We start from the raw sequence: 115,343 nt of genomic DNA, 5'->3' as shown, positions 1-115,343 counted from the left end.
AAGCGGACCTGTTCAGCCTCAAGGATTTCTTGTCCCCGGACTACAACTACCTGTCCGTGCGGGCACCCATCGAGGTAAGGCCGGGTGGCTACAAGTGGTTCAATCGCCGGATCGAAGAGGGCAACTACGATGGCGTGACCGAGGACCTGAAAAACAGCGGTGACTTGCTCAAGGCCTTCATCAAGCAGGCAACACAGAAATATCGGACCCAGCCAGACAAAGTGGTGCTGGTGGGCTTCAGCCAGGGTTCTGTCATGAGCTACGAAGTGGCGCTGCGTGATCCGGACATGGTAGGCGGCATCGCAGCCTTGAGCGGTCCGGTCCTGTCTGTACTGAAAGCCAGCCTCAAGCCCGAGGAACGCTTCAAGACATTCAACGTGTTCGCTGCCCATGGCACCGCAGACCCTGTATTGCCTTTCAGTGACGCAACCCGCACCGAAGAAACCTTGAAGGGGCTAGGCATCAAGCCGGAGTTTCATGCCTATGAAGGAATGGGACATACCATCAATCAGGAAGAAGTCGCAGATTTGAAGAGGTGGCTGGAACATACGTTCTAGCTTCGCGAATAAATTCGCTCCTACCCCACACCCCGTAGGAGCCAATTCATTCGCGAAAAAACCTACCGCCGCGAATCCCTCAAAAATCCCAGCAGTGCAATCAAGGGCAGGGCAGTGCCCACCACGCTGATCCACACCCAGCCTCCATGATCGAACAGCACACTGGCAACCGATGATCCAATCGCTCCGCCGATAAAGATGCTGGCCATGTACAACGCGTTGAGCCGGCTGCGGCTGGCTGCATCCAGTGCATAGACAGCACGTTGTCCCACCACCATATTCATCTGTACGCAGAAATCCAGCACGACACCGGTCACGGCAAGACCGATCAGGTTGTAGGGCGCAGGAATCAACCCCGGCAGGAAACTCAAGGCCCCAAACAATAAGGCTCCCAGTGTGGCGATGCGGCTATGGCCCGCATCCGCAAGGCGTCCGCTGATGGGCGCAGCAATCGCACCAATGGCACCGATCAGCGCGAACACGGCAATCTGGCTTTGCGACAGGCTATGGTTACGCGCCAGCTCCAGAGGAACGGCGGTCCAGAACAGGCTGAAAGTGGCAAACATGCAGGCCTGATAAAACGCCCGTTGCCTCAGTACCGGCTGCTGGCGCAGCAGGACCCAAAGGGAAAACAACAACTGGCCATACGACGCCCGATGATCCGGCACACGCCTGGGCATGGTGGTTGCCAGCACAACGCTGATCCCGGCCATCAGCACCGCTGCCGAGCCAAACACTGCACGCCAGCCAAAATGGTCAGCCACCAGGCTCGAAACCGGACGAGCCAGCAGAATCCCCAATAACAGCCCGCCCATGATCGAACCGACTACTCGCCCGCGAGTCTCCTCAGGCGCCAGATGTGCGGCCAGCGGAATCAGCATCTGCACCGAAACCGAACTGAAACCCACCAGCAGCGATACCACCAGAAACAGATTGGGCTGCTCGGCAAATGCGGCGCCCAACAGGCTGAGAATCGCAACCCCGGTGGTCACCAGCATCAAACGCCGGTTCTCCAGCAGATCCCCCAACGGCACCAGAAAAAACAACCCCAGCGCATAACCCACCTGAGTCAACGAAACGATCAGGCTGGCCATGGTGCTCGACAGACCAATATCCGGCGCAATCAACTCAATGATTGGCTGTGCGTAATAGATGTTGGCAACGATAGCGCCGCAGCAGAACGCAAACAGCATCACCAGCCCCTTGGTCATGGTGACGGCGCCGTGCCGGGTGTGAAGCGAAGTGCTCATGAATGTTCTCGCTTGTGCAAAAGACCGGAAAGCCGCTCAAGGCGCGCCTGCCAGAGCGGTCTGGAATGGATGCTGAGCAGGCTAACGGCTTTGGGGGAGATTAAGTAGGGGGAGCGGAGTGATACAAGATATTTCTGAAAACAATGATTGGCATTTGTATGATCAGTGGTGAGTCGCATGGGCGGGCGGCTTGAATATCCCAAGCCCATTCTCACCTCAGCCTTCCTTGCCAATCACTACCTCTCTTTATTCAGTGATGGCAATCTGCTCATCAAATCCTTGACGTTCATTTGTAACAGATGAATACTATCCGTATTCATATATATGACTGGATGAATCAGGGAATGAATAAGCTTTCAAGTGATGAACGTCTGCCGCTCTACCAACGTCTGCGCGATTGTCTGGCCGAGCAGATCGCCAATAATCGCTGGCGGCCGGGGGAGGCGATTCCTACCGAGGCGGCGCTTTCCGCCGAGTATTGCCTGTCTACCGGCACGGTCCGCAAGGCCATTGACATGCTGGTCAATGACAACATCCTTGAGCGTCAGCAAGGCCGTGGCACCTTCATTCGACGTGCTCAGTTCCAGTCTTCGCTGTTCCGCTTCTTCCGTTTCCAGACCGAGTCCGGCGTCCGGCAGGTTCCGGAAAGCCGGATTCTGTCTATCGAGCCGGTGACTGCGCCGTCGGCGGTCAGCCATGCTCTGGGGCTGCTCCCGGATGCGCCGGTGATTCGCATGATCCGCCTGAGACTGCTGGATGCCCAGCCGGTTTTGACCGAAGAGATCTGGCTGCCTCGGGTTCAGTTCCAGGCCCTGCTGGAAGTGGACCTGAACGCTCAGGGGCCTTTGCTCTATCCGATCTATGAACAGCTGTGCGGTCAGGTTGTGGCGTATGCCGAGGAAACCCTGACAGCCGAGTCCGTTACTGACGTCTATGCCCGCATGTTGCAGGTTCAGGCCGGCAGCCCGGTCGTGGTGATCGAGCGGCTGGCGCGCAATTACGCCGGTGAGCCGCTGGAATGGCGTCGCTCCCGTGGTCATGCCAGTCATTTCCGTTACAGCGTAGAAATTCGCTGAGTCTTCAATCCCGTCATTCACTGCACGCTTCATAAGGATATTGCGCATGTTCAGTTGGTATCGCGAAGTCACACCACGGGAACGCAAGACGTTTTGGGCCTGCTTCGGCGGATGGTCGCTGGATGCGCTGGAAGTACAGATGTTCGGTCTGGCGATTCCGGCGCTGATCGCCGCTTTTGCCTTGAGCAAGGGCGACGCCGGCATGATCAGTGCCGTTACCCTGGTCACTTCGGCACTGGGTGGTTGGGTGGGCGGTACGTTGTCCGACCGTTATGGCCGGGTCCGCACCCTGCAATTGATGATTCTGTGGTTCTCGTTCTTCACCTTCCTGTCGGCGTTTGTGACCGGCTTCAACCAGTTGCTGATCGTCAAGGCCATGCAAGGCTTTGGTATCGGTGGCGAGTGGGCGGCGGGCGCAGTGTTGATGGCCGAGACCATTCAGTCCAAATACCGCGGCAAGGTGATGGGCACCGTACAAAGTGCCTGGGCCGTGGGTTGGGGCATGGCGGTTCTGCTGTTTACCCTGATTTATTCGTTCGTGCCGCAGGATATTGCCTGGCGGGTGATGTTCGGCGTCGGTCTGCTGCCTGCCTTGCTGATCATCTGGGTGCGTCGCAACGTTGAAGAGCCGGACAGCTATCAGCGCATGCACAAGGAAAAGGCCTCGTCTGGCAACTTTTTCAAATCCATGGCAGGCATTTTCCGTCCCGAACTACTACGCGTGACGCTGCTGGGCGGTCTGTTGGGGCTGGGTGCGCACGGTGGCTACCACGCGGTCATGACCTGGTTGCCGACTTTTCTCAAGACCGAACGCAATCTTTCGGTGCTGAGTTCCGGTGGCTATCTGGCAGTGATCATTTTCGCCTTCTGGTGCGGCTGTATTACCAGCGGCATGCTGATCGACCGTATTGGTCGTCGCAAGAACATCGTGCTGTTCGCGCTTTGCTGCATCGTTACCGTGCAGTGTTATCTGATGTTGCCGCTGACCAATACGCAGATGCTGTTCCTGGGTTTCCCGCTGGGTTTCTTCGCGGCAGGTATTCCCGCCAGTCTCGGCTCGTTCTTCAACGAGCTGTACCCGGCAGATGTACGCGGGGCAGGGGTCGGCTTCTGCTACAACTTCGGCCGTGTGCTGTCGGCGGTGTTCCCGTTCCTGGTCGGACACATGAGCGAATCCATGTCGTTGGGTACGGCGATCGGTATCGATGCCGGGATTGCCTATGGCGTGGCAATGGTTGCTGCGCTCTGCTTGCCTGAAACCCGAGGACGCACTCTGCAAGGCGCGCCTGACAACGCGGATGCCACCGAAAAGGGCACACCACAGCAGGCCTGATCGGCCCCCTCTCTGCGCGGTGTCACGGCACCGCGCTCATTTCGTAGATGAGTTCCATGACTGACCCCTGTACTTCGCCGATTATCGGTATCGATGCTCATGCCCATGTCTTCGGCAATGGTGTGAGCCTGATTCCGGGTCGACGTTATACCCCTGATTACGAAGCCACTTTGCAGTCCTATCTGGCGAATTTGCGCGAGCATGGCCTGAGCCATGGTGTGCTGGTGCAGCCCAGTTTTCTGGGTACGGACAATCAATACCTGCTGGATGCCCTGGCTCACGCGCCTGGCCAACTGCGCGGTGTAGCGGTGGTGGATAACACCATCAGCCGTTCGGCGTTGCAGCGCATGGCCGATCAGGGTGTTGTCGGCATCAGGTTGAATCTGATGGGCAAGCCTTTGCCGGATTTCAGCGAGCCAGGCTGGCGGGACCTGTTCAAGAATGTCTGGGCGCTGGGCTGGCACATTGAGTTGCATCGCCATGTGGCTGATCTGCCGGGACTCATTCGCGACCTGCTGCCGTCTGGCTGCAAGATCGTGGTCGATCATTTTGGTCGGCCCGACGCGAGCGTCGGCGTCGACGATCCGGATTTTCAGGCTTTGCTGGAACTGGGCCTGAGCGGGCAGATCTGGATGAAGGTTTCTGCCATCTACCGCCTGGGCGGCAGCGATGATCAGAACATGGCTTTCGCCAATGCTGCACTGCCTTTGCTGGTCCAGGCTTTCGGCGCGCGTCGCATGGTCTGGGGCAGTGACTGGCCGCATACTCAGCATGAGCATCACGTCAGCTACGCCACGGTGGTCGAACAGTTTCGCAACCTCGACTGCCCGGCCCCGATCAAGCAGAGCATGCTGGTCGAGGCGGCGCAGTCGTTGTTCGATTTTTCCACTGTCGAACTCTGATTCGACGATCAGCCTTTGGGTGCCTGGATCCGGTAGCAGACCAGGTACAAGGCGGGCAGGAAAAACAGCGTCAACACAGTGGCTATCGCAATCCCTCCAATCATGGCGTAGGCCATGGGGCCCCAGAAAACTTCACGGGCAATGGGGATCATCCCCAGGCTGGCGGCCGCTGCTGTCAACAGAATCGGCCTGCAGCGGTGCTCGGTGGCCTTGACCACCGCGTTCCAGGCATCTTCGCCTGCCGCCATGAACTCATCGATCTGTGTCACCAGAATCACCGAATTACGGATGATGATGCCGATCAATGCCAATATCCCGAGAATGGCCACAAAGCCCAGCGGATACCCCGTCAACAGCAGCGCGGCGACCACGCCAATCAGGCCCAGCGGCACGACACTGACCACCAGCAGCAGCTTTTTCACGCTGTGCAGCTGGATCATCAGAAAGCTCGCCACCAACAGCAGCATCAAGGGCACCACTTTCAGGATCGGCCCTTGTGAGCGGGCGCTGGCTTCTACCGCGCCGCCTGTTGTCACCGAGTAACGTACCGGCAATTGATCGGTGAAAGCCTTGACCTGCGGTTGCAACTGTTTGACCAGTGCTGCCGGTTGCAGATGACCGATCACGTTGGCCTTCAGCGTGATAGTCGGCAGGCGATCACGACGCCAGACCAATGGCTGCTCCTGTTCGTAGCTCAGGGTGGCGAATGCCATCAGCGGTACTGTGGCGCCGTTGGGTGTCGGGATCTGCAGGCTGCTCAGGGTTTGCAGGGAACTGCGCTCCTGATCTTCGGCACGGCCTATCAAGTCGATCAGGTAAGTGTCATCGCGCACCTGAGTGATGCTGGTGCCGGTGACCAGGCTGTTGAGGATCTGCGCGACGTCTTCGGACGACAGGCCGAACTGACGCACCTTGTCCTGAACGATATGAATCTTGAGCACCTTGCCCGGCTCGTTCCAGTCATAAATGACCTGACCGATATTGGAGTTGGCATCCAGAATGGCGGCCAGGGCCATGGCATTGCTGCGCACCTGTTCGATGTCCGGACCGCTGACCCGATATTGCACCGGCCAGCCCACGGGCGGCCCCATGTTCAGGAGTTGCACGTAACCGCCCACGCCGACAAAGTCATCGCGAAAGCGTTGGCGCAGACGTTCGATCAGGCGGTCACGGCCTTCGCCGCCACGGCTGACAATCACCAGTTGCCCGTAGAACGGGTTATTCAGTTGCTGGTCCAGTGGCAGATAAAAGCGCACAGCGCCTTTGCCCACATAGGAACTCCAGCGCAGGATGTCCGGATCATCCTTGAGCGTGGCCTCGAAGCGGTCCATGGTCTGGCGGGTGCCTTCGATGGAGCCGTTCTGCGGCATGTAGATATCCACCAGGATTTCCGGGCGATCTGAGTCGGGGAAGAACTGGTTCTGCAACAGCTTGCCGGCAAACAGCGAGCCGACAAAGACCAGGGCCGTGACGCCGATCACCCACCAGCGATGCTTGAGAGCCTGCAACAGCACGCGCTGGAAGGCGCGCATCCAGGCACTGTCATGGGCCTGATGGCCTTCGGGTTTTTTCAGGATATAGATGCCGATCAGTGGCGCGAACAGCACTGCCACCAGCCAGGACAACAGCAGGGCAACGGCAATGACCGCAAACATGGTGAACACGTATTCCCCCGCCGAACTGGAGTTCAGGCCAATGGGCACGAAACCGGCGACGGTCACCAGCGTGCCCGTGAGCATTGGAAAGGCGGTCGAGGTGTAGGCAAAGGTCGCGGCCTGTTGCAGGGAATCACCCCCTTCAAGCCGGGTGACCATCATCTCCACGGTGATCATCGCGTCATCCACCAGCAGGCCCAGGGCAATGATCAAGGCACCGAGGGAAATACGCTGCATGGTGATGCCGCTGTATTCCATGAAGACAAACACCAGCGCCAGTACCAGCGGAATCGAACAGGCCACCACCAGGCCCGCGCGGATACCCAGGCTGATGAAACTCACCACCAGCACGATCAGGATTGCCTCGAACAGGGCGCGGGTAAACCCACCAATTGCCTTGTCGACCACATCGGCCTGGCTGGACACCAGATGCACATCGATACCCAGCGGCAGTTCGCCGGTGAGTTCATCGATACGCTGTTGCAGACGATTGCCGAACTCCTGGATATTGCCGCCTTGCTTCATCGCCACCGCCAGACCAATGGCTGGCTGGCCGTTGAAGCGAAACAGCGAGGAGGGCGGGTCTGCATAGCGACGTTCGACCGTTGCCAGATCGCTCAGGCGAAAGAAGCGGTCGCCAAAGCGCAGGTTCACCGCCAGCAGGTCCTGTTCATTGGTGAACTGGCCGCTGGTACGCACGGCGATACGTTCCGGGCCTGCTTCCATGACCCCGGCCGGTGTGACCGAGTTCTGTGCTTGCAGGCTTTGCAGCACCTGACGTTGATCGATGCCCAGCGCCGCCAGTTTGCGGATGGAGAAGTTCAGGTAGATGACTTCGCGCTGGGCGCCCAGCAGTTCGATCTTGCCCAGGTTCGGTACGCTGCGGATATCCGCCCGGACCTGCTCGACATAGTCGCGCAACTGGCGGAATGACAGGCCGTCGGCGGTGAAGGCGTAGATGCTGCCGAACACATCGCCGAACTCGTCGTTGAAAGCCGGACCCTGAATGCCGCTGGGCAATTCGCCGCGAACGTCCATGATCTTCTTGCGCACCTGATACCAGGCGGCGGGAATATCTGCGCTGCGGGTTTCACTCTTGAGGAACACGAAGATCGTCGATTCGCCTGCCAGCGTGTAGCTCTTCACGTAATCCAGCGCGTCGATTTCTTCGAGTTTCTTTTCCAGGCGGTCGGTCACCTGCTGCAAGGTGTCGGGCAATGTCGCGCCCGGCCAGCGTGCCTGGATGACCATGGTCTTGATGGCGAAAGACGGATCTTCCTCACGGCCCAGATTGAAAAACGACATGCTTCCCATCAAGAGGGAAACGAACATCATGTACCAGACCAGCGTGCGGTGTTTGAGGCCCCAGGCAGACAGATTGAAGCGCTCTCTCACAAACTGACCTCGCGTTCGACACGGATTTTCTGGCCGGGTCGCAGGCTGTTCACGCCAGCAATCACGACCTTGTCGCCATCATTCAATTCACCGCTGACCCGCACCGACGAACCATGGCGCGTCAGCACCTGCACTGTGCGCGGGTTCAAGGTGGCAGTCTGCGGATCGATGACCCAGACCTGTGCCTGGCCGTCACGCTCCAGCAGGGCAGTGTCGGGCAACTCGCGAAAGGTGGGCACGTTGCTGCTGATTTCGACACTGACGGTCGAGCCGAGACGGAAGCTGTCCGGAGTCTGCTGCAGGGTCAGGCGTACCCGCTGGGTACGGGTCGCTGCGTCGATCTGCGGTGACAACTGGCGAACCTGAGCGCTGACGAACACCTGCTCGTTCAACTGGGAAACCACCTTGATCTGCATGCCCTGATCCAGGCTCGTTGCCAGTTCCACCGGCAGGTCCACCACGGCCTCGCGGCTTTCAGGGCGTGCCAGGCTGACCACCGAATGACCGGTGACCATCACCTGGCCGACCTCGGCATGCCAGCCGGTGACCACACCGTCGAACTCCGCCAGCAGGCGTGTGTAGGAGAGGTGGTCGCTGGCCTGTTCAGCGGCAATTTTCGCCTGATGCAGAGTCGCTTCCTGACTGCGCAGGTCGCTGCTTAACCGGTCCAGACGTGCCTGCGAGCCCACGCCCCGCTCGAACAGTTGCTGGTAGCGCAACTGTTCATCCCGGGTCTGTTGCCATGACGCTTGAGCCTTGCTCAGCTCTGCCTGTTGAGCCCGCAACCGGTTCTGCTGATCGCTGGGTTCAAGAGTGGCCAGCAAGTCACCTTTGCGTACCAGTTGGCCCGTCTCGGCATGCCGGGTGGCGATGCGCCCGGCGACCCGAAACCCCAGGGCCACTTCGTATTGCGGCTGGATGCTGCCTGCGAAACGCCCGTGCAGGTCATTGCGCTGGTCGACGATTTCGGTGAACAGCACCGGCCGCTCGATGAGCTCGCGAACCGGTTTGTCACGACAACCCGAGAGAAACATGAGCACCACGCAAAACAGCCACAGTTGTATGCAGGTCTTTACGGTCAGACTCATAGCGTGTTTTCCGATGACGCGGCGGAGGTTGAGGCGCTGCTGGTTGTGTGTTCAGCGACATCGACTTTTTGCCCGGGATAGAGGAACTGAGCGCCTTTGGAAACCACCTTGTCGCCATCCGACAAGCCGGAGGCAATGACAACCTGTCCCTGTTCGTAACGCATCACCTGCACTTTGGCCAACCTGACCTGGGACTTGTCGTCCAGCAGCCAGACGGCAGGCTGCCCATGGGTACGGCTCAAGGCCGACCAGGGGAGGGTGAATGCCCGTTGCGAACGGGTCAGAAGTTGTGCACTGACGACGGTTCCCAGCGCCAGCGTTGCAGAGGTGTCCGGCAGTGAAACCCGTACCCGCAACGTGCCGCTGGACGCGGACACGATGGGCGTGATTTCACGGATCTTGCCGGGCACTTCGATATCGGGCAGGCCTAGAGTCCTCACCAGTACGGCACCGCCGGGCTGATCTGAACTCAGTAACGACTCATAAGCGGCGAATACGGCTTCACGTTCGCCATCATGAGCAAGGCTGAAAATCGGTGTAGCGGCCTGTACCACCTGGCCTTCTTCGGCGTGGCGAGCGGTGATGACGCCGTCGGCCACCGCAACCAGTTCGGTATAACCGACCTGATCACGGGCATTGGCCTGACGCGCCTTCAACGAGGCCAGGTCCCCGCGGGCACTTTCCAGAGTGGAGAGTGCCTGCTGGTATTCACTGAGATTGGTATAGCCTTTGGGCAGTAATGTCTGCTGACGCTTATAGTTGTTTTGTGCAAGGCGCAACCGTGATTCCCGGGCTGCCAGTTCGGCATTTGCCGACTCGAGGTCGGTCTTTTGTTCACGCGGGTCCAGCCTGGCTAATACCTGATTGGCCCGCACCCGATCCCCTACATCCACGAACCGCTGCACCAGCTTGCCTGACACGCGAAAGGCCTGATCGGTCACCTTGCGCGCCTGGATGTCGCCTGTGAGTACGACACTGGTCGTGACATCGCTGGATGTCACTTGCTGGACCGCTACGCGAACCGGTGCTTTTTCCGCAGGTTTCCCGGCAGAACAAGCGCTGATCGAGAGCGCCAGAACGCAGTGAAGTCCCAGGGCCAGCAAGGGCCGGCCCGGGGACGGTTCAGGGTGCGAAGGTCGGATTTTTCCGGTAACACGGCAAAACGAACGTAAAAGAGTTTCAGGGTTAATAGTCATCAACAACACAGCCACTGCCTTGTGGAATAAGCCAACACCGGTGAATCACCGTTTCACGGGTGCTGTCAGGCAATCGCGGTTGCGTCAGGCCATACTTGTTCGCTGCTCACTTCTTCGGTGCCAAAGAACTCCAGCACGTTCTTCTGCGATGCCAGCCAGGCTGCCTTGCTTTCCAGGTCCAGGAAATGCCCGGTATCGGGGACTGCCTTGAAGCTGCTATGGGCAATGTAGTCGGCAAAACTGCGGGCATCTTCGACCGTGGTGTATTCGTCTTTTTCGCCATTGACGAACAGCACCGGAATCTTGATCGAGGAAAAACGCTCGACATAGTTGCTGGCGCTCAGCTTGCGGATCTGGCTGATGTGGAAGTCGATCTGCTTGTATTCGTGCTCGGCAAGACTGATCAGGTGCTTGTAGTTGTACAGCTTGAACAGGCGCGGCAGGTACTTGCCAACGGTGTCGTTGAGCAGGGAGCCGATTTTGCGTTTTTCACGGGCTGCCAGGTAGATCTGCGCCTTGTCGATGTAGTCGAGCATTGGCTCGTTCAGCACCGGAGAGAAGGAGGAAATGAGCGCCTTTTCTACCGTTGGTGGCGATTCGGCCAGTGCCAGCAGCGCCGATACGCCGCCCCAGGAAACCGAAAGCAGGTAGTTGACCTGGAAGCGTTCGATGATTTGCAGAAGGATCTTGACCTCATCTTCCTTGGTCACGATCAGATCGTCGCGATTGTGGGCGCGGGACTGTCCTGCAAACGGCAGGTCGAACAACACGAGGTTGTAGTGGGGTTGTAAATACTTGACCGTCTGGCCAAAGGAACCGGTAGTGGAAAGTGCTCCGTTAATCAACAAAACGGTCTTTGCAGCACTGCTTTTCCAATAGGTTTCGGTGTAGAGCTTGAACTCTCCAACGCTTATGATCTTTGATTGCGCGCCCATAAATAGAAGCCTCCCAGGCTAAGTCGATCCTACTAATTAATACGGTTTTCTCTGCTTTAGCGGCCATGCCAAAGCCTCGCCTGGTTAGTGGCGAAATCCATTGAGTCTTTATTGTTATGGTTGGGGTGTTGCGGGAAGAACGTGAATCACGGTGGCTATTGATAACGCAGCGGCATCGGACCGACAAGTAGCTGGCGTCATAAAAATGCCGACGAGTGGTGTCCCGTCTTTCCGGGGGGAAACCGAAAAGGTGATATCAAAGAGATATTATTCGGTGAAAAGCAGCGTATCGAGCGTGAAAAACTCGTCAAAGGAGCGGAACTTGTGTTTGCTGAATCGGTCCAACAAAGTCACTTTTTGAAATGAATTGTTACAAATAACCACTTGCCAGCCTGCGCCAGTTTTATAGCGAAGTGTCGTTTGCCGCGGGCTAGAGCCTTTATCTTCGTCAAAATGCAGGCACGGCATGTTTTTTCAAGAAGGAAGGCCCTGCTTTATATCAGGGTATTAACTTTTTGGCACTCCATTACGATGCTGGCTCCTCCGTACTGGCTGGTGCCGATCTGCACACTGAAGCCATGCAGGTTGACGATGGCCGCAACCACCGACAGGCCAAGGCCGAAGCCACTTTGCTGGTTCCCGTCTTCACAGCGATAGAAGCGCTGGAAGACTGCCCCGCGTTCAGAGGCCGGGATGCCGGGACCGGAGTCCTGAACCTCGATACAAGGGCTGCTGCCATCGTCTTTGCTGTAGGCGCTGATCAGGACTGTGCCACCCGCAGGTGTAAATTTGATTGCATTGCTCAGCAAGTTGGCCAGTGCTTCAAACAGCAAGGCACGATCACCGACCAGCGTCGGTAACGGCTCATTGAGTTGCAGGATCAGCAGCACTTCGTCTTCTTCGGCAAGTGGAAGGTAAAAGTCGTGAAGTTCCTGCAAGAGCGGACGCAGCTCCAGTTCCACGAATGCCGAGCGCCGCTGGTGATCCTCGATTTCCGAAATGCGCAAAAGTCCGCGAAAACGCGCCATCAACGTGTCGGCATCGGCGATCACTTGCGCCATCTGTGTTGCCTGGGGTGAATCGTCTGCCGATTGCTGCTGGATGCGGTAGAGCTGAGCGCGCAGGCGGGTCAGCGGGGTACGTAAATCATGGGCGATGTTGTCGCAGACACCCTTGACCTCGTTCATCAGTTTTTCGATGCGATCAAGCATGACGTTGACGATCACCGCCAGCATGTCCAGTTCGTCGCGTTTGTTGGACACCGGGAGGCGCCCCGACATGTCGCCGGCAATGATCGATTCCGCGCTGGCCTGTATGGCGCGAATGCGGCGCAAGGGGCGGCGGCGCAACAGATGCCAGCCAGCTACGCCGGGAATGATGGTCAGGGAAATGCCCCACAGCAAGGCCTTGAGGATCAGGGTCGAGACGGCGAACAGCGAGCCGTTGTCGCGTACCAGCACCAGCCAGCGACCATCGGGGGTTTCTGTAGCAATCGCATCGCAGCTGTCGCTCGGCAGTTCCGGGTCGCTGGACTCGATGCAGTTTTTCAGTTGATGGATGCTGCCATCCAGCGGCAGGCTTGGGGGGATCTGGCGGATCGGCCCGGCCAGGGGTTGCAGATTGGCATCGAACAGGCCGTAGGCATCCACGGAGCGCATATCGAACGTCATGCTGGTGGCCAGCGCATCGACCAGTTCATGGCCTTCAAAGCGGGAAAACAGTTGCTGACGCTGCATCAGCGAATGGCGGGCGAGGTTGCCCAGGTAGGACGTTACTTCCCAATACAGCACACCCAGCAGAATGCCGCTCCAGGCCACGAACAGAAAACTGTACAGCGCCAGAAGGCGGCTGCTCGAAGAGCGCCAGCCTTTAGACGGGTTCGGCAATAACATAGCCGGAGCCCCGAACAGTCTGGATCAGCGGCGGGGTGCCTGGCGGGTCGATCTTTTTGCGCAGACGGCCAATATGTACATCGATCAGGTTGGTGCCCGGATCGAAGTGATAACCCCAGACCTCCTGGAAAATCATCATCCGGGTAATGATCTGCCCGCTGTTGCGCATGAGAAATTCCAGCAGCTTGTATTCGGTAGGCAGCAGAGTGAGTGGCTTGCCGCCCCGGCAGGCTTCACGGCTGATCAGGTTCAACTCCAGGTCAGCGACCTGCAGGACGGTCTTGGCAGCCGTCACGGGATTGCTGCGGCGCAGCAGCACTTCGACTCGCGCTGCCATTTCATCGGAGGCAAAAGGCTTTGGCAGGTAATCATCGCCCCCGGCACGCAGGCCGCGCACGCGCTCGTCCACATCCGACAGCGCGCTGATCATCAGGATCGGGGTGGCAATTCCCTGGGCGCGCAGGTTGGTCACGATACTCAAGCCGTCCATTTCCGGCAGCATGCGATCCAGCGTGATGAGGTCATATTCACCGCTTGATGCCCGGGCGAAACCATCACGACCGTTATCCACCCAGTCCACTTCAAGGCCATGGCTGCTGAGCTCCGCAACGATTTCCCTTGCGGTGACAGCATCGTCTTCGATTGCCAGGATTCTGGTCATGATCTTTGCCTGAATAAATACGGGAAAACCGTAGTTTGCCTTTTAATGCCCGGGTGTTTGCTTAATAAAAGTTTAAGAAACTTTGATTGTCGTGACTGGCTGCTACCGAGTTAAGCACTTTCAGCCTGCTTTTGTTCTTTCTGGGCCAGTGCTTCGGCGTGGCGTTTCTTGCGATCGCGTTCCCATTTGGCCGTCGTGTCCTTTTCACTGCGGATCTGCGCATGGCTGAGCAACCCGAAAATGAAACTGCCGCCGATGATATTGCCAGCCAGGGTAGGGCCAGCGAAGACCAGCCAGAAATCTTTCCAGGCAATTTCCCCGGCAAATACCAGGTAGGACACTTCGGCGGAGCCGACCACGATATGGGTGAAGTCACCCAAAGCCATCAGGTAAGTGATCATTACAATGATGGCTATCTTAGCGTTCTCCATGGAGGCGATCATCCAGACCATGGTCGCAATCATCCAGCCGGAGACGATGCCTTTGGAAAACATGTGGCTGATGTCGTTTTCCATGACCTTGCGGCCGATCTCCAGAAACGCCTGGTCGGTCTTGCTATCGAAAATCGGCAGGTTCAGCATCACGTAGGCCACCAGCAGGGTACCCGCCAGATTGCCCGCCAGCACGATGGTCCATAAGCGCAGCAGCCTGGCGACATTGCCCAGGGTCAGCTTGCTCATGACCGGCAACACGGCGGTGAGGGTGTTTTCCGTGAAGAGTTGCTGACGAGCGAGGATCACCGCCAGAAAACCTGCCGAATAACCGAGGCTGGCGATGACGTGACTGGCTTCCACATCTGCCAGCCGCGACTTGAACAGCCCCATGGCCATGAGTGACAACCCCATGGTCAGGCCCGCGGCCAGCGCCGACCACCACAGGGCTGCTGCGCTGCGCTCCAGTTCATGGTCGCCCTGGATACGAATGGTTTCATGCAGAACAGCCGCACGGGGCGGCTGGTTTTCATCGATTTCGCGTTGCTCTTCGGCTGAAAGGCCTGGGGTCTTGCCGTCTGGGGTCTGGTCCATGGAACTCAACTTCCTGCATGTGTGGGCTGCTGGTTCAGACACGGACCGACGGTCATTCGTTCGCCTGTTTCGAGTAGGAGATCACCCGCCGCCTTGGCACCGCGCTGTCGCGCAGCAAACAGAGGGCGGTGTAGGAGCGCGCTTGCCCGCGACCGGCTGCGTAGCAGTCGTAGATTTTGCGAGCGCTTCGCACTCGATCGCGGGCAAGCGCGCTCCTACAGAAAAAAGTTTTAATTCATGACGTTGCGTTTATGTTTGATTAGAGCGAATTCATTCGCGAATGAATTCGCTCCTACGCACGCTGGTGTTAGCCCTCCAGAAACACATTGCTCTGCACCCGGTTTACTCCGCTTGCCAGCATCGCCTGCCAGGCATTTTCCAGTGACCCGTTCATGTCGATGGCGCGGCAGGCGTCTTCGATCACATAGGTGGTGAAACCTGCCTTGCGGGCATCCTGTGCTGACCACGAGACGCAGAAATCCAGTGCCAGGCCGACCACGAACAATGTGTCGATGCCGCGCTCCTTCAGGTAACCGGCCAGCCCGGTCGTGGTGGTGCGATCCGCTTCCATGAAGGCGGAGTAACTATCGATGTGCGCATTGAAGCCCTTGCGCACGATCAACTGCGCATGGGGCAGGTTCAGGTCAGCATGTAAGTGCGATCCCTGGCTGCCTTGCACGCAATGATCCGGCCATAACGTTTGAGGGCCGTAGGGCAGGGTGATGCTCTCGAAAGGCTTGCAGCCCGGATGGCTGGAGGCAAAGGAAATATGACCGGCCGGGTGCCAGTCCTGAGTGAGGATCACCCGTGTGAAGCGTTCGCCCAGGCGGTTGATCAAGGGCAGGACTGCGTCGCCGTCGGGTACTGCCAGTCGGCCGCCGGGCATGAAGTCATATTGCATGTCGATGACCAGCAGGGCGCAGTTGGCAGCAGCGGGCAGGTGGGAAAGTGGCATTTGGTGTAGTTCCTGATGAGGCTGTGCAGGACGCCAGTTTGCCTCTTTCCCGGTGCATTTGCGAAAGGACCTGACGTGTCCATTTTTATTTATTGGCAATTTGTATCAAGTAGTAATGAGAATCTGTACTATTCGCGCAAAAAAACCTGCCGGGTCCCATGAAGGCCTGGTTTTTCATCGGGGATATACACGTTCATGCGTCGTACTTTAGTTTCTCTCTGCGTCATTCAAGCCATCAGCCAGGCTGCCTGGGCTGATCCGGTTACTGCCGATAAAGCGTCGATCGAGCTGCAGAATATCGACATCCAGGGTGCTGCCGATACCGAGCAGGCGACAGGCCCGGTTCAGGGCTATCGTGCGACCCGTTCCGCCAGTGCCACCCGCACTGACACCTCTTTGCATGAAACCCCGCAGTCGGTCAGTGTTGTCACCCGCGAAGCGGTTGAAGACATCAGTGCAATACGCCTGCAGGATGCCCTCGACTACGCCGGTGGCGTTGGCCGTGCCAACAACTTCGGCGCGCAGGGCCTGACGACCTTCACCGTGCGTGGCTTTACCACCGGTGAGTTCTACCGCAATGGTTTCCCGATCAATCGGGGTTACCCGAGCATGCCCGATGCCAACACCATCGAGCGTCTTGAAGTTCTGCGCGGCCCGGCGACTACGCTGTATGGCCGTGGCGATCCCGGCGGTACGTTCAACGTGGTTTCCAAGCAGCCGCTGGCAGAAAGAGCCGTTACCCTGGGCAGCCAGATCAACGATCAGGGCATGAAGCGCGGCACGCTGGATGCCACCGGCCCGCTGGATGACGAAGGCCGTTTTGCCTATCGCCTGAACGTTGTGGGCGAGGGCGGCGATACCTTCCGCGATCACGTTGAAACCGAGCGTTACGGCATTACTCCGGTCTTGAGCTGGCAGGTCAACGACGCGACCCGCCTCATCTTCGAGGGTGATTTCATGCGCAACAATGCGCCCCTCGACCGTGGCCTGACACGCTACACCAACCAGACGCGCACGGCTTCCCGTGACTCGTTCTTCGGCGAAAAGGACGCGGGTAAGCTGCACACCGACACCAGCATGGCGCAGGTGCGTTTCGAGCATGACCTCAACGACAACTGGAAGCTGGGCGGTGGTTTCCAGCTGCTTGATGGCACCATGCAGGGTGATGCAGTCGAGGCCAATGGCATGAATGCCGATGGTCGTACCCTGTCGCGTAACTACAACTACCGCAAGCTGGAGTGGACCGACCGCGACCTGCAGTTCAACGTGACGGGCAACTTCACGGCCGGTGGCTTCGACCACACACTGCTGGCTGGCGTGGAATATGAGGATTACGACTACAAGTCGATCATCCAGCGCTCCGCGGGCGGTCTGAACGTCTACACCATCGATATCTACGACCCGGTCTACGGCCAGGCGCGTCCGGCGCTGACCCGCACCACGACCCACGACAAGGAAAACCTCAAGACCTACGCCGCGTTCCTGCAGGATCAGGTGGCTCTGACCGAGCGTTTGAAATTGCTGGCCGGTGCCCGCTTCGAGCGTTTCGAGCACGACTATGACTCTTATGTCTCCAATGCCGAAGACTTCACCAAGGCTGACAACGCGGTCACTCCGCGTCTGGGTCTGGTCTACGACCTGACCGACACGGTCGCGGTCTACGCCAACACGGCGCGCTCCTTCAAACCAAACACTGGCGCGAGTCGTCTGGGCGGTGGTTTCAAGGCCGAGGAAGGCAAGTCCTATGAGGTCGGTGTGAAGTGGCAGGCGCTTGATCGTCAGTTGAACGTCGATGCGGCTGTCTATCAGATCGACAAGAAAAACGTCCTGACCAGCGATCCACTTGACTCAAACTTCAGCGTTGCAGCGGGTGAGGTGCGTAGCCGTGGTTTCGACCTGAACGTGGTCGGCAACCTGACTCCAGAATGGCGTCTGATGGGTAACTATGCCTACGTGGATGCCGAAGTCACCAAGGATAACTCGCTCAGAAAAGGTACTCGTCTGGCGAATATCCCGGAGCAGAGCTTCAGCCTGTTGAACGTCTATGAGTTCCAGGACGGCGTTTTCAGAGGTCTGGGCGTTGGCGCGGGTGGCCGTTATGTGGCTCAGCGTGAGGGGCGGACGGTTAACGAGTCGTTTGATATGGACAGCTACACGGTTTTCGATCTGCTGACCTACTACAAGGTCAACGATCGCGTGAAGCTCAATCTTGATGTGAAAAACCTCTTCAACAAGGAGTTTGAAGAAGGGGCGTGGGGCAATGCCTTCGCTTACCCAGGCGCACCGCGCACTGTGCAGGCCGGTATTTCCTACAGCTTGTAAGGCATGAAGTCTTCGCGGGCTGGCTCGCGAAGACTTTCCGTTACATCAGGCAAACACCCGGATTGGCGCATCCGCATGCCAGGCCTGGATATCTTCAATCATCTGACTGAAGAAGGTCCGGTAGTTGTTTTCGGTGACATAACCGATATGCGGGGTCGCCAATACGTTGTCCAGCGTGCGAAACGGATGTTCGGCTGGCAACGGCTCGATATCGAAGACGTCCAGCGCCGCACCGGCAATCCTGCGTTGTTGCAGGGTCGCAATCAGCGCCGCTTCATCGATGATCGGCCCGCGTGACGAGTTGACGATATAAGCAGTGGGCTTCATCCAGCCCAGGGCTTGTGCATCCACCAGTCCGCGACTGCGGTCGCTGAGCACCAGATGCACCGACAGCACGTCGGCCTGCTCGAACAATTCCTGTTTGCTGACATAAGTGACACCCGACTCCGCTGCGGCTTCGGCTGTCAGGTTCTGGCTCCAGGCAATGACGTTCATGCCGAAAGCCTGCCCGTAACGGGCAATCCACTTGCCGATACTGCCCAACCCCAGAATCCCCAAGGTCTTGCCATGTAGATCGCTGCCCAGGCCGACCTGCCATTTGCCTTCGCGCAATGAATTGGCTTCTGCCACCAGATTGCGGGTGATGCCCATGATCAATGCCCAGGTCAGCTCCGGTGCGGCGTGCTTGTAGCTTTCGGTGCCACAGACTTCGATCCCTAGCCGCTTCGCGGCCTTGATATCAATGGCGGCGTTACGCATGCCACCGGTCACCAGCAACTTCAGACGCGGCAACTGGCTGAGCAAGGCTTCATCGAACAGGGTACGTTCACGCATCACGCAAATGATCTCGAAACCTTGCAGGCGCTGCACCATGGTCGCAGTGTCGGCCGGGAAGTCATGAAGAAAACTGACTTCACCGATGGGTGCCAGCACCGACCAGTCCACAACGTCGCGAGCAACGTCTTGCCAGTCATCGAGCACTGCAATGCTTGTTTTTGTCATTCGAGAGCTCCGGGTCTGAATGTTTGCCTGTCAGCCAAACAGGCTGGCAGCGATATTGATGGAAAACCCCAGAATCGAGGTATTGAACACAAAGCCGATCAGGCTCTGGGTCAGGACGATCCTGCGCATGTTCCGGCTGGCCACACCCACATCCGAGGTTTGCACGGCAACGCTCAGGGTGAAGGAGAAATACAGAAAGTCCCAGTAATCGGGCCGGGTTTCGCCATCGGCAAAGCGCAGGGCGGGTTCCTTGCCTTTCCAGGTGTAGAACAGGCGGGCGTAATGCAGGCTGAAAACTACGCCGATCATCAGCCAGGAGCCAGCGATGGTCAGGCCGGTAAAGGCGTAATGCAACATGCGCTCGTTGGGGAGCATGTCCTTGTTGCCTGCCAGTTCGAGGAAGATGGCTGCGAGGCTGGCCAGTGCCGCAATGCTCACGGTCATTAGCACCACGCCAGCATTTTCATCCTCGATCATGGCGATTCTTTTGACGTCTTCGGCGTTGCTGCGCAGGGTGCGGGTGAAGATCAGGATCAGGTAAAGCCACACGCCAAGGTTCCAGCCGGTCAGGCAGTTGCTGGTAAAGGAGGCGTCTTTACAAAAGAGGGCGGAAGCGATGCCGCCCGCCAGGCCCAGTAACGTGGCCAGACTCAGGCGTGGGTGAGTGCGAGCGATATGCAGCATGACGGTCAGTCGCGACAAAATGTTGCACACACCATAGCACGTCATGATCGGAGCAAAAAAAACGGCGCGTAAGGGGGTTACGCGCCGGTTGCCAGGGGAGAGCAAGTTTATTGATAGACGGGTGGAGTCAACGCACCAGGCAAGGCTGCTTGTTGTTGAACTCCCAGTTCGGAATCAGGAACTGCATGGCGACCGCATCGTTGCGTGCGCCCAGGCCCATGCCTTTGTACAGTTCATGGGCCTTGTTGAGTTGGTCTACATCCAGCTCGATACCCAGCCCCGGTTTTTTCGGGACCTGTACATGGCCGCCGATGATTCGCAAAGGCTCCTTGGTCAGGCGCTGGCCGTCCTGCCAGATCCAGTGGGTGTCGATGGCGGTGATATCCCCCGGTGCAGCGGCGGCTACATGGGTGAACATCGCCAGGGAAATATCGAAATGGTTGTTGGAATGCGAACCCCAGGTCAGACCCCATTCGTTGCACATCTGGGCGACCCGTACCGAGCCCTGCATGGTCCAGAAATGCGGATCGGCCAGCGGAATGTCCACGGACTGCAACTGGATCGCGTGACCCATCTCACGCCAGTCGGTGGCGATCATGTTGGTGGCTGTCTTCAGGCCGGTGGCGCGGCGGAACTCGGCCATGACTTCGCGACCGGAAAAACCGTTTTCCGCACCGCACGGATCTTCGGCATAGGCCAGCACATGATGCTGATCGCGGCACAGGCGAATGGCTTCTTTCAAGGACCAGGCGCCGTTCGGGTCCAGGGTGATGCGTGCATCGGGGAAGCGTTCGGCCAGCGCGGTCACCGCTTCGATTTCCTCATCGCCGCGCAATACGCCGCCCTTGAGCTTGAAGTCCTGGAAGCCATAACGGCTGTGAGCGGCTTCGGCCAGACGCACCACGGCTTCGGGTGTCAGTGCTTTCTCGTGACGAACCCGGAACCAGTCGTTATCGGCGTCCGCTTCGCTGCGATAGGGCAGGTTGGTCTGATGCTGGTCGCCGACATAAAACAGATAACCGAGCATTTCCACCGAGTCGCGTTGCTGGCCTTCGCCCAACAGTGCAGCTACGGGCACTTCCAGATGCTGGCCGAGCAAGTCGAGCAAGGCAGCTTCCAGTGCGGTCACCGCGTGAATGGTGATGCGCAGATCGAACGTCTGTTGGCCACGGCCTCCCGAGTCGCGTTCGGCGAATGCCTGGCGCACGTTATTGAGGATCTTCTGATACGTGCCGATGCTGCTGCCGACCACCAGTGAGCGGGCATCTTCCAGTGTCTGGCGAATGCGCTCGCCGCCAGGGACTTCACCCACGCCGGTATTACCGGCGTTGTCCTTGAGAATCACGATATTGCGGGTGAAGTAAGGGCCATGGGCGCCGCTGAGGTTGAGCAGCATGTCATCGTGGCCCGCCACCGGCACGACCTGCAGGCTGGTGATGACAGGGGTCTTGTTTGGAGTGTTCATGGTCTGATCCTTTTAAAGGCGAGTCCGTGAGTGATCAATGACTGGCCGATGTCTGTACGGCGGCAACCGGTGTGGCGCCAGGCTTTGGCTTATTGCGGGCGGCAAAGACGATGACTGCGGCAATCAGCGACGTTGCGGTCAGGCCATAGAGTCCACCCTGAATCGAGCCGGTGTTCTGTTCGAGAAGGCCGAAGGTGGTCGGGGCCACGAAACCGCCCAGGTTGCCCACCGAGTTGATCAATGCGATGACTGCCGCAGCAATCCGCGCATCCAGATAGGCTTGCGGGATGGGCCAGAACAGTGACGATGCCGATTTGAAACCAAGGGCCGCGAAGCAGATGGCGACAAAGGCAAAGACCGGGCTACCAGTGGTGGACAGGAACATCCCGGCGGCTGCGATCAGCAGGGCAGTGGCGACCCAGGCCTGCTGGTGTTTCCATTTGGCCGATAACGAAGCGAAGGCGTACATGCCGATGATCGACAGCAACCAGGGGATCGAGTTGAAGAAGCCCACCTGAATGTCGCTCAGGTCACCCATTTTCTTGATGATGCTGGGCAGCCAGAACGTTGCTGCATAGATAGTCAGTTGAATGAAGAAGTAGATCAGGCAGAACAGAATGATCTGACTGTCCTTGAGCAGCTTGCCCAGTGACGGCTTGATGGGGGTTGCGGCTTCACGGGCCAGTTGCTCGTCGTCGATGGCTTTGACGAGAGCGTCCTGTTCTTCGCGGCTCAGCCACTTGGCATCGTGAGGTTTGGAGTCCAGCCAGAACCAGACAAAGAAGCACAGACCCACCGAGAACATGCCCTCGATAAAGTACATCCACTGCCAGCCTTTCATGCCCAGGCCATTGATCTGCAACAGCAGGCCTGACAAAGGGCCGGCAATCAGCGAAGCAATGGCCGAGCCGCTGAGGAAGATGGCAATGGCCTTGCCGCGTTCGGCGCCTGGCAACCAGCGGGTGAAGTAGTAGATCACGCCCGGGAAGAAACCGGCTTCGGCCACGCCCAGCAGGAAGCGCAGGATATAGAAGTGGGTTTCGTTCTGGATGAAGGCCATGCAGGAGGCAACGATGCCCCAGGTGAACATGATGCGTGTCAGCCAGATTCGGGCGCCGACTTTTTGCAGCAGCAGGTTGGAAGGAACTTCGAACAGCGCGTAACCGATGAAGAACAGACCGGCACCCAGGCCATAGGCCGCAGCACCGATGCCCAGATCATGCTCCATGTGCGAACGCACGAAGCCGATGTTCACCCGGTCGATGTAGTTCACGATGAACATGATGACGAAAAGCGGCAGAACGTGGCGTTTTACTTTGGATATGGCCGAACTCAGGACCGGGTCCTTGTGGTCAGCTATCCCGGGATTGGACGTGCTCAAGGTTGAATCTCCCACTCGTTGTTTTTATGCGGGTATGTGCAAGATGTGTCCCTTGCATTGTCGGTCATCATACAAGTAAAAGTTTGCCGCGCAAGTCCCTCTGACGTTTTGTATCAGGCATTTTTTGTCTTTATTGAAAATGAACAGGTTTGGAGTAGATGTGGCTTTTTCAGGGTTTTTATTGTTTTAATCCCATAATTCATTGGGTTTTAAGGTTTTTTAAGGGTTTATGAAGCTTGGGCTGGAGGGCGTTTTCGAGAAAGGGGGAGCAGAAGATTCTTGAAAAGACAGCCGGTGCTGAAAAAGATGTTGTTTTGATTTTATGATCACTTGTCTGACAAGTTAGACAAGTACAGAGCCCTTGGCAAACGGGCATCCCGCAGGCGATCCGATGTTATGATCCAGCCCATCGTCGACCTTGCACTCGTTGTTTCAGACAAGTGAGAGGCTCAGAAACCGGTGTTTCAGGACATGACCTTCATGCAAGAACCCAGCATCGCCTCTTCGAAACGTCGTCAGCACAGCCTGGCCACCGATCTGGTCACCGAGCTCAGCCAGCGGATCCTGCTGGGCAAGATTGCGCCCGGTCAGAAGCTGCCGTCCGAAAACGAGATCGTCCGTGAGCATGGCGTCAGCCGCACCGTGGTGCGCGAAGCGATTTCCAAGTTACAGGCGTCGGGGCTGGTGGTGACCCATCACGGCGTCGGCACTTTCGTGCTGGAGCGCAGCGACCAGACCGGGCTGCGTCTCAAGGTTGAAACGGTTTCCCGGGTGCGGGATATCATCGAGCTGCGTATCGGCCTGGAAACCCAGGCCGTGGCCCTGGCCGCACTACGGCGCACCGATGAGCAACTGGCGGCGATGCGTCAGGCGCTGGATGACTATCAGGACCTGCTGGCCAATGAAGACAGTTGTGTGGAAGCCGACAAGCGCTTTCACATGCTCATCGCCGAAGCGACAGGCAACCCGTATTTCATTGAAATCATGCAGCACCTGGGCAGCGCGATCATTCCCCGCACGCGCATCGCCTCAAGCGAGCGCGCCGGTGCCAGCATGGCTCCCCACGGCTATCTGGCCAACCTCGAACATGAAGCCCTGCTCAGCGCCATCCGTCGCAAAGACCCCGATGCTGCGCGGGCTGCAATGTGGACCCACTTGAGCAACAGCCGCGAACGCCTGGTCCCGCTGTAAGAGCAATCGGCGCTCTGCTCATTCGCGAAGACGTCATATTCCAGATAATAGATATGCATTGGATGTACCGGCCTCTCGCGAATGAATTCGCTCCTACGCCGTACAGACAATCCCCGAACTTGCAGGCACACTCCCGATCTCAATAAATCCAAAAATGTGTCCCATGCCTATCCATTCCAGGCCTTTCCCACAACAAGGTTTCTTCCATGTTCGCCCTTGACCGAGTGCTGGCTCAGGACATTGTCGATCGGGCCATGGCGATTCTTCCTTACAACGTCAATGTCATGGACTATCTGGGCATCATCATTGGCAGTGGCGACCCCGAACGGTTGTGCACCCGGCATGAAGGTGCGCAGTTGGTGCTGGCCAACAGCCGGGTCGTGGAGATCGATTCCCAGGCGGCGCTGCATCTGGGTGGCGTCAAACCTGGCGTGAACCTGCCGCTGATGCTCGACCACAAACTGGTGGGCGTGCTCGGCATTACCGGCGAGCCGGACGAGGTGCGTGTCTACGGTGAACTGGTGCGCATGACCGCCGAAATGCTCATGGAGCATCGTCGTCAGCAGGCTGATCGCCAGTGGCGCTTGCAGCGCAGCGAAGACTTGCTGGCTCGCCTGCTGTTGCAGGACTGCCCGGAAAGCCTCGTGGATGAAGCGCGACAGCTGGGGCTGCAACCTCATTTGCCGCGTCAGGCGGTATTGATTCGCCTGGCTGAGCCAGCGTCCTCGGCCAGCCAACTGGTTGCCTGGCTCAATGGCCGCTACGCCGACAGCTGGTGCGTGATGCGCGAGCCGACCTTGCTGTACTGGTGTCGTGCGACAGGCAAGGATCGCGACGATGCCTTGCTGCTCAAGCAGTTCGACGAACATGGCTGGCCGGTGCTGCGCATGGCCACTGCAGAGCAATCGGCGGACCTGCCTACTTTGCGGCATGCTTGCAGCGCTGCGCAGGACCTGCTGGATTACGCCAGCCAGTCCAGGCCCGACCAGCGTCTGCTGCGTCTGTCGGCTTATCGCCTGCCGGTGCTGTTCTGGCGTCATCGTCACGACTGGCTGGCCCAGGAAGTCGCCGAGCCGATTGGCCGTTTGCACAATCATGGCCAGTTGCTTGAAACCCTGTGCAACTGGTTCGAATACAGCGGGGAAAGCCAGGCCTGCGCCGAAGCCTTGGGTATCCATCGCAACAGCCTGCGCTACAGGCTGGAGAAAATCGCCGAGCTGACGGGGTGTGACCCTTACAAGACTGATGACTTGCTGCGATTGTATCTGGGCGTGCAGATGACACCTCGCTCTGGCTGAAGGCGAATTTTGTTCAAATGACCGATAACCTTTGAAATTCATTGTGCGAAGGTCAGGCGGAAAATCCATGACGGGGTGAGAACATCCCTGCATCGGATATGGAGAACAACAATGAAAATCGTCATCGCACCCGACTCTTTCAAGGACAGCCTCAGCGCCCAGGCTGTCGCTACTGCCATTGCCAGCGGCCTTGCCGACGTCTGGCCGACTGCCGAATTGATCGAATGCCCGATGGCCGACGGTGGCGAAGGCACTATCGAAGCCGTATTGGCTGCCTGTAACGGGCAATTGATGAGCGCCGAAGTTCGTGGCCCCCTGCAAAGCCCGGTTCAGGCCCATTGGGGCTGGCTGCCCCACAGCCGCACCGCGATTATCGAAATGGCCATGGCCAGCGGCCTGCAATTGCTGACCCTCGAACAACGCAACGCCTGCATCACCACGACTTACGGCACTGGTCAGCTGATTGCCGAGGCGCTGGACGCCGGTGCGCAGCGGGTGATCCTCGCCATTGGCGGCAGCGCCACCAACGATGCTGGCACCGGCATGCTGTCGGCACTCGGCGCTCGCTTTCTTGATGGCAATGACCAGCCGTTGGTGCCGGGCGGTCTGGCCTTGACGCAACTGGCTCGCGTCGACCTGAGCGGGTTCGATCCACGCCTGTCCGATGTACGCTTTGAAATCGCCGCCGATGTGGACAATCCCTTGTGCGGCCCGAACGGTGCGTCGCACATTTTTGGTCCGCAGAAAGGCGCATCCCCCGAACAGGTTCTGGCGCTTGATGCTGCGCTCGGGCATTTCGCCGGCCTGTCCGTGCAGGCGGTCGGCCAGGATCTGCGCGACAGCCCCGGCAGCGGTGCCGCGGGCGGTATGGGCTTTGCGGCCAAGGCCTATCTCAAGGCCTCATTCCGGGCGGGCGTGGAAGTAGTGGCCGATCTCACCGGTCTTGAACAGGCGCTGGTGGGCGCGGACCTGGTGATTACCGGGGAAGGGCGCTTCGATGCCCAGACCTTGCGCGGCAAGACGCCCTTTGGCGTCGCCAGAGTTGCGGCCCGCCATCAAGTGCCCGTCATCGTGCTGGCCGGTACCTTGGGCGAAGGCTATGAGCGCTTGTACGAACACGGCATCAGCGCCGCCTTCGCCCTGGCCAGCGGCCCGATGACCCTGGACGAAGCCTGCCGCAATGCCGCAAGCCTGCTGCATGACCGGGCGCGAGATCTGGCGCGGGTCTGGTGTCTGGCGGGGCGGTAACATGCCGTTGTTGACGCCTGTCATCTAACTTCCCTAAGGTGACGGCGTTTGCAATTTGCGAAGGCCATTCGATGCCCTCGTGTCACTGAGCATGTAAAGGCTGCGCAATGAGGCTGTACCAACCCCCTCTGACCTTGACGCCACGTATGTTGACCCTGGTCGCGAATATCAGCGAGCGGGTCGGGCGCTTGTCCGCCATGGATGAAACCAGCCAGACCCCCATGCTCAGGCGTGGTAACAGGATTCGTACGATTCAGGCGTCGCTGGCCATTGAAAACAATACCCTGAGTCTGGAGCAGGTGACGGCTGTGCTTGAAGGGCGGCGAGTTCTGGGGTTGCCTCGCGAGATTCAGGAAGTGCGCAATGCTTTTGCTACCTATGAAGCCATGCCGCACTGGAGTCCCGGCTCACTTGAGAACCTGTTGCAGGGCCATCGCACGTTGATGCATGGCCTGATCGATGACGCAGGGCATTTCAGGTCGGGTGGTGTCGGTATCTATCGTGGCGATCAACTCATGCATATGGCACCGCCTGCCAGTCGGGTGTTGCCTTTGATGAATGATTTGCTGGAGTGGGCCAGAACTTCCGATTTGCATCCATTGATTGCCAGCTGCGTTTTTCATTACGAGTTTGAGTTCATTCATCCGTTTGCTGACGGTAACGGGCGGATGGGTCGTCTCTGGCAAACGCTGATGCTGAGTCAGTGGAGGCCGGTGCTGGCGTTTCTGCCGGTTGAAACGGTTATTCGTGATCAACAGGAGGACTATTACAGCGCCTTGTCTGCTGCTGACAGAGCCTCGGAAGCGACGCCCTTTGTCGAGTTCATGCTGGTTGCGTTGCAGCAGGCGCTGGATGAAGCGACTCAATCTGACTCAACCCCGGCGCTGGTGACCGCACAAGTAACCGCACAAGTAACCGCACAAGTAAAACGACTGCTTGAGGTCTTTCTGAGGAGTGACCCACAGTTGAGTGCCGGGGATTTAATGGTGCTTTTAGGGCTCAATCATCGTCAGTCGTTTCGTAAAAGCTATCTGGTTCCTGCTCTCGCAGCAGGGCTGGTGGAGATGACTGATCTGGATGCGCCACGCAGCCCTAGGCAAATGTATCGCCTGACCGAGCTCGGGCGGGCGGTAATCACCGTCCTCTGAAACCAGGCGCAGCCGTGCTGTTACGTAACGTCAACTCAAACGGCAGCACGATATGGCGCTGTTCGATGGGCTTTTTCTCTATCAGGGCGACCAGCATCTCGACGGCTGTCTGACCAAAGGCTTCGGCGGGTTGGGAGATGGTGGTCAGTGGCGGGTCGCAGTAGGCCGCCAGCGGGATGTCGTCGAAGCCCACCAGTGACAAGTCTTCGGGTACGCGCAGGCCTTGTTCCTTGATACGTTTCAGTGCGCCGATGGCCATTTCATCGTTTTCGCAGAAGAGCGCGGTGGGGCGTTCGGGTAATTCCAGGATGGCGCTCGCGCCGTCATAACCGGCCTGCAGGCTGAAGTTGCCGTGGCAGATCAGCGTCGGGTCGAAGTCGATACCGGCCTGTTCCAGTGCATCGAGGTAGCCGGCCACGCGGTCGCGGGTCAGCGGGCTGCTTCTGGGGCCTTTGATCAGGCCGATGCGGCGATGCCCCAGTTCGATGAGGTGCTCGGTCATGGCTTTGGCCGCCGCGTGATTATCCAGGCTGATGGTCGGATGGCGGCCATCCCGGATCACTTCGCAGGCGTTGACGATGGGCGGCAAGTCGGCGCTGGAGCAGGGCGTGTCGTAAGGGTCGTAGGCGCGCAGTTGAATCACGCCATCGGCCTGATGGGCATACACCAGCTCCGCAAATGTCCGTTCGATTTCCTCGCGGCCCTGGGTGTCGCACAGCAGCAGTCGATAGCCGGCGGCCTGGGCAGCCTGTTGAGCGCCGCTGATCACTCGGGCAAAAAAGGTGTTGGCGATGGTCGGCACCAGAATGACCAGATTGGCGGTCTTGCGGGAGCGAAACTGCACCGCCATGAGGTTGGGGCGATAGCCGGCCTGTTCCACGGCGGCATTCACCTTGTCGCGAGTCTCGGGGAGCACACGCTCGGGTGACTTGAGGGTTCGCGACACGGTAGCGACTGAAACCCCTGCCAGTCGGGCCACTTCACGGATATTGGACAAAACCACCTCGTTTCAAGCTGTGCGGCCTGCGAGCTTACCGCAGGTTGAGCGTGTGCAGAAATCTTCGAAAACCCGGATCCTGAGTTTGACACCCGGCATGGGAGGGGATAAGTTCTCGCCACGATGTAACCGGTTACATCTCAGTAAAACCTGAGCCTGACCTTGCTTCGAACAGAGAAGATTTCGTGATGAATGCAGCAATTCCAAAAATAAGAATGGGTTTTGTCGGCGGAGGTGAGGGCGCGTTCATTGCCAAGGCTCACCGCCAGGCCGTCGGGCTTGATGGATGTTATGAGCTGGTCTGCGGCGCTTTCAGTCGGGATACCCGAAACAACCGCAACACGGGCCTGGCGCTGGGTTTGCCAGAGTCACGCTGCTATGACGACTGGCAGCACATGCTCGAAGCCGAGCGTGCGCTACCGGCAGACCAGCGCATGGAATTGCTGGTGATCGTTACCCCCAATCATTTGCATGCTCCCATTGCCAGCCAGGCCCTGAGCGCAGGCTTTCATGTGTTCAGCGAAAAACCCGCCGCATTGAATCTGGCCGAGTTGCTGGACTTGAAGGAAGTCGTCGGTCGCAGCAATCGCCTTTATGGCCTGGCTCACACTTATCTGGGTTATCCGATGGTCTGGCAGGCCCGGGACATGGTGCGCAATGGCGTGATCGGCGAGCTGCGCAAGGTGATTGTCGAGTATCCCCAGGGTTGGCTCAGCCAGGATGTCGCAGGGCAGGGCAACAAGCAGGCTGATTGGCGAGGCCGACCCGAGCATTCTGGAGTGGGTGGTTGCATTGGCGATATAGGCACCCATGCGTTTTCTCTGGCGGAGTTCGTCGCCGGTCAGTCGATTGTGCAACTGTGTGCGATGCTGGGCGTACATATCGAAGGCCGGCAACTGGACGATGATGCTTCGATGCTGTTCAAGATGGCTGAAGGTGCCAGCGGCGTGCTGATTGCCAGCCAGGTTTGTGCCGGTGAGGAGAACCCACTCAAGATTCGCCTCTATGGCAGTAAAGGTGGCCTGGAATGGCGCCAGGAAGATCCTGCCAGCCTTATCCATCGTTCTCTCGACCAGCCTTTACGCATCTTGCGCTCCGGTGTCGGCCAGCCCTGGCTGTGTGACGCCGCCAGCCAGCGCATGCGTTTGCCCGCCGGTCATCCCGAAGGCTATCTCGAAGCCATGGCCAACCTCTATGGCGATTTCGCCAGCGCCATTCGTGCCGACATCGACGGCAGCGATGCCGAGGGTGTGCCCGGCATCGATGTCGGATTACGCGGCATGGCCTTTATCGAAACCGCGATCGCCAGCCATCGCGGCGACGCCAAGTGGACCGATCTGGTCTGCACTCAGGGAGCACGGTCATGAGTCAGGCATCCACAGGCTTGCGCGGGCCGGGTATTTTTCTCGCCCAGTTCATGTCGGCTGAAGCACCGTTCGACACACTCGCCAACATTGCCCGCTGGGCTGCGTCTCATGGTTACAAGGCCATTCAGTTGCCGACGCTGGGCACGCAGTTCATCGATCTGGCACGGGCTGCCGAAAGTCAGAGCTATTGCGATGAGCTGAAAGCTGTCTGCGCTGAAGCCGGTGTCGAGATCAGTGAACTGTCGACGCACCTGCAAGGCCAGTTGGTGGCGGTGCATCCGGCGTTCGACACGCTGTTCGATGACTTCGCGCCGGCTCATCTGCGCGGGCAGCCGCAGGCGCGTACCGAATGGGCCATCGATCAGTTGAAGCTGGCTGCGCGGGCCAGTCAGCGCCTGGGCCTGACGGCGCATGCGACTTTTTCCGGCGCGTTGCTGTGGCCTTATGTCTATCCATGGCCACAAAGGCCCGCAGGTCTGGTGGAGCAGGGCTTTGCCGAACTGGCGAAACGCTGGTTGCCGATCCTCGATTGCTTCGATGAGGCTGGCGTTGACCTCTGTTACGAGATTCACCCCGGCGAAGACCTGCACGATGGTGCCTCGTTCGAGCGTTTTCTCCAGGCTGTCGATCATCACCCACGGGCGGCGATTCTGTATGACCCGAGCCATCTGCTGCTCCAGCAAATGGATTACCTGGGTTTTATCGACCGTTATCACGAGCGGATTCGCATGTTCCACGTCAAGGATGCGGAGTTCCGTCCCGATGCCCGATCCGGTGTCTACGGCGGCTATCAGGGCTGGGTCGAGCGCCCTGGCCGTTTTCGGTCTCTGGGCGATGGCCAGATCGATTTCAAATCCATCTTCAGCAAACTGGCGCAATACGATTTTGCCGGCTGGGCCGTACTGGAGTGGGAATGCTGCCTCAAGGATTCTGCGCAGGGTGCAACTGAAGGTGCGGCATTTATCCGGCAACACATGATCAGCAAAACCTTAAAGGCCTTCGACGACTTCGCCAGTGTGGCCACCGATGAGCAATCCAACCGCCGGCTATTGGGGCTGCCTCCCGACGTCTGAAGCTTGCCCCTGAACTCAACGCTGTTTACCGCCATAAAAATAAAACGGTGACTGTTATGACCCCTATGACTGCGCGTCTGAGCGCCATGATGTTCCTGCAGTTCTTTATCTGGGGAGGCTGGTTCGTCACCCTGGGGACTTTCCTCTCCACCAGCCTGGGCGCCAGCGGCGGTCAGGTCGGCATGGCATTTTCTACACAATCCTGGGGCGCGATCATTGCGCCCTTTGTCATCGGCCTGATCGCCGACCGCTATTTCAACGCCGAACGTATCCTCGCCGTGCTGCACCTGTTGGGCGCGGTGCTTTTGTACCAGCTCTATCGTGCGCCTGACTTCAGTCAGTTCTATCCCTATCTGTTGGCCTACATGATCATCTATATGCCGACCCTGGCATTGGTTAACTCGGTGGCCTTCCGGCAGATGAAAGACCCTGCACTGGAATTTGCCCGCATCCGCGTCTGGGGCACCATCGGCTGGATCGTGGCCGGTGTGGTGATCAGCTTTGTCTTTGCCTGGGACTCCCAGGCCGCGATTTTGTCCGGCGCTCTGCGCAGCACTTTCCTGATGTCATCCCTGGCGTCACTGGCGCTGGGGCTGTACAGCTTTACCCTGCCGAGTACACCATCGCAGAAATCCACAGCGGGTCGTGAAGGTTTCAGGCAGTTGCTCGGGCTGGATGCTTTGGGCCTGTTGAAGGACCGCAGTTATCTGGTGTTCTTTATTGCCTCGATCCTGATCTGCATTCCGCTGGCGTTCTATTACCAGAACGCCAACTCGTTCCTGGCAGAAATCGGCGTGGCCAACCCCACGGCAAAAATGGCAGTGGGCCAGGTTTCCGAAGTGGTGTTCATGCTGCTGTTGCCGCTTTTCATTCATCGCTTCGGTATCAAGGTTGCCTTGTTGGTCGGGATGCTGGCCTGGGCCTTGCGTTATCTCCTGTTCGCCTACGGCAATAATGGCGACCTGGCTTTCATGCTGTTCGCGGGCATTGCCTTGCATGGCATCTGTTATGACTTCTTCTTTGTGTCGGGCCAGATCTATACCGACGCCAAAGCATCGGAGCGCTTCAGAAGTTCGGCTCAGGGACTTATTACCCTGGCCACTTATGGCGTGGGCATGCTGATCGGCTTCTGGGTCGCCGGGCACGTTTCCGATTATTACGCAGGCCCCGAGGGCCATGCCTGGCGCAGCATCTGGTTGTTCCCTGCGACCTTTTCACTGGGCGTCGTGCTGGTCTTTCTGCTGGCGTTTCGCGATTCGCGACCTGCCGGTATCGCGCTTTCCAAATCCTGAATACACCAATAACCAATAAAGGAAGTTGCCATGGGTTTTATGAAGTCTGCCGCACTGTCTGCACTGTTTATCGGAGTTGCATTGGGAGGGAGCACAGCAATGGCTGCGCCGCCTTCGAGCGGCACCAGCCCGATCGCTCTGCAAATGTATACGCTGCGCAATGCAGGTACGCTTGAACAGCAACTGGCCATGGCAAAAAGTGCGGGTTTTCGCTCCCTTGAAGTCGTCGGCAATCAGGGCGTTACTGCCAATGAACTCAAGTTCCTGCTGGACAAGTATCAGTTGAACGTCGTCTCTTCCCACGAACAATTGGCAACCCTGCGCAACAACCTTCCCGCCACCATTGCCTTTAACCAGACCATCGGCAACAAGGTTCTGGTACTGCCCTGGCTCGATCCGGCCGATCGTCCGACCGATGCCGCAGGCTGGCGCAAACTGGGTGGGGAACTGGATCGTCTGGGCGCCAGGTTGCGGGAGTACGGCATGAAGCTGGCTTACCATAACCATGATTTCGAAATGAAAAAGTATCAGGGCAAGACCGCTTTCGAGTGGCTGGTCAGTTCTACAAAACCCGAGAATCTGTTGCTTGAAGTCGATGTGGCCTGGATTTATCGCGGCGGGCACGACCCGGCTCGTTTCATCAGACAATATGCCGGTCGACTGTTTGCCATTCATGCCAAGGACAACTCCGGCATCGGAGTACGTGATGATGAAATGAACTTCGCGCCTTTGGGAGAAGGTTTGTTGAGCTGGAAGGAAATCATTCCGGCTTATGAGCGAACTGACAGGCCTCTTTATATCGTCGAGCACGACCTGCCCAAGGACCCGGTCGCCATCATTACCACCGCAAGACGTAATCTTCTGGCCGAACTCGCGGCCGAACGTGTTGCGGGCAAGTGAATGTATAAAGTTTGAAACAGGTGTTTGAGCGGGGCCTGTTGATTACAGGCCCTGTCGCAAAAGTACGTTGTTCTTCTCGAAAAAATGATTCCATTCTGCTCTCAAGAAGCCTTGCGAGCCGTCGATATGATAGGAGGTTGTCTGACAACCAGTTACAAAACTGCCTTCTAAATATAAGAGCCTCTCGCCATGAACTTACGCACATTAACTATCGCTCGCCGTGCGGGCCTGGGTTTTACCCTGATTTCCCTGCTGGTTGCGTTGTTGGGTTGGTTCTCGCTGGTGCAGATGTCTGCGATTCGCCAAAGCGAAATCGCGGTTGAAACCAATTGGCTGCCGAGCATGCGAGTGGTCAACGATATTCGTGAAATCATGCTGCGCATTCGCACGATTTCCCTGCGTATGGCTCTGGACACAGATACCAAGAATATTCCTACCTACCGCAGCCAGATGGACGTGCGTAATCAGGATCTGGCCAAGAAGCTCGACATACTCGACAAGTTTGTCGATACCCCGGAAGAGAAGACCCTGGCCGATCAGTTCCGCGTCAGCCTGGGTGAATATCAGAAAGCTCTGGAGCGTTCATTCGTGCTGGCTGGCCAGGGCGACAGTGCCGGTTTGAACAAGCTGTTGCTGGTGGACATGAAAACCATCGTCGATGGCTCGGGCAAGCAACTGAGTGACATGGGCGAGTTCTACAATCAAAAGGTCGATGCTGAAGGCAAGGCCGCCGAAATCCAGTATGACCATTCACGCAATATCGTGATTGCGTTCGTGCTCCTTGCAGCGCTGGGCACTATTGGCCTGGCTCTGTTGCTGACCCGCAGTATCGTCAGGCCGCTGGAAAGCGCTGTATCGGCTGCCGAGCATGTGGCCAAGGGTGATCTGACCCATGACATCGTGGTGGATGGCAGTGATGAGGTCACTCGCCTGTTGCGTGCGCTTGAGCAGATGAAAGACAACCTGCGCACCGCCATGCGCAATATCAGCAGCTCCGCCACCCAATTGGCATCTGCTGCGACTGAACTCAACTCGGTCACTGAAGACAGTTATCGCGGCCTGAACCAACAGAATGCCGAGATCGATCAAGCGGCCACGGCCGTCAATGAAATGACTTCGGCTGTTGAAGAAGTGGCGCGCAACGCGGTGTCCACCTCCGATGCTTCCAACCATTCCAGCGCCTCGGCCAAGGCCGGTCAGGCGCGTGTGAACGAGACTGTGCAGTCGATCCAGACCCTGACCACCAACGTACAGTCTACTTCGTCGCTGGTTCAGAACCTGGCCGATCAGTCTCAGGACATCGGCAAGGTGCTGGATGTCATTCGCTCGATTGCCGAGCAGACCAACCTGCTGGCGCTCAACGCCGCCATCGAGGCTGCGCGTGCCGGTGAGTCGGGCCGTGGTTTTGCGGTGGTGGCCGACGAGGTGCGGGCACTGGCCCATCGTACCCAGCAGTCGACTCTGGAAATCGACACCATGGTCAGCGCCATGCGCAATGGCTCCGCCCAGGCGCTTGAGTCGATGATGACCAGTCGTGACCGTGCCAATTCAACCTTGTCGCTTGCCCAGGGTGCGGGTGAGTCCCTGAGCGAAATCACTTCGTCCATCAACCAGATTTCCGAGCGTAACCTGGTCATCGCCAGCGCCGCCGAGGAACAGGCACAAGTGGCCCGTGAAGTGGACCGCAATATCGTCAATATCCGCGACCTGTCCATGCAATCCACCCAGGGTGCAAACCAGATCAGCGCCTCCAGCCATGAGCTGTCACGCCTGGCTGCCGACCTGAATCAGGTCGTGTCCAACTTCAAGGTCTGAAGCAGAACCTTTACAGGTCCGCTTGCCGCTGACCGGCCGTGGCGCGCATGATTGCCCACGGTCGGAAAGACCACCGGTAAATTTCTTATCGTTGGAGGCGGCATCGCGTCATGGACAATAACAACTACAACTTCAGCAGTTGGCTGCTTTCGCAACGTCATCATCAATGGCTGGCGCAGGAAGGCATGCGTCTGCTGGCTTTCGCCAAGGCCTCGAAGCTGGAAAACGGCTTCGGCAGCCTCGACGGCTATGGCCGTCTCATGGTCGGTGCCACGGCTCAGACCATGAACACCGCCCGCATGACCCACAGTTTTGCCATGGCCCATGCTCAGGGCATTCCCGGCTGCGCCGCGCTGGTAGATCACGGTATTGCAGCCCTCAGCGGCCCGTTGCGTGACGCCGAGCACGGTGGCTGGTTCAGTGCAGCGCTGGAGGAGGGTGGCAAGACCGACAAGCAGGCCTATCTGCATGCCTTTGTCGCCCTGGCTGCCAGCTCGGCGGTGGTGGCCGGGCGCGAGGGTGCCCAGGCACTGCTGTCCGATTCGATACAGATCATCAAGACCCGTTTCTGGAGCGAGGAAGAGGGCGCCATGCGCGAGTCCTTCGCTCGGGACTGGCAGGGCGAAGAAGCCTATCGCGGTGCCAACAGCAATATGCACAGCACCGAGGCTTTCCTGGCCCTGGCGGACGTTACCGGCGACGCGCAATGGCTTGACCGGGCGCTGAGTATCGTCGAACGGATCATCCATGGGCATGCCGCGGCCAATGACTTCCAGGTTGTCGAACATTTCAGCCAGTCCTGGCAGCCTTTACCCGACTACAACCGCGACAACCCCGCAGACGGTTTCCGGCCTTTCGGCACCACGCCGGGGCATGCTTTCGAGTGGGCGCGTCTGGTTCTGCATCTGGAGGCTGCCCTCAAGCGCGCAGGCCGTCCGACGCCTGAGTGGTTGCTGAATGATGCCCGTCAGTTGTTTGCCAATGCCTGCCGCCATGGCTGGAATGTCGATGGCGCGCCAGGCATCGTCTACACCCTCGACTGGGAGAATCGCCCGGTGGTGCGCCATCGTCTGCACTGGACACATTGCGAAGCAGCCGCCGCAGCCGCTGCGCTGTTGCAGCGTACGGGCGAAAAGCAGTACGAGGACTGGTATCGCTGTTTCTGGGAGTTCAACGAAACCCTGTTCATCGACCATGAACACGGTAGCTGGCGTCACGAACTCAACGAGCAGAACATCCCCAGCGCGGATATCTGGCCGGGCAAGCCGGACCTGTATCACGCTTATCAGGCCACTCTGCTGCCGGTATTGCCGCTGGCGCCAAGCCTGGCCACAGCCTTGGCGGGCATGGCCTGACGGGAGTCAATGTGCCGGTATCCGCTTGTCGGTCAGGCGAATGATCTGCCGGGCCAGGAAGCTGCCGGTCAGGATCACGCCGAACAGGCGCAGGGTCTGCATCGCCAGCACGAAACCGACGTCGGCATGGGTGTCGATGGCAATGATCGCCATCGCATCCAGGCCGCCGGGGCTGGTGGCCAGGTAGACCGAGAGGTAGTCCTTGTCCAGCATCACGGCGATCAGCCAGGCCGAAAGGGCGCACAACACGATCAGCAGCATCGAGGCGAAGATCATCATCGGCAGGCGTCGCCAGACGTAGCTGATGGTTTCACGATCAAAGCGCAGGCCGATGTAGCAGCCTATGGCGCCATACCCCATGGCCAGCATCCAGGTAGGGATGGTGATCTGCAGCAGGCCGCTCAATTGCAGAGCACCGCCGATTACCAGCGGCACCAGCAAGGCACCGGCAGGCATTCGCGCGCCCAGCAGCACACCGAATACGATGACCCCCAGGCTCAGGCCGAAGTCCAGCAAGTTCATGCCTTGCAGCGCCACTTCACTGCTGTGCAGGTCTGCGCCGCTGTCGGGAGCGCCCATGAAGCGACTGACCAGCGAGCCCACCACCACGACGCATACGACACGCACATATTGCATGGTGGCGACCACCCGGGAGTCGGCGCCGTAGTCTTCGGACATGGCTACCATCGCCGATGCCGCGCCCGGCGAGGTGCCCCAGGCTGCCGTGTTGCTGGGGATGCCGGCAAAGCGCACCAGCACCAGCCCGACCAGCGCACTGAGCAGCACGGTCAGGATTGTGGCGAACAGCATGACATGCCAGGACTGGATGGCGGTCATCAACACACCGATGGTCATGGCGTGGGCGATCAGCACGCCCACCGTGCCCTGGCCCAGCTGGAAAAGTTTTTTATTCATGCGGATGGTCGCACCCGATACACCGAAACCGATGGCGACCAGCATCGGGCCAAGGAACAGCGCCGCAGGAACGTTCAGGTACTTGAGAAATTGCCCGAAGGTGCCTGCAACCAGCAGCAGGCTTGCCCATTGGGCCAGAGGAGGCATCGTGGATAGCGACAGACTTGAAGCACGTGGCAAGGAGGTTCTCCCAGACTTTGGCTGCCGATCAGGAACTGACCGGTCGTATAAAGTATCGACACTTCAATCGATCAAGTCTATTTTCTAATAATCATGAATTGATAACTTTGGTTGATGGATATGGACCTGCGGGACCTTACTTATTTCGAAACCATCGCCGAACTGGGGCATCTGGGCCGTGCAGCCGAAAAGCTCAATCGCAGCCAGCCGGCACTTACCAAAAGCATTCAACGCCTGGAAGAGTCTTTTGGTACACGACTGTTCCAGCGTGACGGGCGACGCATCAAGCTGACCCCGGTGGGCGAACTACTTCAGGCCCGGGGCAAAGAGTTGCAGCAGAGCATTGCCCAGACCCAGCGCGAGGTCCGGGATTTCGCCAGTGGCATGGTGGGCAATATCCGCGTGGGTTGCGCGGCCACGATGGCGGAATACCTGATGCCCAAGCTGACTTCGGCCTTGTTGCAGCGCGCGCCGGACGTGACCTTGAAGCTGGTGGTCGGACAGGACGACTTGCTCGGCGAATCACTGCGCTCCGGGCAACTGGACATGATTATCTGCTCGCTGATTCCTGACGATGAACAGGTTGTCAGCTACCCGATCCTCAAGGACGAAGCGGTGGTCATTGCCAGCAAGCACCACCCGATTTTCAAGGCGCCGCTGCAACTGAGCGACCTGAATGCCTATCGCTGGGTATTGCCGCCCACCGGTGTGTCCTCGCGCAAATGGCTGGATGCGACCTTTGCTGCCCACGGTTTGCCATTGCCTGTGGTACAGATCGAGGCGAACTCCATTTCCCTGCTGCCGGGGCTTATTGCCCAAAGTAACCTGCTGAGCTTTATCGCCAGGGAGTCACTGGAGTTTGGCAAGAACATGCAGCATCTTCGCGAGGTGCCTCTGGAGCAAACCACAATGAAACGCACCATTGGCGTGACACTGCGCAGCAGTGGCTATCTGTCTCCGGCCGCACAGAAAATGCTGCAGATGTTGCGTGACAACGGTGGCGAATTTGTAGGCTGGACCTGAGGTTTTGCGCTTTTATCCGTTGCTGCGATAGCCTGTGGTCATGCAGATGCGTAGGACGTATCTGATTTCATGAGAAAAACAGGAGCCAGGCATCCATGCAGACATCTTTATTCGCAACAGACTTTTCTCGATTTGCCACTCCGGTGCAGCATTTTGGCGGTGACCAGTCGCCTTTGAACGATGCTGATGCCGATGAAGACAATGACCCGGAAGGCTATCTGGACCTGGATATCCTTGGTCTGGATGATTTTATCGATGCCGACAAGCTGGACCCGACGATCACCGGTGATATCGGGTCATCGACATTGGGGTGAGCCCCAACTCCACCCACTCCGCGTAGGAGCGAATTCATTCGCGAGAGGCCGGTACATATTCATCGCCTGGAATGCCTCTTCGCGAATAAGCGGATCACCGCCCGATTGCTCCTACTTTGAGGTCAGATACCGGGCCAATGCTTCGATCCCCGACTCCGCACTCGGGCTGCTTCCCGCCCAGGTGCAGGCGAGCATCAGGTTGCGGGGCAGGTTGAAGTCTTCCACGATGAAACCCTGGCTGTCGAAACCGTTTTCATCATGAGGCACCAGTTCGCGCAACGAGGCGACGGGCTCGAAATATCCCCACACCGGCTTGTTCAGCGCCACCGCCATGCCAACCTCGAACGCGGTGCCTGAGTCGGGTTCCAGGCCGCGAAAGACATTGAGGTTGGCCAGCACCGCCGTGCAACGCTGGATCATTGCGATGTTCATCGTGCAGATCAATTGCGCTGTGTCGTGAGCAGACAACCCGGACGGCACTTCATTGTCGAACGGGTACAACCCTTCCAGACCCTGGGCTGCACACAGGTTCTTGAGGTATTGACCATATTCGGCGGCGTCCTGTCGGAACACATCAAAACCTGCGAGGTAAACCAGCGGCGCTTGCATATCCGCTCCTTGCCAAAAAGGACGATCTTACGGCCCGCAGGCCCTTTTGCGAAATGCACCATTTATCGGGCCACATGAAAACCGATGGATTCATGGCTGGAATCTGTACGGATAACCAGTATCCTTGGGCGCCTGTCTCTGCCGTATGTGACCGTATCCTTGAGCACTTCACCTCTCGACAATCCGTTTTATTACCTGGAAAACTTCCGTCAGGTCCTGGCCTGGATCGTTCAGCGTTACGACGATCTGCTGGATGAGCAGGAGCGCCGGTTTATCAGTGATTTTTCCGGGTTGCCGACGCCTGCCCAAGGGTTGCTGGTGCGTATGGTCATGCGCAAGGGCACGCTTTTCCGGGCCAGCAAGCTCGATTACGACGAAATTGGCGTTACACGCGAAGCGGCGCTGCCACTGATAGCGCTGGGCTGGGTCGACGCGAGTCCGCTGCTGGATCTGGACGCGCTGTTTCAATTGCTGCGCAAGGACGAACTGAGCCAGTGTTTCAAGGCCCATGCGGTCAAAGGGCCGGAGCGCAAGCCGCAGTGGCTTGAGCGGCTGCAATCGGTCTATGAAGTCGCCCAGCCTCTGGATCAGTGGCACCCCGACCTGGACGATCAGGTATTCGAGCTGAAGGTGATGCCGCTGTGTGATCGCCTGCGCCTGCTGTATTTCGGCAATCTGTATCAGGAGTGGTCGGAGTTCGTGCTGGCGGATCTGGGCATCTTTCGCTACGAAAAGGTCGAGTTTTCGCCGGATTCACGGGCCATCAGCGAGCGTATTGACATAGACGTCTGCCTGCAACTGCATGCCTGCCGGGAAGCCATGGGGCAGGGCATGGAGCTGGCATTGCTGGCCGAGCAGGCGATGGCCATCGAAACCCGCAATCCGTGGCTGCAAAGACGTTGCGCCAAGCTGTTGTTCCATATCGGGCAGCAGGCCGAGCGTTTAAAGGAGTGGCCGCTGGCGCTGGAGGTCTATCGCCAGTGCAATTACCCCGGTGCGCGTTCCCGGCAGATTCGGGTTCTGGAGCTGAGTGCCGAGTACGCTCAGGCCATGGCATTGCTGGAACAGGTAAGGGCCGTGCCGCAGAACGATGCCGAGCTTCAGCATCTGCAACGCATTCTGCCGCGCTTGCAGCGCAAGCTGGGCCTGGGGGTCGAAAAACGTGCCGCCGCTCGCCAGGTGTCACGTCTGGATCTGAGCGTGGTGCCGGTTCCGGGTCTGAGTGTCGAGTTCCTGATTCGCGAGCATCTGGTAGAAGAGGGCAGTGAGGTGCATTACGTCGAAAATGCGCTGATCAACTCACTGTTCGGCCTGCTGTGCTGGAAGGCGATTTTCGCACCGCTACCGGGAGCGTTTTTCCATCCCTTCCATAGCGCCCCCAGGGATCTGCTCAGCCCGGACTTCTACCAGCGCCGTGCAGCGTTGTTCGATGAATGTCTGGCCCAACTGGAAACCGGTGCCTATCAGGCGACGATTCGTGAGCACTTCCAGAGCAAGTCCGGCCTGCAGTCGCCCTTCGTGTTCTGGGGCACCCTGACGCCTGAGTTGCTTGAGCAGGCCCTGCATTGTTTGCCTGCCGAGCACCTTGGCCACTGGTTTCGCCGCTTGCTGCAAGATATCAAGGCCAATCGCACCGGCATGCCTGACCTGATTCAGTTTTTCCCCGAACAGCGCCGCTATCGCATGATCGAGGTGAAGGGGCCGGGTGACCGGCTACAGGACAACCAACTGCGCTGGCTGGATTTCTGTGCCGAACATGGCATGCCGGTAGAAGTCTGTTACGTGCAGTGGGCGTCAATGCTGCCTGCACCCAATCATGAGTGTCACTAATATTCTATTGAAATCAATTCGTTTTTGCTCAAGTAGCCCCCAGCCTAAAATTCGCGCAGCTCTTCACGATAGTTAGTCTAAAGGCTGTCGGCTGAAGAAACAGAATGTTGATCAAATCTGAAAAGGCAAGAAGCTTATTCAGGGTTGTCTGAAAAACAGGGCGCGACGTCACGATGAACAACGAATTCAAATTTGCTATCAAGAGCATTTGTTTTGATGAGAATTATTTTCCTTCAGACAATACGCGTATCACGACCAACTTTGCCAATCTGGCCAGAGGGGAAAGTCGTCAGGAAAATCTGCGCAATACGTTGAAGATGATTGACAACCGCTTCAATGCCCTCGCGCACTGGGACAATCCTGCCGGTGATCGCTACACGGTCGAACTGGACATCATCTCCGCTGAGATGAATATTGATGCCAAAGGCGATGAGCATGCGATCCCTTTGATTGAAGTGTTGAAAACCACGATTGTTGATCGAAAAACCAATGAGCGTATTAGCGGCATTGTAGGAAACAATTTTTCGTCTTATGTGCGAGATTATGACTTCAGTGTGCGATTGCTGGAACACAACAAGAACCAGTCCGGGTTCAGTACGCCAGCAGATTTTGGCGAGTTGCACGGAAAACTGTTCAAGTGCTTTGTGAATTCAAGTGCCTACAAAGAGCATTTCGACAAACCGCCCGTCATCTGCCTGAGTGTTTCGAGCACCAGAACCTACCACAGAACAGAGAATCAGCACCCTGTCCTGGGGTTTGAGTACCAGCAGGATGAATACTCCTTGACGGATGAGTATTTCAAGAAGATGGGGTTGAACGTTCGCTATTTCATGCCGCCGAACAGCGCCGCGCCTTTGGCTTTTTATTTTTCAGGTGATTTGCTGGGCAATTACACCAATCTGGAGCTGATTGGCACCATCAGCACAATGGATACGTTCCAGAAGATTTACCGGCCCGAGATTTACAATGCGAACTCGGCAGCGGGGAAATCCTATCAGCCCAGCTTGAAGAACCCAGACTACTCGTTGACCCGGATTGTTTACGATCGAGAGGAACGTAGTCGGCTGGCTGCCGAACAAGGACGGTTCGCCGAAGAACACTTTATCAAGCCTTATCAGGCCGTATTGAATCAGTGGTCACTCCGCTGTGCGCTTTGATTAATTTAAAACCAAGGTCATTTTTCATGAAAAAGCTGTTGCCTACTTCGACTGCCGGCAGTTTGCCGAAACCTTCCTGGCTTGCACAACCTGAAACACTTTGGTCAGCCTGGAAATTGCAAGATGAAGAACTGGTTGAAGGTAAACAAGACGCGTTACGTTTGTCGTTGCAAGAGCAACAACTGGCCGGTATCGATATTGTCAGTGACGGTGAACAAACTCGCCAACACTTCGTGACGACGTTTATTGAGCACCTCGACGGCGTTGATTTTGAAAAGCGTGAGACTGTCAGAATCCGTGATCGCTATGACGCGAGCGTACCAACGGTCGTGGGCGCAGTTGCTCGGCAAAAGCCGGTTTTCGTTGAGGACGCAAAATTTTTACGTCAGCAGACCAGACAGCCTATCAAGTGGGCCCTGCCAGGCCCGATGACGATGATCGACACCCTCTACGATGCCCATTACAAAAGTCGTGAAAAACTGGCTTGGGAATTTGCCAGGATTCTCAATCAGGAAGCCAAAGAGCTGGAGGCTGCCGGGGTCGATATTATTCAGTTCGATGAACCTGCATTTAACGTGTTTTTTGATGAGGTGAATGACTGGGGCGTTGCCACTCTGGAGCGGGCGATTGAAGGGCTTAAATGCGAAACCGCTGTGCATATTTGCTACGGCTATGGCATCAAGGCGAATACTGACTGGAAGAAGTCACTGGGCTCGGAGTGGCGCCAGTACGAAGCAGCCTTTCCCAAGCTGCAAGAATCCAGTATCGATATCGTCTCACTGGAATGTCACAACTCTCACGTCCCCATGGACCTGATCGAACTCATCCGGGGTAAAAAAGTGATGGTAGGGGCCATTGATGTGGCAAACCATGCCATCGAAACGCCCGAGGAAGTCGCTAACACCCTGAGAAAAGCGCTTCAGTTTGTCGATGCCGACAAACTCTACCCGTGCACCAACTGCGGTATGGCACCTTTGCCGCGTCGAGTCGCCAGCGGCAAGCTGAAGGCGTTGACTGCTGGCGCAGAAATCGTTCGCAGAGAACTCTCGAACGGGCATTGAGCCAGATGAGCACCCGATCAGGCGCAATGACTTCAGCGGTCCGAGGGCTTTTTGTCATTGGGAGTGGTGCTGTCGTTATCGCCGTTAGAGCCCTGGGTGCTGTCATTGCCCATTCCATTGGTTTGCTCCGGATCTGGCACCCTGCCGTCTGCTTCGGGGCTACTGCCATCTGTGTTGTCTTCCTGATCGCTTTTCAGCTCCATGGCCGGGCTGTCCGGATCGTTGCCTTCTGGATGGGTGGGACCGGTCGATCCTGCCAAGGCTCCTGCGCTGATAAAGGCCAGTAATGCCGCAAGGCTCAAAGCTGCCACTCGATTGCTGATCATGATGTGAGTCTCCAATGTGGGGTCGTTACCTATCATTGGTCCGGCTCTGGAAAAGATAGGTGCGATGCTTCCGACCGGCGGAGTCTTCAAGACCTTGTTGCTATAAAAAAACCATGGATACCTGTCATTCGTTCTAAAAGGACGTGATTTCTTACAATTAAAAAACAGAGGTGGCGCTGAGCTATCAGTCGGGGGTGGCAGATTGATACTTGGCGGCTTTCCGGCGAATTACCCCGTAAATACTGGGCCTTTCCGGTTCTTGAGTGGGGATGAGCGTAGGAGATCGACTACAAAAAACGCTCATTTCTGACATGAGTCGACTGATTGTCATTAAACAGCAACATTTCAGGTTTTAAATCCGCCTCGGGCCTCCTTAAGTGGACCACCACACTTTCTCCTGGATTGAGGTATTACCGTGATACTGCTGACTAAAAAACGCTTGTCGCTTCTGATCGCTTCGCTGTGCCTGAGCGGTGCTGCCCACGCGACTGATGTTACTGGCGCTGGTTCGAGTTTCGTTTTCCCGGTTATTTCAAAGTGGTCCCAGGACTACAGCAAGAATTCTCCAAACCGCATCAACTATCAGTCGATCGGTTCGGGCGGCGGTATTGCCCAGATCAAGGCAGCAACCGTTGACTTCGGCGCATCCGATGCCCCGATGTCCGCAGAAGACCTGCAGGCCGCTGGCCTGGGTCAATTCCCTAGCGTGATCGGTGGCATCGTGCCAATCGTCAACGTTGAAGGCATCGAAAGCGGCAAGCTGAAGCTGGACGGCGAGACACTGGCCAAGATCTTCATGGGCACCGTGAAGACCTGGGACGACGAGGCCATCAAGGCCCTCAACCCAGGCGTGACTCTGCCTAAAACCAACATCACTGTTGTTCACCGTTCCGACGGTTCGGGCACTTCCTACAACTTCACCAACTACCTGAGCAAAGTCAGCCCGGAGTGGAAGGAGAAGTTGCAGTTCGGTTCCACCGTCAAATGGCCAGTGGGTGTGGGTGGCAAGGGTAACGAAGGTGTTTCTGCCTACGTCAAGCAGATCAAGGGTTCCATCGGCTACGTCGAGTACTCCTACGCTGCGACCAACAAACTGGCCTATACCCAGCTGAAAAACGCTGCTGGCAAGTTTGTAACCCCGACTTCCAAGACCTTCGCCGCTGCGGCTGACACTGCCGACTGGGCAAGCGCCAAGGATTTCGGTCTGATCATGACCAACGCTCCGGGCGACGAAGCATGGCCGATCACCGCCACCACCTGGATCATCATGTACAAGAAGGCCAAGAACGAAGAGCGAAGTGCAGCCACTTTCGACTTCTTCAAGTGGTCTCTGGAAAATGGCCAGAAGCAGGCCGAAGAACTGGATTACGTCGCTCTGCCGAAATCGCTGGTTGATCGTGTAGAAGGCTACTGGAAAACCGAATTCACCAAGTAAGTGATTCAAGCCTGTAGCTCACCCCTGTCATCAACCGCGATATCGGTTCGGTGACGGGGGCTTTTTCTTGCGAGTGGACTCAACATGACTGAAAACACCCAATACCTGTCCGCGAACGTCTCAGACATCGACTCCGAAGGCGAAAAGCGCGCCAAGCGGGATCATCGACATGACGCCTGGTTCAGGCGTTCGCTGCAAGGCGCCGCCATGCTGGTGCTGGCATTGCTGGGATGTATTGCCCTGTCGACCCTGTGGGGCGGAAGTCTGGCATTCGAGACCTTTGGTTTTGGTTTTCTGACCAGTGCCGAGTGGGACGTGAACAACGGCAAGTTTGGTGCCCTGGTTCCGATCTACGGTACGCTGGTGACCTCTTTCCTGGCTTTGCTGATCGCCGTTCCGGTGAGCTTCGGCATCGCCATCTTCCTGACGGAAGTCGCGCCGCCCTGGTTGAGGATGCCCATTGCCTCAGCCATCGAGCTGCTGGCAGGCATCCCTTCGATCATCTACGGCATGTGGGGGCTGTTCGTATTCGGCCCGTTCATGGCTGAACACCTGTCGCCGTGGATCAATGAAAATCTGGGTGGCCTGCCAATTATCGGCAGCCTGTTCCAGGGCCCGCCGCTGGGTATCGGCATGCTGACCGCAGGTATCGTCCTGGCGATCATGATCACGCCGTTCATTACTTCGGTGATGCAGGAAGTTTTCCGTACCGTTCCTACGACCCTTAAAGAGTCTGCCTACGCCTTGGGCGGTACGACCTGGGAAGTGGTCTGGGACATCGTTCTGCCTTACACCCGCTCGGCGGTGGTTGGCGGTGTGTTCCTGGGGCTGGGTCGTGCATTGGGTGAAACCATGGCGGTGACCTTCGTTCTGGGTAACGCCCACCAGTTCTCCGCATCCCTGATGATGCCGAGCAGCTCCATTGCATCGGTCATCGCCAACGAGTTCAACGAGGCCTACACCGACCTGCACCGTTCGGCGCTGATCGCATTGGGCTTCCTGCTGTTTGTGGTTACTTTCATCGTGCTTGCCCTTGCACGTCTGATGTTGTCGCGTCTTTCGCGTAAGGAGGGGTTATGAGTAAGGACGTAACCGGTAGCGAGCGCCTGTACCGGGTTCGTGATATCAAGAACAAGATCGCAATGGTGCTCAGCTGCGGCGCCACTGCATTCGGCCTGTTGTGGCTGGTATGGATTCTGCTGACCACCATCATCAAGGGCATTGATGCCCTGAACCTGCAACTGTTCTCCGGCATGACCCCGCCGCCGGGTGTTGAAGGCGGTCTGGCCAACGCGTTCTACGGCAGCCTCCTGATGTCCGGTATCGGTCTGTTGATCGGTACGCCAATCGGCCTGATGGCTGGTATCTGGCTGGCCGAGTTCGCCCGCTACTCCAAGCTGGGCAACGCAGTGCGTTTCATCAACGACATTCTGTTGTCGGCGCCGTCGATTGTGCTGGGTCTGTTCGTGTACACCGTGGTCGTGCTGCCGCTCAATCAGCTCACAGGCCAACAGGTCGGTTTCTCGGCGATTGCCGGTGCCCTGGCCCTGGCATTGCTGGTGATCCCGGTAGTGGTGCGTACTACCGATGAAATGATGCAACTGCAACCTTCGACCATGCGCGAAGCCGCACTGGCCCTGGGTGTGCCGCAATGGAAGCTGACCCTGCAAATCGTCCTGCGTGCCGCCAAGGCGGGCGTGGTGACAGGTGTTCTGCTGGCGCTGGCACGTATCACCGGCGAAACCGCGCCGCTGCTGTTCACCGCTTTCGGCAACCAGTTCTGGAGCAGCGACCTGCTCAAGCCAATCGCCAGCGTTCCGGTGGTTGTCTTCCAGTACGCCATGAGCCCGTTCGAAGACTGGCACTCCCTGGCATGGGCCGGTGCATTGGTCATGACGCTCTTCGTACTGATTCTGAGTCTGCTTTCTCGCTTAATTCTTCTGCGCAATAGGGCGTCCTGATGAACAACCTTTCCCTTGCCAACGAAAAAACCAAGATCCAAGTGCGTGGTCTGGAGTTTTTCTACAACGAACAGAAGTCATTGAAATCCATCGACATGATGATCCCCGAAAAGCGGATCACCTCGATCATCGGCCCGTCCGGCTGCGGCAAGTCCACTCTGCTGCGCGTGTTCAACCGTATCTACTCGATGTACCCGAAACAGGAAGCGCGCGGCGAAGTGCTGCTCAATGGCGAAAACATCCTGGCGCCGGGCTACTCGATGAACCGTCTGCGCAGTCAGGTGGGCATGGTGTTCCAGAAGCCGGTGCCGTTCCCGATGTCGATTTTCGAGAACATTGCCTACGCTATCCGCCACCACGAAAAGCTCTCGCGTCGTGAAATGGAAGACCGCGTCGAGCAGGCCCTGCGTGGCGCCGCGTTGTGGGATGAAGTGAAGGACAAGCTCAAGAACAGCGCCACCAGCCTGTCCGGTGGTCAGCAACAGCGTCTGTGTATCGCACGTACCATCGCGCTGCGTCCTCAGGTTCTGCTGCTCGATGAGCCGACTTCGGCACTGGACCCGATCTCCACTGGCCGTATCGAGCAGTTGATCACCGAACTGAAAGAGCAGTTCACCGTGATCATCGTGACCCACAACATGCAACAGGCGGCCCGTTGCTCGGACTACACGGCGTTCATGTTCATGGGTGAACTGATCGAACACGGCGACACCGACACCATTTTCACCAAGCCTTCCAAGACCCAGACCGAAGACTACATCACCGGTCGTTTTGGCTGATGCCCTCCAGGGCGGGCACCGCCTGGTGCTCGCCCATGAATTCCTCGATCCGGCTGCGCAGCCAGCGTTCTGCCGGATCGCTGTCCATCACGCTCAACCATGTCATCGACAGATCCAGCCCCGGCGTACTGAACGGCAAGGGTTCATCGTGCAATAACCCCAACGAACTCATGGCACTGGCCGTGAAGTCGGACAGACCGGCGATCAGGTCGGTCCCGGCCATCAGCGCGGGCAGGGTGGTGAAGCGCGGCACGGACAGCACCACCTTTCGTTTGCGTCCCAGCGCCGTCAGCCACTCATCGGCAAAGCTGCTGACGTTCGCGGCGTGAGACACCACCACATGAGGCCGTGAGCAATATTCATCCAGCGTCATGGGTGTCGACGACTTGTCGGCCCTGACCACGCGCGGCTGTACATTGCGCAATGGCTTGCGCTTGGCATTGGCCGGCAGGTCGCGGGTCAGGCAGACGCCTACGGTAATCTCGCCTGACATCAGCACTTCCGAGATATTCAGGTAATCGACGTGCTTGACCACCAGCACCACGCCCGGTGCTTCCTTGCGTACCGCCTGGAGCAAGGCGGGGAGCAAGCCGAATTCCACATCGTCCGACATGCCGATGCGAAAGGTCATGGTGCTGGCTGAAGGGTCGAAGTCGCTGGCCAGGCTCAGCGCCATGGACATGGCATCCAGTGCCGGTGTCAGGTGCCTGAGGATTTCATGGGCGCGGGCGGTGGGTTCCATGCGATGACCGACCCGGATGAACAGCGGGTCGTTGAGCAGGCTGCGTAACCGATTGAGTGCAGCACTGATGGTCGGCTGGCCGAGAAACAGTTTTTCGGCAGTTCGCGTCACATTGCGTTCCAGCATCAATGTCTCGAAAACCACCATCAGGTTGATGTCTGCCTTGCGCAGTTCATTGCGATTCATCGTTATTCCTTTGCTCCATGCCAGGCCGTACTTCGAAAGGATGGCGACAGTCTATCTGACTCGGCGTTAACACTATGAAATGTCTGCTTGCGTGACAGGAGCAAGTCTGTAGGCCAGCATGCTGAATTCCCGCATGTTCACGCTCCATTTCCTACAGGAGGTTCTTTATGCGTGCTGCAAAGATCGCAGGTTTTCTCATGACACTTGCGCTGCCGGGTGCAGTGTTTGCCGAAACACCCAGCTATGGCCAGCAGCTTGAAGGGTTCGCCTATCCCCATGCCTTGAAGAAATTCAGCTTCCAGTCCCAGGGCCAGAAACTGGAAATGGGTTATATGGATGTCGCGCCCACCGGCAAGGCCAATGGCCGCACGGCCGTATTGATGCATGGCAAGAATTTCTGTGCCGCCACCTGGGAAGACAGCATCAAGGCACTGAGCGAGGCGGGTTATCGCGTTGTGGCGCCGGATCAGATCGGTTTCTGCACCTCCACCAAGCCCGGCTACTACCAATACAGCTTTCAGCAACTGGCAACCAATACCCATGAATTGCTGGCCAGCCTGAAGGTCGACAAGGTTTCTGTGGTCGGTCATTCCACCGGCGGCATGCTGGCGACAAGGTATGCGCTGATGTATCCCCAGCAGACCGAAAAGCTGGTAATGGTCAACCCGATCGGCCTTGAAGACTGGAAAGCCCTGGGCGTGCCCTATCGCAGTATCGATCAATGGTATGAGCGTGAATTGAAGGTGACTGCCGAAGGGATTCGCAGTTACGAACAGAAGACGTATTACGACGGCCGCTGGAAGCCTGAGTACGACAAGTGGGTCGATATGCTGGCCGGCCTGAACAAGGGGCCGGGCCAGAAAGCGGTTGCCTGGAACTCGGCGCTGATCTACGACATGATTTTCACTCAGCCAGTGTTCTACGAATTCCCGAAACTCAAGGTCCCGACTGTCCTGATGATTGGCGATGCCGACACCACAGCCATTGGCAGCGACATTGCACCACCCGAGGTCAAGGCCCGGATCGGCAATTACAAGGTACTGGGCAAGCAGGTCACCGAGATGATTCCGGGTGCCACGCTGGTGGAGTTCAAAGGCCTGGGGCATGCACCTCAGATGGAAGATCCGGCCATGTTCAACAAGGCACTGGTTTCAGGTTTGCTCCTGAAATAGCCTTCGCGAATGAATTCGCTCCTACGCAAACCAGGTAGGAGCGAATTTATTCGCGAATAATGGAGATCAAGACAGCAACTGTGAAAACGCCTTGTCTGCTTCCAGCACGGGAGGCAGGCCGTTGAACAGGGCGTCCAGGTCGATGCCTTCCATCAGCGGGCCGCTTGCTGCCTTCTGGGCTTCAGGCGTTGCACCGCCGCCGGTTTCCAGTGCGTCGGAAATCACAATGGCCTGAGCCACGATGCGCGGCAGCGGGGCGTTGTCCGGTGCCTGGACCGGGTTGGCCTGATAGGCAATTGCCTGCTTGATGACCGCAGGCAGATGCCAGCGATTGGCAAGCTCGGCTCCTACTTCCGGATAACCGAAACCCAGTTGCAGCGTCTCGATGGCCGCACGCCCCGGCGCTCCTGTGCGAGCGGCATTGTTGATGCGCTCGGCTACTTGTGGCGCACCGGTCTGGATCAGCAGTTCACCGATGTTGTGCATGACCCCGCACGTAAAGGCGATTTCAGGATCTGCGCCGGTCTGCTTGGCCAGCATCCGGCAGATCCCCGCGACCTGAAAGCTCTTGAGCCAGAACGCCTTGAGATCGAAGCTCGGCCCGGCCTTGAAAGCGCCTGTCACTGCCGACGCCATTACCAGCGTGCGCAGAGTATTGAAACCCAGGCGCATGGCAGCGTCTTCGATACTGGATGACTCACGGGAGCCACGGAACCGGGCCGAGTTGGCCAGGCGCAGCACCTTTGCTGCAATCACCGGGTCTTTCTCGATATTGCGGGCGATGCTTTCCAGGTTGGAGGAGGGGTTATCGAACTGCAGCATCAGGTCCTGGGCCACTTTGGGAATGCTGGGCAGGCTGTGCAAATCTTCAAACAGTTTTTCAAGAGTCATCGATGGCATCCTCGTACGTCGGATGATTCAACGATAGTCAGTTTTTTCCTCTGTGCACGTTTGCCGATGCATTGTGAGAGGTGCATCTCAGCTCTGGCATCCTGAGGACATCATCCAGGGTATTTACGATGCGATGAGCAGCGTTGAAAAAACCGAATAAAAAGTTTATGGCATGTTTATGGCCAAGTAAGGCATCTCCTTTTGAAAAATATGTCTATTCGCCAGATTGATCATTCAAGTCGGATTGTTCGGCACTTTATTGACGTCATTAATGAAAAAAATTAAACAGGAAACGTTTTCAGACAGGGCTTTTAAATAAATGCTCAAATTGTCATGGAAAATGCATGTGTGTATGATATCAATTCGCTCCGTTTCCGGGGGCGAGCTGTTGCTGAAAGCTTTCTGGATTGCAGGCACCTACTGATATATCAGCGGTTTTTGCCAATCTCCCTGGTTCGTAGAAACGACACAGTTGTCAGGCTTTTCGGGTGATTGCTATTTCGCCTTTCTGGTTTCTGCAATGGAAGTATGCTCATGATTAAAAGTTTAGGTTTCAGCAAGAAAATTCTGCTGGCGGCTGCGTTGATTGTGGTTGTCGCGTTTAGTGCGTTTATTGTCATCAACGACTATCGACAACGCCAAACTTTGAAATCCAATGTCCTGTCCGAATTGCAACAGCTGGGCACTCTGACGACTCAGAATATTCAGACCTGGCTGGAGAGCCGTTCGCAACTGCTGCAGTCCATGGGCCAGCAGATTGCCGCGGATGGCAAGACGCTGCCTCAATTGCAGCGGGCAATCGGCCTGCAGGCTTATAGCGAGAACTTCCAGCTCAGTTACTTCGGCAGCACCGAAGGCGTGATGTTTTCCATTCCGGCCGGCAATCGCGCCGCCGATTACGACCCGCGCGCCCGTGGCTGGTACAAGGCCGCGCAGAATGCGCCCGGCGTCATCGTCACCGAACCCTACATTGCCGCTTCCTCGGGCAAGCTGGTGGTAACCCTGGCAACTCCGGTCAAGATCCAGAACCAGTTTGCCGGTGTTGCGGGTGCGGACATTTCCCTGGACAGCATCAGCAAGACCATCAACTCCCTGAATTTCGGCGGCCATGGCTATGCGTACATTGTCAGTGCCGAGGGCAAGATCCTGATTCACCCGGACAGCAAGCTGGTTCTCAAGAACATCAGCGAAGCCTATCCGAACAACACGCCGAAAATCGTGGCGGGTGTGACTGAAATTACATCCGGTGGCAAGACGGAGTTCGTCTCCTTCACGCCTGTCCAGGGCATTTCAACAGCGAACTGGTATGTCGCCCTGGTACTGGATCAGGAAGCGGCCTACTCGATGCTCAGCGAGTTTCGCACCTCGGCGATCACCGCTATGGGTGTGGTCGTACTGGTGATCATCCTGTTGCTGGGCCTGCTGATTCGTGTGCTGATGCAGCCATTGCACCAGATGGGGCGCGCCATGCGTGACATCGCGGACGGTGAGGGCGACCTGACCAAGCGGCTGGCCATTACCTCCCAGGATGAGTTCGGTGAACTGGCGGAGTCCTTCAACCACTTTGTCGAGCGTATCCACACCTCGATTCGCGAAGTGGCTTCCACCGCCGGGCAACTGGGTGAAGTGGCAACGCGAGTGGTCAAAGCCTCCAACTCGTCCATGACCAACTCCGATCAGCAATCCAATCGCACCGAAAGCGTGGCTGCAGCCATTAATCAACTGGGCGCTGCCGCCCATGAAATTGCCCAGAACGCTGCACGCACCTCGCAGCAGTCCAGCGATGCCAGCGACCTGGCCGGTGAAGGGCAGAGCGTCGTGCAGCAGACCATTGCGGCGATGAACGAACTGTCGGGCAAAATCAGCGAGTCGTGCGTCAACATCGAGAGCCTCAATGGCAAGACCGCCAATATCGGGCAGATTCTCGAGGTCATTACCAGCATTTCCCAGCAGACCAACCTGCTGGCCCTCAACGCGGCCATCGAAGCGGCTCGCGCAGGTGAGGCAGGCCGTGGCTTTGCCGTGGTGGCCGACGAAGTCCGCAACCTGGCACACCGCACCCAGGATTCTGCCCAGCAAGTGCAGACCATGATCGAAGAACTGCAGGTCGGTGCTCGCGAGGCTGTGGTGAACATGACCGAAAGCCAGCGTCAGAGCGAGGACAGCGTGAGCATCGCCAACCGCGCCGGTGAGCGTCTGGGCAGCGTCACCCGCCGCATCGATGAAATCAACGGCATGAACCAGTCGGTCGCCACCGCAACCGAAGAGCAGACCGCCGTTGTGGAGTCGATCAACGTCGACATCACGCATATCAACACCCTCAACCAGCAGGGTGTCGATAACCTGCGCTTGACCTTGGACGCCTGCAACCTGCTGGAAGAGCAAGCCGCCCGCTTGCAACAACTGGTAGGAAGTTTCCGCATCTGACGTGCGAAAGGGGACTACTGAATGTCCCCTTGAACGATTATCATCCGGCCAGTCTTTTACTGGCCGTGGTGTGAGCGCCCCACGGCCTGTCGTTACCCGCAACGTCTGGCGAGGGTGTTTTGATGGTGGGCAGGTTGATCTATCTCATCGGGCCGTCCGGTTCAGGCAAGGACAGCCTGCTGGATGCCGCACGGGAAACACTGGCCCTCAATGATTGCCGTATCGTACGGCGGGTCATTACCCGTTCTGCCGAAGCGGTGGGCGAGGCGGCCCAGGCCGTCAGCGTCGAACAGTTCGAGACCATGCGCGAGCAGGGCGCTTTTGCCTTGAGCTGGCAGGCTAATGGTCTGCGCTACGGAATTCCCATCGAAATAGACCAGTGGCTGCTTGAAGGCCATAACGTGCTCATCAACGGTTCAAGGGCTCACTTGCAGCAGGCGCAAGTGCGTTATCCGACGTTGCTGGCGGTCCTGCTGACGGTCGATCAGCAGGTCTTGCGTCAGCGCCTGTTGGCACGAGGACGTGAATCGGTCTCGGAAATCGAAGCAAGGCTGGAGCGCAACGCTTCCTTTGCCGTGAATGTAATGGCCAGCAATCCCTCGGTTTTCCTGCTGGATAACTCCGGCGAACTGCAACAGACCGTCAACACCCTCATTCGCTACATCAACAGCCAGCGCGAACCCGCCTGACCGAACCATCGGTCCACCAGGGCACATCCACACAAGGCTGTGCCCTTATTCCGGTCTAGTCTCAACTCCCACACCTTCGATGCGTCGATTGCGTATGACGTCGCGCGAATGTCGTCCTTGTTCCTGTCACTGCTGCATAACATGAGGATTGATGTTTATGGGCCTGTTGAAAGTCAAAGATGGCACCGAGATCTACTACAAGGATTGGGGCTCCGGGCAACCGATAGTGTTCTCCCATGGCTGGCCGCTGGATGCCGATGCCTGGGATGCCCAGATGAATTTCCTGGGACGCCTGGGCTACCGGGTCATTGCCCACGACCGGCGCGGACATGGCCGCTCAAGCCAGCCGTGGGAGGGTAATGAAATGGACACTTACGCCGACGATCTGGCCGAGCTGTTCGAGGCGCTGGACCTGAAGGATGCGGTTCTGGTCGGTCACTCCACAGGCGGCGGCGAAGTCGCCCGCTATATTGGTCGTCATGGCACGGAGCGAGTTGCCAAGGCGGTGCTGATCGGTGCGGTGCCGCCGATCATGCTCAAGACAGAGGCCAATCCCGACGGGCTTCCCATTGAAGTATTCGATGGCATCCGCGAGGGCGTGACGGCCAATCGCTCGCAATTCTTCAAGGACTTGGCGACACCGTTCTATGGTTTCAACCGTGAAGGTGCCGATGTATCACAAGGCACCATCGATACGTTCTGGGCGATTGGCATGCTGGGCTCGATCAAGGGCCAGCTGGATTGCATCAAGGCGTTTTCCGAAACCGATTTCACCGAAGACCTGAAGAAGTTCGATATTCCTACCTTGATCCTGCATGGCGATGACGACCAGATCGTGCCCATTGCTGCTTCGGCTATTAAAAGTGCAGAGCTGGTGCGTGGTTCGGAGCTGAAAATCATCCCCGGTGCTTCCCATGGCATGTGTACGACATTGATCGATGAGATCAATGGTTATCTGCTGGATTTCATCAAGCAGTCATGATTGAGTCGCGGCCAAGGCCCCTCCCATAGATTTCGGGAGGGGCCTTGGCCGCGATCCGTTCCCTGAATGGACTCGCTTTTGCATGGAGACCCCGAACTCCACCCGTGAAGCTATTCCATGACTGATAAAAACATGCCCGCAGCATTGCGTTTCATGTTGGCTGCGCGCCGCAGCGAACTGGAAGGCCTGGAAGGATTGGCGTCCACTTGCCAGATGGTGACGCAGGTCGGCCAGTTGGTGCATGCCCTGCAACGTGAGCGTGGTTATTCCAATATGTATCTGGGCAGCGGCAAGGCCCATCACCTGACCCAGCTTGATGTACTGACAGCCGAGGCCAAGGCCATCGAAGCCAGGGTCCTGGACTGTTTCGAGCGCATCGATCTGGACGCGGCCAGCGCATCCGACCGCGCCCGGCTGTTCAACCGTATCGCCTATGTCATGCATGGCCTGGATGAATTGCCCGGCTTGCGGCGGCGTATTCGCGAGCAGCGGCTGACCCCTCAGGACGCCACCATGGTACTGAGCCGGCTGATCGGTGGCTTGCTGGCGGTGGTGTTCGAGGCCGCTGACACAGCCATCGACCCGGTGGTTACCCGTGTGCTGGTGGCGATGTTCAACTTCATGCAAGGCAAGGAACTGGCCGGGCAAGAGCGCGCCTGTGGTGTCGGGGGATTCCTGGCGGGCTATTTCGATGCCGCCGCCCATGACCGGCTGGAGCATCTGGTGCAGAGCCAGGAGCGGTGTTTCCAGACCTTCATCCAGTTTGCCGACGACGATGCCCGACGCCTGTGGCGCAATCAGGAAAGCAGCGATTGTGTGGCGCAGCTTGGGCGTTTGCGGGGCGTGGCGTTGAAGACCTCGGAGGCCGAGAAAGTCGATTCGATGCTGTCGGAGGTCTGGTTCGACCTCAACACCTTGCGCATCGATGCCATGCGCGATATCGAGATCTACCTGGCCGACGGACTGCTGGTCAAGTGTCAGGAGAGCATCAAGCAGGCCCGTGCCGATCTGGACAACCATCGCCAATTGCTCACCCGTCTGGTGAGCCTGGAAGCCGAAGGCAGTGTCGATCAGGCGCGCCTGTTCAGTGTCCAGGCCATCGATCTGGACAGCACGCCAACCGATGGTCTGGGACCGAACCTGGGGCGTTCGGTTCTGGATCTGTTGCAGTCCCAGACCCAGCGTCTGCTGAGCGCCAACGATGAACTCGAAGAGGCACGACAGGCCCTCAACGAACGCAAGCTGATCGAACGGGCCAAGCGTCTGTTGATGGATGAACATCAGTTGAGCGAAGGCCAGGCCTACGAGCGTCTGCGCCAGTCAGCGATGGAGCGCGGCCAGCGTATGGTCGACGTCTCCCAGACCCTGCTGGCCTTTGCCGCAGCACGTCCGGCGCCACGCAAACGCCACTGACCCTTGTGCACTTGTGCCGAGCAAGCGGCGCAGGCAGCGCCCCAGTACTGTGCGAAACCGTCCTGAGGCGCACAGAGATCCAGACGCTTGATCTTCGCTACAACCCACGCGATTCATGGCTGCAGCAAAGCTGGCATGCAAACTGCTTTGCAGGTTGTGCAAGCCGGGTGCTTCCAGACGAAGGCCGCGGCACATAAGCGAATTCCGGACAACGGCGTCCACACGTTCATCGGCAAAGGCCTGGAGCGTGTGTACGCCGTTTTTTTATGCGTGTTTTTGGGGGAATGATATGGACGAGAAGCCAGATAGCCACGAGCAAGACAGCCCGGAAAATGCGCCTCGGCGGTCTTTCCTCAAACAGTCGCTGGGTTTGCTGGGCGGCGGTGCAGCGCTGAGCATCCTGCCCCCGGGCTTGCAGTCCGTGGTCTGGGCTGCTGGCACCGATGGCCTGGAAACCACCAGCGCCAAGCTGGGCTTCATTGCCCTGACCGACGCCGCGCCGCTGTTCGTGGCCGACGAGAAAGGTCTGTTCGCCAAGTACGGCATGACCGGTGTCGAAGTGCTGAAGCAGTCGTCCTGGGGCACCACACGTGACAACCTGGTACTGGGCTCGGCCAGCAATGGCATCGATGGCGCGCATATCCTGACGCCCATGCCTTACCTGATCGCCGCAGGCAAGATCACCCCCAATAACAGGCCGGTGCCGATGTACATCCTGGCGCGCCTGAATGTGGGTGGCCAGTGTATTTCCGTGGGCAAAGAATACGCTGACCTTAAGCTGGGCCTCGACTCGGCACCTTTCAAGGCTGCACTGGATGCCAAGAAAGCAGCTGGCAAGAGCATCAATGCCGCAATGACTTTCCCTGGCGGCACCCATGACCTGTGGATGCGCTACTGGCTGGCAGCCGGCGGTATCGACCCGAACAAGGACCTGTCGACCATCGTCGTGCCGCCACCGCAAATGGTCGCCAACATGAAGGTCGGCAGCATGGACAGCTTCTGTGTGGGCGAGCCGTGGAACGGGCAACTGGTCAATCAGAAGATCGGCTACACCGCCAACACCACCAGCGAAATCTGGAACAACCACCCGGAAAAAGCCCTGGCGTTGCGTGCCGATTATGTAGACGCCAACCCCAATGCGGCCAAAGCCTTGCTCAAGGCCGTGATGGAAGCACAGATGTTCTGCGATCAGCCTGAAAACAAGGAAGAGGTCGCGCAAATCTGCGCCAAGCGCCGCTGGATCAACGCCCCTTACGACGACATCGTGCAGCGCATGAAAGGCAACTTCGATTACGGCACCGGTAAGGTCGTGGAAAACAGCCCGTTCATGATGCGCTACTGGAACGAGTTCGCGTCTTACCCGTTCAAGAGCCATGACCTGTGGTTCCTCACGGAAAACAAACGCTGGGGCTACCTGCCGCAAGGTTTCGACAGCCAGGCGCTGGTGGACAAGGTCAACCGCGAAGACATCTGGCGCAAGGCTGCTGCTGAACTGAATGTACCGGCGGCACAGATTCCGGCCTCGACATCGCGTGGCATCGAGACGTTCTTCGATGGCAAGACCTTTGATCCGCAAAACCCGCAGGCCTATCTGGACAGCCAGACCATCAAGGCTCTGTCCTGATAGTGGCCACTCGCTTGGGAGAAATCGATGAACGCTGAAAGTAAAAGCTTCAAGGCCGCGGGAACGCCCGTGACCGTTACCGGCAAGCCCGCCAGTCGCTGGCCTGCACGAATCAAGAACCTGCGTCAGTTCCTTGTGCAGGGTGTATTGCCACCGCTGGTGGTGGGCGCGTTGTTTCTGTTGCTGTGGCAAATGCTCTGCAGCGGCAAGGGCGCTGCCTTGCCGCCGCCGACTCAGGTCATTCATGAAACCTGGGAGCTGATCATCCATCCGTTCTATGACAACGGCGGCAATGACAAGGGCATGGCCTGGCAACTGCTCGCCAGCCTGCAACGTGTCGCCTACGGCTATACGCTGGCGGTGGTCGCCGGGATCAGCCTCGGGGTCCTGATCGGTCAGTCGGCCTGGGCCATGCGCGCACTGGACCCGCTGTTCCAGATCCTGCGTACCGTACCGCCTCTGGCCTGGCTGCCGCTGTCGCTGGCAGGTTTCAAGGACAGCCATCCTTCGGCGATTTTCGTGATTTTCATCACCGCCATATGGCCGATCATCATCAACACCTCGGTGGGCGTGCGCAACATTCCCGATGACTACCGCAACGTGGCCAAGGTCCTGCGTCTCAATGGCGTCGAGTACTTCTGCAAGATCATGTTGCCTGCTGCTGCGCCGTACATCTTCTCCGGCCTGCGTATCGGCGTCGGTCTTTCCTGGCTGGCGATCATTGCCGCTGAAATGCTGATCGGTGGCGTGGGTATCGGCTTCTTCATCTGGGATGCGTGGAACGCCTCGCGCATCAGCGACATCATCCTGGCGCTGATCTACGTCGGTGTCGTCGGGTTTCTACTCGACCGGTTGGTGGCCCTGATCGGTCATCTGGTCACTCGCGGCACATCGGCCGGTTAAGGAGCAAGCACATGAATGCGCACGACAAGTATCTGAGCATCGAAAACGTCAGCAAGACCTTCGAGCGTGATGGCGTCTCCAGCCAGGTCCTGACCGGAGTCAACCTGGAAGTGGCACGGGGCGAGTACATCTCGATCATCGGCCACTCGGGTTGTGGCAAGTCCACGGTATTGAACATCGTGGCCGGGCTGACCGAATCCACCAGCGGCGCGGTGATCCTGGATGGCAAGGAGGTTCGCACACCGGGCCCGGATCGCAGCCTGGTGTTCCAGAACCATTCACTTTTGCCCTGGCTGACGGTCTACGAGAACGTGGCGCTGGCGGTCGATAAAGTGTTCAAGCGCAGCAAGAGCAAGGCCGAACGTCATGAATGGGTGCTGTATAACCTGGACATGGTCAGCATGAGCCACGCCCTGCACAAGCGCCCAAGCGAAGTGTCCGGCGGCATGAAACAGCGGGTCGGCATCGCCCGTGCGCTGGCCATGCAGCCCAAGGTCCTGTTGCTGGATGAACCCTTCGGCGCACTGGATGCGTTGACTCGCGCCCACTTGCAGGACGAGGTGATGCGCATCCAGAGCGAGTTGCAGAACACGGTGCTGATGATTACCCACGATGTTGATGAAGCGGTGCTGCTTTCCGACCGCATCGTGATGATGACCAACGGCCCGTCGGCGACCATCGGTGAAATCCTCAAGATCGACCTGCCGCGCCCACGCAACCGCATCGCCATGGCCGATGACCCGCTGTACAACCAGTATCGCCATGCGGTGCTGAGCTTCCTGTACGAGAAGCATCCCAAGGTGGAGGCAGTGGCCGCCTGAGCACTACCGCGCAGGAGCGAATTCATTCGCGAAAAATGACAAATTCGCGAATGAATTCGCTCCTGCGCAGATATTTAAAACAATGTTCCGATCCACATCCACAGCGGTAATGTCCCCGCCGACAGAATGGTGGTCATGCAGATCGCCGAGCTGGTTTTCTGCACATCCGGCACCGTCCGGGCAAAGCCCAGCACATTGACCCCCGACGGCCCGGCTGCCATCAGCACCAGCACGGCCCGCGGCATGCCTTCGATGCCCAGCACGATACAGGCCAGCAAAACCAGCAGCGGCATCAGCGCCAGTTTGGCGAAGGTGATACCCAAGGCTTCGGCGCTGGGTGTCAGCCGATAGCTGGAAAGATTGGCACCCAGCACGATCAAGGCGCAGGGCAGGGCGGCCTGGGCCAGCCAGGTGGTGAGGTGGTCTGCCCAGTCGGGTAATGCCAGGCCGGACAGGTTCAGCGCAACACCCAGCAACAGACCAATGATCATCGGGTTCGCCAGACTCGCAATCAATGAGCGCGAATTGAACGGCTCGTTGCCCGCAAAACTGTCGTACAGGCTCTGGAAACTGAACAGCAACAGGCTGTGAACGGCAATCACGGTAAACAGCAGAACCAGCCCCGGATTGCCGAACAGACCGGCAATCATCGGAATGCCGATCAGCACGTTATTGGAAAAACTCGCCGTCAGGCCAAAGGGCGTCGGCTTGCCCGCAAAGCGGTGGTTCACCAGATTGACCAGCGCAAACACCATCAACGCCGGTACGAAGTAGGCCGCCAGTATCCGGATATCCAGACCATCATGCAGCGGTGCCTTGGCCATGCCGGTAAACAGCACCATGGGCATGAACAGCTTGAAAGCCAGATTGCTCAAGGCCTTGGTGCTGTCGGGAGTGAGGGTTTTACGGCGTCCCAGCACGTAACCCAGGACGATCAACAGAAATATCGGCAGGATGGCTTGGGAAACGGCCACAGATTAAAGCTCCTTGGGGGATGGCCGGGCATTATTGCGCTGTTCGCCCGGCCATGCCTATCACATCGCCCCGATATCCGGCTTGCGCGTGCTCGATCCGCCATAGATCGGTGGATGGGTAACGATATGGGTCAGGTCCACCGCTGAATCCATCAGCTTTTGCAGGTCCGGGCGCGGACGGGACAGGCGCGGGTCGCCTGCGGTGGCCTGTTCGAGCGCCTGGGCGCAGGCCATCAAGGCTGCATCGCCCCGGAAGCCGCCAATCATTTGCAGGCCGAACGGCATGCCTTTGTGGTCCAGACCGCAGGGGATCGAGACGGCAGGGTTGGTGGTCAGGGTGATGGTGTAGCACAGCGCCAGCCAGCGATAGTAATTGTCCAGCGGCACGCCATTGACTTCACGCAGGTACAGCTCGGTCCACGGGAAAGGCGAAACCGGTGTGGTGGGCGCAAGGATCAGGTCGTAGCGCTCGAACTGCTGCTGGAAGCTGCGGAAGAGTCGGCTCTGTTCGCCATGGGCCTTGACGCAATCCTGCAACGACATGGCTGCGCCCATTTCATAGTTGGCGCGGGTGTTGGGGCCGAGTGCGTCCGGGTCACGCTCATGGGCATCCTGAAGACCGGCGACAAAGGCCTCGGCGCGCAGCACGTCGAAGGTGCGATGGGCGCTTTGCAGATTGACGTCGATGGCTTCGCAGGATTTGAACAGGTGCTTGATGGCCTCGATTTTTGCCCGGAACACGGCGCGGATGTTGTCATCCACGGCGCAACTGCCGAAGTCTTCGCTGTAGCCGACGCGTAACTGGCTCAGGTCGATGGAGCGGGGCGCGAACTCGTCGCTGCCCACGGCATAACTCAGCGGGTCGGACTGGCCCAGGCCTGCCGATGCCCGCAATTGCAGCAGCGTGTCGGCTACGGTTCGACCCATGGGGCCGACCACGGAAATGGGTGTCCAGCCCAGTTTCTTGCGCTCGCTGGGCACCAGACCCGGTGAAGGCCGCAGGCCGACGATGCCGCACAATGCGGCGGGAATACGCAATGAGCCGCCGGTGTCGGAGCCGCTGCACAGCGGCACCATATCCACCGCCAGCGCCGCAGCGGAACCGCCCGATGAACCGCCCGCGTTCAGGTTCGGATCGAAGGGATTGCCGGTGGCGCCCCAGACCACATTGCGGGTGTTGGCACCTGCACCCATTTCCGGGACGTTGGTCTTGCCGACCATGATCGCCCCGGCGCTGCGCAGACGCTCTACAAAGACGTTGTCACGGCTGGGTACGTTGTCGCGAAACATCGACGAGCCGTAAGTGGTCAGGACGTCGGCGGTTTCTTCCAGATCCTTGATGCCGATGGGCAGGCCATGCAATAACCCCAGCGGCTTGCCTTGCATCACCGCCTGCTCGGCCTCTGCGGCTTCCTTGCGGGCTCGCTCGAAACAGGTGGCGGAAAAGGCATTGATCTTCGGGTTCAGGGTTTCGATTCGCTGGATGCAGGCGTCCAGCAGCTCGACAGGGGAAAGCTGTTTATTGCCGATCAGGGCGCGCAGTTCGGTGGCGGGTTTGCTGAGGAGGTCGGAGTTAGGCATGGGCAGTCCTTGGAATAAGGGGGCTTTTTCGCGAATGAATTCGCTCCTACGGGGTTGGTGTAAGGGCGGATGATTCATTCAGCGCCAGAATGGTCGCGACCAGTGCCTGGCCTCTTGGGACCAGGGTCGCCAGCTCCAGGTATTCGCGGTCGGTATGCACCTTGCCGCCCACCGGTCCCAGGCCGCACAGCGTCGGGATGCCCAGGCTGGCGGTGAATCCTGAGTCGGCGCAGCCGCCGGTGAATTCGCCTTCGACGATGAAACCCAGTTCGGTCGCCTGTTGCTGATAAATGCGCAACAGGTCGGTGCTGTGTCTGGCTTCCATGGGCAGGAAGGTGGTGGCCTCCAGCAGACGCGCTGAAGTCCCCGGCAGTTCCTCTTCGGCGACGATGGCCTCAATGGCCGTGAGAATTTCGTCCCATTGCCTGAGCTCCACAAAACGCACATCGAGCTTTGCCGTGGCGCTGGGGGCGACGGTGTTGCTGGAGGTGCCGCCGGACATCAAACCCACATTGGTGGTGATGCCGGCCGCATAGTCAGTCAAGGCATGCAGCTTGATGATCTTGTGCGCCAGTGTCTGAATGGCGCTGGCACCGTCGGCATGGTTGACCCCCGAATGGGCGGCGCGGCCACTGACTTCGATGACCAGCGTGGCACCGCCTTTACGGGCGCTGACCACATTGCCACTGGCGCGCCCCGGTTCCGGGTTGAGCACGGCCTGTGCTGCGCGGGCATGGCGTTCGATATGAACACGGGCGCTGCCCGAACCGATCTCTTCATCGCCGGTATAGAGAATCTGTACCGGAAACGGCAGCGGCGGCAGACGTTTCAGGGCCTTGAGGGCGAAGCAGTTGAGCACCAGCCCGCCTTTCATGTCCGCGACTCCCGGGCCGTAGGCCAGTTTTTCATCGCGGGAATAGCCACGAGTGGCGGTGGTGCCTTTGGGGAAAACCGTATCGCGATGCCCCAGCAGCAGGACCGGCTTGCCCGGACCACCGGGAAGTTCCGCCAGCAGCACATCGCCGAAATTCTCGACGGCGATGCGTTCGACGCCGATGCCATCGGCCTGCAGCTCGGCGGCAAGCAGTTCACCCACCGCATCGACGCCAGCCTTGTCGTAGCTGTTGGAGTCGGTATCCACCAGCCGTTGCAACAGCGACTCCATGGCATCGTATTGCCCGGCGAGCCATTGGCTTGCCTGCTCTTGCAGTTGATTCATGAGGCGTTCTCCAGTGCCTGATGTTCGCGGGTCAGGCGCGCAGCATCATTGCCCAGGTCCCAGAACAGACCGGTCATGATTTGCAGGCTTTCCTTGACCACTGGTGCCAGCAGGTGCTCGTTGGGAGCATGCTGCGAACACGCCGGGTACGAATGTGGCACCCAGACGGTGGGCAAGCCAAGCACTTCTGCAAACACATCATTGGGCAACGAGCCGCCAAGGTTGGGCAGCAGCGCGGGTTTCTTGCCCGTGGTGGTGGTCAGCGAAGCAAGCGCCCATTCCACCCACGGGCTGTCAGGCGACAGGCGAGTGGCGTTCATGACCTCGATCCGGCCTTGCTTGACCTCGACATTACTGAAACCGTGAGCGTCCAGGTGGGCGCGCACTGCCGGTATGAAGGTGGTGTAGTCGCTGTCCACCACAAAGCGCATATGGCAATGGGCAAAGGCCTTGCCGGGGATGGCGTGAACCGGAGCGTCCGGGTTGCCGGTCTTGAACGCCAGAACATCCAGTGTGTTCCAGCCGAACACCTTTTCGCTCAGGGTCAGGCCTGGCTCGCCCCAGTTCGGGTCGATATCCGGGTCGCCAGGGCCGCCGCCGACTTCGATATCGCTCAGTGCTTCACGCACTTTTTCAGGGATGGCCCTGGGCATCAGCCCGGCGACTTTCACACGGCCTTTTTCATCGACCATGCTGGCGATGGCGTTGGCCAGGATGATGCCCGGATTGGCCAGCAGCCCACCCCAGTTGCCGGAGTGATGCGCGCCTTCGCGCAGGTCCACGTTCAGCTCGAAATTGAAGACACCCCGCGAGCCGAGAAACAGCGTCGGGCGTGCCGCCGCCAGTCGCGGGCCGTCGGACGCAATGAAAATATCGGCCGCCAGCGCTTCGCTGTGTGCTTCGCAAAATTCGCGCAAGCCGGGAGAGCCGTCTTCTTCGCCCATTTCCAGCAGCAGCTTCACATTGAAGCCCAGCTTGCCGTTGCGGGCCTTGAGGGTTTGCTCAAGCGCTGTGAGGTTGATCAGGTGCTGGCCCTTGTTATCCGCCGTGCCGCGACCGTACCAGCGCTCGCCACGTTCTACGACATTCCAGGGCGACAGGCCTTCGTACCACTGCGCGTCGTAACCGCGCACCACATCGCCATGCCCATAACTGAGCAGGGTCGGCAGTTGCGGGTCTTCGATGCGGGAGGCGATCATCAGCGGGCCTCGTTCGGCCACCGGGTTTTCATGGATCTGCACACTGAAACCCAGGCGCTCCACATGCGGCGTGATGAACTCCTTCAGGTAGCGATAAAGCTCCGGCAGGCTGGCGGCTTCCTGGCTTTGGGTCGGGTAGGCGACGCTGGTTTGCAACAGGGCGAAGAAAGCGCCGCTGTCGAATTGTTCGCAGACGTTTTCGATAGCGTTCGAGCGACTACTCATGAGGCTACTAGCTCCAGTTTTTGAGGGGTGTCGCGAAGATGGCAGCGCACGGTTCCGCCCTTGACGGAAGCATTGGCCGGATAGTTTTTCTTGCAGGCATCGCCGCAACTGGGGCAGCGCGGATGGAAAGCGCAGCCGGTCGGTGGCGACATCGGGTTGGGGAAGTTGCCATGCAGGCCAAGGTCAGGAATGCCCAGATGCGGGTCGGGGGTCAGCACCGAGTCCAGCAGCGCCTGGGTATAAGGATGGCCCGGCTCGGAGAACAGCGACTCACGGCTGCGCTCTTCGACGATACGGCCCAGATACATCACCGCAACCCGGTCGGCCAGGTGTTCGATCACTGCCAGGTTGTGGCTGATCAACAGGTAAGTCAGGCCGAACTCGCGCTTGAGGTCCTGCAACAGATTGAGAATCTGCGCCTGCACTGAAACGTCCAGCGCCGAAGTAGGCTCATCGCAGATCAACACATCCGGGCGCATGATCAGCGCACGGGCGATGGCCACACGCTGGCGCTGGCCGCCGGAAAGCTGGCTGGGATAGCTGTCGATCACGCGCTTGGGCAGGCCGACCACATCGAGCATTTCTTCGGTGCGCTTGCGGCGTTCGGCCGTGGTGCCGATGTCGTGCACGATCATCGGCAGGGTGACGATTTCACGCAGGGTCTTGCGCGGGTTCAGAGAAGAGTAGGGGTCCTGGAAGATCGGCTGGATGCGTCGCGCCATTTCCTTGCGGTCGGTGGCGGCCAGATGCTTGCCGTTGACCAGTACATCACCGCTGCTGGGTGGCAGCAGGCCCAGCAGCATTTTCGCCAGGGTGCTCTTGCCGCAACCGGACTCGCCCACCAGCCCCAGTGTTTCGCCGCGCATCAGGCGCAGTGACACGCCATCCACGGCTTTCAGGGTGGCGGTCGGTTTGAAGAAACCGCGATTGATCTTGAACTCCCGACGGATATCACAGAGTTCCAGAGCGATATCTTTTTTCATGACAGTGCTCCTTCCCGGTGGAAGACGGGTGTTGTACCGGGCGTGGCAAACAGGCAGCGAGCCATATGTTCATCGCTTTCCACGGGCGGTACGTGACTGGCGCAGGCTTCCACCGCCTGCGAGCAACGGTTGCGGAACGCGCAGCCTTGCTGTTCGCCCACCAGGCTCGGCACCAGACCGGGAATCGACCCCAGTGGCTGACCCGGTTGGGTACGGCCCGGAATCGGGATACTGGCCAGCAGGCCACGGGTATAAGGATGCTGCGGGTTCTCGAACAACTGCACGGCGGGCGCCGTCTCGACGATTTGCCCGGCGTACATCACCGCAACCCGATCAGCGATACGTGCCACCAGCCCCAGATCGTGGGTAATGAAGATCACGGCCATGCCGAATTCTTTCTGGATATCGCGAATCAGCCGCAGGATCTGCGCCTGAATGGTCACGTCCAGCGCCGTGGTCGGTTCGTCGGCGATGATGACATCGGGCTCGCACATCAAGGCCATGGCGATGATGACCCGCTGACGCAGGCCGCCCGACAATTGATGCGGGTATTGGCGCAGGCGCTCACCCGCATTGCTGATGCCGACTTTTTCCAGCATCTGCGCGGCACGCAACATGGCGTCCTTGCGCGATACCTTGCGGTGGCGCAGCAGCACTTCGCACAACTGATCGCCAATGCTGTAGGCCGGGTTCAGCGAGGTCATGGGTTCCTGGAAGATCATTGCCAGGCGGTTGCCCCGCAGGTCGCACATCTGGCGTTCGCTCTGGGTCAGCATATCGATGCCGTCCAGGCTGAGTTGCGTTGCCGTACGTTTTGCCTTGCGCGGCAGCAGGTCCATGAGCGCCAGGGAAGTCAGCGATTTACCGCATCCCGACTCGCCGACGATGCACAGCATTTCGCCGCGTTCGACATGGAAATCCAGGCCGCGAACGGCATGCAGGGTTTCCTGGCCAAGGGGGATATCGACGCGCAGGTTTTCAACATGCAAGAGAGCCATGTCCGGATATCCTCTGTCAGTTGCGCCCATCGGGCAGGATCAAGTCACGCAGGCCGTCACCGACCAGGTTGATGCCCAGCACCAGCACCATCAGTGCGACGCCGGGGATAGCGATGACCCACGGGGAAAAGAACATGTAGGGTTTACCTTCGGCGATCATCAGGCCCCAGGACGGAATCGGCGGTTGTACGCCCACGCCCAGGAACGACAGCGCCGACTCCAGCAGGATGGCGTGGGCCATCTCCAGAGTGGCAACCACGATCAGCGCGCCCACCAGATTGGGCAGGATCTCGCTGGCCAGAATACGGAAGGTCGAGCAGCCCAGTGCCTGGGCCGAGGCGACATATTCGGCATCGCGAATCTGTTGCACGGCGGCACGGACCACCACGGCAAAACGGTCCCAGAGCAGGCAGCCGAGCAGAATGATCACCACTTTCAGCGAACCGCCCATCAGCGAGGCCGAGGCCAGTGCGACCATGACCACGGGCATGGCCAGGCGTGTGGTGATCAGGTAGCTGATCACGGCATCGACCTTGCCGCCAAAGTAACCCGCCAACAGGCCCATGACCGTGCCGATCAGGCCGGAAATCAGCGCGGCGGAGAAACCGATGAACAGCGAAATGCGCGCGCCATAGAGCAGGCGCGACAGGTAATCGCGGCCCAGTTTGTCGGTGCCCAGAATGTAGTCCCATGAACCGTTGGCCATCCATACCGGCGGCTTCATGCGCAGCATGACGTCCTGAGCGTAAGGGTCGTAAGGTGCAAGCCAGGGCGCGAACAGCGCGCCGAACAGAATGATTGCCAGCAGCAACATGCCAATCGCAAAGCCGCGATGACGCAGGCTGTTGCGCAGGGTCCGCAGGATGCTTTTCGCCGGTGGCTGGTAGTCGTTGATGACCAGAGCGGATGAAGTCGTCGTGCTCATGGGGCCTCCTATTTCACGCGGATGCGCGGGTCGAGCAGTGCGTTGAGCACGTCGGCCAGCAGGGTGAGAACGATGTAGATCACGGCAATCAGCAGAACCACGGCCTGGACTACCGGGAAGTCGTCACGGGCGATGGCATCCCAGGCCAGTTGACCGATGCCTTGCAGGGAGAACACGGTTTCGATGACCACCGAGCCGCCGAGCATGAAGCCGAATTCCACGGCGGCCAGGGCGACTACCGGAATCAGGGCATTGCGCAGTGCGTGTTTGAACAGCACGGTCGAAGGGCGAAGGCCCTTGGCGCGAGCCGTGCGGATGTAGTCGGAGTTGAGCACATCCAGCATCCCGGCGCGGGTCAGGCGCATGATGGCCGGCGTGGCGTAGTAACCCAGGGCAATGGCGGGCATCACAAAATGTGCCCAGGTGGCATTGCCGGAAACCGGCAGCCATTTCAGCGTGACCGAGAACACCACGATCAGCATCAGGGCAAACCAGAAACTGGGCATCGCCTGACCCAGCACCGCGATGCTCAAGGCCAGACGATCGATCCAGGTGTCACGCTTGACCGCCGCCAGTACGCCCAGCGGAATGGCGATCAACAGCGCGATACCCAGAGCCATGGCGCCCAGGCCCAATGTGATGGAAAGGCGCGAGGCAATAAGGTTGTAGACCGACTCCTGAAAGAAGAACGAATCACCTAGATCCAGACGCAGCAGGTCGCCCAGCCAGTTGAAGTATTGCGTGACCAGCGGCTTGTCGAGGCCGTACTGCACACGAATCTGCTCGATCTGTTCGCTGGTGGCTTCCGGTCCGCCAATGGCGGTGGCCAGGTCACCGGAAAGGTGCAGGAGAGAGAAACTGATGATCGACACGGTAATCGCCACGCACAGGGCGATACCAAGGCGACGCAAAAGGAATCCATACATGGCAAGTGACCTTGTATCCATGGGATGAAACGTGAGTGCGCAGTCGTGCCGCACTCACCGGTTTGCTTCAGGTGGCGCTTACTTCCAGCTCGACAGAACGAAGCGGGGCAGCTCGTCCGGGTACGGCTTGAAGTTCAGGTCCGAGACATACGCATAGTTCATCGAGTAGTTGAACAGCGGAGCCCAGTAGGCCTGTTCGCTGATGCGCTGCAAGGCCAGACGGTAGTTGTCCTTGCGTACCTGAGGGTCCAGGGCGTTGTCTGCGGTTTGCAGCCAGCTCTGGACTTGCGGGTCCTTGATGTTGTCGTCCGGGTTGCCTTTGAACCAGGTACCGGCCGAGGCCGAGGTGTCGAGGATCGAGAACGAGCCCCAGGCCTGGAACGACATCGGCACCTTGCCGCCGCGCTGCTGGTCGCGCAGTGCCGCGTATTTCAGGTAACGAAGCTTGGCGTTGATGCCTACGGCACGCAGGTTGCCGATGATGGCTTCTACATAGTCGCGGTCACGGTAGGCGAAGATTTCAGTCTCGAAACCATTGGGGTAGCCCGCTTCTGCAAGCAGCGCCTTGGCCTTGGCCGGGTCGTAGTTGTAGACCGTTGCCGCCGTGGTGTCGCAACCGAACTGGCCGGGATAGCAGGCCACTTGCAGCGGCTTGCTTTCGCCGCCTACCAGTTGCGAAGCCAGGCCTTCACGGTTGATCGCGTGGTTGATTGCCTGACGCACCTTGAGGTGCTTCATGGGCGAATCGGCGCTGGAGGTGCCGCGAGCATCGAGTATCAGGAAGCCGATCCGCATGGTCCCGCCGCTGGTCACCACCAGGCTTTGCATGCCCTTGAGGCTTTGCGCCTGATCGGGCGCTACGCGCCAGACCCAGTCAACGCCACCGGTCATCAGCTCGGCGAGGCGGGTTTCGGAGTCGGCAATCACCTTGAACTGGATATGACCGATCTTCGGCTGACCTTGCGGGCTGCCCTGGAAGTAGTCCGGGTTCTTGTCCATGTTCACGCCGACGCCGCTGGTGATGGACGCAACCTTGTAAGGGCCGGTACCCACCGGTTTGCGGCTGAACTCAGCCAGGCCGACTTTCTCGAAATAGTTTTTCGGGAACATCGGTACGGCGTTGGACAGGTATTCGAGGGCGGCCGGGAAGGGCTTTTTCAGGTGCAGGCGGACGCTGTAATCCCCCAGCTTTTCTGCGCTCTTGATCCAGTCGACGTTTTGTATGGTGACGACCTTGGAGTCCGGCGACACCACGTAGTTGAGGGTGAACACCACATCATCGGCGGTGAAGGCATCGCCGTTGTGGAATTTCACGCCCTGGCGCAATTCAAAATCGATGGTGCTGTCGTCGACCTGTTTCCAGCTGGTGGCCAGCATGGGCTCCAACTGACCGCTGTCGGGGTTGCGATAGACCAGGTTGTCCCAGATCAGGCGACCGAGGATGACGCCTTCGCGCAAGTCGTTGTGATAGGGGCTGATGTTTTCAGGTTCACTGTCGGATGCGTAAACCAGCGTGTCATCGGCTTTGCCTGCGAAGGCGGTAAAGCTGCTGAACAAGCCCAGCAGCGCAATGCTGCGAGCGAAACCCTTGATGCCCATGCCGTCGTCTCCAAAAGGCGAAGTGGTTGTATCAAAGGGCAGTGGATCGCAAATGCGAAAGGAGAAAGGGGTACAAGCAGGCAATGGTTTTATTAGGCCTCGACACGACTCTAGGCAAAGCGTATCAATGCCACAAGCACAATCTTTCGATACTTGCTTTGCCGAAAAGGCAATGCTGGAGGCGGTCATGCAGCTCTACGGTGTGCAATCCACGGCTTTGCGCTACTTTCTGGAAGTGTCGCGCTGCGGGTCGATCAGTGAGGCATCATTGCGACTAAATGTCGCGGCCTCGGCGGTCAGCCGCCAGATCGCCAAGCTGGAGCGGGACCTGGATGCGGTGCTGTTCGAGCGACGCGCCCGAGGCATGGTGTTGAGCGAGGCGGGGATACGCCTGGCCGCCTATGCGCGCAAATCCCAGCTCGAAGCCGAGCAGGTGGTACTGGAAATCACCGAATTGCACGGTTTGCAGCGCGGTCATGTGCGCATCGCCTGTTCCGAAGGTTTCGCCCTGGAATTTCTGCCCAAGGCCATCGCGCTGTTTCGCCAGACTTATCAGGGCATCCACTTTTCCCTGGAGGTCTGCGCACCGGCCCAGGCCACGGAAAAGGTGCGTTCCGGCGATGCCGACCTTGGCCTGACGTTCAGCCTGACCCCGCAAAAGGAAATCAAGGTCGAGTACATCCATACCGGGGCCATCTGCGCCGTGGTGAGCAACACCCATCCGCTGGCAGACCGCCCGGAAGTCTCGCTGGCTGAGCTTCAGCCTTATGCCATCGCCCTGACCAACACCGATACGACACTGCGCCAGTTGTTCGATATCTGCTGTGGCGTGCAGGGCCTGCTGTTCGATCCGGTGCTGACCAGCAATTACATTGGCTCCTTGCTGCGTTTTGTCCGGGAAGAGGGCGGTATCAGCCTGTCCAGTGAGATGACACTGGACAGGCGTCTGCTCGGCAAGGAGATCAGATCCCTGCCCATCAGCGACGAAGGTATGAAAGCCCGACGTATCGAGTTGCAGAGCATGGCCGGGCGCAACCTGCCCGCAGCGGTCAGTGCATTTCGGGACTTTCTGATCGAGGAACTGGCGAAAACCTGAGGCGCAATAGCGGGGCTGCCTTGCCAGGGCAGGCATGTCTGGTTCTCTGGCTGTTAATGTTATAGTGTATCAATATTGGCTGGCGTAGAACGTTGCCCATATCGCTTACATCATGCTTCGCCCGTGGTGGCGAAGCAGGCCAACGAGATGAACTACAGAAATGAATAGCTCCCTCCCTGACGTTGCCCTGACGGAAGTTTCCAAAGTCCTGATCCCCCTTGACTGGGTAGGCATGCAAGGTGTCGAAGTCCCGATTCAGTTGGGCGAACCCGGTGTGGCGCATCCGATACATGCCTATGTGGATCTGCAGGTCGACCTGGCGGATCCCGGCGTCAAGGGCATTCATATGTCGCGCCTCTATACCTTGCTCGACAGCTTTGCCGAACATCAGCCATTCATTCCCGGCACCCTGGCGGCGCTGCTTGAAGCCATGGTCACCAGCCATGCCGATTGCCATTCCAGCCGCGCCCGGCTCAAGGTGAGTTTCAATCTGTTGTGTCGCCGACCGGCCTTGAAAACACCGGGCCTGAGTGGCTGGAAATCCTATCCGGTGACATTGAGTGCGGTCTGGGCAGGAGGCCGGTTATCCCTCGATGCCTCGGTGGATGTCACGTATTCCTCGACTTGCCCATGCTCGGCGGCTTTGTCGCGTCAGCTTGTGGAAGAGGCGTTCCTGAAGCGTTTTGCCGGACAGGAAACGCTGACGCCTGATCAGGCGGCGGTCTGGCTGCGTGAAAATGCTTCCTTCGCAACACCTCATAGCCAGCGCAGTGTGGCAACGGTTCAGGTACGCATCTCGGAACAGGCCACCGCGCTTGGCCTGATGGCATTGATCGATGCCACCGAAAGCGCCCTGGGCACCCCGGTGCAGACTGCCGTCAAACGCGCTGACGAACAGGCCTTTGCCCGCCTCAATGGCCAGAACCTGATGTACGTCGAAGACGCTGCCCGCAAGATCCAGCAGGCACTGGAAGGGCTGTTTGCCGCCTCCAGTGTCAGCGTGCGTCACCTTGAAAGCCTGCACCCCCACGATGCCGTTGCATACACTTCCAATTACACGTCCTGAGGACTACCACCGTGATCCGCAAGAACCCTTCCGGCCATCTGCCGGTCATTGCCGAGTCAGCCTATATCGATAAAACCGCGATCATCTGCGGCAAGGTCATCATCAAAGACAACGTCTTTGTAGGCCCCTATGCCGTGATCCGCGCCGACGAGGTCAACGCCAATGGCGATATGGACCCGATCATCATCGGTGCCAATTCCAATATCCAGGATGGCGTGGTCATCCACTCCAAGTCCGGCGCAGCAGTGACCATCGGCGAATACACCTCCATTGCCCACCGCTCCATCGTGCATGGACCTTGCACCGTGGGCGACCGGGTTTTCGTCGGTTTCAACAGCGTGCTGTTCAACTGCCAGGTGGGCAATGGCAGTGTCGTGCGCCACAACTCTGTGGTCGATGGTCGCGATCTGCCGGAAAGCTTCTACGTGCCGTCCACCACCCGAATCGGCCCGAACACCGACCTTTCGCAGTTCCCGCCGGTGAGTATCTCGGCTTCGGAGTTCTCGGAGGACGTGGCACATACCAATATCGATCTGGTTCGTGGCTACAAAGCCTTGCAGAACGAGTTCTGAAATATGCCACTGTCACGGGCAAGCCAGACTGCGGCACAATGCGCCCGCGAGGCTTGCCCGCACTTTTTAAGCGTCATGCACCTGTTACAGCCCCCAACGGACAAGAACCTCCCATGACAACAGCTGTTCCCTCGACTTCTGCGCCGTCCTCACGGTTGCGATCGATCGACGCCCTGCGCGGGCTGATCATCCTTTTCATGTTGCTGGACCATGTGCGGGAAACCTTCTTCCTGCATCGTCAGGTCAGCGATCCCATGGATGTCGCCACCACGGCTCCGGAAGTGTTCTTCAGCCGCTTGCTGGCCCATGTGTGCGCGCCTTTGTTCGTGCTGCTGACCGGGCTTTCGGCCTATCTGTATGGCGAAAAGTACAGTGGCCGGACTGACGTTTCCGCCTTTCTGCTCAAGCGCGGCCTGTTCCTGATTGCCCTCGAATTCACGCTGGTGAGTTTCGCCTGGACCTTCAAATTCCCGCCAACCATCATTTACCTGCAAGTCATCTGGGCCATCGGCCTGAGCATGGTGGCCTTGTCGGTGATGGTGTTCCTGCCGCGCTGGGCGCTGGTGCTGATCGGTCTGGTGATCGTTGCCGGGCACAACCTGCTGGACTCGCTGCATTTCGGTGTCGAGTCGGCCATGCATATTCCGTGGGCGATTCTGCATGATCGCGGCTGGATCGAAGTCAGCGACACCTTGCGCCTGCGCACCTCTTATCCGCTGCTGCCGTGGATCGGTGTGATCGCACTGGGTTATGCCGCCGGGCCATGGTTCGCTTCGGGCATGGATTCAGCCGCACGTCGTAGCCGCTTGCTGGTCTGGGGGCTGGGCGCGCTGATTGGTTTCATGGTTCTGCGCGTCATCAACGGCTATGGCGAAAAGCCCTGGAGCGTTGGCGAAACCGGCGTGCAGACGCTGATGAGCTTTTTCAATATCACCAAATACCCGCCGTCATTGCTGTTCATCAGCCTGACACTGGGCATTGGCCTGCTGGTGCTGATCTGGTTCGAGCGTATTCAGGAGAAAGGCTGGCTGAAACCGCTGGTGACCCTGGGCGCAGCACCGATGTTCTTCTACTTGCTGCACCTGTACGTGCTGAAGTTCCTGTACCTGATTGCCGTGGCGATCTGGGGCAAGAATCAGGGCGACTACTTCGGCTTCGATGCGATGTGGGGCGTATGGCTGAGTTCGGTACTGCTGGCAGTGGCGCTGTTCCCGGCAGTACGCTGGTTTGCCGGGCTGAAAGCGCGGCGGCGTGATATTACCTGGCTGAAATACCTGTAACACCGAGGTACTTGTGTAGGAGCGGACTTGTCCGCGAAGGCGGTATTACATCCGACAGAGATGCGTCGTTTGAAATGCCTTCGCGAATAAATTCGCTCCTACGGATTTGCATCAATCGTGATGTGCTTCACCCACGAAGGTCAGCGAGGTAAACAGGCCTCGCGCTTCGATATCGGCATCGTTCTTGACCGGCAGCGTGACCTCGGCCGCGATCACATTCAACCCTTCGTTACGCACGACCACATTGGCGCGACCTTCCGCATCGGTTTCGGCACTCACTACGTCCGGAGCGCTGCGATAATCCCCGAACAGCTTGATACCCGCCGCAGGCTTGCCATCCACCAGCACGCGCACTGGCAACGGTTTGCCCGGCCCGACGGTCAGCGGGTCGACCTGAGGCACGATCACGAACTTCAGTTTGTCGAATGACGGCAGGCGAGCGCCTTCCTCATAAATCGCCAGGCTGTACTTGAAGGTATGAATCGACTCGGTGCCGCCCGGTACTTTGCTGCGGCCTTCGTTGATCCACTTCTTGTCCTTGTTTTTCGTCCACATGCCGTTGTCCAGCGCGACAGACATCACCGCCACCGGCTTCAGAGGTTGCAGGCGTGCATGGTCGTCCAGGCGCTGCACGGTGACCGGAACCATCCGGCCTGCCAGATCATAGGCCCAGGCTCCGCTGACTTTTTGCGCCTTGAAGGCGTTGTCTTCCGCGCCATGGCCATAGACCACTTCAATATTGCCGCGGCGCTGCTCGGTCCACAGGCCATGGGCACTGGCCTGGCCCACGAACAGCGCAGCCAGCAGGCCCAAGGTCACAACTGATGGTTTGCAAAGCATGATGCATCCTTGTTGTTATCGATCAGAGATTGAGGGTCAGGCTGACAGTGAAATTACGCGGCTCGCCCGGCGCAACCCAGTAATTACTGTAGGAGCGCTCGAAATATTTCTCGTCAAACAGGTTGTTGAGGTTCAGGCCAACGGTCACGTTCTCGGTGGCCTTGTAATGGGCCAGCAGGTCCACGGTATGGTAAGCCGGCAGCTCGAAGCTGGTCCCGGCTTCACCGGAGCGATCACCGACATAAGTGAATGCGGCACCCACATCAGAGCCTCGCAATACGCTTTCCTGGAACTCATAAACGCCCAACAGGCTGCCGCTGCGCTTGGCGACACCGAGAATCCGGCTGCCGGTGGGAATGGTCCGGTCACCCTTGGTCACTTCGGCATCGATATAGGCAAAGGCCCCGATGACACGAATGGCATCGGTGACCTGACCGGTCAGTTGCAGATCCACGCCCTGGCTGCGGGCTTCGCCAATGGCGCGATTGCTGTCGGTGGAAGGATCGATTGCCAGCACATTTTCCTTCTCGATATGGAAGGCGGCGAGGGTGGTGCTCAAGCGGTCGTCGAACAGCTCGCTCTTGATCCCGATTTCGTAACCGACACCTTCTTCCGGATCGAAGGTCTTACCTGACGCGTCCAGCCCGTTATTGGGTTTGAACGAGGTCGAAGCGTTGGCGAACAGGCCCACTTGCGGTGTCAGTTGATAGATCAAACCGGCGCGCTGGGTGAACGCATCATGGCGCTGTCTTGAGGTCGGGTTGGTTGCGGTAGGGGTGTAGTCATCGATCTGCTGATCGAAATGCTCGTATCGGGCACCGATCATGCCGCGCAACTTGTCTGTGAAGACGATCTGGTCCTGCAGGTTCAGGGCGCGGCTTTCGACGTGCTCGAAGAAGTCCGTACCTGTGGGGAGACCATTGGGTTTGGCCTGGCCATAGACCGGGTTGTAGATATTGATGGCATAGTTGCTGCCGCCAATATTGGTGACCCGTTCGTTCTTGCGGTAGTTCTCGTATTCGGTGCCGATCAGCACCTCATGCTCCAGTCCTACGGCATCAAAACGCCCGCGCAGCTCCAGCTGGGTGATGCTGTCATGCCAGTTCATGTCGCGTTCGCGATAGCGGCGGTTGACGGTTTGCGAGTTGGCGCTCAGCGCCCGGGATTCACTGGCGTAGCCCGACAGTTCACCTTCCTTGTAATGACTGGCCAGACGCAGCGACCAGACATCATTGAGGTGATGATCCAGCGCGACCTGGATCATGTTGTTGTCGTTATCGATATCGTCGTCCGGCTCGCCCAGAAAGGTCGAGCGGGACATGCCGCTCCACTTGTTGTTCGGCGCGACGATGCCACGGTCGAAGGTCGACTTGTGGCGAACGAATTCGGTTTCCACCAACAGGCTGGTATCGGGATTCAACTGCCAACTGAAAGAAGGAGCCACGAACACGCGATTGCTCTCGACGTGATCGCGGAAACTGTTGTTGTCCTCGACCGCCAGGTTGACCCGCGACAGGACATTGCCTTCTTCATCCAGCGGCGTGTTGACGTCCAGCGCCGTGCGATAACGATCCCAACTGCCGGCACTGGTTTGCAGCGTGGTGAACGCCTCGCGCTGCGGCTTCTTGGTCACGATATTGACCGTACCGCCCGGATCGCCACGGCCATACAGACTGGCGGCCGGGCCTTTCAAGACTTCGATACGCTCGATATTGGCGGTGTCCGGCGTCGTCGGGTAGCCACGGTTGGCGCTGAAGCCATCCTTGTAGAACTCGGAAGTGGTAAAGCCGCGAATGCTGTACTCGTAAAGCGTCAGGCCGCCGAAGTTATTCTGCTTCGACACACCACCGGCATAGTCCAGGGCGCGTTCGACATTATTGCTGCCCAGGTCCTTGAGCACCGAGGCCGGCACCACGCTGATGGATTGAGGAATGTCCTTGATGGCCGTGTCAGTCTTGGTCGCCGTTGCCGAGCGCGTGGCCCGATAACCCTGAACCGGGCTGGTGGCCGTCTCATAGTGGTAATCGGAGGAAATGTTGACGCTGTCCAGTTCGAGGGTTTGCGGCAGTTCTTCAGCGAAACTGACATTACCCAGCACTCCGATTGCCAGGCTGGTCAGAGACGCGATTTTACGAGACGACATGGAGGACTTCCTGATAGTTATGGATACAATATAACATCTCCGATGAGAATTATTACTGATTGTGACTGTAACCAGATGTAAAATATTTTTGGTCTGTTAGAGACTGAGCAACTGATCGGCAAGAAGGGGGCGAGCGGATCAGGAAACCGGGCCGCAGGAATGCCCGGAGCAGGAGAGGGCTTGTTGGTGGTGAGCTTGACTGATCAGGGGTGGGAAGGGCGGGTTGTCATGAGGGAATCCTGATCTGCGCTCAAGACCAGGATTCATCCTTCATTCAAGCCGCATCGATCCTTGTCCCGCTCCACTTTCCTCCCGCCAGCTCAATGCATTTCAGCGCCAGAATCGTGGTCGGGTCGACCAGTGCGACGTTGTGGTCCTTTATCTGAAACGCCTCGCTGTGGGCCAGCACCAGTGGCAGTTCCGTGCAGCCGAGAATCAACACGTCGGCACCCAGTTCGCACAGGTGTTCCGCCGCCAGCAGCAATTGTTCCTTGCAGAGCCCTTCGGTGAAGCCGGCCTTGATGCCGCGTTCGCCGTAGATGGATTCCATGACCATGTGCTGGTAATCGAACCCCGGCGTGATGATCTGTAGCCCGGCGCGCCTGGCCGTTTCGTGGTAGACCTGACTCTGCACCGTTCCCGATGTGGCCAGCAGGCCGATGGTCTTGCCCGAGCCGTATTTCTGCGCGATCCACTCCACCGTCTCGGTCAGCATGTTGATGATGGGCACCTGCAAATGGGACTGGATGCGTTCGACAAACGCATGGGCGGTGTTGCAGGGGATTGCGATGGCGTTTGCGCCAGCGCTTTCCAGGCGTTTGCAGGTTGCGTACATCGCCATGGTCGGGTCGGTTTCGTCGTGCAGCAGACTGGCGGTGCGATCAGGAATCTGCGGATTCTGTTCGACCACCATCTTGATGTGCTCCTGATCCTTGCCCGCTGGCGTATGGGCAACCACTTTGCCCATGAAGTCCACGGTGGCGGCAGGCCCTACGCCGCCTACGATGCCAAGCTTGAAAGGCGGGCGTGCAGGCTGGCCTTTCTCCTGGGTCGCGAAGCTTGCATAGATCTCGTTGATATCCAGAACCGATACTCCGCGGCGCTGAAGTTCCGGGCAAACCAGCGATAGCTCCGTCATGCCTGGGAGCACCACCGTTGCGCCTTGTGCCTGCAAGGAAAGACACGCTTCATGGACCGTATCCAGAGGCGCGCCTTCAAGGTGGCCGTCCTTTATGCCGTTGACGCCGTACATCGCTTCCATTAGCGCAGACTGTGCTTCGGGATCGGGGTAAACGATCCTGAAGTCCTTGCCCAGATACCGCTCGAACAGCCCTGAATGAGCGACGAAGTCCGAAGCAATCACGCCCAGGGTCTTGCCGGGTTTGATCCTGAGGCGAGTGTGCCGGGCCAGCGCCTGCATCATGTCCAGCACCGGAATACCCAACTCTTCCTGGATTTCGGCGCGGAACGTGTGGCTGGCGAAGCAGGGCAGCATCACCGCATCGACGCCGCTTTCCTCGAACGACTTGCACACCTGGAACACATAGAACTTGCGCGACGTCATGTTGGCCCCCTGGTCAAGCGGCAGCAGCACGTCCTTGAACGGATGCTGCTCGAACAGGAAGTGGTAGCGGCCCTGATCCTCAAGCACCGCCCTGGATTTCACCAGCTTGTAGAAGAGGTCGCCCCCGGCCAGCGAGCCCAGTCCTCCGACGATACCCAGCTTGCGGACAAAGGCTCCCTTGCTGGCCGACTTCGATTTTCTCTTCATGATCTATTCCTCAGGCGACCGAAACCGGGTGTCCGGGCTGGACGCGTGCATCTGCGTTATCCGCTGTCTCCTCCGGGTCTTCGTGTGGCTCGGATTTCGCGACCACGGCTGTGGCGATGCTGTTGCCCACAACGTTGGTGGCGGTGCGCGCCATGTCCAGGAACTGATCGATTCCGATGATCAGCAGCAGCCCGGCTTCCGGCAGGTTGAACATCGGCAGGGTCGCGGCGACCACCACCACCGAAGCTCGCGCCACGCCTGCCATGCCTTTACTGGTGACCATCAGCGTCAGCAGGATCAACAGTTGCTGGGTGAAACTCAGGTCGATGTTGTAGGCCTGTGCGATGAACATGATGGCGAAGGCCTGATACATCATCGAGCCATCGAGGTTGAACGAATAACCCAGCGGTAACACGAAACTGGAAACCCGCTTGGGGGCGCCGAACTTTTCCAGAGCTTCCATGGTTTTCGGGTAGGCGGATTCGCTGCTGGCCGTCGAAAACGCCAGCAGAATGGGTTCGCGAATCAGCTTGCCCAGAGTGAAAACGGAACGCCCGAGGAACAGATAGCCAGCACCGAACAGCACGGCCCAAAGGACAGCAATCCCCAGATAGAACTCGGCGATCAGCTTGCCGTAATCGACCAGCAGACCAAGCCCCTGAGTCGTGATTGCCGAAGCGATGGCCGCAAACACACCAACCGGTGCCAGGGCCATGACGTAATCGGTGATCTTGAACATCACCTTGGCCAGCTCATCGATGGTGTCGGTGATCCGTGTGTAACCGGCGCGTTTGACGCCAGCCAGCGCAAAGCCGAAGAACAGCGAGAACACCACGATCTGCAGGATCTCGTTATTGGCCATGGCCTCGGCAATGCTGCGGGGGAACACGTGACTGATGAACACCTTGAGGCTGAAGTCGCCGGTATTGACCGGCACCGCCGCCGTTCCATGCTGGACGACTTCCATATTCAGCCCGGCTCCCGGCTGAAACAGGTTGACCAGCCCCATGCCGATTGTCAGCGAGATCACCGAGGCCGTCACGAACCAGGCCATGGCCCGCATGCCGATACGCCCGACCGAGCGTGAATTCCCCAGACTGGCAATGCCGCCGACCAGCGTGGCGAATACCAGAGGTGCGATGATCATCTTGATCATGCGCAGGAAAATATCGGTGATCATCGAAAAGTACGAAGCAATCTGCCTGGCGTTCTGCTCGTTTCCGGCGAAATGGTGACAGGCCCAACCCACCAGCACGCCCAGTGCAATGCCCATCGCGATTTGCCGTGGAAGTCTGTTTTTCTTCACGAAGCTGTCCTCAAGTGGTTTTTGATTTTTTTATCCGGCAGGAGACCAATCAGATTCGCCCAATGGCTCTCGTGGCCCTGGTGCTAGCGGCGATTCTAGGCAAGCGTTTGGCGGCGATGATGAGTAATCATGCTAAACCCATGCGCTTTTGGAATAGTTGTTGAAATGGCAGCGATAGAGGCGCGAAGCCGACGTAAAATGCGCATCTCACTGCGGGAGATGCGGGTATGCAAATCAAATGGCTGGACGATCTTCTGGCTATCGCCGAATGGAAAAACTTTTCCCGTGCGGCCGAAGTTCGCTGCGTAACCCAGTCGGCCCTGTCGCGACGTATTCGATCACTTGAAGAGTGGGTGGGCGTCGAACTGGTAGACCGTGGCACCTATCCCGTGCGGCTGACGGCTGCGGGAAGCGCGTTCTGTGAAGAAAGCCGCGAAGTGCTGGCGGGCTTGCTCAGGCTGCGCTCAACCTTGCGCGAAGTGGAGCGCATGCCAGGACGCTCCATTCAGGTGACCGCCGGGCACAGCCTGTCGATGACGTTTCTGCCCAAATGGCTTTCACAGTTTCAGCAACACAACGAGCAATTCAACGCACGGGTCGTTGCTGCCAACATCCATGACGCCGTGATTGCCCTGGAGGAGGGCAGTTGCGACCTCATGATCGTCTACCACCATCCCCTTGCGCCCATCCTGCTGAACGCCGAGCGCTTCGGCAGCCTGGCCTTGGGGCATGACGCGTTTATCCCCTTGTGCGCCCCGGACAAGAAAGGCCAGCCGCTGTACCGCTTGCCGGGCAGCGCCGCAAAACCCGTCCCGCACCTTGCCTATACCGCGACCACCTTCCTGGGTCGTGTCGCCGATATCGTCATCAAGAACGGCCCGACGCCCGTCAAGCTGGAACGCTGCTACGAAGCCGACATGGCCATGCTCCTGATGCGCATGGCCATCGAAGGCTACGGCGTGGCCTGGCTGCCACAAAGCGCGGTTGTCGACGAGCTTGAGCGAGGGCTGCTGGTAAGAGCCGGTGGCGAAGAGTGGAGCACCCGCCTGGAAATCCGCTCGTATTGCGCGATAGCGAACCAGAACCCGACCATGCGCAATCTCTGGAAAACCCTGGAAGGGGCTTCGCGGCTAAGTCAGTAAACGCTGTACTTTGCTGTGCCGCACGGGCATAACGGCTGCAATTTTTTCACTCAAGGGAATGTTCATGCACCACAGGACTCTTGCCGTCTTGCTCCTCTGTCTGCCGTTATCAGCCTGTAGATTCGAGTTCGGCTCTAAACCTCCGTTGCCCTGGGCGCAGGTCAAGAAACCCGTTATCGTTTCTGCACTGTCCGAGCGTATCCGTCAGGCTAATCCTTACCCGTCCGAGTTGGGTGATCCCTTGCAACAGCGCACTGGTCAGGAGCAACTGCGCAGGCAGATCAGCGATTTGAGGCAATCTGCTCTTTCACGTTGCATTGCAAGCCAGACGCCAGCAGGCACGTCCAAACCCTCTACGGGAGCGATTCAAGGGTTGTCGTCTTATGAGCAAATCATGATTGCGAATGGAAACTCCCCAACTGCTGCCCAACGTTGCTCACGGATTGCAGAGGGTGATCAACTGGTTTCGGACTTGCGTGTTCGGCTTGCAGGCATGGAAGCAGCAGAAGAAAAAAGACGGCAATTCGACATGAATATCCGAAAGAAAATCGAGCAGGCGGCTGACGATGCGATAGAAACCTATGCCCGCTCGCAAAAGTACGAACTGGTAGTGGGCAGCGACTCCAGCATCGTGTTCAACGAGAAAAAGGTCGTGCTGGATATTACCGAGGCGGTTATCGAGTCGATTAAAAACCGATAGTGAAATACCGCCTTACGTCAGGCCGTTACTCAAGACATGCTGTTCAAGAAACGTTCTGCAAAGCCGATGACATTGAGCGGTAACCGACTGATTCTTTTATGAGTAAGGACATTCCATGTTTCGCTTCATGCCCTCCATCCTTCTGGCTCCAGTGTTTGCAATTTCTCTTGTTGGTTGTGTCTCGAAACCCGCTACCCAGGTATCGACCATCGATTACGCGAAACTCAGCTACGAAGGCGTCAGTTTCAGTAAGCCCGGCGTGTCTGCTACCGTGCAGGCTGCCAGCTTCCGAACCGATATCGATGCATGTGCAGCTATCGCTGAAGAGCAGTATCAAAAATCCTTGGCCAGCAGTGCCCAGCTCTCGCAGTTGTACGGTCAAGCAATGAAACCTGAGACTTTTCAGGCCCTGAAAAAGCCTCAAGTGGTTGCTTGCATGAGTGGCATGAAAGGCTCGAATGACCAAGGCAAGGGTTGGGTGGTTGTTCGGTAATAGGGTTGGTCCGTTTCGCGAATGAGCGGAGCGATGCCCGATTCGCTCCACGGTAATGCCGATCAGTTAAGGCGTACATGTCTCCTACAAGTTTGTGTGTGCCTTAACTGCAATCCATTCGCGAAGACAATCCATCAAACCACGCCATACACCTGCTGCAACCGGTCACGATAGAAATCAAACGCAGCCCGTGCCCCGGCAATCACTTCCTTGTCCTGTTCTTCGGTCAGTTCCAGTGCATCCAGTTGCTGGACGAAGGCGCGCCAGTGCAGGGCGCGGCCGTCTTCGTGGGCGGCGAGGTGGCGGGCGCCGTGGGTTTCGTTCAGGTCGAGCTGGCGAGTGTGTTTGAACAGGATCGCTGCGCCGAGGTTCGAGCCTTCGCTGCAATACAGCCAGCCCAGCGCCTGATAAGCCGAGCCGATGGAGGCCGGTGCCGGGGTTTGTGGCGTGGGGATCTGCAGGTCGTTCAGGTCTGCTTCGACGGCCGGGAAGCGGTCGAGCTCGCTCAGGCCCGGCAGCAACGCGTTCAGGCTTTCATTGAGATAGACCGGTTGCAGCGCACCATGGAAACCATGTTGCAGGCGCAGGAAGTTGCCGTAGTTTTCAATGCTCTGGAAAGGCTCGTTGCGCATCACCAGATCGTTGATGTTGTCGTGTTCGGTGTGAGTCCCGGCTTTCAGTCGTTTGGCGCGTGATAGCGGTTCTGCAAGTGTGGCGGTGGACATGTCGGACTCCAGCGTGAAAGTAGAACTGCACGATAGAGTCCGCGTCAGGTGCCAACAATCGTGGGTCCATTAAGAGTTGTTAAGGTCAGAATGCCGCTTCGCGAATCAATACGGCGACCACCTTCTGCCAGGCGTAAATCAGCGGGCTGCGCGTCTCGGCGTCGATGCTGACGCTGCCTCTGAGGGCCTGTTGAATGTTCTGCGCCGCTGCGCTCGGTTGCAGCAAAACCCTATACACCGCCTGTTCCGGGACAGGTTCGTGTTCCTTGTTCAGGCGGGTGGCGATACCGCCCTGATAATCCGAAGCCAGCTCGGGAGCCGAAGCCAGTTTGCGCACGGCGGTTTGTTCGACGCGGGTGACCTGCAACTCGATGCGCGGACGAGACAAATCCTCGGGGTAGAACCAGGCGCTATTGTCTGCAGCGATGCGGTGCATGTCCTGTTCACTGACGAAAGCCTCGATCAGCGCGCTGCCCGGTGCTGCGAGGGTCGCCAGCCATTCTCCCGGCGGCAGCCATTGGCCGACGGCCAAGGGCTCGGCCATATCGACGAGCGTGCCGTCGAAAGGCGCACGAATCTGCAATTGATCAATCTGGCTGCGCAAGGCGTTGTAGCGCTCCTGAGCGGTGTCGAGCTCACGCTGCACCACCGGCAAGCGGGCGGCGGCGTCCTTGTCCATGCGCTGGAAGCTCAGTTGCCAGCTCAGGGTCTTGATCTGCAATTCAAGGTTGCTCAGTTCATGAGTCAGCGTCGGTGCTTCAAGGCGAAACATCGGTTGATCGCGCTCGATAATCTGACCGGGCTGCACATCGATGCTTTGCAGCCGGGCACCATTGGGTACCAGCAAGGTTGCCTGCTGGCTGGCGCGCAACAGGGCAGGTGCCTGAACGCTGCTGCGCCATGGCAGGCAGACGCCCAGTAGCAGTGCGGCGATTACAGCAGTGGTGATCAGGGTGTTGCGGTTCATGCGGTAGTCCTTGCGGCGTCCGGCCCAGTGTTGCAACTCACGAAAGATCGGCATCAGGATAAAAACGCCGATCTCGACGGCGAACAGCAGCAGCCCCAGCAACTTGAATGCGAAGTGATAGACCAGCAGGGCAATGCCCAGGAACAGGAAAAAGCGGTAGATCCAGGTGCCGAAGGCGTAGATCAGCAGCGTACGTTCCAGCCACGGCTCGAACACTTCCGGGCGCGGGTCGTCCAGGCCGAACAGCCACTCGCGCAGACGCCAGCGGGCCAGAGCAAAGCCGCGGCCTTGCAGGTTGGGCACGTCCAGCGCATCGGACAGCAGAAAATAGCCATCGAAACGCATCAAGGGGCTTAGGTTGATGGCCAGGGTCAGAATCCAGGTGGTGGTCGCCAGCATGAAGGCCGCACTGCGCAAGGGACCGTCAGGCAGAAAGCTCCAGAGCAGGGTCGCCCAGGCCGCCAGCGACAGCTCCACCAGCATGCCCGCCGCGCCAATCGCCAGGCGCTGGCGTCGTGCGGTCAGGCGCCAGGCCCCGGTGGTGTCGGTGTACAGCACCGGCCACATCACCAGCAAGGCCACGCCCATACTGGCCACCCGGCAACCGAAATGCTTGCAGGTGTAGGCATGGCCCAGTTCGTGAAGCACCTTGGTACAACCCAGGGTCATGGCCGCCAGCAATGCGCCTTCGAGGCTGAAGAAGTGCAGGAAGGTATGCACGAAGACGTCCCACTGACGGGCGACCAGAATCAGGCCGGTCAAGGCCGCCATCAGGGTCAGCAGGGCAAAGCCGCGACTCATCAGCGGTCGCACCCACGGCAATGTACGCTCCAGAAACGCATCGGGATTGACCAGCGGAATACGCACGAACAGGTAGTTGTGCATCAGCCAGCCGGCCCAGCCATGCTTGTTCTGCTGTCTGATCTTGAGCAGCCTTTCGTTGCCCTCCGGCCCTTGGGTCCGGACCAGTTGCAGGTTGCCGAGAAACGCCGCAAAGCCTTTGACGTCCTGAATATCCAGGGTCAGGGATGTCTGGGTGTTGACCGCATCCAGCACCCTTTGGCTGTTGCCGGTTTCCCAGCGGGCCAGCATTTCCACTTCGGCCCAGCCAAGCCGGAAGAACTGCCCGCGAGCCGGGTCTTCAAGGGTCCAGCTGGGCGAGCCGTCGCGCAGCCTTGGGCCGCGATGCAGTTTCAGTTCCTGACGCAGTTGTGGCAGGTCCGGGGTTGCAAGGTCGGGTATCACTTACAGCCCCACATGAATACGCAATGCCGCCAGCGGTCGACGCAGCAAGTAATAGAACAGCACCGTGGGTTCGGCATACAGCTTGGCGCTGCCCTTGAGGCCGATGCGGATGCGTGGGTCATGGGTGTCGAAGGTGCTTTTCAGTCGATACGCCATGACGCCATCGGGGTTGACGCTGGCGCGGTAGCCGATGCGTTGCAGGGTCGCATCCAGTGGCGACGTGGGGTCGGTGTTCAGGAACAGTTTCACCGGTGTCTGCGCTTGCAGGGAAATGGCATCGGCAACAGGCAACTGGATTTCCAGATCGGCATCCTGAGGCTCGGCGATCAGCATGATGCGTTCGCCCAGATTGACGGGACGACCGATCCAGTCGCTGGGGTCATCGAAAATCGCGATGCCGTCACGGGGCGCTTCAATACTCAGGCGCTTGAGATTGGCGGTGTAAAACTCGACATCGTTTCTGGCCTGTTCGCGCCGTCCTTGCAGGGTGGCCAGCGTGGCCTTGCTGCGTTCGTCGAACAGCGCCTGTTGCTGGGCCTGACGCAGCTCGGCATCGGCCACGGCATAAGCCTGGCGGGCTGATTCCAGATGGTTGGTCTGTTCGCGGGTATCGAGTTGCACCAGCGGCTGGCCGGCGGTGACGCGCTGGTTGGGCTGAACCAGAATGCGGTCCACCACAGCCGCCAGCGGCGCGCGCAGCACGGCCGGGTCCCGGGCGACAATTTCTGCCGGTGCCAATACCGACTGGCGTACCGGCAGCATCAATAATGCCGCTGCAGCCAATCCGGCGATCCACAACAGGCGCTTGCGTCTGCGCAGTGGCTGGCGTTGTGGACGATGCCCCGACAGGCTGCTCCAGGCGTGGCCGTAGCAATCCAGCAGCAGTGGAGCCAACAGCCGCTCGGTGTCGCGCAGCGGGACATCGCGACTCAGGAGCAACGCCCCAAGAAGCGGGCCGCCTGCCTTTTGCAACGGCAGCCAGATCAGGCGCTGGGCGCAATACTCGCTCCATTGCGGCTGGTCTTCGGCGGGCACTGTCGAAGCGGTCAGCTCATGAATATGCCGGGCATTGTCGGCCTGCTGCCAGCGGCGGCACTGGCGGTTCAGCCAGGTCACCATGGGGGCCTGTTGTTCCACCACGGCCAGCCCCGAAAAGCCTTGCAGGCTCTGAGTGTCGCAGCGCCAGAGGATCGCTTGCCGGTATTCCAGCAGCGAACGGCTGTCGTTGAGCAGGATGAAGCTCAGAGCTTGCAGGCTGTCGGCGGCGCGTACTTGTTGCTCCAGCTGGACCAGCAAGCTCAGGTGTTCCATGGAGCGGCTTTGCGCCTGACTCATGACTCACCCGGCGCGCTGAGTTTCGCCACGCCACTCATGCCCGGCAACAGGCTTTCATCGCTCTGGGTGATGCGCCCGAACACTTTCACCGACTGGCTGACCGGGTCGATGATCGCGCCGATCCGGCTGATCTGCGCCGGGTAATCCTTGCCGCTTTCGTCCAGATGCACGCTGAAGTTCTGGCCCGGCTTGAGCCAGCGCAACCAGTTGGACGGCACGATCAGTTCCAGTTCATAAGCGCTGTCATCGTAGATGCTCAGCAGCTCCTTGCCCTCGGCCACATATTCCCAGCGCTGCGCCTTGCGGGTTGCCACGCGCCCGGAGAAGGGCGCGTTGATGGCGCAGCGTCCGAGAATCGCCTGATTGATGCCGCTTTCGGCCCTGGCAACCGCCATGGCGGATTGCGCCTGGGTGACATCGGCGACACTGATGGAGTTGAGCTTGTCGAGGCGGTTGGCGACTTCCAGTTTCTTGCGCGCACCTTCCTGTACGGCAGCCGTGCGATTCAACTGCGCCTGATAGACGCTGCAATCGAACGCCACCAGCCGGTCTCCCTTTTTGAAGCGTTCACCTTCCTTGATGGACAGCTCGGTGATCTTCCCGGCCACTTCGCTGGACAAGGTGGTCTGGGCAATGGCGCTCAGTTGCACGCGCAGCACCGGTTGGGTGTCTGCGCCATGGGCCATATTGGCGGCGACGCTGATCAGAATCGCCAGCCAGACTCGCGAATGCTGTCGGATGGAGGCAGGCTCAGCGTGCATTTGCCGTGCTTCCTTGTTCCTTGAGCTCAATACCTTGCAGCGAGCCCAGGCTGTCGAACATATCGACCCTGGCAATCGGCGCGATGGCGACCGGGCTGGCAGGTGCCGGGCGGCTTTGGGCGGCGGTATTCAGTGATGTTTCAAAGCGCGGAATCTGCACCTGACCGCGTGCCAGATCAACCGCATTGCGGGCGATAGCCTGAGTCAGTTCGGTAATGCTTTCGCCTGCCAGACGCTGGGGCAGGGGATCGAGCCCCGCAGCCTGCTGGATCGCGCCGTAGGTGGCCTGCAACTCTGCGAAGCTGCGATCACGGGTGCGTTTCGCCAGCACGGTTTCGGTTTCGATCCGCACTTTTTCCAGCAGGCTCTGAGCCTGGCTGCTGTAGGCACTTTCACTTTGCGCCAGAATGCCGTCCTGCAAGCGTTGTAGCTCGTTGGAGCGCTCGAACAGCTTATTGGCACGCTGGTATTGCTGCCAGGCCACGTTGACCTGAGTCAGCACCGCCATACGCACCGCCTGACGACGCAGTTCGGCCACGGCTTCGCGGTTTTCGCCGGTTTTCTTGATGGACGAATAGGACAGCACGCTCATCAGGTTCCAACTGATCTGCATGCCGGCATCGGCCCATTGCTCATTGACCAGATAGCTGTTGCTGTCACGGTTCAGGCCCGCGAACAGGTTGACGCCGGGCAACAGCTTGAGCATCGCCATGCGGGTTTCCAGTACCGCGTTGCGGGCCTGATAGGTTTCTTCGCGGATTTCCGGGCGCTGGGTCATGGCCAGGGTTTCCAGATCGTCCAGGCTGTAGGCCACCGCGGGCGCTGTCATGCTGGCATCGTCCGGCACCGCCAGGCTGTACTGACTGGCAGGCGGGATGTTCATCAAACCGGCAAGACGTGCCTTGGCCAGCGCCAGTTCACCGTCCAGCACTTCCAGTTGGCGAATCATTTCCACCAGACTTTTCTGGTAGCGCAACGAGTCGATGGGCGTCAGCAAGCGCTCGCGCTCGGTAACGCGGGCCTGATCCAGCGCGGCGCGGGCCTGCACCAGTGTCGATTGAACCTGCGGCTTGAGGCGTTGCGCAGTGGCGGCGTCCCAATAAGCGGTGCGTACTTGCTGGATGATGTCGGCAATCACCCGGCGACGACGTTCCTCAGCGGCCAGGGTCTTGTTGGCCTGAACCTTGGCACCGAAGTAGCTGATGCCGAAATCCAGCACGTTCCACGACAACTGCAAGTCAGCCGTATGGCCTGAGCGATCAGAACTGGTGGACGGTTCAAGCGACTGGGTTCGGGTACGCACCGATTCGCTGGACGAGCCTGCGACATTGTCCCGACCACGCCAGCCTGCGCGAGCGGCCAGTTGCGGTAGCATCGACAGGTTCTGGGTGTCGAGCAGGCCTTCTTCCATGGCCTGTTCCATCAGACCCACACGTTGTTGCAGGTTGTACTTCACCGCCCGCGCCATGGCTTCGTTGAGGCTGACCGGTCGGTTCAGGGGCTCTTGCTGATCGAACATCTTGCTGCGGTCGGCGCTGGCCTGGGCCAGTTGCTGGTCCAGGTTGACCGGCTCGGGCTTGACCGCGCAGGCGCTCAGGCCGGCAACGATGCAGCCGATGCTCAGGCACAGGACGGTCTTGCGCAGCGCGAAGCCGGTCAGGCGCTGTTCTTGGGTGATTCTGGACATTGTTGCGTTTCCCCTGAAAAAGATCATGCGACGCGCTGGTCGTCTTGGGTCGCTGCGTTGGCGACGGTTTCGTTCGATTCGTTGCCCACTATCGACAGCAGGCTTTCCAACAGACTTTGGGCCTGATGAGCCAGGTTCAGGCTCGGCGCGCTGTCTTGCAGTTGGGCGCGCAAGGCCTGTTCCGCTGCGGGCGCAGGTGGTGTGTTGGCAGGTGCCTGTTGTGTGGCTGCGCCTTGAGGCCGTTCACCGGTCTCGATCTGGACCGGCGTGCGTTGTTCCTGACCTGAACGGTCGCGGGTGATCAGCACCAGATTCAGGCGTTGCGCGGCAGCCAGTTGGCGGTTATCGACAATCAGCTTGCCGCTGCGCGGATCGAAACGGACCCAGCTTGGCAAAGGCAGGCCATTGTCCATGCGCAGTTGCGGGCTGCTCTGGGTGCTGGCGAGCAACGATGGCGGCAGTTGCATTTCGCTGCTGGCGTTGCTGTTGGCTGCGACCTGCATCTGCCAGGTTTCGCCCGGACGTGCCGACTGGCTGGAGGCCAGGGTGTCGCTGAGGATGCTGCTACTGCCGAGCAGTTGCTCGGTGACGCTGCGCTGACTCGACTCCAGACCTGTGGCGTCGGGCAGGATAGTGTTCAGCGTGCTGTTGATCTCTGCTGGCAAGCCGAGGGGGCTGATGCCCGGCGGCAAGGACGTGTCTGTCTGCCGGACTTCATTATTGAACCCGCTCGGGCGCAGCCCCATCAGCGGCGCGGATTGCGCGGCAACGATCACCGGCTCGGTGATATTGGTTGTCGGGATGCTGCTACCGGTATCCACGTCTGCTGGCGGCGGTGTAATGACGGGACCGCCACCTGTATCTGGCGGCGTCTCGACTGGCGGCGTTACTACAGGCGGAGTCACGACTGGTGGTTCCACGACAGGAGGCGTTACCACTGGCGGCGTGATGACGGGCGTGCTGGTGGCCGTGATTGCGACGGTAAAGCTCGCGCTGTTCGAGGTCAGCAGCCCATCGTTGATACTGGCCGCCAGTTGCACCTGCGCAGGCGGTGTGTCGGCGCTGTTGAGGTAGGTCAGGTGTTGCAGCACCGACTGCGCCTGTGCCTGGCTGACATCGCCGGTAAAGGTGATGGTCAGGCGGCCAGCGCTCTGGCTGAACGTGGCGATGGCGGTGTCGTTGAGCAGGATCTGACTGCCATCGCTGGACAAGGTAAGCGTTGCAGAACTCTGCAGGCCAAAGCGATCTTCGGCGCTGGCACCTTCCGGACGCGCCACGGTGAGGGTGGCCCCTTTGTAATTGCCTGCGCCATCGTTCAGCGCATCCAGCTCGGCATCGCTGACAAGCCCATTAGGTGCCAGCAGTACGGCATCGCCGCCCTGAGTGAAGTTCGGGGCGCTGGTCGGGCTGCTCAATATCACCACATCCGAACCTGACCACTCGCTGCCCAAGGCATACAGGCTGCCGTCTGTGGCGCTGACGAGGTTGTTGAAGCCTGTCGATGACGAATAGGCACGAACAAAGGTCAAGGCACCGGTGGTGGCGTCTCGGCTGTACACCAGCAGGCTCGGATCACTGGCTTCGTGGGCAAGATACAACGCGCTGCCATCGGCACTGAGGGTTATATCTGCCAGTGAGTAGACACTTCTCAGCCCGTCCCTGACGCTGGCGGTCAGTGTCAGGGCGCCATCGGCGCTGCGACTGAAAATCCGGATCGAGTTGCTGTTCTTGTCCGAGACATAAAGAAAGTCGCCCGCGCTGGACAGGGCAAGCCCGCCGATCGAACTGAGGTTTTGACCGTTGCCCAGTGCTATCAGTGAACCCGTAAAGCTGAGTGCGCCGGTTGTGGTGTCGCGGTTGAAAATGGCAATGCCGTTACTCCAGCTGGCACCGACATACACCGAGCGTCCATCGCTGGAAATCACCACGTCCGAGCTTTGGCCAATACCATCCGACAGATGCCCGGATTGAGTCAGGCCTCCCTGAGCATCGATGGTGAAAGTCGTGATGCCGCTGTTTGAGCTGTCGGCGCTGACGGCATACAACGACCTGCCATCTGCGGAAACCACCATTTGCCCGAAATAGCTACTGCTCGTGTCATTGCTGGCGGCAACGCCCACATAGCTGAGCGCACCGGTGGTGACATCGCGCTGATACAGCGTGATGGTCGAGAGCGCGCCAGTCTCGGAAGTGGCCTCGAAACCGGCCACATACAGAAACTTTCCATCAGCCGACAGCGTGACCGAAGACACCCGGTCCAGGCCTTCCAGAAAGATGTCCCGGTCGCTGAAATACTGGTCGTCGCTGAAGCTGCCTTGCTCGACCAGGCCGTCTGCCGTTCTGGCGTAGATCGTCAGGGTCTTGCCGGCCACGATATAGACGAACTTGCCGTCGCTGGAAGTGGCCATGGTCGACGGTGCCGAGTCCACGCTGCCCTGCTCCAGGTGAGTGGGCTGAGACGGGTCGGTGATTGCGGGTGAGGTCAGCACCGTTCCCGGGTTCGGGTTGCTGATGCCGGGTGCGGTATTGGCAGTGACATCCACTGTGGAGGCAATGTTCAGGTCGCTGACGTCGGTTCCGCCATCCAGCGTGCCGCCGCTGTCCTGAATGCTGACCAGCGTGACGGTACGGCTGCCCAGGGTCGGTGCCAGGCTGGCATTGCTGTAACGGATACCGTCGATCAGGATTTGCGCCGCCTCAGTATCGATGCCGTTGGCCGGAGTGATTGTCAGCGTGGCCGTGCCCGCCGACAGGGTGACGGTGTAGGTGTAATTGCCGACGGTTTGCGTGCCGTTCACCAGTTCCACAAGGGTGCCATTGATGTTCAGGCGTTCCTGGCTGCCATCGCTCAGGCCGCTGATTTCCAGACGCAACTCAATGATGGATTGACCCTGTTCCACCGTAGAAATCTGCGTGTCGCTGAACAGCGCGGTGTTATTGCCAAAACTCAGGGTCGGGTCCAGCGCGGTGGCTGACAGCTCAGGCGCATCGTTGATTTCGGTCACGGCAATCAGGAGGGTATGCACGCTGGACGTCAGGCCATCGCCATCGTTGATCGACAGGTTCAGGCTGACCTGACTGCCCGGATCGCTGTTTTCATTGGAGTAGGTAATCTGCTTGATAACCAGATTGGCATCGGCGGCGCTGACCGGCTGGCTGGCAGTGAAGGTCAGCACCAGTGCGCCGTCTACCAGGCTGAAACTGGCAATGACATTGCCGTCCTTGAGGACCTGTTTGCCATCGGCGGACAGCGTGAAGCCGTTGCCGTCCTGAAAACCGAAGATATCGGCCGCATTGGCACCTTCGCTGCGCACGATGCGGATGTTGGCTTCGCGGTAATCCGCATCGCTGTCCAGCTCGACGTCGCTGAAACCTGCGGCTGCCAGCAGTGAGATCGCCGCAGCTTTTTCGGTATAGGCCAGGTTGGTCGGGACGTCACTGAGCACGGGCGCGCTGTTGTCACGCATGGTCACCGTGGACGTCAGGTTCAGCGCCGTGCTGTCGATGCCGCCATTGGTGGTCGTGCCGTTGTCGCGAATCAGCGTCAGGCTGACGGTGCGATCTGCGCCGGTGATGCGGGTGCTGTCATTGTAATAACCGATGCTGTTTACCAGTGTCTGGGCATTGGCCACGCTGAGGTTGCCGCCACTCAGGCTGACACTGGCGGTGCTGCCGCTGACGCTGACCTCATAACTCAGGCCGCTGCGGGTAGTGCCGGTATTGCCTTGGGTGAGGGCGATGCGCGTGCCGTCGATGACCAACACTTCGTTGGCTCCGTCCTGGATGCCGGTGACGCTCAGGTCCAGGCCGCTGACCGACTGGGCTCTTTCGCCGGTATTGATGACAGTGTCCTGAAACACTGCTACCGGGTTGCCTTGTGCCGAGTATTTGGGATCGGTGGCGCTGGCGGTCAGGGTCGGGGCGTTGTTGACGTCTATCAGACGCACTTCCACGTTAAGAGAAGTGCTCGCACCCTGACCGTTGTCGAAGGTCAGCACCATGACCGCCAGGCTTCCAGCGTCCGAGCTGGTGTTGCTGTAGCCGATCTGCTGGAGCACCTGATTGGCCAGCGCGGTGCTGACCTGACCGGTAAAGGTGATGCTCAGGCTGGAGCCATTGGCTGTCAGGTTGGCGATGGCCGTGCCGCCGTTCAGGATTTGCGAACCGTCACTGCTCAAGGTCAGGCTGCCGGTGGGGATAAAGCTCAAGGTGTCTTCGGTGTTGTCACCGCGTTGCGGCGTGACGCTGAAGCTTGCGCCGTTATAGTCACCATTACCGTTATCGAGCGCGTCCAGGGTCGAGTCGCTGACCAGCGCATCGCTCAGCTTTTGTGCCGTCGTGCCTTCCAGGTAGCGGGTGCTGGCTTCCTGCAGAACGGCAATGCCTGAGCCGGTGACAATCACGCCACCATCGGCGCTGACCTGAATCTCGCTGGCGTTGCTCTGATTGCCTGCCGTGCTATTGAGCAGCACCAGACCTGACGCCGTGGCGCTGTAGCGATTGATGGTGCCGTCGCTGAGGGTGGCATAGAGCGTGCTGCCGCTGCTGCTCAGGGCTGTCGAGGTGATAGTGGCCTGGCTGATGGCGTTCTGGACCACGAAGGACTGGCCTTCGACCCGGAACGTGAAGATGCCTTCGGAGGTGGTGACATAAAGCGTCTGGCCATCGGGCGATGCATTGATCTGGCTGGGAGACTTGAGCGAAACCGTATTGCCAGCGCTGTCCCGCTGCCCATCGCGGATATAGAACGGCGAACCCAGGTTGCCGTCGGCGTCACGCTGATAAGCGATCAGGGTATGGGGAGATGAGAAGGTCTGGGTTGTTACGAATACGTAATCGCTTCGGCTCTCCATGGCCGATATGGCGAACATGTAAGGTGGGTTCCATGACGTGTTCTCGAGCAGATTCAGTGGCGTCAGACTGCCGCTGGTGGTATCGCGGCTGAAGACATAGATTCCCTGGTTACCGCTGTCGACGGCATACACCGACTTGCCGTCGTCCGATATCTCCAGTGTTTCTATCGTGAGGACGTAATGGCTTTCAAGGTAGACAAGACTTCCCGTGGCCGGATCGCGATTGAAGACGGCAAGGGTGTCCGAGTAAGAGATACCGTTTCCTCCGCTCATGATGAGCGTTTTGCCATCCTGACTGATCTCCAGATCAATGACCAAAGTCAGCTGAGTGTCGCTGGCCGTCAGGGTGTTGCTTAACGTCAACGCGCCGGTTTCGGTATCACGGCTGAAGATCGCCAGCTCACCTGTACTGCTGGCCGCATACAGGGTCTTGCCATCACTGGACAGTTCGGTTTGCGCAATATTGCTCAGGCCGCTGATTGTGCTCAGGGTTTCCAGGCTTGTCAGAGCGTCCAGGCTCAGGTGGGCACCGCTATCGGTGGCCAGTGCTGTCGTGCGCTGGCTTGTGGCGGCGCTTGCCTGATCATTGCCCGAAGTGCTGCTGTTCTCATGAGCAACACTGGTCGCGGGGTTGTCCGCCGTTTTATCCGCTGCCGGACTGGCGCTCTGGGTTTCGCTGGCAGCAGCGACATCCGCCGCAGTGGCGACCGCCGCCGCGTCGAACATCATCCGGGGTTCAAGCGCCAGATACAGGCGCTGGAGGCGAGGACGGGCAGGGGAACGCTCAGTCATGGGGACAGTCCTTGGAGGCGTAAGCGAAAATAGGGAGGCGTATCATTCAACCAGCAGCACGCGATTGGCCTGGCTCTTGAGTTCATTGGCGATGCTGTCGAAGGCTGTCCGCAGGTCGCCTGGGGTATCCGATGAATTGCCTTCGATGACATGCAGACGTTTGCCGCCGTCGGTGCAGGGGTTCAGCCAGTCGGCAGGCGTCACGTAGTGGCCGCCGGGGGTATTAATATTTGTGGTGTTGCGGACCACGGCGTAGAAAACGATCCCGTTGTCGCTGAAGGACTGGCAGGTATCGAGATAATGGCGCAGGGTTTCTTTTTCCGACATCCAGGCAGAACCTGCATTCCAGTTCATCAGCAGGACAATGGCCTTGCGATTGGGGCCACTGCCATCGGTATTGAAATCCAGCGGGTATTTGCTGTCACCCCAGCCATTACCGCCACGCCAGTTGGGCGACAAGGTGCTGCCAGCCCATACCAGCCCTGGCAGCGGGTGGATTTGCCAATCGCCCCGAATCTCGCGCACCCGCTCTTCGATTTTGCTGCGGCTACCCTCCAGAGGCAGCAATGGAGCGTTGGGGGTACCTTGATCGGTCATGATCGTTTGGCCCGCACCGTTTGCATCCACTGTGCTGAGTGAAAACATGCGGCGCTCGGAAACGACAGGGCGATTGTCCTCAGGGTTCAGGTAAAGCATGTTTGCTGTCAGACGCATCCTCGACTGGGCAGGAGAGGCAATCCAGTCATAGGTCTTGTCCCGGTAGTTGTCTCCCCTGTAGAAGCTCTGGCGCCGTGCTCTGCGGTCCGGAAACATGATATTGCTCAAGTCGCCGTATTGCCGGTAGAAGCCACGTGTGCGCAGGCTCGGGATCGGATCTTCAGTGGTGAGCGCATCTGGAGTTGTCCATTCCTTGAGCCGTGGCTGGTTGTTGCGGCCGTAGTCAGGGTCGTACAGATTGACCTCGTTGCTGAAGGGGATAATGGCTACCCGCAGGTTCTCCTTGTCTTCACGGGTATTGCCACTGCTGTCCTTGCCGAACAGTTCACCCAGAAAGTGCTCCGTTGCGTCTATGTGCAACTGCGCGTCCGGGCTGATGCCGGAGAATATCGAGGCAAAGTTGACAGACGAATCAATCGCCAACGCCACCTCCAGCGGCTTGCTGATCAACTCCGCTGTGGAATGTACCGTCAATGCCTGGCTGGCATTGCCGCTCACCTGCGGGTCGTGACGGGAAGTGGCGGTTACCCGGTAGGTGGGGTTGCTGTCGGCGCTGCGTCCTTCTTCGACGGTGACTTCGCCCAGGTTGTCCAGCAGTTGCGCATCCATGCCAAGGTTCTGGCGCACATAAGCGGTGGCAAAGCCGACCGGGTCCTTGGTGACGTTCTCATCGCCGTCGGCATTGGCCCGGCCAACGGCCAGAGCGGCGGCGTCGGTGGCGCGCTTGAGTTGCGAGGCATTGCCGGTCATGCGCGTCACGTCTATCGCATAGGCACTGGCCAGTAACAGGCCGCCAGTGGCAAGGATCATGAAGGGCGCGACGTTACCGCGCTGAAGCCTGCGATTGAGCATGAAGCGGTCATTCCTGAGGGGATCGACAGGCCGCTCTGACAGCAGCCTTGAGGTTTATACAAGAATAAGAATCTTTCCCAACTAGCAGCAAGGCTGGCTCCATTAAGAAGGCTTAATCAACCCTTGTCGGTGTCCAGACCAGCTTCCTGCGCCAGGTCTTCAGCCAGTTGCAGGTCGCTGTTCTGCATGCGGTCCAGAGCGACGCTTTGCAGGATTCTGCCGCCGAACAGATCACTGCTCATGGCCAGTTCGGTGCTGGCCTGGCAGGTCTGCACGATCAGCATCGAAACCGTGTCTTCCTGTGGCTCTTCGGAGGAGGACGGCGTGGGGCTGCTTTCCGGCAGTTCGCCACCGTACTGGCTGCTGGCGAAAGGGTTATCGCACAGCCCGGTGGCATTGCCCCGTTGCAGGTGCCAGACCACCTCACCGCTGCGCCGGACCTGAGCGATGAATATCTGATAGTTGTCCTTGCGCGGGCCGCGGATGTTCTCGATCAACTGCTCCAGGCCGCCACTGGTCAAGCGCTCCTGGATCGACAGGATCGAGGACAGCGTCGAGGTGCTGCGCTCCATGTCGGTCTTGGCGCGGCTGAGGTTATAAAGGTCGGCGCAGATAAAACCCGTGCCCAGGATGATCGGCAGGGCCAGTGCGGTTTCCAGCAGGGCGCTGCCGCGTTGCTGCGTACGCTTGATCATTGCTCGTTACCAATCAAGGCGGTGTTATAGAGGTTGCCCAGCACCTGGCGATACTCATAGGTAAAACGATCGGGCAGGGCTAGCAGTTTGGGCAGGGCGGTGATGTAGGCTTGTTGCAAAGCCACCTTGACGACAATCACCGGCTGGCTGCCGTCGGGTAATTCAGTACTGGGCTCGTCGGTGCTGGCATCGTCTGCGCCCATGACTTGCAAGGCGCTGTAGGACGTTGCATCGACCTGGATTTCGTTGGCCTTGAGATAGCCGTAGGACGCCAGCAGAATCCGCTCGGTTATCAAAGGCTGAAGCTGTTCGGTGGCCATCAGGTCGACTTTCTCCCTGCGCAGGCCGCCCAGCGCCGAGTCCAGCGCCAGATTGCCGATGATGACCACCAGTGCGATGCGCGCCAGCTCGAAGAACATCATCAGGCCGATCAGGATCACCGGCATGATCAGCGCGGTTTCCACCGCCGTCACGCCGCGTTGTCTGTGTGGTCCGACCCGCTTCACTGCGGGGTGCCCAGTGCCAGAGGACGCTGGCTGGCGGCGAGCAATTCGGTTGCGGCAGGGGAACCGGCATGGATGCGGGCGACACTGGCCTGCAAGGCTTGCAGCAGCTCTTCGGTATTGGCATCGGGCAGGTTGCGGCTCAGGGTCTGGCGCGCCTGATCGTTATCGCCCTTGAGCAGATGCGCCAATGCCAGGTTCAGCACCAGGCTGGGCGTGGCGTTGAGGCTGGCACCTTGCAGAAGGGTGATGGCCTGCTGCGGCTGGTTGGTGCTCAGGTAGGTCATGGCCAGATTGTTCAGCGCGGGCTGGTTGGACGGATCAATCTCCAGCACTTGCTGAAACAGCTTCTGGGCCTGTTCGGTCTGACCCAGACTGTTGCTGGCCACACCCAGGCCATTGAGGCCTTCGGTGCTGTCCGGCTGAGCTTTAAGTGCGCAATTGAAATCCTTGACCGCGGCCTGAAGCTGATTCAACGCCAAGCGAGCGCGGCCCATGCCCAGGCAGGTAATCAGGCTTTCTGGCGAATTGAGGCTGTCGGCACCCCCGAGGGCGTGTCGGGCGCGGCCGTAAAGCTCCAGGGATTGCTGCGGTTTGCGCACCAGTGCCGCAACGCTGGCGTATTCCAGCAGCTCGCGAGGGCTGAGTTGCTGACGCTGGTCCATTTTGGCGTAGACCTCGGCGGCGGCTTCGATACGCCCGTTATCGCGCAATACGCGGGCCAGCCTCAGGGCTTCGGCGCTTTCCTTTTTGCTCAGGGGCGCGTTGGTCTGGGGCTGGGCATTGTTACGGTCGAGGCCGGGCAGGCTGGAGCAGCCGCTTGCGCCGACGATCAAGAGCGACAGCAGGGCAAGGCGCGAAAAGGACAGAGGTGAGGACACGATATTCTCCAGAGACAAGGCAGGCATCAGTTTTGCGCCAGTGCGCGGACCAGACGGATCATCGCCGGTGCGCCCATGACCGCGATGATCGGCGGCAGGATCAGGACCATCAGCGGCACGCTCATTTGTGCAGGCAGCTTTCCGGCTTTTTCTTCAAGGCCCAGCACCAGGGTCTTGCGACTTTCATCGGCAATGGTGCGCAGTGCCTGGGATAGCGGCGTGCCGTAGCGCTCGGCCTGAATCAGGGTGCCCACCATGCTTTCGATTTCCCGCACGCCAGTGCGCTCGGCAAGATTGAGCAATGCCCGTGAGCGGTCACTGACGATTTGCAGCTCGGCAAAGGTGTAACGCAATTCGTCCGCCAGCTCGGGGGCCGACAGCGCCAGTTCTCTGGCCACTACTTGCATGATGCGGCCCAGCGGCAAGCCGGCTTCGGCGCAGATCACCATCAGGTCCAGGCCATCGGGCACCGAGCGGGCCATACGCCCACCGCGCCGTGCTGCTCGCCATTTCAGCCAGGCTTCGGGCAGGGTGGTGCCGACGAACAGGGCGATCAGGCCCATGGCCAGGCCCTTGAGGCCGAAGCGGCTCTGGGCATCCAGAACTCCGAACAGGACGATGCTAAGAAACAGCAGGCCATTGGCATATTTGGCTGCCATCAACAGACCCAGACTGGCCTGAGCGCGAAAGCCCGCCATGCTCAGCAGGCGGTTGAGGTGCTGGCGATCCTGGGCCGTGCCGGCCAGATGCTCGCCAGCCGAAGCCAGTGGCAGCAGCAGACGTTTGGCATTGGCCGACAGCGCCAGTTGATCGGTGCGCAGGATGTTGGCCTGGACCTGCTGCTGGCGATTCTCTTCGCTGCGACCCAGACGCAGGTCCAGGCTTTTTTCCGAAAGGCCCAGATACCAGCCGAGCAGGCCCAGGCCGGTTCCGGTCAGCATCACGCCCAGAGCCAGCAGAACAAGGGTTTCGTTGGTCATGGCTGTTGTTCTCCGCAAAGACGAGGGCTCATCCGACTCGGCTCACCATCAAGTGGTTGATGATCAGCCCCAGGGTGACGCTGGCCAGTGCATAGAACAGCACCATGTTGCCGGTGGGGTCGTTGAGCAGAAAACGGAAATCCTGAGGGGCATTGATGTACATGTAGCCCAGCATGGCGGGCACCAGCGATGACACGATCTTGGACGAAGCCCGCGCTTCTGAGGTCTTGGACAGAATCTTCAGTTGCAGCTCGTGACGGTCGCGCAGTGTGGTGGAGAGCCGGTCCAGGGTTTCGCCCAGACGGCCACCGGCTTCCTGATTGATGATCAGGATCACCGCGAAGAACCGGTACTCGGCCAGTGGCACCCGCAGGGTGGAATCCTGCATGACCCGCCGCAGCGGTACGCCCAGACGCAGCCAGTGGTCGATGATCGCGAATTCCACACTCAACGGTCCGCTCAGATGATCGGCGACCAGCGCGAAGGCATTGCTGATCGGTACGCCTGCGCGGCAGGTGCGGGTGATGGAGTCGATGGCTTCAGGCAAGGACTGGCGCAATTGCTTGTGGTACTTGGCCAGCGCCTGGCGATAGAACAGCGTGAACAGGGCAATGGCGGTGAATACCGCAATCAGGCTGCCGAACAGCAACGGCATGGGCGTGTCGCGACCGATCAGCACGCCGGCAAAAAAGCCGCCGATGCCGAAGGCAATGACCCGTCCCTTGAGGGTCTTGCGCCAGCCCAGCAGGTTCAGGTTGATCCACAAGTGGGTGAAGTGAATGCCAAGCACGGGAATGTGGCCCAGTGGCGCGCTCTGCATTTCCCGCATGATGCTTTCGACTTCGGTTTTAGGTGCATTCACCGTCACCTTGTCGCGCAGCAATTGTTCCAGGCGCGCCGCACTTTCGGCGGCTCGCTGGCGGCGTTTGCTCAGGCTCAGCAGCCCATAGAAGGCGAACATGACGCAGGCGAAGACCAGCAGGGTGAGCAAATCGAGGACAGCTTGCATGGGGTGTCCTCTCAAAGATCGCCAAACAGATGGGAATGCTGGTTGTAGAACTCGGGTCGCTGACCGCTGCCCACGTAATCACCCAGAATCTTGCCCTGACTGTCGGTGGAACGTACCTTGAAGCCAAACAGCTCCTGGGTCTGGATCACGTCGTTTTCCATGCCGCAGACTTCGGTGATGGAAACGATGCGCCGCCCGCCGTCACGCTGGCGTTCGACCTGAACCACCAGGTTCACGGCACTGGCGATCTGGCGTCGAATAGCTTCCATGGGCAGTTGCATGCTTGCCATCATCACCATGTTTTCCAGACGCATGATGGCGTCCCGGGGTGTGTTGGCGTGTACGGTGCAGAGCGAGCCGTCATGCCCGGTGTTCATGGCCTGCAACATGTCGAAGGCTTCACCGCCGCGCACTTCGCCGAGGATGATCCGGTCTGGCCGCATCCGCAGGGCGTTGCGCACCAGATCGCGCTGATCGACCTTGCCGGTGCCTTCGGCACTGACCGGACGGGTTTCCAGGCGCACCACATGAATCTGTTGCAGTTGCAGCTCGGCGGCGTCTTCGATGGTCAGGATGCGGTCGTCTTCGCTGATCTTTTGCGACAACGCATTGAGCAGCGTGGTCTTGCCCGCACCCGTACCGCCGGACACCACGATATTGAGCTTGGCAATCATGGCGCGGTTGAGCACCTGGACCATTTCCATCGACATGGCGTTGCGTGCCGCCAGGGATTCCAGCGTCAGGTTGCGGCGCATGAATTTACGGATGGAAATGGTGGTGCCGTCGATGGCCAGCGGGTAGGTAATGACGTTGACCCGGCTGCCGTCGGCCAGTCGGGCATCGACCATGGGGTTGGCTTCGTCGATGCGTCGCCCGACACCGGCGGCGATACGCTGGGCGGTGTTGAACACATGCTCTTCGTCCAGAAACGTGATGTTCGACAGCTCCAGCTTGCCGAAGCGTTCGACGAACACCTGACCCGCGCCATTGACCAGAATGTCGTTGACCGTGTCGTCGGCCAGCAGCGGCTGGATCGGCCCGATGCCGAGCATTTCGTCCAGCATTTCGCTGGCGATCTGCTCTTCTTCGGGGCGCGACAGTTGCAGGCGGTTGTCATCGCAGATGCGCCGTATCTGGCTTTCGATCTGCTGACGCAGCTTGTCGCGCCCCATGGCCGCAGCCTTGAGAGGGTCGATCTGGTCATAGAGAAAACCGCGTATCAGACGCCGGTTCAGGTTGGCACCGCTGTCGGCATTCTTGATGGCAGGGTTTGCCTTGGTGGCGTTGACCTTCTGCATCTCGATGACCGGCTCGCTGCCTTCCTGCGCGGGCGATGGCGTTGCAGCGGGGGCAAGCGTTCTGGGTTTGCGTATCAGCATGATCCGGTTCCTTTGTTTCAGGCTGCGTTGCGGCGAGTCAGGACGCCTTTGAGGCGCGTCAGCACCGACGGGGCCGCGAGGGCGTTGCCGGGTTTGCGACCACAGGCCAGGTCCGCCAGATTCAGCAGGGCCTGTCGAAAGGCTGGCGCAGCTTCCAGGCGCAGCGGGCCGCTCAACAGACTGTCGCTCAGGGCATGCCCGGCGTAAGGCAGTACCAAGTCCACGCGCCTGCCGACAAAGGCCTCGAACTGCTCGCGGGCTACTGTCTGGTGAGTGCCGTGGTTCTGGTTGACCACCAGCAGCAGTTGCTGGCCCTCGCTTTCGTCACCGATCTCGTCAAGCAGGCGCTGGGTATTGCGCGCGCCTTGAATGGTGAATTCGCTGAGCAGAATGCGGGTTTCGACGTGGCGCAAAACCTCCAGAGCACCTTGCGGGTGGCCGGACGGCAGGTCCCACACCACCTGATTGAACAGGCGGCACAGGTTGGCTCCCAGCTCCAGCAGGTGATCGGTGTCGATGGGGGCGAAATGATTGGCTGAAGGTTCTTGGGCCAGCAGGTGCAGGCGGTCATCCAGACGGGTCATGGCCCGTTGCAGAAAGCGCGCGTCGATCTCGCTGCTGCTCAAGGCTGCGGCCAGTCCGCAATCACCCTGGGCTCCCAGCAGCAGCGACAGGTCGGCGTTGTGACGGTCGTAATCCACGGCGGCCACTGGCATATGCCGTTCCCGTGACAGCAGCAGGCTCAGCCCGGCGCTGACCGTGCTGGTGCCCAGTCCGCCGGAGCAGGCGGTCACGGCAATACTGCGGCCAGTGCGCACCTGGCTGGTCTGGGGTTGCTGATGGATATTGCGCGCACGCTCCAGGCTGCTGGCCAGCAGGTCCAGTGGTACGGGCTTGCACAAGTAATCCACCACGCCGCTGTGGGTCAGGGCGCGGTACAGGTCAACATTCTGCTGGCTGCCGATGGCCAGAATTGCGCAACCAGGGTCGCACAGGCTCGACAGTTCCGAGATGGCCTGCAAGGGGAACTGCTCGCCATCCAGGTCCACCAGCAGCAGGCTGGCCCGCTGCTCGGCGCACCAGGCCTTGGCCGCTTCTATGCCGCCACTGAGCACCAGCGCTTCGGGCTGGCCCAGGCGCTGCAACTGTTCGGCGAAGCTGCGCTGGTCAGCCGTGCTGGCGGCAAACAGGACCGGGGCCAGGAAGGTTTTGTCGCCGCTGGGCAATACAGTGTTGGTCTTGTCGTTCATGGCGGCGTCCTCAGTCGTCCTGGGAGAAGTCGATGTTCATCAGTTCGGTGGTCTTGCTTTCCTGATAACGCTGCACGGCATTGTTGGCCTGGTTGCCATCGGCGCTGTCCAGGGTGCGTGGGCGGACCAGGTCGCGAGGGTCGCTGACCATCCGCGCAATGTTGGCCCGGTTGGCACAGCCCAGGGTGCCGACGGCCTGATACGGGGTCATGGTCCAGGCATTGGCGTTGGCGATCCGGCAATCGGGGATCTGCGCGACCATGGCCTCGGAAATGATCTGCAAATCCCAGCCGCCTGACTGCTCGGCAGCCTTGAGCTGGACCGGGGCCAGAATGATGCGGTCGGTATCCGCGCCGCGCTCGCTCAGCACCCGTGTCAGGCGCTTGGCCATCTGCTCACCCGCCGGGGTGAAGGGTTGCAGGGTCAGGCTCTGGTTTTTCAGGCGACCCTGATTGCTCAGCATCGTGTTGAGGTTTTCCAGGGATTCAGCGGTCAGTCCCTTGCCCTGATTGACCGTATTGAGGGAAACGCTCAGGGCGCTGGGGTTCACCTGCGCAACCGGCATCGGCGTATTGGCAAAGCGCTTGGCGCGCAGTTCGTTGTACTGCGCGGTGCAGCCGGCCATGAGCAAGGGCAGGCAGGCCAGCAGCGCGAGGCGGAAAGTGGCAGGCTTCATTTTCAAGGTCTCCATCAGTACAAGTACCCTGCGCTGGCCTGGCGCGGCATTTGCGCATCGAGGCTTGGCAGGCCGCGGCCCGGGGTTTGCAATTCACCTTCGGTGACGGGGTCGACGACATAGGCAGTCGCCAGAATCACCAGTTCGGTGTCCTCTTGTGTGCTGGTTTCACCCTCGAACAGGCGACCGAGCAACGGCACGCCCTTGAGGCCCGGCAGGCCGCTGACTTGCTGGGCAACGTTGCTGCGCAGCATGCCCGCCAGGGCGAAGCTCTGGCCGCTGGCCAGTTCTACCGTGGTGTCGGCGCGACGGACCTTGAAGGCCGGAATGGTCGAGCCGCCATCGGGCAGGGTTACGGCGCCGTCATCGGACAGGTCGCTGACTTCCGGCGCGATATGCAGGCTGATGCGGTTGGGCGAGAGCAGGGTAGGCGTCATGCGCAGGATCACGCCGTAGGATTTGTAGGTGATGCTGACGTTGTTGTTGGTGATGACCACGATCGGCACTTCACCGCCCGCCGCAAAGCCTGCGGTTTCGCCGGACATGGCGGTCAGGTTGGGTTCGGCCAGGACCGAGGCCATGCCTTCCACCGACAGGGCGTTGATCAGCCCGGTCAGGTTGCCGTCGGTGAAACCGATGGTGTTGGCCGTACGGATCAACTGACCGGCCTGGGTCGCGCCAGCGATGGTGCCTGCTGAAGAAGCCGCGTTGGCGGCGTTGAACAGGCTGGTGGACGAACCGGTCGCCAGACGGAACTTGCCGCTGTTCATGACCGAGTCCCAGTTCAGGCCCAGGGTGTGGCTGAGATTGCGGGAAACCTCGACGACACGAACCCGGATATTGACCTGCGCCGACAACTCGACCTTGAGCTGATTGATTACTCGCGGTGCAGCAGGGCCGCCGCCTCCAGGCGCACCGGCTGGAGCGCCACCACCCGGGCCACCGGCTGCGCTGTCACTGGCACCCACGGCGGCCTTGACGCTGGCCATCACCTGCCGGGCTTCAAGAGGTGTGCGAACGTGCCCGCGAACGATCAGGCCGTCGCCTGCCGCTGGCACGAAACTGACCTGGGAGCCCACCACTTCGTTTTCGATCTGCTGGCGCAGGCCTTCCAGATCGAAGCCTGCCACCAGACGCATGGCGGCAATCACATTGTCGTTGGCGTCCAGCGCATACAGGGTTGTGGCTCCCGAACGCTGGGCGAATACAAAGACGCTGCTTGGCGACGGCATCTGGAAGCTGGCCACTTCCGGGTCGGCCAGCAGCACTTTTGCTGCGGCGCGAGGCAATTGCAGCAGACGTCCCTGGCGTACGGTCAGGTTGACGGTCTGGGTTTCACTGATCTGTTGCAACTGGGCGCGTTGCTGGGCCGTGATGACCGGCGTAACCGGGGTTTTGGCGGGCATGTCGTAGTTGTCCACGGTCGCCTGTTCGGCCATGACAACTGACGGGCTGACCAGGGTGGCGCTCAAGCCGAGCCCGGCGAGCAGCAAGGAGAGTCCGTTCCGGCCCGAAGCCAGAGGTTGCGCTGTGCGTTTCATGCTGTTTTTTCCGTAAGGGCGTCTGCCGGCGCTAAAAGGCCGGGAGCCGCAACTGATCAGTGTTTCGCCAGATCCAGAACTTCGGTGGCCTTGCCCCTGAAGACCTGCACAGTGGTGGCCGGCCCGGATTTGCTCGCGCTTTTCTGCGAGGGATAAATGCTGGTTGTCTTGTTCAGGGTGGTGACTTCACCGCCGGTCAGCAGCTCGTCTTCGGTTTGCTCCACCGACGAGCGGATGGCCAGTTGCAGGTTGCCGATTTCCTTGGCGACGGCCAGTTGCTCGGCTGCCGATGGCGCGACTTCCAGGGTTACGGTTTCAAAACTCTGGCGACTGCTGGTGGCCTTGGCGTTAGGTGTGGTTTCCAGATCCCGGCGCACGTTCAGATCGCTGCGGGTGCTGTTATTCATCGCCAGTACGCGGACGTCATGCAGGATGGTCTGGGCAGCCAGAAACGGCGCGGCATTGGCGGTGGCGTCCGGTGCCTGGGTTTCCTGTTCGCGCTTGAGGCTCAGGATTACATCCACACGATCACCGGCGGCCACCAGCCCGAAGTTGCTTTCCACAGCGCTGGTCGGCACCGATACGGCGCGCATGCCAGGCTTGATGACCGAGGCCAGAAAGCCTGGCTCCCCGGGACGCACGACCACGCTGCTGGTCAGTGGCTGACCGGCTTCGACCGGCTGACGCACCGTGGCTCCCAGCAGGGAATCCTGCTTGTCCTGGCCTTCGATGAAATACAGCGAACGGGTCATTTGTGCGGTTGCAGGTTGCCAGTCCAGGCTGCCTGCGTCGATGAAATCCCCCGGTTGCAGGTTGCGTGAGGCAACCAGCACCTGGCGAGTGACTTCCTTGGGCGCAGCAGGCTGAACCTGCGCCTTGACTTCAGGCGGCTTGGGCGGTGCCAGCAATGCCCGGGCGAGCAGGGCGGAACCACTGGCGAGGACAATGGCCCCAGTCAGCAGAATGAGCGAATTCTTTTTCATCGAGTACGGCTACTGTGGGTTCAGCTATGGATGGGAAACAGCAAGGTAAACAATGCACCTGCTGCGATGGCCAGGCCGTAGGGAATACCTGCGGGGCGTTGAGCGTCATAGATGATCGGTATCGCGATGGCGTCTTGCGGCATGCGCCGGATCAGCCACATCACGCCCCTTGCAAGAGCGGCTTCGAGCATTTCCAGCGTAGGCAGCACCAGCGCCAGGATGCCGCCGGCCAGCGACGTGATGATCAGGAAGGTGATCAGGTCTTCGCTGCCGATCCACAGGCTCAGCACGGTCATCAGCTTGACGTCGCCGCCGCCGACCCGCTCGATCATGTAGAGGCCATAACCGACCAGCAGAACCAGCGCCGCGCCTGCAGTGGACCAGCCCATGCCGGAAAGGGTCTGCCAGACCCCGAAGCCGGCAAAGGGGCCGATGTTCAGGGGCGCCAGCAGCGGCAGTACCAGCCATCCGGCCAGCAAGGCCAGCACCAGTCGGTTATGGATCTTGCGATACAACAGGTCCGTGACCACGACCCAGCACAAGGCGGGCAACAGCAGAACGACGACAAGGCTGGTCATGGACGGGAATCCTGCAGGGTAACGTCAGTTGCTGCCGGTGCTGTTGTTGGTGGACCTGATCTGGTCGGCAATACCGCCGAAACGTTCCTTGAGAGCGCCGATGAACTGGCCGTCGGAGCCGAAGATGTAGCCGATGGCTGCCGCCATGGAGGCAGCCAGAATGCCGTATTCGATGGCGGTCACGCCGCTTTCGTCGTTAAGGAATTTCTTGAAGGAGTTGAGCATGGCGTAGCCTGTGTGAAATGTCGGAAAAGGGAGCCCCGACCGCAGTGAACAGCGGTTCGGGACGGTTCAATAAGGTGAAACGATACTAAGATTTATTCTCATTAAGCGGCAAGGCGGGGATCATTAAGAAGCGTTAAGGAATGGCCCGGCTCAACTGCAACTCGACACGCAGACCGGGCTGGTTATCGCTCAATCGCAGGGAACCGCCATGCAGTTCGCTGATGGCCTTGACCAGTGTCAGGCCGAGCCCGTTGCCGGGAATATCGCCAGAGGTATGCAGGCGATGGAAGCGTTCCACTACCTGTTCCGTTGCCGAGGCCGGAATGCCCTCGCCATGATCCGCCACGCCCAGTGTCGCGAAGAGCGGGCGATGCCTGGCAAAGAGGGTGATGGTGGAATTGCGTGGCGCATATTTCAGCGCGTTGTCCACCAGATTGGCCATGGCCTGGAACAGCAGGGCGCGGTCGCCCCAGATCCGGCAGCCGGGGTCTATGTCCAGCACCAGGGGCGAGTCGCGCTCATCGGCCAGGGGCAGGTAATACTCGCGCAGGTCGTTGAGCAGATCCTGGGCCGGAAACTCCTCGAAAAGATGAGCACAACGCCCGGTTTCCACTTCCCCGACCCGCATCACTGCGCGAAACAGGCTCTGGATGCGTTCGCTTTCATCAGCGGCCATCCACAAGGCTTCGCGCACATCGCCCGTGGCGATTTCAGCCGCGCTGACCAGACGATTCTGCAAGCGCGTCAATGGCGTGCGCAGCTCGTGGGCGATATGGCTGGTCACGCCCTTGACTTCGGCCATGAGCTTGTTGATCCGCTCCAGGTTGCGATAGATATCGGTGGCCAGCCTATCCAGTTCGTCGCCGCTGCGGTCATAGGGAGGAAAGGCCTGATGATCGCCGCTGGCAAAGCGCTTCAGGGCGTCATGAATCAGTTCTATGCGGTAAAGCTTGCGCAAGCTGTAGCGCAGACTGAGGATCAGGCTGCCCAGCAACACCAGAAACAGTCCGGCACCGGCCATCAGCGGAATGATCTGGGTGCGTTCCAGCATCGGTTGCAGGTCGTAGGCACTGAAATAGCGACCGCCGTCGCGCAACTGGATCACCAGCCCCATGATCTGCAGCTTTTCGTTGCGGATGTTTCGCCAGTTGTCCGGGCAGTTGGAGGCAATGCAGTCCATGACTTCATGCATCGCCGCATCGCCGGTCAGGACCTTGCCTTGCGGGTCCAGCAGCAAAGAGTGGCGTTCACTGCGACGGTCATAGAGGTCGCGCTGTCTGAGCAGTTCGGCAACCTGATGGCTGCTGCGGCTCTGGGTCAGCTCATGCATGGTGCGTACGTCGGCGAGAATCATTTCCCGCACATGGCTGCGCATGACGCTTTCAAGCACACAACCACTGCCGATGACCGATAGCAGGGCTACCAGCAGGCAGGCAAACGCCATGGTGGCGGCTTGTTGGAAGTTGCTGGTTTCAAGGATGTGACGCAGCTCGAAGCGACTAGCCGAGTTCATAGCCGATTGCACGAATGGTCCTCAGCAGGCTGCGCTCAAACCCTTTGTCGATCTTGGTCCGCAGCTTGGAAATATGGACGTCGATCAGATTGGTTTGCGGGTCGAAGTGATAGCCCCAGACCTTTTCCAGCAGCATGGTACGGGTGACCGTCTGGCCCGGGTGCTCGGCCAGCACTTGCAGCAGGCGAAACTCCTTGTCGGTCAGGTCGATATTGCGTCCGGCCCGACATGCACTGCGCTGGCCCAGGTCGATGCGCAAGTCTTCGATGTAGATCACTTCTTCCATAGCGGTTTGATTGTGCCGGCGAGCCAGCACCTCCAGGCGCAACAGCAGTTCGGTGAAGTCGAAGGGCTTGCCCAGATAGTCGTCCGCACCGGCACGCAAACCTTCGACACGGTCGCTGGTCTGGTCGTTTGCCGACAGGATCAGCACGGGAGGGCGGGCGCGACCATGGAGCCGGTTGAGCAGCTCGATGCCATCCATTCTGGGCAGCATGCGGTCCAGCACCACAACGTCGAACGCTTCCTGAGTAAGGATCTCCAGCGCGCCTTCACCGTCATGGGTCAATTTGCAGTTATGGCCGAAGGCATGGAGTTTGCTGCCAAGCCAGTGGCTGACCGATATGTCGTCTTCTACCACTAATACACGCATGGTGGTCCCGCTCCCTTCTTCTAGTGGCAGTCATCTTCAAACGGAAAGCCAGATTGTAACAATTAAGATTCATTAATGTTAGTAAATGCTAATCATTATCATTATTGTGCTATCAATGTGGCATTGATGTATAGGGGGGAGGGAAGATAAGAGGCAGGCTGCAAGCTGCAAGTGGTAAGCGGCAAGCTGTAAGCAGTGAGATACAAATGGGCTCAGGCTTTTTTTGTTGCTCTTGTCGGGCGTTTGTTTTTGGTTGCAGGGGTTCCGGCCGCTTTGCGTGTGCCGGTCTTGCGTTTTTTCTTCCAGGGCGCTGCGCCGCCGGTCGGGCTGGCTGGCCCGCTGATGGTCATCCGCAGGCCGACGCAACGGGTGACTTGCTTGCTCATCCAGGCCGCCTGTTTGGCAACGAACTCTTCAAGACTCATTTCACCGCTCTGCACCATATCCAGCGCCTGCTCCCAGATGGCGGTGGTGCCGGGATCGGCGATGGCCCGAGGGACGGCATCAATCAGGCTGAACGCTGCGGCAGTGGCAGACAAGGCCTTGCCTTGCTTGATCAGATAACCCCGGTCGAGCAGGCCCTGAATGATGCCCGCGCGGGTGGCTTCGGTGCCGATACCGGTGGTGTCCTTGAGCTTTTGCTTGAGTAGTGGGTCCTCCACCAGCCTGGCGACATTCTTCATGGCCTTGATCAGGTCGCCTTCGGTGAAAGGCTTGGGTGGCTGAGTCCACAGGTCCTTGAGGATGACCTCGCTCACCGGGCAGTCGCAGCCCTGAAACAGTGCGGGCAGGTTTTGCGGGGCCGGGGCTTCGCGGCCTTTGGCCGGAGCCAGCGCTTCGGGCATGGCGCGTTTCCAGCCCGGTTCGATGATCTGTTTGCCGACAGCCCGCAAGGCTTGCCCGGCACAATCGAAATCGGCCTGGGTCCGGTCGTATTCGTGGTTGGGCAGAAATTGCGCCAGATAGCGCGCCCGGATCAGGGTGTAGACCGCTCGCGGCTTGCCGGTCAGGCGCTCGATACCTCGGGCGGCAGCGGTGGGGATGATGCCGTGGTGGGCGCTCACCTTGGCGTCGTTCCAGGCCCGTGAGCGGCGTTGCGGGTCCAGATGCTTGAGCAGTTCGCTCAAGGCCGGGTCGGATTTGCCCAGCGCGGCAATGATGCCCGCAGCCTCGCCATGCTGGCTTATGGGCAGGTAGCCGCAATCGCTGCGCGGGTAGGTGATGACCTTGTGGGTTTCATACAGCGCCTGGGCGATATCCAGGGTTTCCTGTGCGCCAAGACCGAGTTTTTTCGAGCAGATTTCCTGCAAGGTGCCCAGGTCGAAAGGCAAGGGCGCAGCTTCGCGAATCCGCTCGGTGCGCAGTTTGACGACTCTGGCACTGGCAGCACTGCGAATCGCTTCTGCGGCCTGCTGCGCCAGTGGCTGGTTCAGGCAGCGGTCCTGATCGTCACAGGCATCCGACGGCGCTCGCCACTGGGCCATAAAGGCCTGGCCGTCATGCAGCAGTTTGACGTCGATGGCCCAGTAAGGCACCGGGACGAAGTCGGCGATGCTGCGGTCGCGATCCACCACCAGCCGCAGGGTGGGCGTTTGCACACGGCCCACCGGCAGTACGCCCTGATAACCGGACTGACGACCCAGCAGCGTGAACAGACGGCTCATGTTCATGCCGATCAGCCAGTCGGCCCGGGAGCGGCCAAGTGCCGAATGATAGAGGCTGAAGGTATCGGCACCGGGCTTGAGGGACGCCAGGGCCTTGCGGATCGAAGCGTCATCGAGTGCCGACAGCCACAAGCGCTGAATAGGGCCACGATAGCGGCAATGTTCTACCAGTTCGCGGGCAATCATCTCGCCTTCACGGTCAGCGTCGGTGGCAATGATCAGCTCGCGGGCCTCACCCAGCAGGCGTTTTACCGCCTTGAACTGGCTGGCCGTGCGGGGTTTGACCAGCATCTTCCACTTTTCGGGAACAATCGGCAGGTCTTCCAGCACCCAGCGTTTGTAGCGGGCGTCGTAGGCATCCGGTGGCGCGGTTTCCAGCAGGTGGCCAATGCACCAGGTCACAGTGGCATTGGGGCCTGTCCAGCAACCGTCCCCACGCCGTGTCGCGCCGAGGACGGCGGCGATATCTTTGGCCTGTGAGGGTTTTTCGCAGAGAAACAGCCGCATAACCACCGCTTGTATTGACGGGTATTGAATGCGGTAAGGATGAACACTGAATGAGTTGGGGGCAAGGTTTATCTGTATGGATATACAGATAAACCTTGTAGGCTCTAGACGAAATGTATCTGCGCATCGGTGATGCTGCGGTGAAAAGCAGGTCGGTGCTATTCGTCCGCCCCGGAAGTGTCGTTAACGATAACCGAGGCGTAAGCGTTGATAATCGCTGCAACCAGGCCCGGGAATCGCGCATCAACTTCGGCAAAACGTGAGTGGTTTCTCATCTCCACCCCATGGCGCTCACTACGGATCAATCCTGCTTCACGTAACACCCTGAAATGGGTGGACAGAGATGATTTCGGGATGACCCGATCACCCAGCCTGGCTACAACCGAGCAGGCTTTGACGCTACCCGAAGTCAGAATCCTGGCCAGAATCGCTGCCCGGTTCGGATCAGACAGCGCATGGAGGATGGCTTGGGGTTGAACGTCCTCAATCGCAGGATGAAATATGGGTCTCATGGTCGCTTCACTTCTTGCTTGACCTGTAACCCTATAGTTCCTAATATCGGAACTAAGGAACCAATTGCCCTCTGACTCAGGAAAAGCATCGGTTCCGGTCTCAGTCTCAATTAATTTAATGTCGAAATTTAGCATGAAAAGGTATGAATCATGAAGAAACTGGCAGGCAAAGTAGCTGTTGTGACGGGGGCCTCAAAGGGGATTGGTGCTGGTATAGCCAAGGCTTTAGCACAGGATGGCGCAACTGTAGTGGTCAATTACGTATCGAGTCGCGAAGGCGCAGATGCGGTTGTCGACGCTATCAAATCATTTGGCGGCCAAGCTATCGCGTTGAAGGCTGATGTTTCCATAGCGGCACAGGCTCAAGCATTGATCGAGGCCGCTATAACGAATTTCGGCCGGCTGGATATTCTGGTCAATAACTCGGGCGTCTTTGATGTTGCTCCGGTCGAACACGTAACCGAGGAGCAGTATCGTCGCGTCTTTGACATCAACGTGCTTGGGGTCGTACTTACCACTCAAGCTGCCATCAAGCATCTTGGGGAGGGTGCAAGCGTTATCAACATTTCGTCATCAATTACCAGCCTGCGTACGCCTGGTACCTCGATTTATACAGCGAGCAAGGCCGCTGTCAACGCAATATCTGGCGTGCTTGCCAAGGAGCTTGCGCCACGAAACGTCCGGGTTAACGTCGTCAGTCCAGGCTTCGTGGTGACCGAGGGCACTACAGCCGCTGGCATCGTTGGATCTGAGATGGCTGCGGGCATCATCTCTCAGACTCCACTCGGTCGTTCTGGTACACCAGAAGATATTGCTCGTGTTGTGGCATTCCTTGCGTCCGATGATGCGCGCTTTGTAACGGGTGAAGAAATTACTGCCAGTGGTGGCTTACGTTGAACGCCCGTAATACTGCATGAGTTTTCGCTTGAAGCCTGGTGTGGTATTTCACAAAGACCACAGAAAAGTCAGCCATACCCTTCTTGTGAAATAACACGCCAAGACTTGCCCTGAGATAGTCTAAACCGCGATTTCCACCTGCTCACCATTCAGCCGCACCGGCCAGACTTCAAGCTGTTGCTCCGGGTATTCAACGCACGTGCCGTTGTGCAGGCGAAAGTGCTGTTTGTACAGCGGCGAGGCGATGACCAGTTCCCCGCCAATCTGCCCTATGAGGCCGCGGCCGATGACGTTGGCACCGGATTTTGGGTCGCGGTTTTCGATGGCGTAGAGCTTTTCGCCTTCGCTGGTTTCAGGCAGGTAGAACAGCGCGACCTGTGCGCCATCGAGCCAGGCGACTACGCCGGAGTTGGCTACCAGATCCCGACGCGAGCACAGGGTCTGCCATTGAGTGTGCGTGGCGGATGTTTTTTCAGCATAGGCCACGTTTGACTGGCTCATCAGACCACCTCCTTGAACGGGATAAGGGCGATTTCTTCAGGTTTTGCCGGGCGACGCTGCTCGCGTTCCTTGACGAAATGGACGTCCGGATCGCTGCGTTTGTCGTTGACGAAGGTGCGGAAACGCTTGAGCTTTTCCGGGTCCTTGAGGGCATTGGCCCATTCGCATTCATAGCGGTCGACCACCAGTTGCATCTGGGCTTCCAGCTCGTCGGCCAGCCCCAGGCTGTCGTCGATGACCACGGCCTTGAGGTAATCCAGGCCGCCTTCCAGCGACTCGCGCCAGACCGAGGTCCGTTGCAGCTTGTCGGCGGTGCGGATGTAGAGCATCAGGAAGCGGTCGATGTAACGGATCAGAGTTTCGTCATCCAGGTCGGTGGCGAACAGTTCCGCATGGCGTGGACGCATACCGCCGTTGCCGCTGACATAAAGGTTCCAGCCGTTTTCGGTGGCAATGACCCCCACATCCTTGCTTTGTGCTTCCGCGCATTCACGGGTGCAGCCGGAAACGGCGAACTTGAGTTTGTGTGGCGAGCGCAGGCCCTTGTAGCGGTCTTCGATGCGCAAGGCCATGGCCACGCTGTCCTGCACGCCATAACGGCACCAGGTACTGCCCACGCAGGATTTCACGGTCCGCGTCGACTTGCCGTAGGCATGGCCGGTCTCGAAACCGGCTTCGATCAGTTCGCTCCAGATATCCGGCAGTTCGTGCAGCTGCGCGCCGAACAGGTCGATACGCTGGCCGCCGGTGATCTTGGTGTACAGGTCGTATTTCTTGGCCACGGCACCGATGGCAATCAGGCCATCCGGAGTGATCTCGCCACCGGGAATGCGCGGGACCACCGAATAGGTGCCGTTTTTCTGCATGTTGGCCATGAAGGTGTCGTTGGTGTCTTGCAGCGGTACCAGTGAAGGTTCGGTGATCTGCCGGTTCCAGCAGGACGCGAGGATCGAGCCGACGGCCGGTTTGCAGATATCACAGCCATGAGCGCCCTTGCCATGACGTGTCAGCAGTTCCTCGAAGGTTTCGATGCCTTCGACGCGGACCATCGAATACAGCTCCTGACGGGTGTAGGCGAAGTGTTCGCACAGGCTCTTGTCGACACTGACGCCACGGGCGATCAGCTCATGCTCGAACACCTGCTTGAGCAAGGCCGCGCAGCCGCCACAGCCGGTGCAGGCCTTGGTCTGGGTCTTGATGCCGGCCAGGTCGGTGCAGCCCGCATCGATGGCCGAGCAGATCGAGCCCTTGCTGACGTTATGGCAGGAGCAGATGGTCGCTGTGGCGGGCAGGGCATCGGCACCCAGGGTCGGCGCGCCTTCGCCACGAGGCAGAATCAGGCTGGACGGGTCGGCTGGCAGGGGAATGCCATTCTGAGCGTATTGCAGCAGGGTGTCGTAATAGCTGTTGTCGCCCACCAGCACCGCGCCCAGTACTTGCTTGCCATCGGCCGACACTACCAGACGGCGATAGCTGGAAGTGGCTTCATCGATAAAGCGATAGCTGACAGCGCCCGCCAGTGCGCCA

Annotated in this window: 97 protein-coding genes and 2 pseudogenes (2 of these 99 cut by a window edge); 42 read left to right on the top strand and 57 right to left on the bottom strand. The window is 59.0% G+C overall.

Annotated elements, in window-relative coordinates:
* On the top strand, positions 1 to 557 hold the 3' portion of the coding sequence (locus K5D32_RS04365; RefSeq protein ID WP_221599357.1) for an alpha/beta hydrolase. Its footprint begins 160 nt before the window's first position; the window shows 557 of its 717 coding nt (coding positions 161-717); its start codon lies off the left edge, out of view; its stop codon occupies positions 555 to 557.
* A gap of 62 nt (positions 558 to 619) precedes the next feature.
* Here the strand turns inward: K5D32_RS04365 and K5D32_RS04360 are convergent, their stop codons facing one another.
* The gene (locus tag K5D32_RS04360) at positions 620 to 1,768 is read right to left on the bottom strand and encodes an MFS transporter (protein ID WP_221599403.1); all 1,149 of its coding nucleotides are present in this window, start codon (positions 1,766 to 1,768) and stop codon (positions 620 to 622) included.
* Between the two features lie 383 nt (positions 1,769 to 2,151).
* On the opposite strand from K5D32_RS04360, the gene K5D32_RS04355 reads away from it, so the two are divergent.
* From K5D32_RS04355 to K5D32_RS04345, 3 genes are read left to right on the top strand one after another with little or no spacing between them, the layout of a single operon-like run.
* Positions 2,152 to 2,883: a GntR family transcriptional regulator gene (locus K5D32_RS04355; RefSeq protein WP_221576924.1), complete on the top strand. Its 732-nt coding sequence runs from the start codon at positions 2,152 to 2,154 to the stop codon at positions 2,881 to 2,883.
* A gap of 37 nt (positions 2,884 to 2,920) precedes the next feature.
* Positions 2,921 to 4,216, top strand: coding sequence for an MFS transporter (locus K5D32_RS04350; RefSeq protein WP_311775767.1), 1,296 nt, complete (start codon positions 2,921 to 2,923; stop codon positions 4,214 to 4,216).
* A gap of 56 nt (positions 4,217 to 4,272) precedes the next feature.
* Positions 4,273 to 5,118, top strand: coding sequence for an amidohydrolase (locus K5D32_RS04345; RefSeq protein ID WP_221576926.1), 846 nt, complete (start codon positions 4,273 to 4,275; stop codon positions 5,116 to 5,118).
* Positions 5,119 to 5,126: 8 nt separating this feature from the next.
* Here K5D32_RS04345 and K5D32_RS04340 read toward each other — a convergent pair whose 3' ends face one another.
* From K5D32_RS04340 to pncA, 8 genes are all read right to left on the bottom strand, one after another.
* Positions 5,127 to 8,168 carry an efflux RND transporter permease subunit gene (locus tag K5D32_RS04340; protein ID WP_221576927.1) on the bottom strand — a complete coding sequence of 1,014 codons (3,042 nt, stop codon included), beginning with the start codon at positions 8,166 to 8,168 and terminating at the stop codon, positions 5,127 to 5,129.
* Entirely contained in the window at positions 8,165 to 9,256 is a 1,092-nt protein-coding gene (locus K5D32_RS04335; protein ID WP_221576928.1) for an efflux RND transporter periplasmic adaptor subunit, read from the bottom strand. The genes K5D32_RS04340 and K5D32_RS04335 overlap by 4 nt, the downstream gene beginning before the upstream one ends.
* The gene (locus tag K5D32_RS04330; protein ID WP_221576929.1) at positions 9,253 to 10,452 is read right to left on the bottom strand and encodes an efflux RND transporter periplasmic adaptor subunit; all 1,200 of its coding nucleotides are present in this window, start codon (positions 10,450 to 10,452) and stop codon (positions 9,253 to 9,255) included. Before K5D32_RS04330 ends, K5D32_RS04335 begins: the two co-directional genes overlap by 4 nt.
* A 65-nt stretch (positions 10,453 to 10,517) precedes the next feature.
* Positions 10,518 to 11,387, bottom strand: coding sequence for an alpha/beta fold hydrolase (locus tag K5D32_RS04325; RefSeq protein WP_221592728.1), 870 nt, complete (start codon positions 11,385 to 11,387; stop codon positions 10,518 to 10,520).
* A gap of 494 nt (positions 11,388 to 11,881) precedes the next feature.
* Positions 11,882 to 13,279, bottom strand: a complete 1,398-nt coding sequence (locus K5D32_RS04320) for a HAMP domain-containing sensor histidine kinase (protein ID WP_221592729.1) — start codon at positions 13,277 to 13,279, stop codon at positions 11,882 to 11,884.
* Positions 13,257 to 13,940, bottom strand: a complete 684-nt coding sequence (locus K5D32_RS04315) for a response regulator transcription factor (RefSeq protein ID WP_095067673.1) — start codon at positions 13,938 to 13,940, stop codon at positions 13,257 to 13,259. Before K5D32_RS04315 ends, K5D32_RS04320 begins: the two co-directional genes overlap by 23 nt.
* 110 nt (positions 13,941 to 14,050) lie before the next feature.
* Complete coding sequence (locus K5D32_RS04310) at positions 14,051 to 14,965, bottom strand: formate/nitrite transporter family protein (protein ID WP_221599355.1); 915 nt, start codon at positions 14,963 to 14,965, stop codon at positions 14,051 to 14,053.
* A 307-nt stretch (positions 14,966 to 15,272) separates the two neighbouring features.
* On the bottom strand, positions 15,273 to 15,920 hold the full coding sequence (gene pncA, locus K5D32_RS04305) for a bifunctional nicotinamidase/pyrazinamidase (protein WP_221599354.1): 648 nt from the start codon (positions 15,918 to 15,920) through the stop codon (positions 15,273 to 15,275).
* Between the two features lie 195 nt (positions 15,921 to 16,115).
* On the opposite strand from pncA, the gene K5D32_RS04300 reads away from it, so the two are divergent.
* A complete protein-coding gene (locus tag K5D32_RS04300; protein WP_221599353.1) occupies positions 16,116 to 18,242 on the top strand; it encodes a TonB-dependent siderophore receptor in 2,127 nt (708 codons plus the stop codon).
* A gap of 45 nt (positions 18,243 to 18,287) precedes the next feature.
* Here the strand turns inward: K5D32_RS04300 and K5D32_RS04295 are convergent, their stop codons facing one another.
* The 4 genes from K5D32_RS04295 to K5D32_RS04280 form a co-directional block, all read right to left on the bottom strand.
* On the bottom strand, positions 18,288 to 19,244 hold the full coding sequence (locus tag K5D32_RS04295; RefSeq protein WP_221599352.1) for a D-2-hydroxyacid dehydrogenase family protein: 957 nt from the start codon (positions 19,242 to 19,244) through the stop codon (positions 18,288 to 18,290).
* 30 nt (positions 19,245 to 19,274) lie between these two features.
* A complete protein-coding gene (locus K5D32_RS04290; protein ID WP_221599351.1) occupies positions 19,275 to 19,928 on the bottom strand; it encodes a DUF1345 domain-containing protein in 654 nt (217 codons plus the stop codon).
* 127 nt (positions 19,929 to 20,055) lie between these two features.
* The gene (gudD, locus tag K5D32_RS04285) at positions 20,056 to 21,393 is read right to left on the bottom strand and encodes a glucarate dehydratase (protein ID WP_221576936.1); all 1,338 of its coding nucleotides are present in this window, start codon (positions 21,391 to 21,393) and stop codon (positions 20,056 to 20,058) included.
* Between the two features lie 34 nt (positions 21,394 to 21,427).
* Positions 21,428 to 22,753, bottom strand: a complete 1,326-nt coding sequence (locus K5D32_RS04280; protein WP_025259615.1) for an MFS transporter — start codon at positions 22,751 to 22,753, stop codon at positions 21,428 to 21,430.
* Positions 22,754 to 23,254: 501 nt separating this feature from the next.
* On the opposite strand from K5D32_RS04280, the gene K5D32_RS04275 reads away from it, so the two are divergent.
* The 4 genes from K5D32_RS04275 (at position 23,255) to K5D32_RS04260 (ending at position 27,659) form a co-directional block, all read left to right on the top strand.
* Positions 23,255 to 23,965, top strand: coding sequence for a FadR/GntR family transcriptional regulator (locus K5D32_RS04275; RefSeq protein ID WP_025259616.1), 711 nt, complete (start codon positions 23,255 to 23,257; stop codon positions 23,963 to 23,965).
* 206 nt (positions 23,966 to 24,171) lie between these two features.
* Positions 24,172 to 25,263 carry a sugar diacid recognition domain-containing protein gene (locus tag K5D32_RS04270; protein WP_221576937.1) on the top strand — a complete coding sequence of 364 codons (1,092 nt, stop codon included), beginning with the start codon at positions 24,172 to 24,174 and terminating at the stop codon, positions 25,261 to 25,263.
* A gap of 111 nt (positions 25,264 to 25,374) precedes the next feature.
* Complete coding sequence (locus tag K5D32_RS04265) at positions 25,375 to 26,511, top strand: glycerate kinase (protein WP_221592736.1); 1,137 nt, start codon at positions 25,375 to 25,377, stop codon at positions 26,509 to 26,511.
* Between the two features lie 107 nt (positions 26,512 to 26,618).
* Positions 26,619 to 27,659, top strand: a complete 1,041-nt coding sequence (locus K5D32_RS04260) for a Fic family protein (protein WP_221599350.1) — start codon at positions 26,619 to 26,621, stop codon at positions 27,657 to 27,659.
* On the opposite strand, the gene K5D32_RS04255 is transcribed toward K5D32_RS04260, so the two are convergent.
* Positions 27,646 to 28,656, bottom strand: a complete 1,011-nt coding sequence (locus tag K5D32_RS04255; protein ID WP_221592738.1) for a LacI family DNA-binding transcriptional regulator — start codon at positions 28,654 to 28,656, stop codon at positions 27,646 to 27,648. The two genes, K5D32_RS04260 and K5D32_RS04255, sit on opposite strands and share 14 nt — an antisense overlap.
* Positions 28,657 to 28,844: 188 nt before the next feature.
* Between K5D32_RS04255 and K5D32_RS04250 the strand changes: the two genes are divergently transcribed.
* From K5D32_RS04250 to K5D32_RS04225, 7 genes and pseudogenes are all read left to right on the top strand, one after another.
* Entirely contained in the window at positions 28,845 to 30,023 is a 1,179-nt protein-coding gene (locus K5D32_RS04250) for a Gfo/Idh/MocA family protein (protein WP_221599349.1), read from the top strand.
* The gene (locus K5D32_RS04245; RefSeq protein WP_221599348.1) at positions 30,020 to 31,096 is read left to right on the top strand and encodes a sugar phosphate isomerase/epimerase; all 1,077 of its coding nucleotides are present in this window, start codon (positions 30,020 to 30,022) and stop codon (positions 31,094 to 31,096) included. The genes K5D32_RS04250 and K5D32_RS04245 overlap by 4 nt, the downstream gene beginning before the upstream one ends.
* 56 nt (positions 31,097 to 31,152) lie before the next feature.
* Complete coding sequence (locus K5D32_RS04240; protein ID WP_221599347.1) at positions 31,153 to 32,388, top strand: MFS transporter; 1,236 nt, start codon at positions 31,153 to 31,155, stop codon at positions 32,386 to 32,388.
* A 99-nt stretch (positions 32,389 to 32,487) separates the two neighbouring features.
* Complete coding sequence (locus tag K5D32_RS04235; protein WP_260407192.1) at positions 32,488 to 33,288, top strand: sugar phosphate isomerase/epimerase; 801 nt, start codon at positions 32,488 to 32,490, stop codon at positions 33,286 to 33,288.
* Positions 33,289 to 33,477: 189 nt separating this feature from the next.
* Positions 33,478 to 34,248: pseudogene (locus K5D32_RS26205) on the top strand (MCP four helix bundle domain-containing protein); the annotation flags it as partial.
* On the top strand, positions 34,240 to 35,103 hold the full coding sequence (locus tag K5D32_RS26200; protein ID WP_409339084.1) for a methyl-accepting chemotaxis protein: 864 nt from the start codon (positions 34,240 to 34,242) through the stop codon (positions 35,101 to 35,103). The pseudogene K5D32_RS26205 and the gene K5D32_RS26200, both read left to right, overlap by 9 nt.
* A gap of 110 nt (positions 35,104 to 35,213) precedes the next feature.
* Positions 35,214 to 36,458: an AGE family epimerase/isomerase gene (locus tag K5D32_RS04225; RefSeq protein ID WP_221576945.1), complete on the top strand. Its 1,245-nt coding sequence runs from the start codon at positions 35,214 to 35,216 to the stop codon at positions 36,456 to 36,458.
* 6 nt (positions 36,459 to 36,464) lie between these two features.
* On the opposite strand, the gene K5D32_RS04220 is transcribed toward K5D32_RS04225, so the two are convergent.
* Entirely contained in the window at positions 36,465 to 37,520 is a 1,056-nt protein-coding gene (locus K5D32_RS04220) for an AbrB family transcriptional regulator (RefSeq protein ID WP_409372854.1), read from the bottom strand.
* 153 nt (positions 37,521 to 37,673) lie between these two features.
* Between K5D32_RS04220 and K5D32_RS04215 the strand changes: the two genes are divergently transcribed.
* Positions 37,674 to 38,576 carry a LysR substrate-binding domain-containing protein gene (locus K5D32_RS04215; RefSeq protein ID WP_221599345.1) on the top strand — a complete coding sequence of 301 codons (903 nt, stop codon included), beginning with the start codon at positions 37,674 to 37,676 and terminating at the stop codon, positions 38,574 to 38,576.
* 95 nt (positions 38,577 to 38,671) lie between these two features.
* Positions 38,672 to 38,890, top strand: coding sequence for a hypothetical protein (locus K5D32_RS04210; RefSeq protein ID WP_221599344.1), 219 nt, complete (start codon positions 38,672 to 38,674; stop codon positions 38,888 to 38,890).
* Between the two features lie 111 nt (positions 38,891 to 39,001).
* Here the strand turns inward: K5D32_RS04210 and K5D32_RS04205 are convergent, their stop codons facing one another.
* A complete protein-coding gene (locus K5D32_RS04205) occupies positions 39,002 to 39,499 on the bottom strand; it encodes a nucleoside 2-deoxyribosyltransferase (RefSeq protein WP_221599343.1) in 498 nt (165 codons plus the stop codon).
* A 159-nt stretch (positions 39,500 to 39,658) separates the two neighbouring features.
* Here K5D32_RS04205 and K5D32_RS04200 point away from each other — a divergent pair, with 159 nt between their 5' ends.
* The 3 genes from K5D32_RS04200 to K5D32_RS04190 all read left to right on the top strand — a co-directional run bounded on the left by K5D32_RS04200 (position 39,659) and on the right by K5D32_RS04190 (position 43,547).
* Entirely contained in the window at positions 39,659 to 41,329 is a 1,671-nt protein-coding gene (locus K5D32_RS04200; protein WP_260407191.1) for a VRR-NUC domain-containing protein, read from the top strand.
* Positions 41,330 to 41,502: 173 nt separating this feature from the next.
* Positions 41,503 to 42,486 (top strand): DUF1852 domain-containing protein, encoded by a 984-nt coding sequence (locus tag K5D32_RS04195; protein WP_221599341.1) that lies wholly within the window; start codon positions 41,503 to 41,505, stop codon positions 42,484 to 42,486.
* A gap of 26 nt (positions 42,487 to 42,512) precedes the next feature.
* A complete protein-coding gene (locus K5D32_RS04190; RefSeq protein WP_221592748.1) occupies positions 42,513 to 43,547 on the top strand; it encodes a methionine synthase in 1,035 nt (344 codons plus the stop codon).
* A 32-nt stretch (positions 43,548 to 43,579) separates the two neighbouring features.
* On the opposite strand, the gene K5D32_RS04185 is transcribed toward K5D32_RS04190, so the two are convergent.
* The gene (locus tag K5D32_RS04185; protein WP_221576952.1) at positions 43,580 to 43,873 is read right to left on the bottom strand and encodes a hypothetical protein; all 294 of its coding nucleotides are present in this window, start codon (positions 43,871 to 43,873) and stop codon (positions 43,580 to 43,582) included.
* A 415-nt stretch (positions 43,874 to 44,288) separates the two neighbouring features.
* On the opposite strand from K5D32_RS04185, the gene pstS reads away from it, so the two are divergent.
* The 4 genes from pstS to pstB all read left to right on the top strand — a co-directional run bounded on the left by pstS (position 44,289) and on the right by pstB (position 48,048).
* Positions 44,289 to 45,308 carry a phosphate ABC transporter substrate-binding protein PstS gene (gene pstS / locus K5D32_RS04180; protein ID WP_221599340.1) on the top strand — a complete coding sequence of 340 codons (1,020 nt, stop codon included), beginning with the start codon at positions 44,289 to 44,291 and terminating at the stop codon, positions 45,306 to 45,308.
* 84 nt (positions 45,309 to 45,392) lie between these two features.
* Positions 45,393 to 46,388 (top strand): phosphate ABC transporter permease subunit PstC, encoded by a 996-nt coding sequence (gene pstC / locus K5D32_RS04175; RefSeq protein WP_221576954.1) that lies wholly within the window; start codon positions 45,393 to 45,395, stop codon positions 46,386 to 46,388.
* On the top strand, positions 46,385 to 47,269 hold the full coding sequence (gene pstA, locus K5D32_RS04170) for a phosphate ABC transporter permease PstA (RefSeq protein WP_025259633.1): 885 nt from the start codon (positions 46,385 to 46,387) through the stop codon (positions 47,267 to 47,269). The genes pstC and pstA overlap by 4 nt, the downstream gene beginning before the upstream one ends.
* The gene (gene pstB, locus K5D32_RS04165) at positions 47,269 to 48,048 is read left to right on the top strand and encodes a phosphate ABC transporter ATP-binding protein PstB (protein WP_117164992.1); all 780 of its coding nucleotides are present in this window, start codon (positions 47,269 to 47,271) and stop codon (positions 48,046 to 48,048) included. The genes pstA and pstB overlap by 1 nt, the downstream gene beginning before the upstream one ends.
* On the opposite strand, the gene K5D32_RS04160 is transcribed toward pstB, so the two are convergent.
* Positions 48,029 to 48,976: a LysR family transcriptional regulator gene (locus K5D32_RS04160; RefSeq protein WP_221599339.1), complete on the bottom strand. Its 948-nt coding sequence runs from the start codon at positions 48,974 to 48,976 to the stop codon at positions 48,029 to 48,031. The two genes, pstB and K5D32_RS04160, sit on opposite strands and share 20 nt — an antisense overlap.
* Before the next feature lie 167 nt (positions 48,977 to 49,143).
* Between K5D32_RS04160 and K5D32_RS04155 the strand changes: the two genes are divergently transcribed.
* Positions 49,144 to 50,148: an alpha/beta fold hydrolase gene (locus tag K5D32_RS04155; RefSeq protein ID WP_221599338.1), complete on the top strand. Its 1,005-nt coding sequence runs from the start codon at positions 49,144 to 49,146 to the stop codon at positions 50,146 to 50,148.
* Positions 50,149 to 50,214: 66 nt separating this feature from the next.
* Here the strand turns inward: K5D32_RS04155 and K5D32_RS04150 are convergent, their stop codons facing one another.
* Positions 50,215 to 51,048: an HDOD domain-containing protein gene (locus tag K5D32_RS04150; RefSeq protein ID WP_221576957.1), complete on the bottom strand. Its 834-nt coding sequence runs from the start codon at positions 51,046 to 51,048 to the stop codon at positions 50,215 to 50,217.
* 519 nt (positions 51,049 to 51,567) lie between these two features.
* Between K5D32_RS04150 and K5D32_RS26195 the strand changes: the two are divergent.
* The 8 genes and pseudogenes from K5D32_RS26195 to K5D32_RS04115 all read left to right on the top strand — a co-directional run.
* A pseudogene (locus K5D32_RS26195) lies at positions 51,568 to 52,608 on the top strand (cache domain-containing protein); the annotation flags it as partial.
* Positions 52,609 to 52,701: 93 nt separating this feature from the next.
* Positions 52,702 to 53,466, top strand: a complete 765-nt coding sequence (locus K5D32_RS26190; protein WP_374107976.1) for a methyl-accepting chemotaxis protein — start codon at positions 52,702 to 52,704, stop codon at positions 53,464 to 53,466.
* A 122-nt stretch (positions 53,467 to 53,588) separates the two neighbouring features.
* A complete protein-coding gene (phnN, locus tag K5D32_RS04140; RefSeq protein WP_221599337.1) occupies positions 53,589 to 54,155 on the top strand; it encodes a phosphonate metabolism protein/1,5-bisphosphokinase (PRPP-forming) PhnN in 567 nt (188 codons plus the stop codon).
* A 157-nt stretch (positions 54,156 to 54,312) separates the two neighbouring features.
* Positions 54,313 to 55,137, top strand: coding sequence for an alpha/beta fold hydrolase (locus tag K5D32_RS04135; protein ID WP_221599336.1), 825 nt, complete (start codon positions 54,313 to 54,315; stop codon positions 55,135 to 55,137).
* A 117-nt stretch (positions 55,138 to 55,254) separates the two neighbouring features.
* A complete protein-coding gene (locus tag K5D32_RS04130; RefSeq protein ID WP_221576961.1) occupies positions 55,255 to 56,550 on the top strand; it encodes a nitrate regulatory protein in 1,296 nt (431 codons plus the stop codon).
* 289 nt (positions 56,551 to 56,839) lie between these two features.
* Positions 56,840 to 58,174, top strand: coding sequence for a CmpA/NrtA family ABC transporter substrate-binding protein (locus K5D32_RS04125; RefSeq protein WP_221599335.1), 1,335 nt, complete (start codon positions 56,840 to 56,842; stop codon positions 58,172 to 58,174).
* Between the two features lie 27 nt (positions 58,175 to 58,201).
* Positions 58,202 to 59,077 carry a nitrate ABC transporter permease gene (ntrB, locus tag K5D32_RS04120; RefSeq protein ID WP_221576963.1) on the top strand — a complete coding sequence of 292 codons (876 nt, stop codon included), beginning with the start codon at positions 58,202 to 58,204 and terminating at the stop codon, positions 59,075 to 59,077.
* 11 nt (positions 59,078 to 59,088) lie between these two features.
* Complete coding sequence (locus K5D32_RS04115) at positions 59,089 to 59,898, top strand: ABC transporter ATP-binding protein (RefSeq protein ID WP_221599334.1); 810 nt, start codon at positions 59,089 to 59,091, stop codon at positions 59,896 to 59,898.
* Positions 59,899 to 59,972: 74 nt separating this feature from the next.
* On the opposite strand, the gene K5D32_RS04110 is transcribed toward K5D32_RS04115, so the two are convergent.
* The 9 genes from K5D32_RS04110 to K5D32_RS04070 all read right to left on the bottom strand — a co-directional run bounded on the left by K5D32_RS04110 (position 59,973) and on the right by K5D32_RS04070 (position 70,527).
* Positions 59,973 to 60,872 (bottom strand): AEC family transporter, encoded by a 900-nt coding sequence (locus tag K5D32_RS04110; RefSeq protein ID WP_221576964.1) that lies wholly within the window; start codon positions 60,870 to 60,872, stop codon positions 59,973 to 59,975.
* 60 nt (positions 60,873 to 60,932) lie between these two features.
* The gene (locus K5D32_RS04105; protein ID WP_221599333.1) at positions 60,933 to 62,453 is read right to left on the bottom strand and encodes an amidase; all 1,521 of its coding nucleotides are present in this window, start codon (positions 62,451 to 62,453) and stop codon (positions 60,933 to 60,935) included.
* Between the two features lie 46 nt (positions 62,454 to 62,499).
* Positions 62,500 to 63,672, bottom strand: a complete 1,173-nt coding sequence (locus K5D32_RS04100) for a M20 family metallopeptidase (protein WP_221599332.1) — start codon at positions 63,670 to 63,672, stop codon at positions 62,500 to 62,502.
* A complete protein-coding gene (locus K5D32_RS04095) occupies positions 63,669 to 65,096 on the bottom strand; it encodes a M20 family metallopeptidase (protein WP_221599331.1) in 1,428 nt (475 codons plus the stop codon). Before K5D32_RS04095 ends, K5D32_RS04100 begins: the two co-directional genes overlap by 4 nt.
* Positions 65,093 to 66,079 carry an ABC transporter ATP-binding protein gene (locus tag K5D32_RS04090; RefSeq protein WP_221576968.1) on the bottom strand — a complete coding sequence of 329 codons (987 nt, stop codon included), beginning with the start codon at positions 66,077 to 66,079 and terminating at the stop codon, positions 65,093 to 65,095. The genes K5D32_RS04095 and K5D32_RS04090 overlap by 4 nt, the downstream gene beginning before the upstream one ends.
* Positions 66,076 to 67,077, bottom strand: a complete 1,002-nt coding sequence (locus tag K5D32_RS04085; RefSeq protein WP_221576969.1) for an ABC transporter ATP-binding protein — start codon at positions 67,075 to 67,077, stop codon at positions 66,076 to 66,078. Before K5D32_RS04085 ends, K5D32_RS04090 begins: the two co-directional genes overlap by 4 nt.
* Positions 67,078 to 67,093: 16 nt before the next feature.
* Complete coding sequence (locus K5D32_RS04080; protein ID WP_221592758.1) at positions 67,094 to 68,002, bottom strand: ABC transporter permease; 909 nt, start codon at positions 68,000 to 68,002, stop codon at positions 67,094 to 67,096.
* Positions 68,003 to 68,010: 8 nt separating this feature from the next.
* On the bottom strand, positions 68,011 to 68,928 hold the full coding sequence (locus K5D32_RS04075) for an ABC transporter permease (protein ID WP_025259652.1): 918 nt from the start codon (positions 68,926 to 68,928) through the stop codon (positions 68,011 to 68,013).
* A 78-nt stretch (positions 68,929 to 69,006) separates the two neighbouring features.
* Positions 69,007 to 70,527: an ABC transporter substrate-binding protein gene (locus tag K5D32_RS04070; RefSeq protein WP_221529031.1), complete on the bottom strand. Its 1,521-nt coding sequence runs from the start codon at positions 70,525 to 70,527 to the stop codon at positions 69,007 to 69,009.
* Between the two features lie 187 nt (positions 70,528 to 70,714).
* On the opposite strand from K5D32_RS04070, the gene K5D32_RS04065 reads away from it, so the two are divergent.
* The 4 genes from K5D32_RS04065 (at position 70,715) to K5D32_RS04050 (ending at position 74,541) form a co-directional block, all read left to right on the top strand.
* Complete coding sequence (locus K5D32_RS04065; RefSeq protein WP_221595879.1) at positions 70,715 to 71,623, top strand: LysR substrate-binding domain-containing protein; 909 nt, start codon at positions 70,715 to 70,717, stop codon at positions 71,621 to 71,623.
* A gap of 160 nt (positions 71,624 to 71,783) precedes the next feature.
* The gene (gene folE2, locus K5D32_RS04060; protein WP_221595880.1) at positions 71,784 to 72,689 is read left to right on the top strand and encodes a GTP cyclohydrolase FolE2; all 906 of its coding nucleotides are present in this window, start codon (positions 71,784 to 71,786) and stop codon (positions 72,687 to 72,689) included.
* An 11-nt stretch (positions 72,690 to 72,700) separates the two neighbouring features.
* A complete protein-coding gene (locus K5D32_RS04055; RefSeq protein ID WP_025259656.1) occupies positions 72,701 to 73,261 on the top strand; it encodes a carbonate dehydratase in 561 nt (186 codons plus the stop codon).
* A 113-nt stretch (positions 73,262 to 73,374) separates the two neighbouring features.
* A complete protein-coding gene (locus K5D32_RS04050) occupies positions 73,375 to 74,541 on the top strand; it encodes a DUF1624 domain-containing protein (protein WP_221595881.1) in 1,167 nt (388 codons plus the stop codon).
* Positions 74,542 to 74,652: 111 nt separating this feature from the next.
* On the opposite strand, the gene K5D32_RS04045 is transcribed toward K5D32_RS04050, so the two are convergent.
* From K5D32_RS04045 to K5D32_RS04030, 4 genes are all read right to left on the bottom strand, one after another.
* Positions 74,653 to 75,381, bottom strand: a complete 729-nt coding sequence (locus K5D32_RS04045; protein WP_221576975.1) for a DUF4198 domain-containing protein — start codon at positions 75,379 to 75,381, stop codon at positions 74,653 to 74,655.
* A gap of 22 nt (positions 75,382 to 75,403) precedes the next feature.
* Positions 75,404 to 77,524 carry a TonB-dependent siderophore receptor gene (locus K5D32_RS04040; protein WP_221592763.1) on the bottom strand — a complete coding sequence of 707 codons (2,121 nt, stop codon included), beginning with the start codon at positions 77,522 to 77,524 and terminating at the stop codon, positions 75,404 to 75,406.
* Positions 77,525 to 77,798: 274 nt separating this feature from the next.
* Entirely contained in the window at positions 77,799 to 79,295 is a 1,497-nt protein-coding gene (locus tag K5D32_RS04035) for an aspartate/glutamate racemase family protein (RefSeq protein ID WP_221599330.1), read from the bottom strand.
* Between the two features lie 10 nt (positions 79,296 to 79,305).
* On the bottom strand, positions 79,306 to 80,601 hold the full coding sequence (locus K5D32_RS04030; protein ID WP_221599329.1) for a dicarboxylate/amino acid:cation symporter: 1,296 nt from the start codon (positions 80,599 to 80,601) through the stop codon (positions 79,306 to 79,308).
* A gap of 227 nt (positions 80,602 to 80,828) precedes the next feature.
* On the opposite strand from K5D32_RS04030, the gene K5D32_RS04025 reads away from it, so the two are divergent.
* The 3 genes from K5D32_RS04025 to K5D32_RS04015 all read left to right on the top strand — a co-directional run bounded on the left by K5D32_RS04025 (position 80,829) and on the right by K5D32_RS04015 (position 82,936).
* Positions 80,829 to 81,743: a LysR substrate-binding domain-containing protein gene (locus tag K5D32_RS04025; RefSeq protein WP_221576983.1), complete on the top strand. Its 915-nt coding sequence runs from the start codon at positions 80,829 to 80,831 to the stop codon at positions 81,741 to 81,743.
* Positions 81,744 to 81,984: 241 nt separating this feature from the next.
* Positions 81,985 to 82,443 (top strand): hypothetical protein, encoded by a 459-nt coding sequence (locus tag K5D32_RS04020; RefSeq protein ID WP_221592765.1) that lies wholly within the window; start codon positions 81,985 to 81,987, stop codon positions 82,441 to 82,443.
* Positions 82,444 to 82,558: 115 nt separating this feature from the next.
* A complete protein-coding gene (locus K5D32_RS04015) occupies positions 82,559 to 82,936 on the top strand; it encodes a hypothetical protein (protein ID WP_221592766.1) in 378 nt (125 codons plus the stop codon).
* A 134-nt stretch (positions 82,937 to 83,070) separates the two neighbouring features.
* Here K5D32_RS04015 and K5D32_RS04010 read toward each other — a convergent pair whose 3' ends face one another.
* The 23 genes from K5D32_RS04010 to K5D32_RS03900 form a co-directional block, all read right to left on the bottom strand.
* Complete coding sequence (locus tag K5D32_RS04010; RefSeq protein ID WP_221576984.1) at positions 83,071 to 83,661, bottom strand: biliverdin-producing heme oxygenase; 591 nt, start codon at positions 83,659 to 83,661, stop codon at positions 83,071 to 83,073.
* A gap of 85 nt (positions 83,662 to 83,746) precedes the next feature.
* Positions 83,747 to 85,873 (bottom strand): HlyD family efflux transporter periplasmic adaptor subunit, encoded by a 2,127-nt coding sequence (locus tag K5D32_RS26100; RefSeq protein ID WP_221599328.1) that lies wholly within the window; start codon positions 85,871 to 85,873, stop codon positions 83,747 to 83,749.
* Positions 85,874 to 87,208, bottom strand: coding sequence for an efflux RND transporter periplasmic adaptor subunit (locus K5D32_RS04000; RefSeq protein WP_221599327.1), 1,335 nt, complete (start codon positions 87,206 to 87,208; stop codon positions 85,874 to 85,876).
* Entirely contained in the window at positions 87,205 to 87,969 is a 765-nt protein-coding gene (locus K5D32_RS03995) for an efflux RND transporter periplasmic adaptor subunit (RefSeq protein WP_221576987.1), read from the bottom strand. The genes K5D32_RS04000 and K5D32_RS03995 overlap by 4 nt, the downstream gene beginning before the upstream one ends.
* Positions 87,959 to 89,656, bottom strand: a complete 1,698-nt coding sequence (locus K5D32_RS03990; RefSeq protein ID WP_221599326.1) for a TolC family protein — start codon at positions 89,654 to 89,656, stop codon at positions 87,959 to 87,961. The genes K5D32_RS03995 and K5D32_RS03990 overlap by 11 nt, the downstream gene beginning before the upstream one ends.
* 23 nt (positions 89,657 to 89,679) lie before the next feature.
* Positions 89,680 to 95,301 (bottom strand): beta-propeller fold lactonase family protein, encoded by a 5,622-nt coding sequence (locus tag K5D32_RS03985; protein WP_221599325.1) that lies wholly within the window; start codon positions 95,299 to 95,301, stop codon positions 89,680 to 89,682.
* Positions 95,302 to 95,343: 42 nt separating this feature from the next.
* Positions 95,344 to 96,870, bottom strand: a complete 1,527-nt coding sequence (locus tag K5D32_RS03980; protein WP_221599324.1) for a TadE/TadG family type IV pilus assembly protein — start codon at positions 96,868 to 96,870, stop codon at positions 95,344 to 95,346.
* A 116-nt stretch (positions 96,871 to 96,986) separates the two neighbouring features.
* The gene (locus K5D32_RS03975; RefSeq protein WP_221599323.1) at positions 96,987 to 97,565 is read right to left on the bottom strand and encodes a TadE/TadG family type IV pilus assembly protein; all 579 of its coding nucleotides are present in this window, start codon (positions 97,563 to 97,565) and stop codon (positions 96,987 to 96,989) included.
* On the bottom strand, positions 97,562 to 98,071 hold the full coding sequence (locus tag K5D32_RS03970; protein WP_221599322.1) for a TadE/TadG family type IV pilus assembly protein: 510 nt from the start codon (positions 98,069 to 98,071) through the stop codon (positions 97,562 to 97,564). Before K5D32_RS03970 ends, K5D32_RS03975 begins: the two co-directional genes overlap by 4 nt.
* Positions 98,068 to 98,949 (bottom strand): tetratricopeptide repeat protein, encoded by an 882-nt coding sequence (locus K5D32_RS26095; protein ID WP_221599321.1) that lies wholly within the window; start codon positions 98,947 to 98,949, stop codon positions 98,068 to 98,070. The genes K5D32_RS03970 and K5D32_RS26095 overlap by 4 nt, the downstream gene beginning before the upstream one ends.
* A gap of 26 nt (positions 98,950 to 98,975) precedes the next feature.
* Positions 98,976 to 99,929 (bottom strand): type II secretion system F family protein, encoded by a 954-nt coding sequence (locus K5D32_RS03960; RefSeq protein WP_221599320.1) that lies wholly within the window; start codon positions 99,927 to 99,929, stop codon positions 98,976 to 98,978.
* Between the two features lie 28 nt (positions 99,930 to 99,957).
* Positions 99,958 to 100,938, bottom strand: a complete 981-nt coding sequence (locus K5D32_RS03955) for a type II secretion system F family protein (protein ID WP_221576995.1) — start codon at positions 100,936 to 100,938, stop codon at positions 99,958 to 99,960.
* An 11-nt stretch (positions 100,939 to 100,949) separates the two neighbouring features.
* Complete coding sequence (locus K5D32_RS03950) at positions 100,950 to 102,317, bottom strand: CpaF family protein (RefSeq protein WP_221599319.1); 1,368 nt, start codon at positions 102,315 to 102,317, stop codon at positions 100,950 to 100,952.
* A 17-nt stretch (positions 102,318 to 102,334) separates the two neighbouring features.
* Positions 102,335 to 103,567 (bottom strand): hypothetical protein, encoded by a 1,233-nt coding sequence (locus tag K5D32_RS03945; RefSeq protein ID WP_221576997.1) that lies wholly within the window; start codon positions 103,565 to 103,567, stop codon positions 102,335 to 102,337.
* Between the two features lie 10 nt (positions 103,568 to 103,577).
* Positions 103,578 to 104,243, bottom strand: a complete 666-nt coding sequence (locus K5D32_RS03940; protein ID WP_221599318.1) for a CpaD family pilus assembly lipoprotein — start codon at positions 104,241 to 104,243, stop codon at positions 103,578 to 103,580.
* Positions 104,244 to 104,257: 14 nt separating this feature from the next.
* Positions 104,258 to 105,784: a type II and III secretion system protein family protein gene (locus tag K5D32_RS03935; RefSeq protein ID WP_221599317.1), complete on the bottom strand. Its 1,527-nt coding sequence runs from the start codon at positions 105,782 to 105,784 to the stop codon at positions 104,258 to 104,260.
* Between the two features lie 56 nt (positions 105,785 to 105,840).
* A complete protein-coding gene (gene cpaB, locus K5D32_RS03930) occupies positions 105,841 to 106,767 on the bottom strand; it encodes a Flp pilus assembly protein CpaB (RefSeq protein WP_221599316.1) in 927 nt (308 codons plus the stop codon).
* Between the two features lie 20 nt (positions 106,768 to 106,787).
* Positions 106,788 to 107,345, bottom strand: a complete 558-nt coding sequence (locus K5D32_RS03925) for a prepilin peptidase (RefSeq protein WP_221577001.1) — start codon at positions 107,343 to 107,345, stop codon at positions 106,788 to 106,790.
* 24 nt (positions 107,346 to 107,369) lie between these two features.
* Positions 107,370 to 107,570, bottom strand: a complete 201-nt coding sequence (locus K5D32_RS03920) for a Flp family type IVb pilin (RefSeq protein WP_025259682.1) — start codon at positions 107,568 to 107,570, stop codon at positions 107,370 to 107,372.
* Between the two features lie 133 nt (positions 107,571 to 107,703).
* On the bottom strand, positions 107,704 to 109,083 hold the full coding sequence (locus K5D32_RS03915) for a HAMP domain-containing sensor histidine kinase (protein ID WP_221599315.1): 1,380 nt from the start codon (positions 109,081 to 109,083) through the stop codon (positions 107,704 to 107,706).
* Complete coding sequence (locus K5D32_RS03910) at positions 109,070 to 109,735, bottom strand: response regulator transcription factor (protein ID WP_221577003.1); 666 nt, start codon at positions 109,733 to 109,735, stop codon at positions 109,070 to 109,072. Before K5D32_RS03910 ends, K5D32_RS03915 begins: the two co-directional genes overlap by 14 nt.
* Before the next feature lie 212 nt (positions 109,736 to 109,947).
* A complete protein-coding gene (locus tag K5D32_RS03905) occupies positions 109,948 to 111,906 on the bottom strand; it encodes a DNA topoisomerase III (protein ID WP_221599314.1) in 1,959 nt (652 codons plus the stop codon).
* Positions 111,907 to 112,064: 158 nt separating this feature from the next.
* Entirely contained in the window at positions 112,065 to 112,418 is a 354-nt protein-coding gene (locus K5D32_RS03900; RefSeq protein ID WP_221599313.1) for a helix-turn-helix transcriptional regulator, read from the bottom strand.
* 150 nt (positions 112,419 to 112,568) lie between these two features.
* On the opposite strand from K5D32_RS03900, the gene K5D32_RS03895 reads away from it, so the two are divergent.
* Positions 112,569 to 113,315 carry a glucose 1-dehydrogenase gene (locus K5D32_RS03895; RefSeq protein WP_221592782.1) on the top strand — a complete coding sequence of 249 codons (747 nt, stop codon included), beginning with the start codon at positions 112,569 to 112,571 and terminating at the stop codon, positions 113,313 to 113,315.
* A 120-nt stretch (positions 113,316 to 113,435) separates the two neighbouring features.
* Here K5D32_RS03895 and nirD read toward each other — a convergent pair whose 3' ends face one another.
* Complete coding sequence (nirD, locus tag K5D32_RS03890; protein ID WP_221577005.1) at positions 113,436 to 113,816, bottom strand: nitrite reductase small subunit NirD; 381 nt, start codon at positions 113,814 to 113,816, stop codon at positions 113,436 to 113,438.
* On the bottom strand, positions 113,816 to 115,343 hold the 3' portion of the coding sequence (nirB, locus tag K5D32_RS03885) for a nitrite reductase large subunit NirB (protein ID WP_221577006.1). It continues 1,031 nt past the right edge of the window; 1,528 of the gene's 2,559 nt are visible here — the last part of the coding sequence; its start codon lies beyond the right edge, outside the window; it ends in the stop codon at positions 113,816 to 113,818. The genes nirD and nirB overlap by 1 nt, the downstream gene beginning before the upstream one ends.

The organism is Pseudomonas cichorii (genome assembly GCF_019719005.1).
Taxonomy (GTDB): domain Bacteria; phylum Pseudomonadota; class Gammaproteobacteria; order Pseudomonadales; family Pseudomonadaceae; genus Aquipseudomonas; species Aquipseudomonas cichorii_E.
The sequence above is the reverse complement of the archived record's forward strand: the minus strand, read 5'-3'. Positions and strand labels throughout refer to the sequence as shown.

What these genes read in the sequence shown, in the direction of transcription:
- K5D32_RS04220 (WP_409372854.1), bottom strand. Translation starts at nt 37,520, where the DNA reads ATGCCTCCTCTGGCCCAATGGGCAAGCCTGCTGCTGGTTGCAGGCACC.
- K5D32_RS04010 (WP_221576984.1), bottom strand. Translation starts at nt 83,661, where the DNA reads ATGTCCACCGCCACACTTGCAGAACCGCTATCACGCGCCAAACGACTG.
- K5D32_RS04300 (WP_221599353.1), top strand. Translation starts at nt 16,116, where the DNA reads ATGCGTCGTACTTTAGTTTCTCTCTGCGTCATTCAAGCCATCAGCCAG.
- K5D32_RS04235 (WP_260407192.1), top strand. Translation starts at nt 32,488, where the DNA reads ATGGCTGCGCCGCCTTCGAGCGGCACCAGCCCGATCGCTCTGCAAATG.
- K5D32_RS03940 (WP_221599318.1), bottom strand. Translation starts at nt 104,243, where the DNA reads ATGAAGCCTGCCACTTTCCGCCTCGCGCTGCTGGCCTGCCTGCCCTTG.
- K5D32_RS03955 (WP_221576995.1), bottom strand. Translation starts at nt 100,938, where the DNA reads ATGCAAGCTGTCCTCGATTTGCTCACCCTGCTGGTCTTCGCCTGCGTC.
- pstB (WP_117164992.1), top strand. Translation starts at nt 47,269, where the DNA reads ATGAACAACCTTTCCCTTGCCAACGAAAAAACCAAGATCCAAGTGCGT.
- K5D32_RS04325 (WP_221592728.1), bottom strand. Translation starts at nt 11,387, where the DNA reads ATGGGCGCGCAATCAAAGATCATAAGCGTTGGAGAGTTCAAGCTCTAC.
- K5D32_RS04330 (WP_221576929.1), bottom strand. Translation starts at nt 10,452, where the DNA reads ATGACTATTAACCCTGAAACTCTTTTACGTTCGTTTTGCCGTGTTACC.
- K5D32_RS04095 (WP_221599331.1), bottom strand. Translation starts at nt 65,096, where the DNA reads ATGAGTAGTCGCTCGAACGCTATCGAAAACGTCTGCGAACAATTCGAC.
- K5D32_RS04275 (WP_025259616.1), top strand. Translation starts at nt 23,255, where the DNA reads ATGCAAGAACCCAGCATCGCCTCTTCGAAACGTCGTCAGCACAGCCTG.
- pstA (WP_025259633.1), top strand. Translation starts at nt 46,385, where the DNA reads ATGAGTAAGGACGTAACCGGTAGCGAGCGCCTGTACCGGGTTCGTGAT.
- K5D32_RS04260 (WP_221599350.1), top strand. Translation starts at nt 26,619, where the DNA reads ATGAGGCTGTACCAACCCCCTCTGACCTTGACGCCACGTATGTTGACC.
- K5D32_RS04320 (WP_221592729.1), bottom strand. Translation starts at nt 13,279, where the DNA reads ATGTTATTGCCGAACCCGTCTAAAGGCTGGCGCTCTTCGAGCAGCCGC.
- K5D32_RS03985 (WP_221599325.1), bottom strand. Translation starts at nt 95,301, where the DNA reads ATGACTGAGCGTTCCCCTGCCCGTCCTCGCCTCCAGCGCCTGTATCTG.
- K5D32_RS03950 (WP_221599319.1), bottom strand. Translation starts at nt 102,317, where the DNA reads ATGCTGATACGCAAACCCAGAACGCTTGCCCCCGCTGCAACGCCATCG.
- K5D32_RS04115 (WP_221599334.1), top strand. Translation starts at nt 59,089, where the DNA reads ATGAATGCGCACGACAAGTATCTGAGCATCGAAAACGTCAGCAAGACC.
- K5D32_RS04190 (WP_221592748.1), top strand. Translation starts at nt 42,513, where the DNA reads ATGAAAAAGCTGTTGCCTACTTCGACTGCCGGCAGTTTGCCGAAACCT.
- K5D32_RS03905 (WP_221599314.1), bottom strand. Translation starts at nt 111,906, where the DNA reads ATGCGGCTGTTTCTCTGCGAAAAACCCTCACAGGCCAAAGATATCGCC.
- K5D32_RS04085 (WP_221576969.1), bottom strand. Translation starts at nt 67,077, where the DNA reads ATGGCTCTCTTGCATGTTGAAAACCTGCGCGTCGATATCCCCCTTGGC.
- K5D32_RS04295 (WP_221599352.1), bottom strand. Translation starts at nt 19,244, where the DNA reads ATGACAAAAACAAGCATTGCAGTGCTCGATGACTGGCAAGACGTTGCT.
- K5D32_RS04290 (WP_221599351.1), bottom strand. Translation starts at nt 19,928, where the DNA reads ATGCTGCATATCGCTCGCACTCACCCACGCCTGAGTCTGGCCACGTTA.
- gudD (WP_221576936.1), bottom strand. Translation starts at nt 21,393, where the DNA reads ATGAACACTCCAAACAAGACCCCTGTCATCACCAGCCTGCAGGTCGTG.
- K5D32_RS03910 (WP_221577003.1), bottom strand. Translation starts at nt 109,735, where the DNA reads ATGCGTGTATTAGTGGTAGAAGACGACATATCGGTCAGCCACTGGCTT.
- K5D32_RS04125 (WP_221599335.1), top strand. Translation starts at nt 56,840, where the DNA reads ATGGACGAGAAGCCAGATAGCCACGAGCAAGACAGCCCGGAAAATGCG.
- K5D32_RS04050 (WP_221595881.1), top strand. Translation starts at nt 73,375, where the DNA reads ATGACAACAGCTGTTCCCTCGACTTCTGCGCCGTCCTCACGGTTGCGA.
- K5D32_RS04270 (WP_221576937.1), top strand. Translation starts at nt 24,172, where the DNA reads ATGTTCGCCCTTGACCGAGTGCTGGCTCAGGACATTGTCGATCGGGCC.
- K5D32_RS04045 (WP_221576975.1), bottom strand. Translation starts at nt 75,381, where the DNA reads ATGCTTTGCAAACCATCAGTTGTGACCTTGGGCCTGCTGGCTGCGCTG.
- K5D32_RS04065 (WP_221595879.1), top strand. Translation starts at nt 70,715, where the DNA reads ATGCAGCTCTACGGTGTGCAATCCACGGCTTTGCGCTACTTTCTGGAA.
- K5D32_RS04135 (WP_221599336.1), top strand. Translation starts at nt 54,313, where the DNA reads ATGGGCCTGTTGAAAGTCAAAGATGGCACCGAGATCTACTACAAGGAT.
- K5D32_RS03975 (WP_221599323.1), bottom strand. Translation starts at nt 97,565, where the DNA reads ATGATCAAGCGTACGCAGCAACGCGGCAGCGCCCTGCTGGAAACCGCA.
- K5D32_RS04355 (WP_221576924.1), top strand. Translation starts at nt 2,152, where the DNA reads ATGAATAAGCTTTCAAGTGATGAACGTCTGCCGCTCTACCAACGTCTG.
- K5D32_RS26200 (WP_409339084.1), top strand. Translation starts at nt 34,240, where the DNA reads ATGAAAGACAACCTGCGCACCGCCATGCGCAATATCAGCAGCTCCGCC.
- pstC (WP_221576954.1), top strand. Translation starts at nt 45,393, where the DNA reads ATGACTGAAAACACCCAATACCTGTCCGCGAACGTCTCAGACATCGAC.
- K5D32_RS04015 (WP_221592766.1), top strand. Translation starts at nt 82,559, where the DNA reads ATGTTTCGCTTCATGCCCTCCATCCTTCTGGCTCCAGTGTTTGCAATT.
- K5D32_RS03895 (WP_221592782.1), top strand. Translation starts at nt 112,569, where the DNA reads ATGAAGAAACTGGCAGGCAAAGTAGCTGTTGTGACGGGGGCCTCAAAG.
- K5D32_RS04160 (WP_221599339.1), bottom strand. Translation starts at nt 48,976, where the DNA reads ATGAATCGCAATGAACTGCGCAAGGCAGACATCAACCTGATGGTGGTT.
- K5D32_RS04210 (WP_221599344.1), top strand. Translation starts at nt 38,672, where the DNA reads ATGCAGACATCTTTATTCGCAACAGACTTTTCTCGATTTGCCACTCCG.
- K5D32_RS26190 (WP_374107976.1), top strand. Translation starts at nt 52,702, where the DNA reads ATGACCAACTCCGATCAGCAATCCAATCGCACCGAAAGCGTGGCTGCA.
- K5D32_RS04195 (WP_221599341.1), top strand. Translation starts at nt 41,503, where the DNA reads ATGAACAACGAATTCAAATTTGCTATCAAGAGCATTTGTTTTGATGAG.
- K5D32_RS04215 (WP_221599345.1), top strand. Translation starts at nt 37,674, where the DNA reads ATGGACCTGCGGGACCTTACTTATTTCGAAACCATCGCCGAACTGGGG.
- K5D32_RS03900 (WP_221599313.1), bottom strand. Translation starts at nt 112,418, where the DNA reads ATGAGACCCATATTTCATCCTGCGATTGAGGACGTTCAACCCCAAGCC.
- K5D32_RS03980 (WP_221599324.1), bottom strand. Translation starts at nt 96,870, where the DNA reads ATGCTCAATCGCAGGCTTCAGCGCGGTAACGTCGCGCCCTTCATGATC.
- K5D32_RS04105 (WP_221599333.1), bottom strand. Translation starts at nt 62,453, where the DNA reads ATGCCTAACTCCGACCTCCTCAGCAAACCCGCCACCGAACTGCGCGCC.
- folE2 (WP_221595880.1), top strand. Translation starts at nt 71,784, where the DNA reads ATGAATAGCTCCCTCCCTGACGTTGCCCTGACGGAAGTTTCCAAAGTC.
- K5D32_RS04335 (WP_221576928.1), bottom strand. Translation starts at nt 9,256, where the DNA reads ATGAGTCTGACCGTAAAGACCTGCATACAACTGTGGCTGTTTTGCGTG.
- K5D32_RS03920 (WP_025259682.1), bottom strand. Translation starts at nt 107,570, where the DNA reads ATGCTCAACTCCTTCAAGAAATTCCTTAACGACGAAAGCGGCGTGACC.
- K5D32_RS03995 (WP_221576987.1), bottom strand. Translation starts at nt 87,969, where the DNA reads ATGCACGCTGAGCCTGCCTCCATCCGACAGCATTCGCGAGTCTGGCTG.
- K5D32_RS03915 (WP_221599315.1), bottom strand. Translation starts at nt 109,083, where the DNA reads ATGAACTCGGCTAGTCGCTTCGAGCTGCGTCACATCCTTGAAACCAGC.
- K5D32_RS04025 (WP_221576983.1), top strand. Translation starts at nt 80,829, where the DNA reads ATGCAAATCAAATGGCTGGACGATCTTCTGGCTATCGCCGAATGGAAA.
- K5D32_RS03945 (WP_221576997.1), bottom strand. Translation starts at nt 103,567, where the DNA reads ATGAACGACAAGACCAACACTGTATTGCCCAGCGGCGACAAAACCTTC.
- K5D32_RS03925 (WP_221577001.1), bottom strand. Translation starts at nt 107,345, where the DNA reads ATGACCAGCCTTGTCGTCGTTCTGCTGTTGCCCGCCTTGTGCTGGGTC.
- ntrB (WP_221576963.1), top strand. Translation starts at nt 58,202, where the DNA reads ATGAACGCTGAAAGTAAAAGCTTCAAGGCCGCGGGAACGCCCGTGACC.
- K5D32_RS04310 (WP_221599355.1), bottom strand. Translation starts at nt 14,965, where the DNA reads ATGGACCAGACCCCAGACGGCAAGACCCCAGGCCTTTCAGCCGAAGAG.
- K5D32_RS04240 (WP_221599347.1), top strand. Translation starts at nt 31,153, where the DNA reads ATGACCCCTATGACTGCGCGTCTGAGCGCCATGATGTTCCTGCAGTTC.
- K5D32_RS03935 (WP_221599317.1), bottom strand. Translation starts at nt 105,784, where the DNA reads ATGAAACGCACAGCGCAACCTCTGGCTTCGGGCCGGAACGGACTCTCC.
- K5D32_RS04080 (WP_221592758.1), bottom strand. Translation starts at nt 68,002, where the DNA reads ATGAGCACGACGACTTCATCCGCTCTGGTCATCAACGACTACCAGCCA.
- K5D32_RS04185 (WP_221576952.1), bottom strand. Translation starts at nt 43,873, where the DNA reads ATGATCAGCAATCGAGTGGCAGCTTTGAGCCTTGCGGCATTACTGGCC.
- phnN (WP_221599337.1), top strand. Translation starts at nt 53,589, where the DNA reads ATGGTGGGCAGGTTGATCTATCTCATCGGGCCGTCCGGTTCAGGCAAG.
- K5D32_RS04250 (WP_221599349.1), top strand. Translation starts at nt 28,845, where the DNA reads ATGAATGCAGCAATTCCAAAAATAAGAATGGGTTTTGTCGGCGGAGGT.
- K5D32_RS04000 (WP_221599327.1), bottom strand. Translation starts at nt 87,208, where the DNA reads ATGAGTCAGGCGCAAAGCCGCTCCATGGAACACCTGAGCTTGCTGGTC.
- K5D32_RS04150 (WP_221576957.1), bottom strand. Translation starts at nt 51,048, where the DNA reads ATGCCATCGATGACTCTTGAAAAACTGTTTGAAGATTTGCACAGCCTG.
- K5D32_RS04035 (WP_221599330.1), bottom strand. Translation starts at nt 79,295, where the DNA reads ATGAAGAGAAAATCGAAGTCGGCCAGCAAGGGAGCCTTTGTCCGCAAG.
- K5D32_RS04245 (WP_221599348.1), top strand. Translation starts at nt 30,020, where the DNA reads ATGAGTCAGGCATCCACAGGCTTGCGCGGGCCGGGTATTTTTCTCGCC.
- K5D32_RS03990 (WP_221599326.1), bottom strand. Translation starts at nt 89,656, where the DNA reads ATGTCCAGAATCACCCAAGAACAGCGCCTGACCGGCTTCGCGCTGCGC.
- K5D32_RS04205 (WP_221599343.1), bottom strand. Translation starts at nt 39,499, where the DNA reads ATGCAAGCGCCGCTGGTTTACCTCGCAGGTTTTGATGTGTTCCGACAG.
- pncA (WP_221599354.1), bottom strand. Translation starts at nt 15,920, where the DNA reads ATGCCACTTTCCCACCTGCCCGCTGCTGCCAACTGCGCCCTGCTGGTC.
- K5D32_RS04090 (WP_221576968.1), bottom strand. Translation starts at nt 66,079, where the DNA reads ATGAAAAAAGATATCGCTCTGGAACTCTGTGATATCCGTCGGGAGTTC.
- K5D32_RS04075 (WP_025259652.1), bottom strand. Translation starts at nt 68,928, where the DNA reads ATGTATGGATTCCTTTTGCGTCGCCTTGGTATCGCCCTGTGCGTGGCG.
- K5D32_RS04225 (WP_221576945.1), top strand. Translation starts at nt 35,214, where the DNA reads ATGGACAATAACAACTACAACTTCAGCAGTTGGCTGCTTTCGCAACGT.
- K5D32_RS04070 (WP_221529031.1), bottom strand. Translation starts at nt 70,527, where the DNA reads ATGGGCATCAAGGGTTTCGCTCGCAGCATTGCGCTGCTGGGCTTGTTC.
- K5D32_RS04040 (WP_221592763.1), bottom strand. Translation starts at nt 77,524, where the DNA reads ATGTCGTCTCGTAAAATCGCGTCTCTGACCAGCCTGGCAATCGGAGTG.
- K5D32_RS03960 (WP_221599320.1), bottom strand. Translation starts at nt 99,929, where the DNA reads ATGACCAACGAAACCCTTGTTCTGCTGGCTCTGGGCGTGATGCTGACC.
- K5D32_RS04345 (WP_221576926.1), top strand. Translation starts at nt 4,273, where the DNA reads ATGACTGACCCCTGTACTTCGCCGATTATCGGTATCGATGCTCATGCC.
- K5D32_RS04100 (WP_221599332.1), bottom strand. Translation starts at nt 63,672, where the DNA reads ATGAATCAACTGCAAGAGCAGGCAAGCCAATGGCTCGCCGGGCAATAC.
- K5D32_RS04155 (WP_221599338.1), top strand. Translation starts at nt 49,144, where the DNA reads ATGCGTGCTGCAAAGATCGCAGGTTTTCTCATGACACTTGCGCTGCCG.
- K5D32_RS04265 (WP_221592736.1), top strand. Translation starts at nt 25,375, where the DNA reads ATGAAAATCGTCATCGCACCCGACTCTTTCAAGGACAGCCTCAGCGCC.
- cpaB (WP_221599316.1), bottom strand. Translation starts at nt 106,767, where the DNA reads ATGAAAAAGAATTCGCTCATTCTGCTGACTGGGGCCATTGTCCTCGCC.
- K5D32_RS04130 (WP_221576961.1), top strand. Translation starts at nt 55,255, where the DNA reads ATGACTGATAAAAACATGCCCGCAGCATTGCGTTTCATGTTGGCTGCG.
- K5D32_RS04315 (WP_095067673.1), bottom strand. Translation starts at nt 13,940, where the DNA reads ATGACCAGAATCCTGGCAATCGAAGACGATGCTGTCACCGCAAGGGAA.
- nirD (WP_221577005.1), bottom strand. Translation starts at nt 113,816, where the DNA reads ATGAGCCAGTCAAACGTGGCCTATGCTGAAAAAACATCCGCCACGCAC.
- K5D32_RS04360 (WP_221599403.1), bottom strand. Translation starts at nt 1,768, where the DNA reads ATGACCAAGGGGCTGGTGATGCTGTTTGCGTTCTGCTGCGGCGCTATC.